The organism is Pseudonocardia sp. Cha107L01 (assembly GCF_052566575.1).
Map to the genome: position 1 here is coordinate 6,825,875 of NZ_CP199579.1, position 115,343 is coordinate 6,941,217.

97 protein-coding genes and 5 pseudogenes (2 of these 102 running past the window's edge) are annotated in these 115,343 nt (G+C 67.6%); 42 read left to right on the forward strand and 60 right to left on the reverse strand.

The window, feature by feature from the left end:
• The 9 genes from ACTXG6_RS32115 to ACTXG6_RS32155 all read right to left on the reverse strand — a co-directional run.
• A protein-coding gene (locus ACTXG6_RS32115; RefSeq protein WP_445183160.1) for a YihY/virulence factor BrkB family protein crosses the window boundary here: on the reverse strand, window positions 1-608 show its 5' portion. It extends 355 nt beyond the left edge of the window; 608 of the gene's 963 nt are visible here — the first part of the coding sequence; it begins with the start codon at window positions 606-608; the stop codon falls past the left edge of the window.
• A gap of 378 nt (window positions 609-986) precedes the next feature.
• On the reverse strand, window positions 987-1,865 hold the full coding sequence (locus ACTXG6_RS32120) for a hypothetical protein (RefSeq protein WP_445183161.1): 879 nt from the start codon (window positions 1,863-1,865) through the stop codon (window positions 987-989).
• Window positions 1,866-2,156: 291 nt separating this feature from the next.
• A complete protein-coding gene (locus ACTXG6_RS32125; protein ID WP_445183162.1) occupies window positions 2,157-2,453 on the reverse strand; it encodes a hypothetical protein in 297 nt (98 codons plus the stop codon).
• A gap of 311 nt (window positions 2,454-2,764) precedes the next feature.
• A complete protein-coding gene (locus ACTXG6_RS32130; RefSeq protein ID WP_445183163.1) occupies window positions 2,765-3,169 on the reverse strand; it encodes a hypothetical protein in 405 nt (134 codons plus the stop codon).
• A 618-nt stretch (window positions 3,170-3,787) separates the two neighbouring features.
• Entirely contained in the window at window positions 3,788-4,591 is an 804-nt protein-coding gene (locus tag ACTXG6_RS32135; protein ID WP_445183164.1) for a manganese catalase family protein, read from the reverse strand.
• On the reverse strand, window positions 4,545-6,239 hold the full coding sequence (locus ACTXG6_RS32140) for a SigB/SigF/SigG family RNA polymerase sigma factor (protein ID WP_445183165.1): 1,695 nt from the start codon (window positions 6,237-6,239) through the stop codon (window positions 4,545-4,547). The genes ACTXG6_RS32135 and ACTXG6_RS32140 overlap by 47 nt, the downstream gene beginning before the upstream one ends.
• Before the next feature lie 728 nt (window positions 6,240-6,967).
• The gene (locus ACTXG6_RS32145) at window positions 6,968-7,621 is read right to left on the reverse strand and encodes a hypothetical protein (RefSeq protein ID WP_445183166.1); all 654 of its coding nucleotides are present in this window, start codon (window positions 7,619-7,621) and stop codon (window positions 6,968-6,970) included.
• A gap of 113 nt (window positions 7,622-7,734) precedes the next feature.
• Window positions 7,735-8,175, reverse strand: coding sequence for an SRPBCC family protein (locus tag ACTXG6_RS32150; protein WP_445183167.1), 441 nt, complete (start codon window positions 8,173-8,175; stop codon window positions 7,735-7,737).
• A 523-nt stretch (window positions 8,176-8,698) separates the two neighbouring features.
• The gene (locus ACTXG6_RS32155; protein ID WP_445183168.1) at window positions 8,699-9,844 is read right to left on the reverse strand and encodes an IS701 family transposase; all 1,146 of its coding nucleotides are present in this window, start codon (window positions 9,842-9,844) and stop codon (window positions 8,699-8,701) included.
• A 337-nt stretch (window positions 9,845-10,181) separates the two neighbouring features.
• On the opposite strand from ACTXG6_RS32155, the gene ACTXG6_RS32160 reads away from it, so the two are divergent.
• On the forward strand, window positions 10,182-10,883 hold the full coding sequence (locus ACTXG6_RS32160; RefSeq protein ID WP_445183169.1) for a GAF and ANTAR domain-containing protein: 702 nt from the start codon (window positions 10,182-10,184) through the stop codon (window positions 10,881-10,883).
• A 202-nt stretch (window positions 10,884-11,085) separates the two neighbouring features.
• Here the strand turns inward: ACTXG6_RS32160 and mihF are convergent, their stop codons facing one another.
• Both mihF and ACTXG6_RS32170 read right to left on the reverse strand, forming a co-directional pair.
• Window positions 11,086-11,397: an integration host factor, actinobacterial type gene (mihF, locus tag ACTXG6_RS32165; RefSeq protein WP_445183170.1), complete on the reverse strand. Its 312-nt coding sequence runs from the start codon at window positions 11,395-11,397 to the stop codon at window positions 11,086-11,088.
• A gap of 32 nt (window positions 11,398-11,429) precedes the next feature.
• The gene (locus tag ACTXG6_RS32170) at window positions 11,430-11,594 is read right to left on the reverse strand and encodes a hypothetical protein (RefSeq protein ID WP_445183171.1); all 165 of its coding nucleotides are present in this window, start codon (window positions 11,592-11,594) and stop codon (window positions 11,430-11,432) included.
• Between the two features lie 234 nt (window positions 11,595-11,828).
• Between ACTXG6_RS32170 and ACTXG6_RS32175 the strand changes: the two genes are divergently transcribed.
• The 6 genes from ACTXG6_RS32175 (at window position 11,829) to ACTXG6_RS32200 (ending at window position 15,184) form a co-directional block, all read left to right on the forward strand.
• The gene (locus ACTXG6_RS32175; RefSeq protein WP_445183172.1) at window positions 11,829-12,035 is read left to right on the forward strand and encodes a CsbD family protein; all 207 of its coding nucleotides are present in this window, start codon (window positions 11,829-11,831) and stop codon (window positions 12,033-12,035) included.
• 115 nt (window positions 12,036-12,150) lie between these two features.
• Window positions 12,151-12,885: a glycosyltransferase gene (locus ACTXG6_RS32180; protein ID WP_445190148.1), complete on the forward strand. Its 735-nt coding sequence runs from the start codon at window positions 12,151-12,153 to the stop codon at window positions 12,883-12,885.
• 137 nt (window positions 12,886-13,022) lie between these two features.
• A complete protein-coding gene (locus ACTXG6_RS32185; protein ID WP_445183173.1) occupies window positions 13,023-13,187 on the forward strand; it encodes a hypothetical protein in 165 nt (54 codons plus the stop codon).
• A gap of 90 nt (window positions 13,188-13,277) precedes the next feature.
• On the forward strand, window positions 13,278-13,991 hold the full coding sequence (locus tag ACTXG6_RS32190; protein WP_445183174.1) for a LuxR C-terminal-related transcriptional regulator: 714 nt from the start codon (window positions 13,278-13,280) through the stop codon (window positions 13,989-13,991).
• Between the two features lie 69 nt (window positions 13,992-14,060).
• Complete coding sequence (locus tag ACTXG6_RS32195; RefSeq protein WP_445183175.1) at window positions 14,061-14,345, forward strand: hypothetical protein; 285 nt, start codon at window positions 14,061-14,063, stop codon at window positions 14,343-14,345.
• Window positions 14,346-14,392: 47 nt separating this feature from the next.
• Window positions 14,393-15,184, forward strand: a complete 792-nt coding sequence (locus tag ACTXG6_RS32200; protein WP_445183176.1) for a FadR/GntR family transcriptional regulator — start codon at window positions 14,393-14,395, stop codon at window positions 15,182-15,184.
• Window positions 15,185-15,213: 29 nt separating this feature from the next.
• On the opposite strand, the gene mhpA is transcribed toward ACTXG6_RS32200, so the two are convergent.
• From mhpA to ACTXG6_RS32255, 11 genes are all read right to left on the reverse strand, one after another.
• A complete protein-coding gene (gene mhpA, locus ACTXG6_RS32205) occupies window positions 15,214-16,737 on the reverse strand; it encodes a bifunctional 3-(3-hydroxy-phenyl)propionate/3-hydroxycinnamic acid hydroxylase MhpA (protein WP_445183177.1) in 1,524 nt (507 codons plus the stop codon).
• 2 nt (window positions 16,738-16,739) lie between these two features.
• On the reverse strand, window positions 16,740-17,321 hold the full coding sequence (locus tag ACTXG6_RS32210) for a nuclear transport factor 2 family protein (protein ID WP_445183178.1): 582 nt from the start codon (window positions 17,319-17,321) through the stop codon (window positions 16,740-16,742).
• Window positions 17,314-17,802 carry a nuclear transport factor 2 family protein gene (locus ACTXG6_RS32215; protein ID WP_445183179.1) on the reverse strand — a complete coding sequence of 163 codons (489 nt, stop codon included), beginning with the start codon at window positions 17,800-17,802 and terminating at the stop codon, window positions 17,314-17,316. Before ACTXG6_RS32215 ends, ACTXG6_RS32210 begins: the two co-directional genes overlap by 8 nt.
• 2 nt (window positions 17,803-17,804) lie before the next feature.
• Window positions 17,805-19,067 (reverse strand): VOC family protein, encoded by a 1,263-nt coding sequence (locus ACTXG6_RS32220; RefSeq protein ID WP_445183180.1) that lies wholly within the window; start codon window positions 19,065-19,067, stop codon window positions 17,805-17,807.
• A 1-nt stretch (window position 19,068) separates the two neighbouring features.
• Window positions 19,069-19,938, reverse strand: coding sequence for a fumarylacetoacetate hydrolase family protein (locus tag ACTXG6_RS32225; RefSeq protein ID WP_445183181.1), 870 nt, complete (start codon window positions 19,936-19,938; stop codon window positions 19,069-19,071).
• Window positions 19,935-21,005, reverse strand: a complete 1,071-nt coding sequence (locus ACTXG6_RS32230; protein WP_445183182.1) for an ABC transporter ATP-binding protein — start codon at window positions 21,003-21,005, stop codon at window positions 19,935-19,937. The genes ACTXG6_RS32225 and ACTXG6_RS32230 overlap by 4 nt, the downstream gene beginning before the upstream one ends.
• Window positions 21,002-22,048, reverse strand: a complete 1,047-nt coding sequence (locus ACTXG6_RS32235; protein WP_445183183.1) for an ABC transporter ATP-binding protein — start codon at window positions 22,046-22,048, stop codon at window positions 21,002-21,004. The genes ACTXG6_RS32230 and ACTXG6_RS32235 overlap by 4 nt, the downstream gene beginning before the upstream one ends.
• Window position 22,049: 1 nt before the next feature.
• Entirely contained in the window at window positions 22,050-22,943 is an 894-nt protein-coding gene (locus ACTXG6_RS32240) for an ABC transporter permease (protein ID WP_445183184.1), read from the reverse strand.
• Window positions 22,940-23,884 (reverse strand): ABC transporter permease, encoded by a 945-nt coding sequence (locus tag ACTXG6_RS32245; RefSeq protein ID WP_445183185.1) that lies wholly within the window; start codon window positions 23,882-23,884, stop codon window positions 22,940-22,942. Before ACTXG6_RS32245 ends, ACTXG6_RS32240 begins: the two co-directional genes overlap by 4 nt.
• Before the next feature lie 58 nt (window positions 23,885-23,942).
• Window positions 23,943-25,475 carry an ABC transporter substrate-binding protein gene (locus tag ACTXG6_RS32250; RefSeq protein ID WP_445183186.1) on the reverse strand — a complete coding sequence of 511 codons (1,533 nt, stop codon included), beginning with the start codon at window positions 25,473-25,475 and terminating at the stop codon, window positions 23,943-23,945.
• 132 nt (window positions 25,476-25,607) lie between these two features.
• On the reverse strand, window positions 25,608-26,162 hold the full coding sequence (locus tag ACTXG6_RS32255) for an MFS transporter (protein ID WP_445183187.1): 555 nt from the start codon (window positions 26,160-26,162) through the stop codon (window positions 25,608-25,610).
• Between ACTXG6_RS32255 and ACTXG6_RS32260 the strand changes: the two genes are divergently transcribed.
• The 3 genes from ACTXG6_RS32260 to ACTXG6_RS32270 all read left to right on the forward strand — a co-directional run bounded on the left by ACTXG6_RS32260 (window position 26,119) and on the right by ACTXG6_RS32270 (window position 28,706).
• Entirely contained in the window at window positions 26,119-26,820 is a 702-nt protein-coding gene (locus ACTXG6_RS32260) for a GntR family transcriptional regulator (RefSeq protein WP_445183188.1), read from the forward strand. The two genes, ACTXG6_RS32255 and ACTXG6_RS32260, sit on opposite strands and share 44 nt — an antisense overlap.
• Window positions 26,817-27,398, forward strand: coding sequence for a carboxymuconolactone decarboxylase family protein (locus tag ACTXG6_RS32265; protein WP_445183189.1), 582 nt, complete (start codon window positions 26,817-26,819; stop codon window positions 27,396-27,398). The genes ACTXG6_RS32260 and ACTXG6_RS32265 overlap by 4 nt, the downstream gene beginning before the upstream one ends.
• Window positions 27,399-27,788: 390 nt before the next feature.
• Complete coding sequence (locus ACTXG6_RS32270; protein ID WP_445183190.1) at window positions 27,789-28,706, forward strand: CPBP family intramembrane glutamic endopeptidase; 918 nt, start codon at window positions 27,789-27,791, stop codon at window positions 28,704-28,706.
• Between the two features lie 500 nt (window positions 28,707-29,206).
• Here the strand turns inward: ACTXG6_RS32270 and ACTXG6_RS32275 are convergent, their stop codons facing one another.
• Window positions 29,207-30,607 (reverse strand): hypothetical protein, encoded by a 1,401-nt coding sequence (locus ACTXG6_RS32275; RefSeq protein WP_445183191.1) that lies wholly within the window; start codon window positions 30,605-30,607, stop codon window positions 29,207-29,209.
• 893 nt (window positions 30,608-31,500) lie between these two features.
• Here ACTXG6_RS32275 and ACTXG6_RS32280 point away from each other — a divergent pair.
• Window positions 31,501-33,741, forward strand: a complete 2,241-nt coding sequence (locus tag ACTXG6_RS32280) for an arylsulfatase (protein WP_445183192.1) — start codon at window positions 31,501-31,503, stop codon at window positions 33,739-33,741.
• Between the two features lie 36 nt (window positions 33,742-33,777).
• Here ACTXG6_RS32280 and ACTXG6_RS32285 read toward each other — a convergent pair whose 3' ends face one another.
• On the reverse strand, window positions 33,778-34,716 hold the full coding sequence (locus ACTXG6_RS32285) for a formylglycine-generating enzyme family protein (RefSeq protein ID WP_445183193.1): 939 nt from the start codon (window positions 34,714-34,716) through the stop codon (window positions 33,778-33,780).
• A gap of 651 nt (window positions 34,717-35,367) precedes the next feature.
• Here ACTXG6_RS32285 and ACTXG6_RS32290 point away from each other — a divergent pair.
• Entirely contained in the window at window positions 35,368-37,131 is a 1,764-nt protein-coding gene (locus ACTXG6_RS32290; RefSeq protein ID WP_445183194.1) for a SulP family inorganic anion transporter, read from the forward strand.
• A 282-nt stretch (window positions 37,132-37,413) separates the two neighbouring features.
• On the opposite strand, the gene ACTXG6_RS32295 is transcribed toward ACTXG6_RS32290, so the two are convergent.
• Both ACTXG6_RS32295 and ACTXG6_RS32300 read right to left on the reverse strand, forming a co-directional pair.
• Window positions 37,414-37,689 carry a hypothetical protein gene (locus ACTXG6_RS32295; protein WP_445183195.1) on the reverse strand — a complete coding sequence of 92 codons (276 nt, stop codon included), beginning with the start codon at window positions 37,687-37,689 and terminating at the stop codon, window positions 37,414-37,416.
• Between the two features lie 313 nt (window positions 37,690-38,002).
• Complete coding sequence (locus tag ACTXG6_RS32300; protein ID WP_445183196.1) at window positions 38,003-39,202, reverse strand: DUF1254 domain-containing protein; 1,200 nt, start codon at window positions 39,200-39,202, stop codon at window positions 38,003-38,005.
• Between the two features lie 1,192 nt (window positions 39,203-40,394).
• On the opposite strand from ACTXG6_RS32300, the gene ACTXG6_RS32305 reads away from it, so the two are divergent.
• Window positions 40,395-40,601: a hypothetical protein gene (locus tag ACTXG6_RS32305; protein WP_445183197.1), complete on the forward strand. Its 207-nt coding sequence runs from the start codon at window positions 40,395-40,397 to the stop codon at window positions 40,599-40,601.
• A gap of 881 nt (window positions 40,602-41,482) precedes the next feature.
• Window positions 41,483-44,098, forward strand: a complete 2,616-nt coding sequence (locus ACTXG6_RS32310; protein WP_445183198.1) for a LuxR C-terminal-related transcriptional regulator — start codon at window positions 41,483-41,485, stop codon at window positions 44,096-44,098.
• Window positions 44,099-44,251: 153 nt separating this feature from the next.
• On the opposite strand, the gene ACTXG6_RS32315 is transcribed toward ACTXG6_RS32310, so the two are convergent.
• The 3 genes from ACTXG6_RS32315 to ACTXG6_RS32325 all read right to left on the reverse strand — a co-directional run bounded on the left by ACTXG6_RS32315 (window position 44,252) and on the right by ACTXG6_RS32325 (window position 46,827).
• Window positions 44,252-45,397 (reverse strand): IS701 family transposase, encoded by a 1,146-nt coding sequence (locus tag ACTXG6_RS32315; protein WP_445183199.1) that lies wholly within the window; start codon window positions 45,395-45,397, stop codon window positions 44,252-44,254.
• A gap of 60 nt (window positions 45,398-45,457) precedes the next feature.
• The gene (locus ACTXG6_RS32320) at window positions 45,458-45,907 is read right to left on the reverse strand and encodes a DUF1622 domain-containing protein (protein ID WP_445183200.1); all 450 of its coding nucleotides are present in this window, start codon (window positions 45,905-45,907) and stop codon (window positions 45,458-45,460) included.
• A 266-nt stretch (window positions 45,908-46,173) separates the two neighbouring features.
• The gene (locus tag ACTXG6_RS32325) at window positions 46,174-46,827 is read right to left on the reverse strand and encodes an alkylmercury lyase family protein (protein ID WP_445183201.1); all 654 of its coding nucleotides are present in this window, start codon (window positions 46,825-46,827) and stop codon (window positions 46,174-46,176) included.
• A gap of 1,173 nt (window positions 46,828-48,000) precedes the next feature.
• Here ACTXG6_RS32325 and ACTXG6_RS32330 point away from each other — a divergent pair.
• The 5 genes from ACTXG6_RS32330 (at window position 48,001) to ACTXG6_RS32350 (ending at window position 51,857) form a co-directional block, all read left to right on the forward strand.
• Complete coding sequence (locus ACTXG6_RS32330) at window positions 48,001-48,837, forward strand: IniB N-terminal domain-containing protein (RefSeq protein WP_445183202.1); 837 nt, start codon at window positions 48,001-48,003, stop codon at window positions 48,835-48,837.
• A 567-nt stretch (window positions 48,838-49,404) separates the two neighbouring features.
• Window positions 49,405-50,292: a mechanosensitive ion channel family protein gene (locus tag ACTXG6_RS32335; protein WP_445183203.1), complete on the forward strand. Its 888-nt coding sequence runs from the start codon at window positions 49,405-49,407 to the stop codon at window positions 50,290-50,292.
• Between the two features lie 86 nt (window positions 50,293-50,378).
• The gene (locus ACTXG6_RS32340; protein WP_445183204.1) at window positions 50,379-50,741 is read left to right on the forward strand and encodes a DUF6401 family natural product biosynthesis protein; all 363 of its coding nucleotides are present in this window, start codon (window positions 50,379-50,381) and stop codon (window positions 50,739-50,741) included.
• Window positions 50,742-50,901: 160 nt separating this feature from the next.
• A complete protein-coding gene (locus tag ACTXG6_RS32345; protein WP_445183205.1) occupies window positions 50,902-51,456 on the forward strand; it encodes a DUF6328 family protein in 555 nt (184 codons plus the stop codon).
• Window positions 51,457-51,485: 29 nt separating this feature from the next.
• On the forward strand, window positions 51,486-51,857 hold the full coding sequence (locus tag ACTXG6_RS32350) for a DUF7218 family protein (RefSeq protein WP_445183206.1): 372 nt from the start codon (window positions 51,486-51,488) through the stop codon (window positions 51,855-51,857).
• 509 nt (window positions 51,858-52,366) lie between these two features.
• On the opposite strand, the gene ACTXG6_RS32355 is transcribed toward ACTXG6_RS32350, so the two are convergent.
• Window positions 52,367-52,591 (reverse strand): hypothetical protein, encoded by a 225-nt coding sequence (locus ACTXG6_RS32355; protein ID WP_445183207.1) that lies wholly within the window; start codon window positions 52,589-52,591, stop codon window positions 52,367-52,369.
• Window positions 52,592-52,935: 344 nt separating this feature from the next.
• Between ACTXG6_RS32355 and ACTXG6_RS32360 the strand changes: the two are divergent.
• From ACTXG6_RS32360 to ACTXG6_RS32370, 3 genes and pseudogenes are all read left to right on the forward strand, one after another.
• Window positions 52,936-53,124: pseudogene (locus ACTXG6_RS32360) on the forward strand (SDR family NAD(P)-dependent oxidoreductase); the annotation flags it as partial.
• A 25-nt stretch (window positions 53,125-53,149) separates the two neighbouring features.
• Window positions 53,150-53,971, forward strand: coding sequence for an SDR family NAD(P)-dependent oxidoreductase (locus ACTXG6_RS32365; RefSeq protein WP_445183208.1), 822 nt, complete (start codon window positions 53,150-53,152; stop codon window positions 53,969-53,971).
• A 189-nt stretch (window positions 53,972-54,160) separates the two neighbouring features.
• Window positions 54,161-55,093 (forward strand): glycosyltransferase family 1 protein, encoded by a 933-nt coding sequence (locus ACTXG6_RS32370; protein ID WP_445190149.1) that lies wholly within the window; start codon window positions 54,161-54,163, stop codon window positions 55,091-55,093.
• A gap of 37 nt (window positions 55,094-55,130) precedes the next feature.
• Here ACTXG6_RS32370 and ACTXG6_RS32375 read toward each other — a convergent pair whose 3' ends face one another.
• The 4 genes from ACTXG6_RS32375 to ligD all read right to left on the reverse strand — a co-directional run bounded on the left by ACTXG6_RS32375 (window position 55,131) and on the right by ligD (window position 60,125).
• Window positions 55,131-55,961, reverse strand: coding sequence for a glycosyltransferase family 2 protein (locus tag ACTXG6_RS32375; protein ID WP_445183209.1), 831 nt, complete (start codon window positions 55,959-55,961; stop codon window positions 55,131-55,133).
• The gene (locus ACTXG6_RS32380) at window positions 55,958-56,842 is read right to left on the reverse strand and encodes a glycosyltransferase (RefSeq protein ID WP_445183210.1); all 885 of its coding nucleotides are present in this window, start codon (window positions 56,840-56,842) and stop codon (window positions 55,958-55,960) included. Before ACTXG6_RS32380 ends, ACTXG6_RS32375 begins: the two co-directional genes overlap by 4 nt.
• A 134-nt stretch (window positions 56,843-56,976) precedes the next feature.
• On the reverse strand, window positions 56,977-58,038 hold the full coding sequence (locus tag ACTXG6_RS32385) for a glycosyltransferase (protein WP_445183211.1): 1,062 nt from the start codon (window positions 58,036-58,038) through the stop codon (window positions 56,977-56,979).
• Window positions 58,039-58,487: 449 nt separating this feature from the next.
• The gene (ligD, locus tag ACTXG6_RS32390) at window positions 58,488-60,125 is read right to left on the reverse strand and encodes a non-homologous end-joining DNA ligase LigD (protein WP_445183212.1); all 1,638 of its coding nucleotides are present in this window, start codon (window positions 60,123-60,125) and stop codon (window positions 58,488-58,490) included.
• A gap of 272 nt (window positions 60,126-60,397) precedes the next feature.
• Here ligD and ACTXG6_RS32395 point away from each other — a divergent pair.
• The 4 genes and pseudogenes from ACTXG6_RS32395 to ACTXG6_RS32410 all read left to right on the forward strand — a co-directional run.
• Window positions 60,398-60,649 (forward strand): annotated as a pseudogene (locus ACTXG6_RS32395) (glutathione-dependent formaldehyde dehydrogenase); the annotation flags it as partial.
• A gap of 50 nt (window positions 60,650-60,699) precedes the next feature.
• Window positions 60,700-61,596, forward strand: a complete 897-nt coding sequence (locus ACTXG6_RS32400; protein ID WP_445183213.1) for an SDR family oxidoreductase — start codon at window positions 60,700-60,702, stop codon at window positions 61,594-61,596.
• 767 nt (window positions 61,597-62,363) lie between these two features.
• On the forward strand, window positions 62,364-62,678 hold the full coding sequence (locus ACTXG6_RS32405) for a hypothetical protein (protein WP_445183214.1): 315 nt from the start codon (window positions 62,364-62,366) through the stop codon (window positions 62,676-62,678).
• Between the two features lie 204 nt (window positions 62,679-62,882).
• Window positions 62,883-63,095 (forward strand): annotated as a pseudogene (locus tag ACTXG6_RS32410) (carboxymuconolactone decarboxylase family protein); the annotation flags it as partial.
• 276 nt (window positions 63,096-63,371) lie between these two features.
• Here ACTXG6_RS32410 and ACTXG6_RS32415 read toward each other — a convergent pair.
• Window positions 63,372-63,971: a TetR/AcrR family transcriptional regulator gene (locus tag ACTXG6_RS32415; RefSeq protein WP_445183215.1), complete on the reverse strand. Its 600-nt coding sequence runs from the start codon at window positions 63,969-63,971 to the stop codon at window positions 63,372-63,374.
• 66 nt (window positions 63,972-64,037) lie between these two features.
• On the opposite strand from ACTXG6_RS32415, the gene ACTXG6_RS32420 reads away from it, so the two are divergent.
• From ACTXG6_RS32420 to ACTXG6_RS32435, 4 genes are all read left to right on the forward strand, one after another.
• A complete protein-coding gene (locus ACTXG6_RS32420; protein WP_445183216.1) occupies window positions 64,038-64,565 on the forward strand; it encodes a cupin domain-containing protein in 528 nt (175 codons plus the stop codon).
• Window positions 64,541-64,912 (forward strand): DoxX family protein, encoded by a 372-nt coding sequence (locus ACTXG6_RS32425; RefSeq protein WP_445183217.1) that lies wholly within the window; start codon window positions 64,541-64,543, stop codon window positions 64,910-64,912. The genes ACTXG6_RS32420 and ACTXG6_RS32425 overlap by 25 nt, the downstream gene beginning before the upstream one ends.
• Before the next feature lie 860 nt (window positions 64,913-65,772).
• Complete coding sequence (locus tag ACTXG6_RS32430; protein ID WP_445183218.1) at window positions 65,773-66,351, forward strand: sigma-70 family RNA polymerase sigma factor; 579 nt, start codon at window positions 65,773-65,775, stop codon at window positions 66,349-66,351.
• Window positions 66,338-67,042, forward strand: coding sequence for a zf-HC2 domain-containing protein (locus ACTXG6_RS32435; RefSeq protein ID WP_445183219.1), 705 nt, complete (start codon window positions 66,338-66,340; stop codon window positions 67,040-67,042). The genes ACTXG6_RS32430 and ACTXG6_RS32435 overlap by 14 nt, the downstream gene beginning before the upstream one ends.
• 140 nt (window positions 67,043-67,182) lie before the next feature.
• Here the strand turns inward: ACTXG6_RS32435 and ACTXG6_RS32440 are convergent, their stop codons facing one another.
• The 5 genes from ACTXG6_RS32440 to fdh all read right to left on the reverse strand — a co-directional run bounded on the left by ACTXG6_RS32440 (window position 67,183) and on the right by fdh (window position 75,295).
• Window positions 67,183-69,426 (reverse strand): xanthine dehydrogenase family protein molybdopterin-binding subunit, encoded by a 2,244-nt coding sequence (locus ACTXG6_RS32440; protein WP_445183220.1) that lies wholly within the window; start codon window positions 69,424-69,426, stop codon window positions 67,183-67,185.
• Between the two features lie 10 nt (window positions 69,427-69,436).
• Window positions 69,437-70,420, reverse strand: coding sequence for an FAD binding domain-containing protein (locus tag ACTXG6_RS32445; RefSeq protein WP_445190150.1), 984 nt, complete (start codon window positions 70,418-70,420; stop codon window positions 69,437-69,439).
• Complete coding sequence (locus ACTXG6_RS32450; protein ID WP_445183221.1) at window positions 70,417-71,031, reverse strand: 2Fe-2S iron-sulfur cluster-binding protein; 615 nt, start codon at window positions 71,029-71,031, stop codon at window positions 70,417-70,419. Before ACTXG6_RS32450 ends, ACTXG6_RS32445 begins: the two co-directional genes overlap by 4 nt.
• Window positions 71,032-71,747: 716 nt before the next feature.
• A complete protein-coding gene (locus tag ACTXG6_RS32455; protein ID WP_445183222.1) occupies window positions 71,748-72,005 on the reverse strand; it encodes a hypothetical protein in 258 nt (85 codons plus the stop codon).
• Window positions 72,002-75,295, reverse strand: coding sequence for a formate dehydrogenase (gene fdh, locus ACTXG6_RS32460; RefSeq protein ID WP_445183223.1), 3,294 nt, complete (start codon window positions 75,293-75,295; stop codon window positions 72,002-72,004). Before fdh ends, ACTXG6_RS32455 begins: the two co-directional genes overlap by 4 nt.
• A 498-nt stretch (window positions 75,296-75,793) precedes the next feature.
• Here fdh and ACTXG6_RS32465 point away from each other — a divergent pair, with 498 nt between their 5' ends.
• Window positions 75,794-76,099: a hypothetical protein gene (locus ACTXG6_RS32465; RefSeq protein WP_445183224.1), complete on the forward strand. Its 306-nt coding sequence runs from the start codon at window positions 75,794-75,796 to the stop codon at window positions 76,097-76,099.
• A gap of 636 nt (window positions 76,100-76,735) precedes the next feature.
• Here ACTXG6_RS32465 and ACTXG6_RS32470 read toward each other — a convergent pair.
• The 14 genes from ACTXG6_RS32470 to ACTXG6_RS32535 all read right to left on the reverse strand — a co-directional run bounded on the left by ACTXG6_RS32470 (window position 76,736) and on the right by ACTXG6_RS32535 (window position 97,995).
• Complete coding sequence (locus ACTXG6_RS32470; RefSeq protein ID WP_445183225.1) at window positions 76,736-77,533, reverse strand: efflux RND transporter periplasmic adaptor subunit; 798 nt, start codon at window positions 77,531-77,533, stop codon at window positions 76,736-76,738.
• On the reverse strand, window positions 77,530-79,077 hold the full coding sequence (locus tag ACTXG6_RS32475; protein WP_445183226.1) for an MDR family MFS transporter: 1,548 nt from the start codon (window positions 79,075-79,077) through the stop codon (window positions 77,530-77,532). Before ACTXG6_RS32475 ends, ACTXG6_RS32470 begins: the two co-directional genes overlap by 4 nt.
• 1,271 nt (window positions 79,078-80,348) lie before the next feature.
• Entirely contained in the window at window positions 80,349-83,054 is a 2,706-nt protein-coding gene (locus ACTXG6_RS32480; protein WP_445183227.1) for an ATP-binding cassette domain-containing protein, read from the reverse strand.
• 485 nt (window positions 83,055-83,539) lie between these two features.
• A complete protein-coding gene (locus tag ACTXG6_RS32485) occupies window positions 83,540-86,113 on the reverse strand; it encodes an ATP-binding cassette domain-containing protein (RefSeq protein ID WP_445183228.1) in 2,574 nt (857 codons plus the stop codon).
• A 137-nt stretch (window positions 86,114-86,250) separates the two neighbouring features.
• Window positions 86,251-86,388, reverse strand: a complete 138-nt coding sequence (locus tag ACTXG6_RS32490) for a hypothetical protein (protein ID WP_445183229.1) — start codon at window positions 86,386-86,388, stop codon at window positions 86,251-86,253.
• Window positions 86,389-86,733: 345 nt separating this feature from the next.
• Window positions 86,734-87,159, reverse strand: a complete 426-nt coding sequence (locus ACTXG6_RS32495; protein ID WP_445183230.1) for a VOC family protein — start codon at window positions 87,157-87,159, stop codon at window positions 86,734-86,736.
• A 2,049-nt stretch (window positions 87,160-89,208) separates the two neighbouring features.
• On the reverse strand, window positions 89,209-90,219 hold the full coding sequence (locus ACTXG6_RS32500; RefSeq protein ID WP_445183231.1) for a Gfo/Idh/MocA family oxidoreductase: 1,011 nt from the start codon (window positions 90,217-90,219) through the stop codon (window positions 89,209-89,211).
• A gap of 18 nt (window positions 90,220-90,237) precedes the next feature.
• A complete protein-coding gene (locus ACTXG6_RS32505; protein ID WP_445183232.1) occupies window positions 90,238-91,053 on the reverse strand; it encodes an ATP-binding cassette domain-containing protein in 816 nt (271 codons plus the stop codon).
• Window positions 91,054-91,061: 8 nt separating this feature from the next.
• Window positions 91,062-92,117, reverse strand: a complete 1,056-nt coding sequence (locus ACTXG6_RS32510) for an ABC transporter permease (protein WP_445183233.1) — start codon at window positions 92,115-92,117, stop codon at window positions 91,062-91,064.
• Between the two features lie 61 nt (window positions 92,118-92,178).
• A complete protein-coding gene (locus ACTXG6_RS32515; protein ID WP_445183234.1) occupies window positions 92,179-93,168 on the reverse strand; it encodes a substrate-binding domain-containing protein in 990 nt (329 codons plus the stop codon).
• 60 nt (window positions 93,169-93,228) lie between these two features.
• The gene (locus tag ACTXG6_RS32520; RefSeq protein WP_445183235.1) at window positions 93,229-94,248 is read right to left on the reverse strand and encodes an NAD(P)-dependent oxidoreductase; all 1,020 of its coding nucleotides are present in this window, start codon (window positions 94,246-94,248) and stop codon (window positions 93,229-93,231) included.
• Window positions 94,249-94,300: 52 nt separating this feature from the next.
• A complete protein-coding gene (gene iolD / locus ACTXG6_RS32525; RefSeq protein ID WP_445183236.1) occupies window positions 94,301-96,280 on the reverse strand; it encodes a 3D-(3,5/4)-trihydroxycyclohexane-1,2-dione acylhydrolase (decyclizing) in 1,980 nt (659 codons plus the stop codon).
• A 63-nt stretch (window positions 96,281-96,343) separates the two neighbouring features.
• The gene (locus ACTXG6_RS32530; RefSeq protein ID WP_445183237.1) at window positions 96,344-97,780 is read right to left on the reverse strand and encodes an aldehyde dehydrogenase family protein; all 1,437 of its coding nucleotides are present in this window, start codon (window positions 97,778-97,780) and stop codon (window positions 96,344-96,346) included.
• Entirely contained in the window at window positions 97,780-97,995 is a 216-nt protein-coding gene (locus tag ACTXG6_RS32535; protein WP_445183238.1) for a hypothetical protein, read from the reverse strand. The genes ACTXG6_RS32530 and ACTXG6_RS32535 overlap by 1 nt, the downstream gene beginning before the upstream one ends.
• A gap of 195 nt (window positions 97,996-98,190) precedes the next feature.
• On the opposite strand from ACTXG6_RS32535, the gene ACTXG6_RS32540 reads away from it, so the two are divergent.
• Window positions 98,191-98,967 carry an HpcH/HpaI aldolase family protein gene (locus tag ACTXG6_RS32540; protein WP_445183239.1) on the forward strand — a complete coding sequence of 259 codons (777 nt, stop codon included), beginning with the start codon at window positions 98,191-98,193 and terminating at the stop codon, window positions 98,965-98,967.
• Between the two features lie 30 nt (window positions 98,968-98,997).
• Window positions 98,998-99,858 (forward strand): IclR family transcriptional regulator, encoded by an 861-nt coding sequence (locus tag ACTXG6_RS32545; RefSeq protein WP_445183240.1) that lies wholly within the window; start codon window positions 98,998-99,000, stop codon window positions 99,856-99,858.
• On the opposite strand, the pseudogene ACTXG6_RS32550 reads toward ACTXG6_RS32545, so the two are convergent.
• Window positions 99,849-100,497, reverse strand: a pseudogene (locus ACTXG6_RS32550) (thiamine pyrophosphate-dependent enzyme); the annotation flags it as partial. The gene ACTXG6_RS32545 and the pseudogene ACTXG6_RS32550 overlap by 10 nt on opposite strands.
• On the opposite strand from ACTXG6_RS32550, the gene ACTXG6_RS32555 reads away from it, so the two are divergent.
• On the forward strand, window positions 100,451-101,140 hold the full coding sequence (locus tag ACTXG6_RS32555; RefSeq protein ID WP_445183241.1) for an integrase core domain-containing protein: 690 nt from the start codon (window positions 100,451-100,453) through the stop codon (window positions 101,138-101,140). The pseudogene ACTXG6_RS32550 and the gene ACTXG6_RS32555 sit on opposite strands and share 47 nt — an antisense overlap.
• A 64-nt stretch (window positions 101,141-101,204) precedes the next feature.
• On the opposite strand, the gene ACTXG6_RS32560 is transcribed toward ACTXG6_RS32555, so the two are convergent.
• The 5 genes and pseudogenes from ACTXG6_RS32560 to ACTXG6_RS32580 form a co-directional block, all read right to left on the reverse strand.
• Window positions 101,205-101,477 (reverse strand): hypothetical protein, encoded by a 273-nt coding sequence (locus ACTXG6_RS32560; RefSeq protein WP_445190338.1) that lies wholly within the window; start codon window positions 101,475-101,477, stop codon window positions 101,205-101,207.
• Between the two features lie 23 nt (window positions 101,478-101,500).
• A pseudogene (locus ACTXG6_RS32565) lies at window positions 101,501-101,629 on the reverse strand (transposase); the annotation flags it as partial.
• Between the two features lie 84 nt (window positions 101,630-101,713).
• Window positions 101,714-101,926: a hypothetical protein gene (locus tag ACTXG6_RS32570; RefSeq protein ID WP_445183242.1), complete on the reverse strand. Its 213-nt coding sequence runs from the start codon at window positions 101,924-101,926 to the stop codon at window positions 101,714-101,716.
• A gap of 291 nt (window positions 101,927-102,217) precedes the next feature.
• A complete protein-coding gene (locus ACTXG6_RS32575) occupies window positions 102,218-103,552 on the reverse strand; it encodes an MFS transporter (protein ID WP_445183243.1) in 1,335 nt (444 codons plus the stop codon).
• Window positions 103,553-103,678: 126 nt separating this feature from the next.
• Complete coding sequence (locus tag ACTXG6_RS32580; protein WP_445183244.1) at window positions 103,679-104,452, reverse strand: GntR family transcriptional regulator; 774 nt, start codon at window positions 104,450-104,452, stop codon at window positions 103,679-103,681.
• 150 nt (window positions 104,453-104,602) lie between these two features.
• Between ACTXG6_RS32580 and ACTXG6_RS32585 the strand changes: the two genes are divergently transcribed.
• The 8 genes from ACTXG6_RS32585 to gcl all read left to right on the forward strand — a co-directional run.
• Window positions 104,603-105,859: a CaiB/BaiF CoA transferase family protein gene (locus ACTXG6_RS32585; protein WP_445183245.1), complete on the forward strand. Its 1,257-nt coding sequence runs from the start codon at window positions 104,603-104,605 to the stop codon at window positions 105,857-105,859.
• A 17-nt stretch (window positions 105,860-105,876) separates the two neighbouring features.
• A complete protein-coding gene (locus ACTXG6_RS32590) occupies window positions 105,877-106,650 on the forward strand; it encodes an enoyl-CoA hydratase/isomerase family protein (RefSeq protein ID WP_445183246.1) in 774 nt (257 codons plus the stop codon).
• A 271-nt stretch (window positions 106,651-106,921) separates the two neighbouring features.
• A complete protein-coding gene (locus ACTXG6_RS32595; protein ID WP_445183247.1) occupies window positions 106,922-108,088 on the forward strand; it encodes a pyridoxal-phosphate-dependent aminotransferase family protein in 1,167 nt (388 codons plus the stop codon).
• A gap of 31 nt (window positions 108,089-108,119) precedes the next feature.
• On the forward strand, window positions 108,120-111,083 hold the full coding sequence (locus ACTXG6_RS32600; protein WP_445183248.1) for an FAD-binding and (Fe-S)-binding domain-containing protein: 2,964 nt from the start codon (window positions 108,120-108,122) through the stop codon (window positions 111,081-111,083).
• Window positions 111,084-111,093: 10 nt separating this feature from the next.
• On the forward strand, window positions 111,094-111,858 hold the full coding sequence (locus tag ACTXG6_RS32605; protein ID WP_445183249.1) for a fumarylacetoacetate hydrolase family protein: 765 nt from the start codon (window positions 111,094-111,096) through the stop codon (window positions 111,856-111,858).
• Between the two features lie 62 nt (window positions 111,859-111,920).
• The gene (locus tag ACTXG6_RS32610) at window positions 111,921-112,736 is read left to right on the forward strand and encodes a hydroxypyruvate isomerase family protein (RefSeq protein ID WP_445183250.1); all 816 of its coding nucleotides are present in this window, start codon (window positions 111,921-111,923) and stop codon (window positions 112,734-112,736) included.
• Window positions 112,733-113,665 carry an NAD(P)-dependent oxidoreductase gene (locus tag ACTXG6_RS32615; protein ID WP_445183251.1) on the forward strand — a complete coding sequence of 311 codons (933 nt, stop codon included), beginning with the start codon at window positions 112,733-112,735 and terminating at the stop codon, window positions 113,663-113,665. The genes ACTXG6_RS32610 and ACTXG6_RS32615 overlap by 4 nt, the downstream gene beginning before the upstream one ends.
• 34 nt (window positions 113,666-113,699) lie before the next feature.
• Window positions 113,700-115,343, forward strand: partial view of a glyoxylate carboligase gene (gene gcl, locus ACTXG6_RS32620; protein ID WP_445183252.1) — the 5' portion only. 132 nt of this gene lie beyond the right edge of the window; 1,644 of the gene's 1,776 nt are visible here — the first part of the coding sequence; it begins with the start codon at window positions 113,700-113,702; its stop codon lies off the right edge, out of view.

Genomic DNA, 115,343 nt, shown 5'->3' on the forward strand with positions numbered 1-115,343 from the left:
ACAACGAGAAGGAGCCACCGCATCGCCTGGGCCAGGATCCGACCCGCTACACCCAATGGTAGGTGATCTAACGCGATCGGTAGCACAGCGACGAGCACCAGCGCGATCAGTACGAACACCATCGCGCCCAGGGTCAGCACCAGCGCGATCGCTTTCTGTTTGACAAAACCTCGGGTCTGCTCCTCGTCATATGCGACGTTGATGGCGGTCATGAGCTGCCCTGTACCGCTGGATGCACTCCACAGGGCGGCGAGCAGGGAGATGACGAGCCCGACGGTGAGAGCACGGCCACTACTCCCGCTGACTGTCACGAGCTGGTCGTTGACGAGCTCCCGAGCACCCGCGGGTAGAGCACCGGACAGGCTCTGCATCTGCTGAGCCACGTGATCGGGGTCGGCGACCATTCCGTACAGCGTCAACGCCGCGATCAAGCTGGGGAACAGCGCGAGAAAAGCGAAGAATGCGACCCCGCCGGCAAGAATTGGCACGTTGTCCGCAGTGCTTTCCCGCAGCGCCCGCCTCACTACCTGCCACCAACCGCGGGGCGGAATCTGTACGGGGCTCCCAGCCTTTTCACCCGGCAGCCGGCGGCCACTCAAATGAACCATTGCCGCTCCTCCAACATGGACTCGATTCTGCGCTCGAGTGGCATACCCCCGGGCAGCAGGCCTACTCCCGCGACGGCATATCGGGTTTCCCTTGCAAGTTCTTGGTCCGAGCGGCGGGTCCCATTGACCCGATCGGCCGCACATTTCCGCACAGAGACCATCAACGGCAGCGAAATCTTGACGAGGCATGGGCGGGGCCATCGACACCTAGTGGGGCGCTACCTAAGCGGTAATATCCATCGTTCAGCGCAAGGGACACGGATTCCGTCGCTCGGCTCCAGAAATGGGACCGGCTCTCCGGTGGCCGCCTGGTGAGCGGTCGCCGGAGAGCCGGACCAACACGGGCACCGTGTTGGGAGCCCCGTCTTGATCGCGTGATTAGGCGATGGAGTGCATCTTGGACTTGCCGGCAGGGCTGTGCTCGGTTTCGGGCGTGGTGATCATCGTGCGTAGCACCAACCCGCCCTGCAGTTTCAGTAGCCGTGAGGTCAGTGTCGCCAGGTAGCGGTACCCGACCCGGGGGTCGATCACGGTCATGGGCGACAGATTTGTGGCCGCCTCTAGCACGTTGCGGACCAGGATGGCCGGGCTCGGCTGGTCAAGCCAGGCTGGGCCTGCCGCACCACGGGGCCCTTGGGTACCCGGGAGCCCAGGCGGACCGGGCCGCCCTGCTGGACCCTGCGGACCCTGCGCGCCTTGGAGACCGGGGATGCCCGGGGCTCCAACTTCACCGCGAGGGCCCTGCAAACCCTGTAGTCCCTTGTCTCCTGGCGCACCGGTTTCGCCGATAACACCGCGCTGCCCCTGGGCGCCGGGCAGACCGGGCTCTCCCCGTACACCCTGGACGCCCCGCACGCCTCGCTCGCCGGGCAGACCGATCTCACCCCGGAGCCCCACCGGGCCGGTGGGGCCCTGTTCGCCCTGCTCACCCGGACGACCTGTGGAACCCTGCACGCCCTTGGCGCCCTGTTCACCGGTCGGGCCGGCCGCGCCCTTGTCCCCCTTGATGCCCTGCTCACCGGGCGGGCCCTTGATGCCCTTGTCGCCAGGTTCACCGGCGGGCCCGACCGGGCCCTTGACGCCCTTGTCGCCCTGCTCGCCGGGCGGCCCAGCCGGGCCCTTGACACCCTTGTCGCCCTGCTCGCCCGGCGGCCCAGCCGGGCCCTTGATGCCCTTGTCGCCAGGTTCACCGGCGGGCCCGACCGGGCCCTTGACGCCCTTGTCGCCCCGCTCGCCGGGCGGCCCAGCCGGGCCCATTGGGCCCTTGACGCCTGGCTCGCCCACAAGGCCGGCAGGGCCTTTCACGCCCTGGTCACCCCGCTCACTGAGTTCGCCCGCGTGACCGACCGGGCCCTTCACACCCCCGTCGTCCCTGACGCCCCGCTCTTCGACTGCCCCATTTGCTACATCTTCTGTCTGAGCCATTCCATTATTCCTTTGATCTAACTGTTGTAGATGTGATGTGCTGCGTGCGTAGGTTTCGGTGCCGCTGTCAGTCGCAACACATAAGTCGTTGTTGCGCAGTTTGGTTTGTTGGAGCGACCGATCTCAGCGGTCGCGACAGCCGCTTTTAGCGAGCCCCCGGCTGATCAGGTAGGCAACCGTGAGCAGTGTGATGTAGAGCCAAGCCTGGTCGGCCAGGAAAGGGTCACCCCGCCCGTTGGTGTCTCCGACCAAGTTGGATGCGATCAACACGCCGGCAACGGCGACGAGGTAGATGACGAGCTCAGTGGTCTTGAACGCGCTCTTCGTCTCAGCTCCACGCTCTGACGTGTGCTCTAGCGTGGGGTTCGCGTGAGTGAGCCTGGCGGTGGTGCCAGTGTTGGGCGGTGTGTTCGCAGACACGTAGACTCCAAAATTGGGTCGTTAAGAAAATTGGGTTCGTTGAGAAGATTCTGCGAGACCCTCAGATTAGACCCCCACATTTATAGACTACCCGCCCCATCACCATGTACACGTCAGATAAAGATGACGAATCGCACCGGCCGGGCATGGTTGGGAAACATGATCGCGGATAGCGCGGAACCGACCAGCAATGATCAGCATTCAATCGCTGCGGACACCGACACAACGCCGGGCACCGGATCCGAAACGACTCGTCTCTGCCTAGTCAATGTGAGGTGGCGTTTCCTCGCCAGGCCGGGCGCGGCCCCGTGTCAGCTCTGACCGACGCCGAGTAGCTGCGCAGGCTTAGCCAGCATGCCGGACAGCACCTGGTTGGGTCGCTGTTGCTCGCCTTCCACCGCGTTCAGCACGGCGATGCCAGCAGTCAGCGCGGGGATGGCCCACTGGCACACCTTGAGTTGACGCTGCGCATCGGCCACTTCAGCAGGGGTGTCGGAGGAAGGCTCGGTTGCGCCCTTCACCGCAACATCACCGGCTTGCTCAAGCTTCTTGCCTAGTCTTCGGCTGTAGGCGGTCACTCCCAGCGCCGCGCCCGTCAATGCCAACTTGGCAGCAGTGGAGGCGCCGACACCTCGCTGGGACGCGACGCGCCCCTTATTAGCGAACAGCACCCCGGCGCCCCCAACCAGATGGGCGGCGATCCCCGCGAGGTTCACCGGAGTCCAACGAGCCCATCCCGCGCTTGCGACATGAAGGCGCTGCTTGGTCTCTTGGACGTCGGCGGCAGCCCCGTTGATTCCTACTGCGCCAGCTAGGCTGCCGCCCAGCCATACTGCCAACCCGAGGTCATGCAAGCTGCGGAGGCTGGTATTGCGCTGTGACAATGGTGGATCCCTTCTTGATGGCACCGGTCGTCGCCGCGGCAACGGGAGTCCATGCGGCCACTCGTCGTTACTCGCGGCCAGTGCCAGAACTGATCGGAACTGTGGGTCGTGTTTTTTAGGCGACCCCACTACGAAGCTATGCCGCCAGCGCGATGTTCTTCACGTCGGAGATCGGGTGCGCTCCTGAGCGGAAGAACCGGCAGTCTGGAGCAACATCTGGGGCTTACCCGCACCGCCATGAGCGAAACACCCACATCGAGAGACACAGTGTCAGCGATCAAAAATTCCCCAAATATGAGGGGACGACAATCATCTAATTCCTCCACCGGACGGCCATAATTCCCCCGGGCAGCGGGTGCCGCCCCGGCATGCGCACCGCTCGAGCACCAGCCCCACGCGCCCGGGGACCGCCGCGACCTGGAAGATGCCGCCGCGGCGCCGGACCCAGGGTTATTGCGCCTCCTGTTTCGCGGCGTGCTCGACGGGTTCGGTGTCGAGTTCGAAGCCCCAGTCACTGTTGTCCTGGGCCAGGTCGAACCCGGTGGTGTCGGGTCCGGAATTCTTGCCGGCGGCACCGAAGTTGCCCGAGTCGGCGACGTAGGCATGTCCGAGCTTCTCGTCGCCGGCGAGTGTGCCGGGCGGGAAGTTCTCCTCGATCGAGTCGAGCGCCGCTTCGAACATCTTCTGGTGGGCGACCTCGCGGGTCATGAGGAAGGTGAGGGTGTCCTTGACGCCGGCGTCGTCGGTGAACTTGATGAGTCGCTCATAGGTGATCTTGGCGCGAGCCTCGGCGGCGATGTCTGAGCGCAGGTCGGCCGCAGGCTGGCCGATCGTGTCGATGTAGGCGGCGGTCCACGGCGAGCCCATCGAGTCGGTGAGGCGGGGGCCGCCGCCGCCGAGAATGTTGGGGCCGCTGTTCAGTGACATGTTCACGTAGTCCGGCATCTTCCCGTTCAGCATGTCACCGAGGTAGTTGCCTTCCACCTGGTCGACCAGTTCCGACGGCGAATCCTTGAGCAGCATGTGCAGCGTCTGGGCGACCATCTCCAGGTGCGACAGCTCCTCGGTGGCAATGTCGAGCATCATGCTTCGCCGTTGCTCGTCGGGCTCGTTCCAGCCCTGCGTGAAATAACGCATCGCGGCGGCGAGCTCTCCGTTCGGGCCACCGAACTGCTCGAGCAGCATCTTGGCGAACGCGGGGTTCGGCTCATCGACGCTGACCTTGTACATCATTCGCTTGTTGTGCAGGAACATGAGCTGTGATCCTTCTGTTCGGCGAGGCGACTGGTACATCCAGCCCGTGTGGATACCCACCCTCCGGCAGGCAAACGTCAGGAACGGGGCTGGCTGCGATTTCTGCTGACATCACATGGACGATGGCTGCGGGCGGTCGGTCGGGCCAGCGGAATCGGCGGGCCCGCTGGACGCCGAAGTCGCTTCGGTGATCCAGGTCCATCTGTTGGCCTCGCGGCCTGAATCCGATAGCGGCCGGTTGTTCCTGGTGGCCAAGGGGCCCGAATCGAGGCGGCCGCTTCGAGCCGGCCGTGAGCATCCGCCGCCAGGCATTGGCTCGGCATTCGACCTGCGTTCCACGAGGGCCGAAGGCCGCGCCTGGGGTCTCACCCGGTGGGGGGCCGCGCTGCATGGCGGCTCCTCTTCGAGTGCGGTGTTTGACGCTGCAACGGGGTACCGGAATGGCATGAGCAGCACAGTCCGAGCAGCGTCGACCGCCTGACGCGAGGCGGCGATCAGAAATCTGTTCGCCGAGCTGGGACGGTTGATCAGGTCCTACTCCGATCCGGAGATGTTGAGTCGGCGCGGTGCGGATGCCGAGCACATCGCGGACGAGATCGCCCGGCGCCGCGGCGCCGCGCCAGTGCTCGCCGCCATGTACCGTCCTAAGGCAAAGGGCGTGACGCCGGTCTTCGAACCCCCGCTCCGGTGACGGTGTCCGGGGGTCCCGCCTGACCGGCGGCAGGGGTCGGACGTGGACGCGGCTGTTATCTGGACACTCGGGCGGCGGATGCACCGCGGCCGGCCGACGATTGTTCGCAGGCCGACGTGCCGGTCCGGGGGCTCGTGGCTCGGGTGGGTTGTCATCGAGTAAAGCTGAACGCAGTGCTGCGAGGGTCGCGCTGAGCAGACGCGAGACGTGCATTTGCGAGATACCGATTTGCTGCGCGATCTGAGTCTGCGTCATCTGCCTGAAGAAACGCAGTATGAGAATGGTGCGTTCGCGCTCAGGCAGCTTCTCCAACAGCGGACGGAGCGCGTGGCGGTATTCGACGAGATCAAGGTCGGCGTCGATTTCGCCGATCCGCTCCGCCGCGGAGGTGTTGCTGTCACGGTTCAGGGCATCAAGTGTGCCCACCTGATAACTGGCCTGGGCCTCGAGAGCGTCCAGAACCTCATCCAGGTCAACACCGAGGTGCTCGGCCAGTTCCGCAGGTCGTGGGGCGCGGGTTAACTTCTGCGACAATGGGCCAGTGCACCGGTTGATCGCCACGCTGAGATCCTTGAGTCGTCGCGGCACACGCAAAGACCAGGTCCGGTCGCGGAAGTGGCGCAGAATTTCTCCGCGCACGTACGGGACCAGATAGCCGAGAAAGTCGCCTCGGGCACGCTCAGGATCCCAGCGATCGATCGCGTTGATCAGGCCGATTGTCCCTACCTGGACGAGGTCAGCGCGGGTGGCGGGCTGGCATGCGCCGTGGCGTCGAGCTAGGTGCTCGACCACAGGCATAAATGCCAAGATCAGGTCTTCCCTTACGCGGCCACGAACAGGGTCGTCCGCCGGCAGGGAAGCGTAGTACCTCAGCCGAGGCATCTGTTCGGCATATTCGCTGCTCGGCGCAGGTGCTTTGACGTCCTGAGCAGGCTCGACGGAGATCGCTGCGAGCACGGTTCCCTCGTTCACTTGGGCTGGGTTGATTGGTCCTGGCGATGAGCAACTGGCCGATCCATGTGCGACGCCCAGAGGGCACCGCGCGGCGTGCTCGTTACGAGGCCGGTAACGCCACGAGGGCAGTCACGGGGGTGACCACATCCAGGTGCGGTCCGAGCCAGTTGCGACGATCAACCTGCTGCTCAAGCTGTCATCGTTGGAAGGGCCGCTCGTAATGGCCGGCCGTGTCAGAGTTGAACGCCGACTTTGGCGTTCAGGTGAAATCGCGTGCGCGACGGGCGGCCTGATCCGGCGACCGCTGATCGCCAACTGTCGCGGGCCCGCTGGCAGATCGTGAAGCCGCGGGCCCTAGAAGCTGCTCAGAACCGCAAATATGCAGACATAGGACTCCCTCATGAGGGCCTTCTAGGGAGGGCGACTGTCTGCACCCTGTGGCGCCACGCGAGCGACGCGCCACTTGCGAACGCTACACCGCACGTCGTGGTGCCGCAGTATGAAGGCGCACGGCGGCGGTCCTGGTTAGCGTTCCAGATCGGGAGAATCGGCAGGCGATCAGCCGTCCATCAACTCCTGGGCAATCGCCGCGACCCGGGTTTGCGCGGCTGAGACCACACTTGAGCGGTTTCGGTGTGACTCTTCGTAGGCCACGATGGTGCGCACATCCGCGCCCTCCCGGCGAGCCACCGCCTCTGCCCGTTCCAGGGTGGCATCCCGCCCGCTGACAGTTACCTCCCGGGCCGCAGGGCCCAACCGGACGTGCGGTCAGCGAGGACAGCGACAGTTCCACGTGCCTTGGAGCCGATGTCCTGCGCGCCGTCCACAGCACGATTGATGCCCTCGCGGGCGGCGCGCATCGGCATGCTGACGACCTTGGTGAGACCGCCCGTCGCACGCTGCAGCGGCGTAGCCCGCAAGGCCGCCGGCCCACCGAGAGCTTCCTCGGCAAGCACGGTGCTGATCCAGTCCACTGTCGCCGAGTGAGCACTCTCCAACTGCTCGGCCAGCACCCGCACCGAGGGCTTGCCCGCAGCCTCGGCCAGCACTTTGAGGTACCGCGCCCGGCCGAGTAATTGCTGCTCCAGCATCAGGTCCTGAAACAAGGCCTCGTCGAACGGTTCGGCCTGCTCGACCGTGCTCTTGAGCAGCGCGGTGAGTCGGCCGATGACCGGAGTGACCGCATCAGGGACTCCCCCCAGCTCACGCAACTGATCGGTGATGAGCCGGGTGCGCCGCACCGCGTTGTCACCGTTCTCGGACAGTTCGCGCCGCACCGCCTCGGTGCGCGCCTGCGCACTCCGCAGGCGGGCGATTTGGGCCTCGGTCTGCGTCAGTTGCAGAATCATCCGCAGCAGACGGGTGAGCGTCGTGGTCGAGGTCATCAGTGGTGGTATCCATCCTTGTCACGGTTCATGCGGCCACCGGGGCGTCCCCGGCCGACCAATGCCGAAGAGCTCGCGCCACAGCAATGCAGTGACCGCGCTATTCCGATCATCTAGCGAGTCTCAATGATTGTTTTGAACTCGGCGACGGCTTGTTCCACCTTGCTCTGCGGATTGGCGAAGATCGCGGCGACCGCGTCGCCGAGCTTGCCGCCCGGCGGGTCGTACTCGAGGCTTACCTCGACGCCGGTTGTTCCGTCGCCCCTGTCGTCGAAGCGCACGACACCGGCGTTCTTGAGGTCGGGATCGGACGAGTCGACGCTTGACCAGGCAATCTTGTGGGGTGGGGAGTCCTCGACGATCTCCGCTTCCCAGGTCACCGACGTGCCGGCCGGACCCGACACGGTCCACTCGGTACGGTCAGCGGAGCCCTCTTTGGACTCCACCTTGCGTACGTCCGACATGATCTCAGGCAGCCTGGTCAGAGGGCGCCACCAGTCGTAGCACGCCTGGGCGGGTGCGTTGACCTCCACATAATGCGCAACAGTTCCCATGGGTTCATTTCTCCAATCGTGGTACGAGTTCGGACAATGTCTGACGCAGTAATGCTGCGGATCATGGCCGCTGCTTCCACCCGGCACCGCGGCCTGACAGGTGCTGGTGGACACCGGTCGCCGAGCCGAACACCGGCACGCAACATCTCTCATCCAACGCCTGCATGCCCCGCATTGCGTCGGTTATGCATCGAATCGGCGAGGCGGCTGAATCCTGTACCTCGAGCCGCCGGGATCATCTCGCTCACGAAGCCTCGACGGATCGCCTGGTCTGGACCCCACGGCATCCGGCCACGCTGGGCGTTGGTGGGTTCTCGTCCCGCCTTGTCACCTGGCTCCTCGGGCTAGTACTGCAACGGCAGTTAGGTGAGTGCGTAGCCTCGTTTTCGGTAGTGGCTGACGCGGGCTTGGTATTGGCGTTGTCGCCGCCAGTGGGACCAGTGCCAGATGTGGTCGACGGCGTGTGCGTGTTGGAGCGCGAGGGGGACGAGCAGGCGTCGGATTTCCGGTAGCGTGAAGCTGATCATGTGTTGTTCGCTGGTGTTGGTTCCCCCTTTGTGAGCTGGCTTTTCACCGCGACCAGCCAAGCCAGGGCGAGCATGGACAAGGTGATGTGGGCATACCAGGCCCGCCAGCTGCGCACTTGGTAGTGATCAAGTCCGGCCTCGTTCTTGGCCTGTTGGAAGCATTCTTCGATCCGCCAGCGTGACCCGGCGGTCCAGGCCAGATCGAGCAAGGTTGATCGGCGGGGCCCGAAACAGACGTAGTAGGCGATCTCACCGGGCACCTGGCCGGGCTCAGTGATCTTGCGGCGGGCCAGCAGCCAGTGCCCGCGCCCGGGCGCCCAACTGATGCGGATCGGGACCCGTGCCCAATCATACTCGCGGGGCCCGTGCGCGCCGGCGCCGACCGACAGTCGCCGCCACGCCCGCGCCGGCAGGGCGGCGATCAACTCGTCCGCGCGGCGCTGCCCAGCGTCGCTGGTGATCAGGGTGTCGTTGCACTTGGTGGCCAGCACATAGGGCGCATCATGCTGTTCTAGCCACACCCGCAGGTACTTGACCTGGCCATAGGCTTCGTCGGCGGTGACCCATGAGAACGCCACGCCGGCGTCGATGGCACGCCCCAGCATCGCCATCGCGTGGCGGGGTTTGGTGGCGAACTCCACCTCGTCGGGTATGCCCGCGCCCTGGCAGCGTGCCCGATCGGCGGTCCACGACTCAGGCACATACAACTCGCGGTCAATCAACGCATGCCCTCGAGGCGAGGCATAGGCCAAGAAGGTGCCGATCTGACAGTTCTCCACCCGCCCCGCGGTCCCGGAATACTGCCGCTGGACCCCGGCCGACCGCGTGCCCTTCTTGAGGAACCCGGTGTCATCCAGGATCAACACCCCACCCGGATCCCCGAGGCACTCGACCACGTACTCACGCACATCATCACGGACCCCATCGATGTCCCAGTCGGCCCACCGCAGCAGCCGCTGCATCCCATCCGGAGACGCCTCACCAGCGCGTTCGGCCAGCGTCCACCCGTTCTTTCGCTCCAAACCGGCAACGAGCCCGGCCACATACTCCCGCATCCGAGCCCTCGGCTCGGCCCGCGCGAACCGGCCCGCTACCCGCGCATGCAACCGATCCAACTCCACCGCCGCAACATCAACCACCACACCAGCAATGATCTACCACATGTCAAGCAACTGCCGTTGCAGTACTAGCAGCCTTCGGCACACCGTGCGGCGATCGGTACTCCTGCTCTCCCCGGATCTCCGAAGCGGCGCCCGGTTCGAGCGAGCCCGGGTGTGGTTGTGCGGCGGATCCGGTTGTGGAATGTTGCTCGCTGGGCGGCCCTATCGGCTCTCCTTTTAACCGATAGGGCCTAAGCCACCGTCGCTGACGCCCGCGACGCTGGCCTTCGACCGTGTGCCCGGGTGTTGGGCTGGGGAAACGCCTGGTCGGGAATGGGCGCCTGCGTGTGCAGGCGATTCAGTAGGAACGGGTCGCGTGGTGGATGCAGACAAGTGGGTCGAGCTGGCGGATGCGCTCGCGGAGATGGCGCGGGACCTTGCGGCTCAGGAGTCGACCCGTGCAACGCTCGATCGTGTTGTGGCCCATGCTGTGGCACTCGTGGAGGGGTGCGAGGCGGCCGGTGTGATGGTCGTTCGGCGCGGCGAGGTGATCACTCTGGCTGCCAGTGACAACGTCGTGGTGGCCTCGGATCGGTTGCAGGGCGAGTGCGGTGAGGGGCCGTGTTTTGACGCTGCCCGTAACAAGTACGAGGTTTATCGGATCACGGACTTGTCGACCAGGTCGGATCAGTGGCCCAAGTACGCGCCGGTGGCCCGCGAGCTTGGGATCGGGTCGATGATGGGTTTCCTGCTGTACACGAGGGACAAGGACCTCGGTGCTCTAGATCTGTACTCGTCTCGGTCCGGCGCCTTCGGACAGCAGGAGGAACACGTCGGGTGGTTACTCGCCTCCCACGCGGCGGTGGCGATGGCCGGTGCCGAGCACGTTGAGAATTTGGAGACCGCACTGGAGACCCGCAAGGTCATCGGTGAGGCGGTCGGCATCCTTATGGCGCGGTACACGCTCGCCGAGAATGACGCGTTTGGTCGTCTTGCCAAGGCTTCGCAGGACAGCAACGTCAAAGTCCGCGTTCTAGCCGAGACGATCACCCTGACCGGCGATCTCCCAGAGCACCCCTAGAGTGGCTGGCCGGGCGGCCGCTCCCGGCCGGAGGCAGAGGGCGACCGAGTGGGCCGGCAATGCCGGACCACTCGAAGAGCCGAGCGCCGTATGGCGTGCGGACGAGCGGGCCAAGTTGCGGACGTGGCTGACCGCATCAACACCACCGGTCAGTTTCCCGTCAGCGAGTAGTCGGCTAGAACCCCGTCGCGCTGCGCTCCCGTCAGCTCATCTCGCTGATCAAGGCCGAGACTTGTTTAGCGCCGAGTCCAGCAACTCGGCGGTTCTCGGCGATACCTACCCTGTTGAGCATCTCGGTGGCCCTGGCCGGGCCATAACCCGGCACCGCTCGAATCAATGCCTCAACCTTCGTCTTGGCCACGATGGGGTCGACAGCGGAGCGGGCGAGGACAGAGGCAATGCTGGCTCTGCCACCTCGGACTTCGTCCAGCAGCGCACGCCGGGCGGTACGGGCGGCCGCTGCCTTCTCCAACGCTTCGGCGCGTTGTTCGGGAGTCAACGTCGGAAGTGCCATGTCGAGATCCTTTCTCCACGGTTCTGACCGACTCAGAGCCAGGTACCCGATAGCCGGCTGGCTGCGGAATCGACGGTGACACCTAGATCGTTGGCCGCGGCCACAACCGCGTCGCGGTATCCCCACACGGCGGGGCCGGCATAGAGGCCCAACTCGTCGATGAGCAATCTCGGTGTCAACGCGCCGTCGGCGTCCATGTCTCGCTCCTACCGCCCGATGCAACTCTGTGGCGTGAATAGCCTCTTCTCACCAGGCCAAACGCGGTGGTGTGCAGCGTTTCCCTCTTCGATGCCCGACACACCTGTCGCGGGAGGACTCCATCCGATAGAGCCGCTGACTCCACGGACCGGCGGGCTTAACGCGTCCGAGGTTGGGTATGCACTTCCCGTTGGATCATCGGAGATCGTGACCAGATCGAAGGAGGGCTAACTGTGGGTGCACTGGAGGAAGCGAAGGGCAAGGCGAAGGAAGCGGCCGGGAGCGTCACCGGTAGCGACGACCTGCGCACCGAGGGGCAGGCCCAGCAGCGTAAGTCTGATGAACAGGACAAAGCTGAGAGTCTCCGCCTCGAGGCGGAGAAACACGAGAAGAAGGCCGAAGGCCATGAAGGCATCGAGGCCAAGCATCAGGGCAGCTGACCGACTCGTCTGATCGGCGCGCCGGTGGCGAACAGGACGCGCAGCATGTCAATACCGGGCGCCTTCAGGGCGTGGACTGGATCGAGAGGTACGAGTGATCAACGCGGTCGGCGTGGTGATCCCCGCTCATAACGAGCAAGCCCGCATTGGTGCGTGTCTGCGCAGCGTTCACACAGCCTTGGCACATGTGCCGTCGAGGATCCAGGTCGAGGTCAGTGTGGTGTTGGACCGTTGCCGCGATCGGAGCCCGCAGCTGGTGGATACGCACCTGAGGTCCTGGCCGGGCGCTCGAGCTCTCACGGTCTCGAGTCGCCCGGCTGGGACGGGTGTGGGATACGTTCGGGATCTTGGCGTGCGGGATGTGTTGCACAGACTGCACCTCGTACCCACGGACGCGATTTGGCTGCTCAGCACGGATGCCGACACCGTGGTGCCTCCGCACTGGGCAACCGAGCAGCTGCGCTACGCTGCGGCCGGGCTGCACGGGGTTGCGGGTTTGGCTGAGCTGGCTGACCCGTCGGAACTGAGCGATCACACCCGGCAGCGCTACCGAACGATCATCGCCAGCGGCATGCGCGGGACAACACACGAGCACCTTTACGCGGCGAACCTCGGCGTCCGCGCGGATGCCTACCTACGCTGCGGGGGCTTCCCCTCTCACGACCACGGCGAAGAACGACGTCTCTGGGCGGCGATGGCCGCGGCCGGGTGTCGGTTGCGTCAACCCAGCAATCTGCGGGTGCAGACCAGCGCAAGAACCCATGGGCGGGCGCAAGGCGGTGTTGCCGACCTACTCCAATCGTTGCAGACCGAGAACGCATCGTCCCTCACCTCGGAGAACGTGGCCTAGGGTCGTCGGCAGCCTGGCACAGTATCTGGCAACCACGCGGCCCGCGGTGGACCGTTCGCGCGTGTGAAACCGTGTCGCGGCGGGAATCCGGCGCTGTGGCCCCACCGGGGCCACTCTTCCGGAAGAGGCGGTGCATCATGGGTTTGATCATCGGGTTGTTGGTGCTGTGGGTTGTCCTGGCCGTGGTCGGCTTCGCGGTCAAGTCGCTGTTGTGGCTCGCAATCGTCGGCATCGTGCTGTTCGTCGCCACCGGCATCTTCGGTGGCCTCCGTGGACGCGGTCGCCGGGGCGTGCCCCGCTGAGCACGGCCCGCTAGCGATACGGCCCGACCCCGTCACATACTTGCCTGCTCGCCTCGGTCTGGCCGAGCCAAGCAGACTTGGCCAGGTCCCGTGCGCCTCGCCGTGCCGCACTACCTCATCGACCGGACCCGGGCGTTGCTGGTACAGACCCTGCTGCGCCTCGGTGAGCCGGAACGCGCCGAGCAGGTTCTTGCCGAACTCGGCGAACCGGACCGCGAACGCGGGGAGATCCGTATCGCCGTGGCGGCACCGCGGCTGGCTAACGGCGACCCGCGAGCAGCCATCTCGGCGCTCGGGCCGGTCCTGGACGGCTCCGCGCCCATGGCCTACCGGGCCTGGCAGGGCCACGCCTTCCTGCTCGAAGCGGTCGCCCGCGACGCGCTCGGCGACTCCGACGCCGCCGCGAGCTCCCTGGAACATGCCCTGGACCTCGTGGAGCCCAACGGCGCACTGTCGCCCTTCCTGCTCACTCCCGCACCGGCCCTGCTGGCGCGCCATGCCCGGCACCGCACCACCCACGCCCCCCTCATCGCCGAGATCCTCAGCCTGCTTGCCGGACGCGGACTCACCTCGCCGCCCACTGGGCCGCGACCGATATACGAGCCGCTGAGCGAGAGCGCGCTGCGCGTGCTGCGCTACCTGCCGACCAACCTGACCGGGCCGGAGATCGCCGGCGAACTGTATGTCTCGCGCAACACCATCAAGACCCACATGCGCAACCTCTACGCCAAGCTCGGCACCCACCGCCGGGCCGAGGCCGTTACCCGCGCCCGCGCCCTCGGCCTGCTCGCACCCAGGCGCTGACCGCCGTCCCCCAGACCGCTATCACCGCGCAGCCGTGCTCCAACACGCACGGCCAGCCCGCCTCGGCGGGTGAACGGCACGATGATCTGCAGCGGGCCAATGCCCCGCCGGGGCACCAAGAACACCCCGGCCAGGTGGATCACGGTCAACACCACACCGAATACCGCGATGATCATGTGCGCCCTGGTCAGTCGTGACCGGGCGATCGCGGAGGACACACCGGCACGCATCGCGATGCCACCGAACGTGGCGATCCCCTCCGAAGTGGTCGACCGTGTCTCGGACGTCGCCGTCGACCGACGTCGAGGCCGGCGCCTTGGTCGCTCGCCGCAGGCGGACGTAGAGTACTATTGATAATGTTCAATATGTCTATCGGCGGGTGCGGCAGCGAGGGGAGTGCGATGGCTGGGGACGTCGGAGCCCAGCTGGGGGCGCACGGGACGGACGTCACGAATGACCACGGCGAAAACGGCGCCGGGCCGGCGTTCGCGTTGCCGCGCCGGTCGTCGCGGGCCGAGGACGTGGCCGTCGCGGTGGAGACCCAGATCGCCACCCGCTCCCTGGCTCCGGGCACCCGCCTGGGCACCAAGCGTGACCTCGGGGAGCAGCTCGGCGTGGCGCCCTCGACCGTCAGCGAAGCCATCAAGCTGCTCGAGGACCGGGGCCGGGTGAGCACGCGCACCGGGCCCAAGGGCGGGGTCTTCGTGGCCGAGCCCGGTCTGACGCTGCGCCTGGCTCGCAGCATGATGCAGGTCTCCGGGGCTCGCGGCGAGGTCGCCGACGCGCTGGCGGTGCGCGACACCCTGGAACCCTCGGTGATCGAAGCCGCCGCCGAGGCGGGGCACGACCGGGCCGAGCTCGCTGAGCTGCGGCGCGCAATGCGGGCGCTGCGGGCGGCGCGGGACACGGCGGACTTCTACCGCCGCAATCTGGAGTTCCACGCGGAGATCGCCGCGCTGTGCCGCAACGACGTGCTGCGCACCATCTACGAAGCCCTGCTGAACGCCGTCCGGGCCCGGGAGCCGAGGCTGGAGCTGCTGCCGGGGCAGGACTGGCAGACGCTGCATGCGGCCAGGGTCCAGGTACACCAGGCGATCACCGACGCGATCGTCGCCGGCGATGTCGTCGCTGCTCGCGCCGCCGCCGCCGCGCACAAACCGTCCCGAGCCGGCGAGGACTCCCCCGCCCGGTGAGCCGGATGGTCGCGTAGCCCGCGGGACTGTCACGACTCGATGGGTTGGCCGGCCGGGGCGATCTCGCGCACCAGCTCGGCGGCAGCGGCGGCCGTACCGGCCGTGCCGTGCACGTAGCGGTCCGGGCGGACGACGGCGTAGGTGGCGTTGCGCGCGGTGAACCAGTCGGGCAGCACCGCCCCGGACCGGACCCGAGGGTCGGACGCGGCTGCCAGCGGCGGGGCGACCTCGATCACCGGCGCGCCCAGGTCGGCGGCGTCGGTCGCGGTGGTGAGCACGACGGTGGCCGACGGGAGGACGTCGTCGAGGCGGACCTGGGGCCCGGCGCCGACGGTAACCGTCGGTTGGGGGAACAGCTCACCGGCCCCGGGGGTGTCGCTGAACAGCCCGCCGTGCAGCGGTGGCATGCCCTGGAACGTCGTCCTGGGCAGGGCGCCGGTCGCCGCGGCCTGGCGCACCCGCCGATCGCGGGCGGCGGCGGCCACCGGGTCGAGCAGGCAGATGTCGCGGCCGGCGGCGACGGCCATGTCGATGATCTGGCGCACGTGCGGGGCGCGCTCGGCCTGGTAGCTGTCGAGCAGGGGTTCCGGCGGGGCGCCGCGCAGTACGGCGCCGAGTTTCCACACCAGGTTCTGCACGTCGCGGATGCCGTGGCACATGCCTTGGCCGAGGAACGGCGGTGTCTGGTGCGCGGCGTCGCCGGCCAGGAAGACCCGACGGTCGCGCCAGCGCCGGGCGACCAGCGCGTGGAACCGGTAGACGGCCGCGCGCACGATGTCCACCTCGCCGAGGGAGACCCAGGGGCACAGCAGGGCCTCGATGGTCTCCGGGCGCTGCATCTGCTCGGCGTCCTCGCCGGGCAGCAGCATGAACTCCCACCGGTGGTGGCGGCCCGGCCCGGGCACCCTGGTCGCGGGGCGGCGCGGGTCGCAGAACATCTCCGATTGGTCGGGCGGGCCGATCTCGCGGTCGGCGAGCAGGTCCACCACCAGCCACGGCTCGTCGAAGCCGTCGTCGACCAGGTCCACGCCGATGGCGGCCCTGGTCCGGCTGGATGCCCCGTCCGCGCCGATGACGTAGGCCGCGCTCACCTGGCGCGGCCGGCCGGTCCGGACGTCGCGCAGGTCCAGCTCGACGTGCTCGTCGTGCTGGCGCATCCCCACCATCTCCACGCCGAGCGCCACCTCGACGCGCGGGTGGCGGGCCAGCGCGGCGCGCAGCGTCGCCTCGAATGTCGGCTGGTAGAACAGGTAGTGCTCGGCCCAGCCCAGCGGGCGTTCCCGGGGCCACTCGTGCACCCGGTTGAGCAGGCCGTCCGCGCCGTAGAACGAGCTGCGGGCCCACACCCTGGTGTCGCGGGCGACCTCGTCGGCGACCCCGGCCTGTTGCAGGATCCGCATCACCTGGGCGTCGAAGTGGATGGCGCGCGGGAGCTCGAAGACCACCGGTGACCGGTCCAGGACCAGCGTGGACAGGCCGGTCCGGCCGGCGAGGTTGGCCGCTACCGCGCCCACCGGGCCGCAGCCGACGACGACGAGATCGTAGTGGGACACGGTCAGCCGACCGTCCAGCCCCGCGCCCCGCTCTGGAAATCGTCGAGCGGGTCGCCGGGCCCGAAGGACCCTCGCAGCAGCTTCGACTCGTCCAGCCCGACCAGCTCCCAGTAGGCGGCGCTCTCCGGGTCCACCCGGGACCAGTCGAAGACCACCGCCCGTTCGGCAATCGCCCACCGGCCTCCCCGCAGGGCGAACCGGTCGAGGTAGCGGCCGCCGATGGTCGACTGGGTCGGCCCCTCCTCGTCGGTCTGCCGGCCCACCACGGCGATGTGGTAGCTCTCCACGTCGGCCTCGTCGCCGTGCAGGTCGATCAGGACGTTGGAGATGAAGTGCCAGAGGAAGGCCACCGGGGCGGTCGAGTTCGGCGAGATCATCGACCGGTCCCGGACGAACTCGGCGGCCGGGCCGGCGAATCCCTCGTGCACCTCCGTCGCGCCGTCGTGATAGCAGCTCAGCGCCAGGTCCACATCGCGGCGGTCGCCGGCCCTCGCCCGGAGGTAGAGGACCTCGGTGATCTGCTGCTTGGCGTAGAGCTCCGCGATCCGGGCGTCGGTCACCAGCGGGTTGGCAAGGTCAGTCATGGGATCTCCTTCGGTCCTGCGCGGTGGGGGTGTGCGACCGCGACCAGTCGTAGACGACGCTGCGGCTGGACAGGCGCCACCGCCCGCCGTACACAGTGGCGTGGTCCAGGTAGCGGCCGCCGATGAGGACGTCCCGGGCGCCGTCGGTGAGTTCCAGACGGTGGTAGGCGATGTGGTAGGACTCGATCCGGGCGCTCGTCGGCGAGTCGAACGCGACGAGCACGTTGGACACCGTGTGCCGCTGCAGCCCGTAGAGCCCCTTTGAGTAGTGGTGCACCCGCAGGTACTCCACGAAGTCCTCGATGGTCCCGTCGAAGATCCCGTGGGTGTCGCCGCTGCCCGGCACGTGCTCGGCCAGGATCGCGTCGGGGTTCTTGGCGTCGGCGGCCCGACCGCGACGGGTCACCAGCTCGGCGATCCGCTGGCGCGCCTCGAGCTCAGCCCACTGCTCCACGGTGTACATGCCCATGTTCACTCCCACGCTCACTCCCACGGTCCGAGGAACGTCTCGCCGCCGAAGACGTCCGGCGGTGCGTCGATGAGCTCGGGCCACCGGGCGGCGCCGCCGGACACCAGCTCGGGCTCCGCGCCGGCGGGCACGATCTGACGCTGGTGGTAGTAGAGCTGCACCAGGTTGCCGTCGGGGTCGCGCAGGTGGGTCACGTAGTCGAAGCCGGCCAGCAGCTCGGCGGGGACCTCGACCTCGGTGGCCCCGCGCTCGACGAGGAACGCCACCGCGGCCCGCAGCTGCCGGTAGTTGGCCACCCGGAAGCCCAGCGCCATGGAGTCCGCGCGCTCCGGAGCGCCGAGCGCGGCGCGCAGGCCGGTCTCGTAGAGGGCGAGGCCGTGGTGCTCCGAGCCGGTGTGCAGCAGGGCGCCGCGGTGCCCGTCCCACCCGACGCGGCCGCGTACGGAGAACCCGAGCATCTGACGGTAGAACTCCACGGTGGCGTCGAGGTCGTCGACGTACAGGCTGACCGGCCCGATCCCGACGACCTTGAACGGCCGGGACATCAGGATCCCGTCGACCGCGTACTCCCGAGCCTGCGCCGCGACCGCGCGGTGGCCGCCCGCGATGTCCACGCCGCTCCCCTGGGCGGCCCGGATCTCCGCCGCCTCGGACGGCATCGGCAGCGCCGGCGCCTCACCGAGGACCCCGGACCACATCTCCCGGGGCTTGCTCAGCCCGTCCCAGCCGATCTGCTCCATGCCGTAGAACAGCTCGTTGATGTGGCCCTCGGGGTCGAACAGGTAGGTGTGCCAGTTCGAGCCCGGCATGTCCCGCCCGGAGCGCAGCAGCCGGCCGCCCTGACCCCAGATCCAGTCGGCGCCCTCGACGACCTCGGCGAGGCTGCCGACCTGCCAGGTGATCTGGTTGATGGAGGCGCCGGCCGTGCCGTTGTCGCGGCCCACCCAGTCCCACACCGGCGCCGCGATCAGCACGAACTGGTGGTGGTCGCTGCCGAACCGGGTGAAGTGCAGCAGCCGCTCGTTGGCACTCAGCCGGTCCCGCTGCTCGGCGGGCAGCCGGGCGGGCATCGTCGGCGACTGGTCGGAGACGATCAGCCCGAGCCCGTCGACGTAGAAGTCCAACATCGCGTCGGTGTCCAGGCAGTTGTAGCCGAAGTGACCGAGTCGGCGGATCTTGAACGGGCGGTCCAGCCGTACCCCGCCGACGTCGAAGGGACCGGCCGCCGGGGCCCGGACCGCTGTACTCGCGTCGATCTCGGTCTGGTCGGTGGTCATCTCAGTCCGCCTCTCGCTCGACCGGGTTGCGCAGCAGGCCGACGCCCTCGACCTCCACCTCGACGACGTCACCGCCGGTCAGGAACACCTGCGGGTTCAGCCGGGTGCCGACGCCGCCGGGCGTGCCGGTCACCACCACGTCGCCGGGCCGCAGCTCGCACACCGTGGACAGGTAGGCGATCTGCTCCGGGATACTGAAGATCATCTCGTCGATCTTGGCCTGTTGCATGACCTTGCCGTTCAGCCGCGTGGTGAGCTGTCGGGTCCCGATGTCGGGCACCTCGTCGGCTGTCGTGAGCCAGGGTCCGAACGCGCCGGTCGCGGTGAAGTTCTTGCCCGGGGTGATCTGCGGCCGTGACCAGTCGCGGACCGAGCCGTCGTTGAAACAGGAGTAGCCGGCGACGTGCCGGAACGCCTCCTCCGCCGGGACGCGGTGCGCCCGGGTCCCGATGACCAGCGCGAGCTCACCCTCGTAGTCGAGCCGGTCGGACACCCTCGGCGCGATGATGGGCTCCCGGTGACCGCACAGGCTGGCCGCCACCCGCAGGAAGAACGCCGGGCGGGTGGGTGGCTCCCAGTTCCCCTCGCTCACGTGCGTGGGGTAGTTCAGCGCAGCACACCACACCGCGTGCGGCGTGCCGATCGGCGGCAGGAACCGGACCTCGTCGGGAGGGCGCCGGGTGCGCGCGCCGCCGAGGCCGGAACGGACGGCCGCCGTGAGCACTTCCAGCGCGCGCGGGCCGAGTTCCAGCAGCTCCCGCAGGACGCGCGGCGCGGCGGGCGCGAGCTCGGCGAGGTCGACGATCATGCCGTCCTCAGCTTCGACGGCCAGGGTCGGTCCCGCTCCGGCGTCGATGGAGGCGATCCTCATGTCGGGGTCCCTTCGGGCGTCAGGAGGTTCATGGTCGGTTCGCCTCTCAGGAGATCGAGCAGGTCCGCTCCCCTGAGCCGCCGGTCCTCGGCGGTGCGGTGGCAGGCCACCGCATGCCCGTCGGGGTCGGCGCGCAGCGGGGGTTTCCGGACGGCGCAGACGGGTTGGGCCAGCGGGCAGCGCGGATGGAACGCGCAGCCGGACGGCGGGGTGATCGGCGACGGTGGGTCGCCACGCAGCACGATGCGCCTCTTGGCGCCTCGGTCGAGCGGGTCCGGCGCCGGCGAGGCCGACACGAGTGCGGCGGTGTACGGGTGGCCGTAGCGTTGCGCCACGGTCTCGGCACCGCCGACCTCCACGATCGACCCCAGGTACATGACCGCTATCCGGTCGCTGACCGCCTCCACGACGCCCAGGTCGTGCGAGACGAACAGGTACGCCAGACCGGTCTCCACCTGCAGCTCGCGCAGCAGGCCAAGCACCCTGGCCCGGGTCGACACGTCCAGCGCGGACACCGGCTCGTCGCAGAACACCAGCTTCGGGCGGGTCACCAGGGCCCGGGCGATGACGATGCGCTGGCGCTGCCCGCCGGAGAATCCGCGCGGGCGGCGGGTGAGCACGTCGGGTTCGAGCCCGACCCGGCGCAGCGCCTCGACCACCCGGTCGCGCTGGTCGGCCGGGCTGGTGCCGCCGGCGATCCGCAGTGGCTCGCCGACCAGCCGCTCGACGGTCCACCGGGGATCGAGCGAGGTGTAGGGGTCCTGGAAGATGACCGTCATCCGCTGGCGCTCCCGGCGCAGGTCACGGCCGTCGGCGCCGAGCAGGTCCCGGCCGTCGAACTCGATCGTCCCCCGGTCCGGCTCGATCAGCCGAAGGGCAACCCGGCCCAGGGTGGACTTGCCGGAACCCGACTCGCCGACGATGCCGAGGGTCTCCCCCGCGGCGATATCCAGGCTCACGTCGTTGACGGCGTGCACGACGTCGAGGCGCCGGCCGAGCAGCGCGCGGCGGGTGGTGAATGTCCGGCTCACTCCGCGCAGCGACAGCAGCGCAGTGGTGGCGTTCACGACCCCACCCCCGGCAGGGCCAGCTCGGCGACCCGGGCGCAGCGCGCCGACCGGCCGCCGCCGAGCTCGCGCAGCGGCGGCGGGGCGGCCGTGCACAGTAGGTCCCGGACGTGGGTGCAGCGCGGGGCGAACCGGCAGCCGGCGGCGAAGTGGCCTGGTCGGGGCGGGGCGCCGGGGATACCGAGCAGCTCCAGCGGTCGGCCCACCCGGGGCAGCCCGGCGAGCAGCCGCTCGGTGTAGGGGTGGCGCGGACGGTGGAACAGATCCGCGGTCTCGGCGTGCTCGACGATCTGCCCCGCGTACATGACCGACACCCGGTCGCACAGCTCGGCGACCACGCCGAGGTCGTGGGTGGTGATGATCGTCGCCATGCCGAGGGTCTCGGTGAGCTCGCGGATCAGCTCGATGATCTGGGCCTGGGTGGTCGCGTCCAGCGCCGTGGTGGGCTCGTCGGCGATCAGCAGCCTCGGTTCGCCCGCGATCGCCATCGCGATCATGATGCGTTGCCGCATGCCGCCGCTGAACTGGTGCGGGTACTGGTCGGCGCGGCGGCCCGGGTCACCGATGCCCACCAGCGACAGCAGCTCGAGTGCCCTGGTCCGCGCGCCTCGGCGACCGGCACCGGTGTGCCGGCGGACCACCGAGGCGATCTGCTGCCCGGCGGTGAATGCCGGGTCCAGCGACGTCATCGGGTCCTGGAAGATCATGCCGATCTCGTTGCCCCGGACCGCACGCATCTCGTCCTCGGACAGCTCGAGCAGCTCGCGCCCGCCCAGCCGGATCGAGCCGCTCTCGACCGTCAGCCGCCGCCGGTCGAGCAGGCGCATGACCGCGAGGCAGGTCAGCGACTTGCCCGAGGCCGACTCGCCAACCAGCCCTAACGTGCTCCGGGCCGGCACCCGCAGGTCGACCCCGGTGACCACCGGGACCCGCCGCCCGTCCCCGACCAGCGTCACGACGAGGTTCTCGATGGTGAGCGCGGGCTCCTGCCCGGTATCCGGTTCGGATGCGGGCGGGGCCGGCTCCAGGACTCGTCCGGTCACGTCACCATCTCCCTTCGCCGGCGGTCGCGTCCCGGAATGCGTCGCTGACCAGCGTGATCGCCAGGACCAGGACGACGATCACGAGGCCCGGCTCGACGGCGAGCTGTGGCGCGGTGTTGAGCAGGTTGGCGGCCTGGGTGAGCATGCTGCCAAGGCTGGCGTGGGGCGGTTGCACGCCGAGGCCGAGAAAGCTCAGCGCGGCCTCGGCGAGGATTCCGAACGCGAGCGTGGTGGAGATCTGCACGATCACCGCCGACCCGACGTTGCCCAGCACGTGGCTGCCCAGGATGCGCGCGGTCCGGCCGCCCATCGAGCGGCTGGCCTCGATGTAGGTCTCGCGGGCCACGCTCATGGTCGCCGCCCGGGCGACCCGGAAGAAGGTCGGGGAGAACACCACACCGATCGACACCATCGCCGGGATCAGGTCCCGCCCGAGCACGGCGACCACCGCGATGGCGAAGATCAGCGGTGGGATGCTCTGCAGCGCGTCGAAGGCCCGGCTCAGCACACCGTCCAGGCGGCCGCCGGTGAACCCGGCGAGCAAGCCGAGCGGGAGCCCGCAGACCAGGCCGACCACGGTGGCCACCAGCGCGGCACCCAGCGAGACACCGGCCGCCCCGGCCAGCCGGACCAGCTGGTCGCGGCCGAGCTCGTCGGAGCCGAGGGGATGGCGCAGGCTCGGCCCCTGCAGCCGCTCGCGCAGCGCCTGGGCCAACGGGTCCCGCCAGGGCGCCAGCGCAGCGACCACCGAGACCAGTACGAGCACGACCAGCACCGCGAGCGCGGCGACGGCGACCCGGTTGCGCAGCACCGTGCGGAGCACGCCCTCATCGGCGGCCGTGGTCCGGGCGCCGGTGTCGGGTGCGGCGGTGTCGCACTGCGTGTCGATGCTCATGAGTCCCTCGTCCGGGGCGCGAGGGCGTAACAACCGAGGTCGGCCAGCAGGTTGGCCGCCATCACCACCGTCGCGGTGATCAGCACAACCCCGAGCACCACCGGAAGGTCCGAGCTCAGCGCCGCCTGCACGGCCGTCGAGCCGAGCCCGTGCATACCGAACACTGACTCCACGACGGCGGCGACGCCGATCATCCGGCCCAGCTGCAGGCCGAGCAGGGCCACCGAGGGGACCAGGGCGTTCTTGGCCAGGTGGGTCCACAGCAGACGCCGCTCGGACTCGCCGGCGGCCCGGGCGGTGCGGATGAAGTCGTGCTCGGCGACCTCGGCCGCCGAGGCGCGGGTCATCCGGAGCAGGGCGCAGATCTGCGGCAGGCTCAGCGCGATCACCGGGAGCACCAGGCCACGCACGTCGGCGACGATGTCCGGCCCGAACGTCGTGGTGCCGGTACCGGGCAGCAGGTGCAGCTTCTCGCTCAGCAGCAGCACCAACATCAGGCCGACCCAGAACTCCGGCACGGCCAGCCCGATCCCGGCCACCGCGCGGACGGCGCGGTCCGCGCGGCCGCCGGCGCGCAGGCCGGTGTAGAGGCCGAGCGGTAGGGCGACCGCGGCGCTGAGCAGCAGGGACGGGAGCACCAGGGCGAGGGTCACCGGCAGGCCCTGGACGATCTTGATGGTGACCGGCTGGTTGCCGAACCACGACGTGCCCAGGCTGCCGTGCCCCAGGCCGACCAGCCAGTCCCAGAAGCGGACCAGCAGCGGCGCGTTCAGGCCCAGCTGCTGGCGGAGCCCGGCGACCGCGGCCGGAGTGGCCCCGTCGCCGAGGATGGCCCTGGCCGGGTCGGTCGGCGACACCGCGGTCAGGGCGAACACCGCGAAGCTGACCAGCAGCAGCAGGGGCACGGCGATCGCGATCCGTCGTATCACGATCCGGGTCATCCGCTCACCTCCTCGGGTGCGGTGGGTTGCTTTCGGTCGGCGGGTCGCTCGGTGGCCGTCACGGGACCGCCGCGCCCGGGACCGTCGCCCCGCGCACGTCGAGGGTCAGCGGATCGCGCGCGCCGATCCCGGTGACACCCCGCGCGGTGGCGAACTGCAGGTCCTGGTTGAGCACGACGACGTTGAAGTCGGTGGCCTGGTAGGCGGCCGACGCGCGGCGGTAGGCCGCCCGGCGGTCCGCCGGCGTGAGCGCGGAGCCGGCCGCGCGCAGTGCCGCGTCGAAGGCCGGGTCGCGGTAGCCACCGGGGTTGTAGGCCGGTGCGGTCATCTGGGCCAGCGGGATCGCCGGGTCGGCCCCGCCCGAGTTGACCGTGTAGTAGGCCTGGCCGGTGCCGTCGTCGAGGGCGGGCAGCAGCTGGGCCACCGGCCGGGCGTTGATCGAGATCCGGATCCCGGCGTCGGCCACCATCTGTTGCAGCGCGGTCAGCTCGGTCAACAGCTGGGTGCCGGCCGAGGACACCACCACCGGGACGTCGATACCGCCGGGGTGGCCGGCCTCGGCGAGCAGCTCCCTGGCCGCCGTCGCATCCGGTGCCGGCGGTGCCGAGGCGGTGTCATACGCCCAGGACCTCGGTGGGACCGGTTGGGCGGTGGGCACGCACCGGCCGTAGAGCAGCGCATCGCACAGGAGCTGCCGGTCCACCGCGAGCGACAGCGCACGGCGGACCCGGGGATCGGCGAAGACTCCGGTCTTGTTCAGGTAGAACAGGTGCAGGTAGGTCGTCGAGGCGGTCCGCACGGGGAGCCCGTTGGTGGACAGCGTGGTGCCGTCGGTGGGCGATCCGGTGAGCAGCACCGCGTGCGCGACGCCGCCGCTGAGCCCGGGCACGAAGGTGGACTCCGCGCCGACCCGGATGTGGATCGTGTCGACCCGCGCCACCGACGGGTCCCAGTACCCGGCGAACCGGGTGTAGACCATGTCGTTGCCCGGGACCGAGTCGGGTGAGACCTGCCACGGCCCGGTGCCGACCGGCGCGGTCGCGGCATTGCTCCGGGCCCAGGAGGCGGGGCTGGCCATCATGCCGGCGGGGCCGGCCAGGAATCCCAGCAGCGCTCCCCCGCCCCCGTTCAGGTGCAGCACGACCGTCGACGGGTTCGGAGCGTCGATCGTGGTGATCGACGCGAGCTGGCCGGCAACCACCGACTTCTGGGTGGTCTTGCCGCGCTCGAGGTTCCGCTTCACGGCGTCGGCGTCGAACGGGCTGTCGTCGTGGAAGTGCACCCCGCCGCGCAGGGTCAACGTCAACGACGTGCCGTCCGGGGAGAGCACCCAGGCCGTGGCGAGCCCCGGCGTGGTGGCGCCGTCGGGCGTGCTGCCCAGCAGCGTGTCGAACACCGGCATGAGGAACTGGGTGCTCGACGGCGAGGCGTTGGTCTGCGGGTCGTAGTTCTGCCCGCCGTCGGCCGGCACCAGGATCGTCAGCGAGCTATCCCCGGCCTCGGTACCGGGACCCGGGGCGCCGCACCCGGCCGCCACAGCGAGCGCGGCCAGCAGCGCGAGCACCGCGCGGCCCGGCGGGAGAATCCGCACCTTCGTCACCTCCGGTCACGGCCCGCCGGAAGGGTTGACGACCGGTCCGGCGATGGCACCTATCGAACAGATTAATCATGTTTAATAGGGGCCCGCAAGACCTCGGTGCCACGAGGTCGCAAAAAGGGTCGGTCAGGCCCCGCGCTGCTCGGCGATGGTGGCGAGCACGCGCCGCCGGGAGATCTCTGCCAGCGCCTGGGTCAGAGCCGTCGGCAGGCTGCGGTCCTTCGGAGGGAACCAGCTGTGCGCGGTGTGCACGGTCAGCGGGTTGGCGGGTCCCTCGGCGGCGCCCATCAGGATCCGGCTGACGAACAGGGCGCCCAGGGTTGCACTGAGCAGCACCGGGACCTGGGCGAGCGCGCAGAGCGCGGCGAGCACCACGAACACCCACCTGCTCCGCACCCGGTTCGCCAGCAGACCAACCAGGACGGCCGAGTCGTTGAACAGCACGTAGAAGCTGCTGCTGGCGAGCCCGTACTCGGAGTTGCTCGGCGCCAGCTCGGTCATGATCGGCACGGCCGCGAGTCCGAGCACGAGGTCGGGGACGGATCGGCAGTATCGTGAACGTCCGTCGTTCGACAAGTCAATATACTTTCGAAAATGCTCACGATGGTCATACACTCTGCTACGGGAAGGAGGCCCAGTGACGCGCACGGACGAGGTGTACGGACGGCTGCGGGCCGACATCCTCGGCGGCCGGCTGGTGCCGGGCCAGCGGCTCAAGTTCGGCGAGCTGCGCGAGGGCTACTCCACCAACATGGGCGCGACCCGGGAGGCCCTCACCCGGCTCGTGGGCGAGGGACTGGTGGACGTCACCCCGCACCAGGGCTACCGGGTGGTGTCGCTGTCCCACCGGGATCTGGCCGATCTCACCGTCGCCAGGATCGAGATCGAGACCCGGCTGCTGACGCTCTCGCTCCGGGACGGCGACATGGCCTGGGAAGCCCGTTTGGTGGCCGCCTACCACGTCCTCGAACACACCCCGCTGATCGGGCCGGACGACCCCGACCGCCCGTCCGACGCCTGGAACGCGGCGCACAAGGCGTTCCACGAAGCGCTCATCGGCGGCTGCCCCAACCGCCGACTCACCGCGATCGCCCGCTCGCTCCGCGAGGAGGGTGAGCTGTACCGGCAGTGGTCGATCTCCCTCGGCGGCCGATCCCGCGACCGCGCCCCCGACGACCACCGCGAGCTCCTGGAGCCGGCCCTCGCCAGAGACGCCCAGGTCGCCGCCGACCGGCTCGGCGCGCACATCGCCCACACCGCCGACCTGCTGATCCGCTGCGCGACCGACGAGCCAACACCAGGCGCGTTGCAACACCTATCCGCCGAAAGGCCGTCGTGACCCAACGACTCCCCCGGCTCACCGAGCCCGAACTGGACGACGAGCAGCTCGACCTTTACCAAGTCATCACGTCAGGTCCGCGCGCCACCGGGCCACAACTGGTCGAGCTACAGGATGCGCACGGCGCTCTGAACGGTCCCTTCGGCGTGATGCTGCACGCTCCCTCGATCGGTGGGCCTCTGCAGGAGCTGGGGGCTGCCGTGCGCTTCCGGACGCGGATGACCGACCGCACCCGGGAGATCGCGATCCTCACCGTCGCCACCGCCACCGGCAGCGAGTTCGAACGTTATGCGCACGAACTGATCGGCCAGGCCGCCGGACTCACCGAGCCGGAACTTGCCGCGCTCCGCGCCGGGAACTTCACCTCGACCGACCCGACGGAGACCACGGCATATGCCGTGTGCCGCAGACTGCTGGACGTCGACCCCCGCGAGCCGTGGCGCGACGAGGAGTACGAGGCGGCGGCGGACGCACTCGGCCACGACGGCCTGATCGAGCTGACCGTGCTGGTCGGCTACTACCGCACCCTCGCCCAGCTGATGCAGGTCTTCGCGATCGGAGCACCGGGCACCTCCTAGCGCGGGCCCGGCCGCACGAAGCGCATTGGCCAGGCCCAACACAGCCCGGCGAACCCCTGCCGGCGCCGGGCGCACCGCGTCAAGCTGGATCGCCGTCGCACGCATCACCTCCGCCAACTGGCCCGCGCTCCGCCCGTCCAACCCGGCTCGCCGCGGCGAGCCCGGACCTGCTGCGTTCACTGGTCCAGCAGTCCTCGGTGGGTTCGAGTCCCTTCGGGCGCACAGTCCTCACGGCCCCGGCCGCACGCGCGGTCGTGGGCGGCGTCGTCTCGGGACACGATCGGATGATCTAGGGCGCGCGGCGTGTGCCCGGTGCCTACGCTGCTGCCCCGGACGTTGCTCGTCACGTCGACGACCTGCTGTTCCGGACCCAGGGAAGAGAGTCTCGACATGACGACCTCCGGAGTCGGAGCGCGGCCGGACGACGCGCGTCCCGGCGTGCTGTCCCGGCATCCGCTGGTGTTCTTCTTCCTCATCGCGTTCGCCGGCGCGTGGCTGCTGGAGCTGCCAGTCGTGCTCTCCCGAACCGGCATCGGCCTCCTGCCGTACACGCTCCCCCGGGTCGTTGTGGTCCTGGCGATCGCGGCCGCGACGTTCACCGGCCCGATGTTGTCGGCGTTCGTCATGGCTCGGGCGACCGAGGGCCGGGAGGGCCCGAAGCGCCTGCTGCGCCGGTACGTGCAGTGGCGCGTCAAGCTTCGGTGGTACCTGTTCGTCCTGCTGGTCATCCCGGCCAGCGAGGTGCTCGGCGCGATCGTGCTGCCCGGAGTCCTGGGTTCGTACCAGCCGGTGACGCTCGGGCTGGTGCTCGGTTACCCGTTGGCGTTCGTCTCGACGTTCGTCCTCGGCGGGCCGTTGGGCGAGGAGCCCGGCTGGCGCGGCTTCGCGCTGCCCCGCCTGCAGGCGGCGTGCGGGCCGCTGGGCGGCGGCGCCCTCCTGGGCGTGCTGTGGGCCTTCTGGCACTTCCCCCTGTTCTGGAGCGGGGTGTGGACGCCGCCCACCGTGCCGAACATCGTCATGTTCACCGTGATGATCACCCTGCTGACCATCGTCATGACATGGGTGTTCAACAACGCCGAGGGCAGCCTGCTGATCACCATGCTCATGCACGCGTCGTTCAACACATTCGCGAACAAGGTCGTGGCGCCGCTCTTCCCCGCCCCGTTGCTCAATGACTATGGCCTGCTGCCGGAACTGGTCGGGTTCGGTGCGGTGGCGGTCATCGTCGTAGCGGCGACACGGGGCCGGCTAAGCCTCCACGACGAGCGGCGGTCGCAGGAGTCGGATCCGGCCGCCCTGCCGCGCTAAACGTCTGGCCTCTACCAATGCTCGGGGCTTTCCCCGGGGACCTCCTGCCTCGGGCGTCGAGCGGCCGGGGTACTCGTCGTTGGTGTGCGCTGTCAGCGATGGGACGCAGGTCAGTGCCGCGACCGGTTCGGCGGCGGGTTGGTGGGGTCGGTGACCAGGCCGGGTGACGCCCAGACCGTCAGCCCATCCACACCGGGGAGGGGCGGTCGTCGCTGGACATGGCCGGGCACCTCCGTTCGGTTCCGCGTCCCGTCCTGTTGTGGCGTGGTGCGGGACACGGTACGGCCTCGGAAGTGGATCTACCAGCGCCTGAAAGGAGTGCTCAGGGATGGTATTTGGTCTTGAGCATCATCTTGGAGTCCGCTTCGAATCGGGCGGCCTCGGTGGCCAGCTGCCGCTGCCCGTCGACTTCCGACTCGGGGCTTTTCGCCGCCGCGGTATCGGGCGTGCGACCCGGTCGACGAGCAACGAGTGGGAGTCGTGGCCGGTGCCTCGGTCGGTCAGCCCAGTGGGGCCGGCCTGTCGTCGAGCCGCTCAGACGTACCCGCCGAACGGGGTGTCGTGGCTGCGGCCTGGGCTGCTTCTTTCGCGAACGCCCGTGCTTCGGCGTTGGAATTGTAGTCGGCGATCTCCCGCAGCAGTGCGCGACGGATCTTCGATTGCTGGGACAGGGCAACCGCGAAGACCGTCAGCAGGAGCCACATCGTGACGCTGCTGAGCACTACGAAGATCACCGGGATGACCACCCCGCCCAGCCTCGACGCCACTTCCTGGGCCGCGAACACCCGCCAGATCAGCATCAGGTTCACCAGGTAGCCGATCACGTAGGACACCACGAAGGCGATGCTGAACTGTTTGAGCGTGCCGGACTGTCTGCGGTTCTTGATCGGCTCGTCGCGTATCGGTAGGAGGACCGACAGGACGTTGCCGACACCTAGCCACAGCACGATGAAGCAGATCATCAGCGCGCACGCCTTGAAGAACGCGCCCAGGTCACCGGCCCGCCAGGCGAGCAAGCCGCTGAGCAGGAAGCCGAGCGGTGCGACCAGGCTGGCCAGCGCCAGGTTTTTGATCACTAGCAGGTGCCACAGCCGGACGCCGCTGTCGAGAGCGGCACGGACCCGCATGGCGTCAAAGCTCATCGCGTTCAGGCACACCGCGCCGCCCATCACTACCGAGATCACCCACAGACCGAGGTAGGGCAGCCACCTCTGCTTCGCGTCCCAATCGAACACTCGGAGGAAGCCCAGGTACAGGAGACCAAGGGCCAGACTGATGGCCAGGCTCTTCACCACCGTGCGGGGCTTGCGAGTCAGGATGTACTCGATCTCGCCGCGCAACCCATGGGCCAGCGCCGGTCCGTGCCGACTCACCGCGTTGCGACCCCGCAACGGGATGTGCCCATCAACCACCGCAGCCTCAGGCTCGGCCTCGCCTGCGTCGATGCGTGCGAGGCGGGCGTTGAGGACCGCGAGATGAGCTTCCTGTAGCGCCAGCCGTGCCACGGTCACAGCGGCAACGGCGTCGGCCTCGACGCGGGCGGCGTCGGCGTGGCTGACCCGCTCGGGTTCGGAACCCGTCCTGGAGCCAGTTGATGTGCCTCGGGCGTTGCCTCCAGACCCGTCGTCCGGCACGGACGCCATACCCGCAGCGGCGGCGGGTTCCCTCAGGGCGTCGGGGTCGCCGTCGAGGAAGGCATCCCGCAGGCGGGCCCGTCTGCCGGTCAACGCGGCCGCCTTGGGCGATCGCCGCTCCAGGTCGCGATGCTCGTCGATCGACCGCCGAACCCGCTGGCTCAGCGTTTCGACGTCGGAGCGTTCCTTCCACTTCGACGCGAGCGCGGCCCGCTCCGCCGCGGCTGCACATTCGACGAGCTCGGTAAGATCATCAACGGCGGACATGGCAACTCCTGCTGCTGGGTACCACCTGCCCGCGTTCGACTCCAGGTGCCTCCGCGAGCCAGGGCCGGGCAAGGACGTTCCGTTCGTTCAGCGGCGTCAAGGGCCCACAGACTCCGGAACGATGCCCGGTCCGCCCCCACTGTCCTCCCGGCCCCGGTGGCTGCATATCACCCGAGACGGACTACTGGAACGGACTACTGGGCCATCGACCGCGGACGTCGCAGGATGGAAGCACCACCGGTCGAGCACGTCTCCTGGGACGACACCATGGCCTACCGCCCATGGAGAGCGGCAACCCGTCGATGTCAGCGGAGTCGGACACGCCGACCGCGGTCGGCCGGTCGGCCAGCCCTTCTCGGGTCCACCTCGCTCACCCCCGACGCGCCCGCTCCGCGGTGTGCGGTGGGTTCGACGCGACACCTCGCCCCATGCTCGATTGGTGATCATGCGGCGGTTGCCGTCGCGAAGCTGCGTCCAGGTGCTCACCCGTTGCGGGTGAGGTGGAGTGCCGTTGCTCCGGTCGATACTCGTGCCGATCGCGGGCGTGTGGCGCTTCGGTGCGAGTTCGACGCCCTTGGTGCGAACAGCGGGGGTCGGATGACGGACGCACGAGGTACCCGGGCGAGCGCGCTGCGACGGGGCCATCCGGCGGCGCCGCCAGCGGTGCGGACACCGAGCTCGGGTACGCCACGTATTGAGCGGTGAGTCCGGTTAGGCGCTCGTTGACTGCGTGATCGCCTGCTCTCGGCAACAACATGGCGCGTTGTCGTTCTGGGGCGTCAATTCGGGCCCGACAAGGTCGCGGTCCACGTGAGGAGATTGAGATGTCGTTGAACCCCCAAGAGAGCTTGCCGTTCCCGCCGACTCCGTCCGCGAGCGTCGCGGGCAGAACCATGCAGGAATCGGTTTATGAGCAGCGCGTCCAGCCGCGACGCCTGCCCGACGATGCCCCGAATATCCTGATTGTGCTGATCGATGACGCGGGCCCAGGCCTTCCGACTACCTACGGCGGCGAAGTCCGAACCGACACGTTGACCCGGATCCACAACGAGGGCATCGGCTACAACCGCTTCCACACGACCGCGATGTGCTCCCCCACCCGGGGCTCGCTGCTGACCGGGCGCAACCATCACCGCATCGGCAACGGCCAGATCGCGGAGTTGGCCAATGACTGGGACGGCTACGCGGGGGAGATCCCGAAGAGCAGCGCGCTGGGCGCCGAGGTCCTCAAGGACTACGGCTACGCCACGGCCGCGTTCGGCAAGTGGCACAACACCCCCGCGGCCGAGACGACCGCCGCCGGTCCGTTCCACAACTGGCCGTCCGAGATCGGCTTCGAGTACTTCTACGGCTTCCTCGCCGGCGAGGCGTCGCAGTACGAGCCCAACCTGGTGCGGAACACCACGGTCGTGCTGCCGCCCAAGACCCCGGAGGAGGGCTACCACCTCAGTGAGGATCTCGCCGATGACGCAATCGGCTGGCTGCGCAAGCACAAGGCCCTCAGACCTGACAAGCCCTTCTACATGTACTGGGCCAGCGGATGCCTGCACGGTCCGCACCATGTGTTGAAGGAGTGGGCCGACAAGTACGCCGGGAAGTTCGACGACGGCTGGGACACCTACCGGGAGCGGGTGTTCCACCGCGCCAAGGAGATGGGGTGGATCCCGCCGGAGACCCAGCTGACACCGCGGGACCCGAGAATGGCGGCGTGGGAGGACATCCCCGAGCAGGAGCGCCCGTTCCAGCGGCGGCTGATGGAGGTCGCCGCGGGCTACGGCGAGCACGTGGACGTCCAGGTCGGTCGGCTCATCGACGAGGTGGAGCGTCTCGGCTACGCGGACAACACCCTGGTGTTCTACATCTGGGGCGACAACGGCTCCTCAGGCGAGGGCCAGAACGGCACCATCAGCGAGATGCTCGCCCAGAACGGCATCCCGACGACCGTCGACCAGCACCTCCGGGCGCTGGAGGAGCTCGGCGGTCTCGATGTCCTGGGCTCAGCCAAGGTCGACAACATGTACCACGCCGGCTGGGCCTGGGCCGGCAGCACCCCGTACAAGGGCATCAAACTGCTGGCCTCACACCTGGGTGGGACACGCAACCCGATGGCCGTGCGCTGGCCGGCGAGGATCACACCGGATAAGACCCCGCGCCCGCAGTTCCACCACTGCAACGACATCGTCCCGACGATCTACGAGCTGCTGGGCATCACCCCGCCGCGGGTGGTAAACGGCGTCCCACAGGACCGGATCGACGGCGTGAGCATGGCCTACACCTTCGACGACCCCAACGCGGCCGGACGCCTGCTCACCCAGTACTTCGAGATCATGGGCAGTCGCTCTATTTATCACGACGGCTGGATGGCCTCGGCCTTCGGCCCGCGCGCCCCGTGGGTTCCCGGCGCACCGGCGGGAATCAGGGACTGGACGCCGGATCAGGACGTCTGGGAGTTGTACAACCTCGACGAGGACTGGGCGCAGGCCCACGACCTCGCCGGCGAGCAGCCGGACAAGCTCGCGCAGATGAAGGAGACGTTCTCCATCGAGGCGGCCCGCAACAGCGTCTACCCCGTCGGCGGCGGCCTGTGGGTCCCCCTGTTGCATCCTGAACTGCGGGTCTCGACCCCGTACCGGGAGTGGAACTTCACTGGCGACATCACCCGCATGCCCGAGGTCTGTGCCCCCTCGCTCGGCACTCGCGCCAACCGGGTGACCATCGACCTGGACATTCCCCACGATGCCCACGGCGTGCTCTACGCCCTGGGAGGCGCCGCCGGCGGTCTGACCTGCTACATCGACGACGGCTTCCTCTGCTACGAGTACAACTTCTTCATCCTGCAACGGACGAAGATCCGCTCCGAGCAACGGCTGCCGGTCGGGCAGACGATCATCCAGGTCGAGACGACGCCCGCCGAGCTGAAGCCGGCTGGTCCGCTCGACATTTCCATGACCGTCAAGGGCGAGGCCTACGGGTCGGGCCAAGTACCAATGAGCGCCCCGCTGTTCTTCACCGCCAACGACTGCCTCGACATCGGCACCTGCCTGGGCGCACCGGTGTCCCTGGACTACTACGACAGGGCACCCTTCCCGTTCAACGGTTACATCAACAACGTCAACGTCCGCTACACACGGTAGCCATCGATCGGTTGAGGGTGTCTTTCTCGGGCGCCCTCAACCGGTTGTGGCCACCACCTGCGCCGCGAGCCGGAAGCCGATGTTGCCGGCGCTGCTGTCCGGGGTGTTCGCGCTCCGCGCGGCGCACCGGTAGCGCCAGCAGTAGGACTCGTGGCACAGGTAAGACCCGCCGCGCATGTTGCGTTGGCCGGGCCGGGAGGGGCCGAACCGGTCGGCGCACCACTCCCATACGTTGCCCGTCGCGTTGTGCAGGCCGTGGGCGTTCGGGGCGAAGGCGGTGACGGGAGCGGTGCCGATGAAGCCGTCCTCGCCAGTGTCGTGCTCGGGGAAGCGGCCCTGGAAAGCGTTCATGCGGTGCTCGCCGCCCGGGGTCAGCTCGTCGCCCCAGGGGTAGCGAGCTCCCTCCAGGCCGCCCCGGGCCGCGTACTCCCACTCGGCCTCGTCGGGCAGCCGCCCGCCGGCCCACCGGCAGTAGGCGCGGGCGTCCAGCCACGACACGTGCACCACCGGGTGGTCGCCGCGGCCGTCGAGATCGGAGACCCCGCCCTCGGGCCGATACCACGTCGCGCCAAGGACCTGCCGCCACCACGGCGCCGCGGCCACCGCCCTGGTCGGCGGAAAGCTGGCGGGCAGCAGCCCACCGAACACGAATGACCAGCCTTCACGCTCGGCCGTGGTGAGGTACCCGGTCGCGGCGACGAAGGCCGCGAAGTCGTCGTTGCTCACCGCGTGAGCGGCAATTCGGAACGCCTCGACGCGCACCGTGCGCGGAGGGTCCTCGCCGTCGTCACGGTAGCGCCGCTCGGTCGAACCCATCGTGAATACGCCACCGGGCAGCGCCAGCAGCGAGGGACGAGTCGGCTCGGACACGTTGCCGACGGCCCGGCGGTCATCCCGCGCCACAGCGACCTCGCCTCCCCGAGACGCCGCGCCGCAGCACGCGGCCGCGGTGCCCTGCCCGTCGGTCCACACCATCCCCGGATCATTTGTGATGCCGGCCGACGCCGGCATCACCCCCTGAGGGTGAACCTGCCCGCTGAGCCTCCGACGGCGAGCCCGTTTCTGTCTTCGGGTCTGTGCGTGGCGAGCTGGTGTCGCGCAGCGTGCTCCGCCCGGCCGCGGCGCACGAGGTCGGCCGCGGCTGCTCGGACACGTTGCGACATCCCCCGCGTCGGGTGATTTCGGCGAGTGGTCGGTCAGGCGTCCCAACGGCAATTGCTCGCACCGTTGGTAGTCGACAACCAGCTGCCGGGCAGGTGGGTCCCATCTGAATGCGCGTGGCGACGCGCCGACGTCATGGCGGCACGCGCAGGGCTCAGCGCGCGGTCGCGTGGTGACCTCGTCAATCGCCACGATCGGCTCGCGATAGGTCGGCCCGATGATGTTGAGCCTGACGGAGCATCCAGGCCAGGGACCTCGACCATATCGCCCGCCGGAGGTGAGGACGCCGACCCACGCCCCCGGGACAGTGGACCTCGAAGCGGCGCGAGAACCGGGGGCGGGCGGCATGAGCAGCAACGTGGTTGCGCAGCAGACCGAATCGACGGCGGACTCCGACCCCGCCCAGCCCGACCGCCTGGCCCGGCGGCCCCGGTTCCGCGCCGCTCCGCTGACCAGGGGAAGACCATGACCGGAGCACGCGGCACGGGCACGGACCGGTTCTTGATCCGGGATGTGGTGCCGCTGGTCGGTCAGTTGCGCGGCTACTCGAAACGCGCGCTGGGCGGCGACGGCGTGGCGGCGCTCGCCGTCGCGGCCACGCTCGTGCCGCAGGGGCTGGCGTACGGGCAGGTCGCGGGGCTGGCACCGGCCGCTGGCCTCTACACCGTTGTCGGGGCCGCGCTGGTGTTCAGCCTGGTGACCTCGACCCGGTTCGTCGTGGTGGGTCCCTCGTCCACCCTCGCTGTGATGACCTTCGAGGCGGTGCGCGGACCCGCAGCCGGCGACCCCGCTAAGGCCGCCGCGCTCGCGGGGTGCCTGTCCATCTTCGTGGGGTTGCTGTGTGTCGCGTCGCCGCTGCTGCGGATGCAAAGGATCGCCGATCTGCTTTCCGGGCCGGTGATGCTGGGGTACCTGGCCGGCTCGGCCGTGGTGATCTTCGCCGGACAGCTCGGCGTGCTGATCGGTGTGCCGGCCAAAGGCGAGGGAGCCCTAGCCAAGCTGTGGTATGTGATCACCCACCTTGGCCAGGCACATGCGATGACCGCCGTGGTGGGCCTGGGTGCCGTGGCCGCGCTCCTGCTGCTCAAGCGCCACCTGACCCGCCTACCGGGATCGCTCGTGGTCCTCGCCGCGGCGGTGGTTGCCTCGGCAGTGTTCCACCTCGCCGGGCGTGGCGTGGTCGTGGTGGGCGCGGTCACCGGTGGCCTGCCCGTGCCGGGAATCCCTGCCGTGAGCGGCGCTGAGGCTTTGGCACTGTTCCCGGCCGCGGGCGGGCTCGCCCTGATCGCGATCGTCGAGACCGTGACCGCCATCCGCAAGACCGCGGATCCCGGCGCGGGGCCCCTCTCGCTCACCCGGGAGTCCGCTGCCCTCGGCGCGGCCAGCGTTGCGTCCGGGGTCCTGGGCGGCTTCGCGCCGATGGGGAACGCCTCCAAAGGACTCTCCGCCCGCGGCGCCGGCGCCCATTCGCAGCTGTTCCAGCTAGGAACCGTGGCCATCGTCCTGTTCGTCCTGGTCACCGGCGGACCGATCATTGCGATGTTGCCGCTCGCGGCGCTCGCCGCCACAATCGTCGCCGGCGTGCCCCGGCTCATCGACGTGCAGGGATTCCTGCGGTTGTGGCGGGGCTGGCGCGCGGAGGCTGGCATCGCGTTGGTCACCGCCGCCTGCGTGGTTGTGCTGGGCGTCCTGCACGGCGTGCTGGTCGCGGTGTTGCTCGCCGCCGGTCAGATGCTCTACCGGACCGCACACCCTCACGACGCCGTACTCGCCGTCACCAGTCCCGACGAACCGGCGCACGAGGTCGACGAACACGAGCTTCCCCGCACCGACGTGCTGATCTACCGAGTCGACGCGCCGTTGTTTTTCGCGAACATCGGACGCGTCACCGACCGGATCCGCATCCTGGCGGCGGCCTGTGGACCCAATCTCCGATACCTGATCCTGGACATGGAGTCGGTGTTCTATCTGGATGCGAGCGCCGCCGACAAAATAGCCGAACTCACCCTGGAGCTGCGTGAGCGCGGCTGCGGAGTGCTACTCGCCCGCGTCCGGAAGCCGGTGTTGGCGCCGCTACAGGCCAATCCGTACCACGGGGGCGCAACGCGTGACCTGCCCACCTTCCCCAGCGTCCGCCAGGCCTACACCCACGCCCACGAGAAACTGCAAGCCCGGCGTGAAGATGGTGGAAAGAATGCGCAATCAGCCGCCCCGGGGCCGATGGAGTAGCTGCGACCGAAAACCGCGTCGTTCGGCCCAGGTCAGCGCGCGATGCGCCCGCAACGAGCAGAGTTGACGGATACCTCGCCGCCATCACCCGAATGAGGGTGAACTATGAATCGTTGGTTCCCCGGGATCTCGCCGTCGTACCAAAGCACGGCCGAGCTCAGCGTCCGTGGGGCCCCGGATCCCACGTGCCCGAAACCCGAGTAGCAGTCTCGAGTGCCGACTCAACGCGTGACCGGAGCTTTGCCGCTCTGTCGCCGAGCGCGGTGTCATCAGTGCTGTACCTCAACTGTCAGCGCTGTCTGCTCGCAACGAGCCTGCACCAGGCGCGCTCAGCGAGCCGCCGCCCGTCGCGACGGCGCCGCTCGGTATCTCGTGCAGCGATATGACCCGCAGTCCCATCGTCTGGCACTGCGCCAGGAGGTCGTGCAGGTGAGCGTCGTCCGCGACCTGCCCGTAGATGATCGACTGTGGTGGCACCGGGATGACTTGCATGTCCGGGAAGGCGAAGCAGGCCCGTTCGGACATCCGCCCGGCCACCCGCAGCTCATATCGCATCATGTTGATGATCACCCTTCCCCCGCGCTGCTGGACCTCAACACCCGGCGGGTCCGGGCCGGACTACCGTGGCCCCCGTGCCGGGGCGCCGGCATCACCTCGTTCGGATGACCGTGGGAGCAGTCACCGTCGCGGAGGCCCCACGGAGCAGAACGATGACTTGCCCCTGCCCCCGGCCCGGGTGTCACCTGGCGAGAGTGAGCCGGCCCCGCCACCTGGGTTGTGTGTGGGGCGGGACCTCACGGCCGTCGTTGCGCTGGCCGCGCGCCAGCGGCAGCGTTGTTCAGGCAGTACTGGCACGGCGCTGTCCGTGGGCCTATCCGGACCGGCTGACCTGCCTGATCCCCGGAGGTGCCCAGCTGCCGTCGAGGACCTGGGGCTTCGGCCAGTACAGGCGAGCTGTCAGGTTGAACGGCCCGGCCGGCGCCGGCAGCCAGTTCGACTCCTTGTCCGGGCCCGGGCTGGCGTGCTGGACGTACAGATCGAGCGAGCCGTCACGGTTGTAGGTGAGCGGATCACGGTCACCGATGGCGAAACGATCGAGGCGGTTGGACACCTGGAAGCCCTCGTTGTCATAGAGGGTGACCGACCAGAAGGCGTTGATGGGCGGCAACTCGGAGTGCTCGAAACGCAGGACGTAGTCGTTCGTCCCATCCAGCGGCCGACCCTCACCGTCGACTGGCACCATCGGGTACACGGCGTCCTCGGTCTGGTTCGCGCCGAGCCCGACCTGCGCGATGATGGCCCGCTTGAGGTAGTAGTTGCCGTAGACGCCCATCGTGTCGGTGTTCAACTGCCAACCGTTCACCACCCGTGCCAACGTCGGCAGCTTCGCGTTCATCGCCGCCAAGGCCGCCGCCGGAGCATCCAGGAGCGCCTTGTGGACCACCGAGTCCGCCTTGTCCAGCTCGAAGCTCCGGCCGACCTCGAGACCGAGGCGCCGCATGCGGGCTATGACGGCGTGGTCGGTGACGTGCGGCGGGTGCACCTTCAACAGCTCAGCCGCGTAGGTGAGGTAATCCGGGCCCTGCATCTGGTTGACCTGCAGCAGCGGCGGGGTGTGCATGTCGACTCTCGGGTCGATTTCGAACGGTTTCGGCTGCGCCGGTTCACCGGACGCCGACAGCGGTGTCAGCTCCAGCCCGTCCTGGAATGCGTGCACCGCCCCGTAGTCGGCCGGCCCATTCGTCTGGGTGCGCCCGATCATCCAGACGTAGGGCGTCGGCGCGTCGATCCGGGCCACCCCCTCCGCAAGCACCCCGGTCCAACCCGGAGCCACCAGGGCGAACTGGCCCGCCCCGGTTCCGGTGGTGCGTGCGCCGGGGCAGGCGAACACGTCGGTCCACATGTCCATGAGGGGCAGTAGGTAGTACCGGCCGGCGGAATCCGGCACCGAGAGCAGGGCAGGGCCTTCGGTGAGGTCGAACCACGCTATCGAGTACAGCGTGTCAAAGTTCGGACGCACCACGTCTCGGAACTCCGCCGGCGGGAAGGTTCGCAGATTGGTGATCGTCATCATGGGGTCGCGGCCAGTGACCTGCCCGGGTTCGACATTCGTTGCCTGCCGGCGTGTGACGTCCATCATCACCAGCGGGTAAAGGTAGATGTACGCCTCGATTGCAAGTTCTCGGGACTCTTGCTCATCCAACGGCGTCGACGCGCCCATTATCTTCCCTTCGTCATGTCCCATCGCCCCTCAGCTCGCGGACGCGCTTGACGTGACTCGGCAGAACTTTTGGGTAGCTCAGGATCCTTATGGTCGATTTCCCTTATTCGACGCTGGGCACCTCATACCAAGAAGAATGAAGGAGGCCGGTTATTTGAGTTGCGGTAGGTCGTGATGTAGCGCAGGTGTGGATCGCGGCTAGACGCTTGGCCGAGCGCTGGCAGTTTCCGCGGGCCCCGCGGCGCGGAGATGACCTTGCTTCTGAGGTCGTCTTGGCTGGTAGTAACACCCGCCGGGGAGTCTTTCGAACCTGGCAGGCATCCCCGTCTGCGATCATTGACCGCAGGGGCCCGCCTGGCGCTGGACGCTAGAAGTGGACGTCCTGCCCGCCCTTGCTTCCGCCCACGCAGTGCCACTCCCTGGGGTTGTCTCGGTCGCGGACCACGTATCCGCCGCCGTCATGGCATTGGGCCGGGTAGACCCACGCCGGCTCAGGCTGTACCGGGCGCAACGAGGTGGAGGCCCACGCCGGGCCGCCGGCCATTCCGAGGGCGCACATCGCAGCGACCAGCGGCAACGCTGCCCGGCTTGCTGCCCGAATTCCGTCCATGTCAACAATCTCCTCTCGGGCTCCCGTCTCCAATCGGGTTCGGCGTACGGGAGGCGATTCTTAGTCGGCCCTGGCTGGGCTCGCGAAACGAGCAGCCAGGCCATGCAATGCTCAACCGCGGTCACGGGCTCCACACCACCCGAGACGGGTGATTCCGTCTGGGCGGCCCGCACCCCGCTGAGACCGACGATGCCCGCGACCCCGCGCCGGCTTCCACCGGCTGGTGTCGGACAAGCGGTTGGACTATGACCTGGTCAAATCGCGGCCGTGGCGGGTTGATCGACCGAATATGACGATCAACCTTCCATGCCGGTGACCGGTCCGGCGGGCAATCATCCGCAGCGGGTGGTGCCAAGGGCGTCCCGCTCGACCAGGGTCCGACTCGGCTCGACATCGCGGGGCCCAGAGCGCCGTGAGGTTCGGAGGAGGCGGATGACCCACAAGCGCTTCGAGATCCGGGTGCGTGGCCCGCTCTCCGAGGACGCCCGAAACGCCTTGTACGGCCTCACCGTCGTCGATGCGCCTCCGGAGACGATCATCATTGGCGAAGTGGTGGACGAATCCCACCTGCACGGGGTGCTCGCGCTGGTCCGGTTGCTGGACCTGCACCTGATCTCCATGCAGGAGATACCGGATTGAGGACTGGTGGTGGGTACGGACGTAGCGACCGCCCGGGGCCAGGACATGGCCCGACCTGGTGTGGCACACCGTTCCGAGATCGGTGAGGACAGCTCGCCGGTATGGGAGGGAATTCGGTATCGGCTCGGAGGAGCACGGCAGCCTGACTACCTCCCCTCGAGGGCCCGACCCCGAGCGCACACCCGTGGAATCGGAGCGCACCCGTGGAATCCTGAGCGGACGTTGGATGCAGGGGTGCGCGGAGGTGCACTTCACCCGGTCAGGGTGATGCCCGTTCCGATCACGCCGTGGTCGTTTCGTCTCAACCGGCTGCTCAGCCTGGAGATCCGCCAGGCCCCTTGCCGCGACCTGCTGACCGCGGCCCGGGTCCGGCCCGGTGATCAACCAAGTGCTCACCTCCGTGCGGAGGTGAGGACGCGGGGGTCGCTACCTTCCCGGCATCCGAACCCGGCTCACCCCGATCAGTAGTCTTGTTATCCTCCCCGCACATTGGACTCTGCTTTCTGGAAAGAGCACATCTCGACCTTGCAAAATGCTTCTGCTGTCTGGTCGCTACCAGTAATGCTGCCGACCCGGCGCATTATTCAATCGACCTTGCTCATCTCGGCGACGTCACTCGAAGCATCATCGAAGTGATGGACACGGTCACTGAGAACCTCTAAGGTAAGCCGGCAGGCACGGCTACCCCGGACCCTGGTGGGTGGGCTGGCGAGAACGTCCTCGTCATCCGCATTCGTTTCCTGAACGCGGATGGCAAATGCTTCATGCCGACGCGCATTGGCGCGATTTATTTGGCCCGAACGGGCTAACCGAGGTTGAGCGCCATGCCGTTCATTTCGCAGGCGAAGATCGCTGTGCCACGGCTTCCACCGGAATTCGTTGTGCGTCCGGCGCTTCGGGCGGACCTCTACGCCGCTGCCGCAGCGGACGTCGCGTTGGTCTGTGCCCCCGCTGGATACGGCAAGACGCTGCTTCTTGCGGATTGGGCGCTCAGCAGCACCGCGGCAGACGTTGCCTGGGTGGGGCTGGACCGCGACGACAACGACCCGAAGCGGCTGTGGGCGTCCGTGGTTGCCGCCGTCGCTGCCTGCCCGTCCGTGCCCGCGGATAGCCGCCTGCACGCCCAGTGGATCTGGCGGCCCGACGCCCAACCGGAGTTCCTCGCCGAGCTCGCACTCGCCCTGCAGCGGCTGCCCCAGCCGATCAGGTTGATTCTCGACGACGTGCACGAACTCATCGATGCGGAGGCTCTGCACGGCGTCCAGATCCTCATGCGCAACCACCCCGCCGCTGTGCAGCTCGTCCTGTCCAGCCGCGTCGATCCGCCGCTGTCCCTCCCCCGGCTGCGTCTTGCCGGCCGGCTGTGGGAGCTACGCGCCGAACGGATGCGGTTTTCCCCGGCGGATGCGGCGAGCCTGCTCCAGCGGTCCGGCCTTCATCTCACGCCCGCGCAGGTCGAGACGCTGCACCAGCGCACCGGCGGTTGGGCGGCGGGCCTGCGGCTGGCCGCGCTCGCTGTGGCCAAGACCGCCGACCGTGATGGCTTCCTCGCCCACTTCTCCGGTGATGAGCGGTCGGTGGCCGACTACCTCGTCGAAGAGATCATCTCGCGACTGCCACAGGACATCCAGCGGTTCCTGCGGGTGATTAGCATTAGCGACCCCGTGCCGTCCGGGCTCGCCGCGGAGCTATCGAGTCGGGAGGACGCCGGGAGCGTGCTCGACGGGCTCGAATCCCAGACCTCACTCGTCTCGACCACCGGACCGCCACGCGACACCTACCACATCCAGGAGCTCCTGCGAACCTACCTGCTCGCCGACCTGCAGCGCCACGGCCCGAAGCAGGCGGCCGACTTGCACACCAGGGCGGCGCGGTGGTGGGTAGGCCAGGATTTGCCGATCCGCGCCCTGGACCACGCTGTCCGCAGCGGCAGCACTGAGCTGCTGGCAGACCTGCTGCGCCGATTCGCCGTGCCGCTGATCCTCAACGGGGACCACGGTCCGCTTCGCCGCGCGCTCTGCAGCATCGGCGCCCAGGCCACGGCGTCCGACCCGTGGTTGGCGCTGACCTCGGCCCTTACCCACCTCCAGGCCGGTGATGTGCTGGCGGCCCAGGCTGACCTGCGCCAAGCACAGAGGTATCGGCCGAGCCAGGACCCCGCCGATCTCGCCGTGCTGCGGGCGGTGGCCGAGCAATTCGCCGCCGCACCGTTCGGTGAGAGCGCGTCCGCGGCGACGGGTATCGGTGAGTTGCCGACCGAACCCCAGTTGGAGGCGCTCGCCCGGTTGAGCCGGGGCAGCGCGCTTCTGGTTGAGCATGATGACCGGGCCGGGGCGCGTGCGGATCTCGAGGCCGCCCTGGTGTTGGCCCGCCGGCACGGCTTCGACTACCTGAGGATGCAGTGCCTCGTGCTGCTGGGCGTCATCGCGGGTGTCTCCGGCGACCTACGCACCATGCGGGCGATGAGCACCGAGGCCGTCGCGGCGGTAGCGAATCACGGCTGGGAAGCCACGATGGAGTCCGTGGCCGCGGCCGCGATGCTCGCCTACACCGCACTGCTGCGCGGCGAGGCCCGTGACGCCGAACACCTCTCGGCGGAAGGCCTCGCGCTCGGGCCGGGGGTGTCGTCGCCACCTCTGCGGTTCGCCCTGCGGATGGTGCACGGCGCGGCCGCCTTCGACCGCGGCGACCGAGTGGGCGGGCTGGCCGAGCTGCAGCAGGCGCGGGCGGAGATCGGCGATTCCCGCACGCCGGTGGAGCAGGCCGCGGTGGCCGCTGTGCTCGAGTTCCGCGCGGCCCTGCTGCTCAGGCACACCACGGCGGCCCGCACGGTGCACCGTTGGCTGGCCGAGCGCACCGACCACAACGCCGAGTTGCTGCTCATGCGGGCCTTCACCGAGGCGGCCTGCGGCACGCACGGCCAAGCCCGGGCCATCGTGCGCCCCGTCCTTGACGGATCCATACCGGCGCTGCTCCCGCACACCCTGGTCGAGGCCCTTCTGCTGGAGACCGCGCTCGCGCTTGCCGCCGGCGATCAGCCTGCCGCCCGCCGCGCCCTGCAGGCCGCGCTGGCCACCGCCGAGCCGATTGACGCGCTGCGACCGTTCTCCCAGGCCGGACCGAGCGTCCATGCGCTGCTCGCACTGCAGCACGGCAGTTTCGGCGGCACGGACCACTTCGCGCAGCGCGCGCTGGCCGCGGAGGCAGGTAGCGAGGAGCGATTGACGATGTTGAGCCAGCGGGAGCTCACCGTGCTCCGCCTGCTGCCGTCGCTGCTGTCGCTGCACGAGATCGCCGCCGACCTGACCGTCTCGGTGAACACGGTAAAGAGTCACGTGCGGTCGATCTACACGAAACTCGGCGTCAGTAACCGCCGGATGGCCGTTGTCTCCGCCCACGAGCGCGGCCTCCTCGCAAGCAGCACGCGGCCCGGCCAACCGCTGGCTACACGTCCGGAACGACCCGCGTCGGCTAATACTGCAACGGCAGTTATGTGAGTGCGTAGCCTCGTCGGCGGTAGTGGCTGTGGCGGGCTTGGTGTTGTCGTCTTCGTCGCCAGGAGGACCAGTGCCAGATGTGCTCGACTGCGTGGGTGTGTCGTAGCAGGAGGTGAACGAGCAGGCGTCGGATTTCCGGTAGCGTGAAGCTGATCATGTGTTGTTCGCTGGTGTTGGTTCCCTCTTTGTGAGCTGGCTTTTCACCGCGACCAGCCAGGCGTGGGCGAGCATGGACAAGGTGATGTGGGCATACCACGCTCGCCAGCTGCGCACTTGGTAGTGATCAAGTCCGGCCTCGTTCTTGGCCTGTTGGAAGCATTCTTCGATCCGCCAGCGGGACCCGGCGATCCAGGCCAGATCGAGCAAGGTTGATCTTCGGGGTCCGAAGCAGACGTAGTAGGCGATCTCACCGGGCGCCTGGCCGGGCTCAGTGATCTTGCGTCGGGCCAGCAGCCAGTGCCCGCGCCCGGGCGCCCAACTGATGCGGATCGGGACCCGTGCCCAGTCATAGTCGCGGGGCCCGTGCGCGCCGGCGCCGACCGACAGTCGCCGCCACGCCCGCGCCGGCAGGGCGGCGATCAACTCGTCCGCGCGGCGCTGCCCAGCGTCGCTGGTGATCAGGGTGTCGTTGCACTTGGTGGCCAGCACATAGGGCGCATCATGCTGTTCCAGCCATACCCGCAGGTACTTGACCTGGCCATAGGCTTCGTCGGCGGTGACCCATGAGAACGCCACGCCCGCGTCGATGGCACGCCCCAGCATCGCCATCGCGTGGCGGGGTTTGGTGGCGAACTCCACCTCCTCGGGTATGCCCGCGCCCTGGCAGCGTGCCCGATCGGCGGTCCACGACTCAGGCACATACAACTCGCGGTCAATCAACGCATGCCCTCGAGGCGAGGCATAGGCCAAGAAGGTGCCGATCTGACAGTTCTCCACCCGCCCCGCGGTACCGGAGTACTGCCGCTGGACCCCGGCCGAGCGGGTGCCCTTCTTGAGGAACCCGGTGTCATCCAGGATCAACACCCCACCCGGATCCCCGAGGCACTCGACCACGTACTCACGCACATCATCACGGACCCCATCGATGTCCCAGTCGGCCCACCGCAGCAGCCGCTGCATCCCATCCGGAGACGCCTCACCAGCGCGTTCGGCCAGCGTCCACCCGTTTTTACGCTCCAAACCGGCAACGAGCCCGGCCACATACTCCCGCATCCGAGCCCTCGGCTCGGCCCGCGCGAACCGGCCCGCTACCCGCGCATGCAACCGATCCAACTCCACCGCCGCAACATCAACCACCACACCAGCAATGATCTACCACATGTCAAGCAACTGCCGTTGCAGTACTAAGCCACTCCAATGTCAGCTCAAATCGGGGACGTTGGCCTGATCAACCGATTCCTCTCGCTTTGCTGGGACCTGGGCCTTGGCCCTAGACACCGACCTGGATAGATGACCGCTCCCACCAACCAGGGCCCTACGCCACGGCGGGACACCCTCGATCTCGATCTCCAGGGAGAAGCTGAGGAATGTCCGAATCAGCACGATCAGCCCGAGGATAGCCACGTTCTGCACGGACGAGTCGACGGCAACGGTCAGGATGAGGTCGGCGGCCACCAGCACTTCTATTCCGAGTAGCAAGACACCCCCGAACGCGTCCCGCAGGGTCTTGTAAGCGACTTGACCACGGCCCGTTCGCCGCCACGTCCACACCGCAAGCACAACTGCCCAGGTCAGGCCCAGCACGAGAACCGCGGCGGCGACGAACTCGAAGGCCTGCGCCACCCGGTGCATGATCTCGACGTATGTCACCCTGAGCCCCCCGTGGAGAGGGAGCCGGCGAGCGGGCCGCACCGCCGCTCGCGTGGTCGGTCGACCTCGCAGGCCATCGGAACCTTGTCGCCCATCGTCACTCCTGCCCTGTTCGCCATCACCGCCGGACCCAACGATCGCCGGGTTGATCCGGCCGCGTCGCCACCCGCGCCGGGTGGTTCGGGCTCAACCCGCTCGCATGTGGGTGCCGAGAAGGACGCCATGCACGCAGCTCACCGGTATCGCGGGTCAGGTTGGGCGCTCGTTCAAGTCAGAGAAAACCGGAGGAAACTCACCAAGCCTTGCCGTTTCCACGCTCGCAGCATGCTCAATGTGGGCAGGAAAAACGGATCGGGGACGCGGATCCGTGTCGGCGTCGACCGAGTAAGCCCGTACCGATTCAAATTCAATAACACGGTCAGGATGGGCACGGTCGGCTGGTAGCTGTATTCGAGTCTGCCTTTTCCGATAGTCTCTGCCACAAGTCGGGCCACTGCTTCCGGCGCTCGTGTGACGCCGTTGATCCGCGGATGCGCGCTCTGCCACTGCCGGGCAGCAGCTTCGTCATCAGCGAAGACGCTGTTGTAGTCACACCAGCCCGCAAGGTTGTCCGAGATCATCCGTACTGGGTAGCCCAGATGAACCCGCAAGGTTGTCGGGGAGTAGTCCAACAGGACCCCATCACGCCCCACCATCTCGACAGGCTCCCTAGTTTGACGGCACACGGAGCGAACAATCACCTCCGCTGCTGGAAACTGCGCGGAGATCGAGCAGGCCTCCGCCGCGCACTCTGCATACCACTTCCGCTCGCCGGCAACAGAGACCTTGTAATGATTTTGGAACGCCGCGAAGGGTGGCACGTAAACTATCTCACCGAGTGCTGGTCGCTTCCGATTCAGCGGTTCGTCCTGGAACTCCATCCTATCGGCGTGGGCCCGATCTTGAATCACGACGCAAATGGCCGCCTCAAGGTCTCGCAAGTTGCGACGAAGGTACTCACCGGGGCGCGCCCCCGTCGTCGCCGACGTGGTGCGTCCCAGGCCGTCATCGCTAGCGCGGGAGCGCACCGCCCGCCGCGTGGCGGCGCTTCACCGTCGGTGATGCTCTGTCCGCATTGCCGAACACCGCCGGCGATCGCCGCGCGTGTGAACATCGGGCCGCGGCCCAACTCGCGCATCACCCACAGCGGGTGAGCGCCGTCTGTGATGTCACCGACAGGGAGCATCCGCGCATAGTCGGCACCGTCACCGGGTCTGCTCGCCGCCACGAACCGGGTCGAAGTTGCATCGCACCCCCGTGTGGTCGCCAGCGTGGCAGTGATCAGCTCGTCGGCCCGGCCGTCGCTCCCAACAGTCGTCGGGACAATGGATCCACAAGCGCCGCGCGTGGGATGTCCCGTTTCGCGGTAGGACCGGATTCAGCCGCCGCAGAGACTCAGTCGGTCAGCCCCCTTACAACACAGGTGGGGCTGGCCTGGTGACATTTGCGGATCCCGGTGGCGTCCGTTTCAGGCTGAAGGGTGCAACTTCACCCACCGCTGCCGCCGACCGTCCATCCACTTCGCCACTGAACTCGATCGACACCCTGCCCACCTCCGTAACCCGACGCGACCGGAATGACCGCGCCGCTGGCAGGCCCCGACTGTCCCGCCGGGCCGAGCGGCCCAGGCCGGACCCCGCGAGCGGTGGCCAGCAACGGCGCTATCGCCACTCCTGTCTTTCAATGCCTCTCCTGACCAAGGACTCATCCTTCCGAACTTGCTAAGCGATGAGGTCCCAACTGTCCGGCTCGTCAAGCACCTCGCCAGTGACGGTGCGATTGACGCATCACAGTTGTCGTATTCGTGCGGCGGAGCGGGCGCGCGTTGGGCAATCCCCCGACAATCGCTAGGCAATCGCTCGGCAATCCCCTGACAGTCTTCACAGCAGGATTGGGGGCAATCCCCTGACAGTCTTCACAGCAAGGTTCGGGACTCCCTAACCGGGCCGGTCCCAACCCTGCGCGTTCCCCGATGCTAGTGGTCTCAGATGGTCATAGCGTTGCCCTCGAAACCGGCGGGCCCCGCCGGAGCATCGACATACAGGAGACGACCCATGACTGCCTCGACCTCGCTACTGGCCTGGATTGAAAGCCTGTTCCGCAACCCCGCCGCACAGGCGGCGTTGCAGGCCGACCCACAGGGCTACGCGGCAGATCACGGCTTTCAGAACCTGTCCAGCGCTGATGTGCATGATGCGCTGTGTCTGGCCGCGGACAACCGCTCAGCCAGCTACGACCACGACTCCAGCAACCACGTGCAACTGCCGCCGCCCCCGGCGCATTACGACCATGAGGACGGCGCGCACTATCTGCGCAGCTACGTGAGCAACAACTACACCACCATCGACGAGCACAACACCAACATCGACAACTCGGTGCACGAGCGCGTCAACACTCACGGCGGAGACTTCAGTCAGGAGATCCACAACGACCCGGTGGTGGCCTCCGGTGACCACTCGGTCGCCACCGGCGGCGACATCCGTGACAGCACCCTGACCACCGGCGACCGCAACGTGGTCGGCGACAACAACCAAGCGACGACCGGGGACCACAACACCACCGCGTTCGGCTCCGGCGACGCCACCAACGCCCACCTCGACCACAGCAACTTCGGCGACGGTAGCGCCCTGTCCATCGGCGGCAACGCCGATGGCAACAACACCCACAGCGACACCACCACCGCTGTCCACAACTCAGGCTCCGGCGCTACCTCAGTGAACGCGGCAGGCGAGCACGCCGACGCCCACCAGAACGTCGACCAACACCAGGCCGACGACAGCACGCACACCAACTACGACGACACCTCACACACCGACAGCCACAACGAACTCAACTCCCACGACAACACCCACCTCGACGACCACCACAACACCGACATCCACCACGCCTAGCCAGCTGCAAAGAACACCAACAAGGGGCCGGCCGCGCATGAACCACCTACCCCAACCGTCACGCATACATCATCTAGTAGCTGACGTCGCATTCCTGATCTTGCAATAACGAGGTGCGAACGTCGTAACACTATTCGCGATGCGGGCCAGACGGCTTGCCGATCAAACCTTCGGAGCCACAACCCGGTGCCCACTACCGGCCCCATTCGGCTTCCACGGCCCGCCCAGCGTCATGACACTCTGTCCCACTATCAGAGCAGTGATGTATACGTGACCCAGCGCGGTGAATCTCTACGGTGCAGTCGGAACTAGCGGGTGCAGGGTGTCGATCACGAGTCCAGTCCCAAAGACGCCGAGACTGCGCGTCGCCGACGTCGCGCGCGATGATGTGGTGGCGGGACTCGACCCGATCTGAGCACCTACCACCGCTGATCATCGGCGGCTCACCCATCAACCGACCCACGCCATCAATCCTGGACATGAGCAGGGTTGGGATGTGTCAGCGCCGCAGCCGCGGGTACTCCCGAGTCCCAGCATTCTCACATCTGGTGTGAAGGGACGCTCGCGATGGTGCAGCTACTCGCCCAGGCTCCCGCCGATTCCGGCGGCGGTTTCAACATCCTGCAAAGCTTGCAGAGCGCGTTCACGACGTTTGTCAACTACTTGCCCCAGATTCTCGGTGCGATCGTCGTACTGATCGTCGGCTACATCATCGCCAAGGTCTTGGACAAGGTCATCACCAAACTGTTGCGGCGTGCGAAGTTCGACGCCCGGTTGACGTCGAACACCGGGGGCCGGTTTGTCGAGAAGGTCAGCCCGGATGGCAGCCCAGCTCGACTCGTCGGCGGTGTGGTCTTCTGGGTGATCATGCTTTTCGTAATCGCGTCGGCGATCGGCACGCTGAACATCCCGGCGTTGACCGGGTTCATGAACCTCGTGCTGAGCTACCTGCCCAACGTCCTAGCCGCGCTGCTGATCTTCGTGGTGGCGGCCGCGGTCGCAGGCGTGATCGGCGGGTTGGCCCACCGCACGATGGGCGACACTCCCACCGGTCGGGTGGTGCGCGCGGGAGCGCCTGCGCTCGTCATGGCGATCGCCATCTTCATGATCCTTACCCAGCTGGGCATCGCCCCGGTGATCGTGACCGCCACCTACATCGCTCTGATCGGCGCCATCGCGCTGGGCTCAGCGCTGGCCTTCGGTCTGGGCGGTCGGGACGCCGCTGCCGACATGATCAACGCCGGGTACCGCAGGGCACAGGAGCAGTCCGACACCGTACGGCAGGATCTGCGGCTCGCCCGGGAACGAGGTGAGCGGGACGCACAACGTGCCCGTGAATATGTGGACCCGCAGTCCACGCCGCGGGAGAGCGAACACGGCGTGCCGGCCCCCACCCAGCCTGTGCCGCCCAGTGAGCAACACACCCCTCAAGCAGGCCCTGGCCTCGTCCCATAGTCGTCCGTCCGTGCGCCGCCGCTGGTCAGGACCGAGCGAAGTCCAGCGGCGGCTGCTCGGCGCGAACGCGGAGTTAGCATCGGGTCGTGTTCGATGCACCCGATGTATTCACGCATTTCTCGGCACGGCGATGGCTCGACAGGCTGCATGACGAGCTGGGAGCAGCCGGCCTCACCGCCGCGGCCGCTCTACCCGGGCTTTCGGCGCTGCTGGACCAGCACGCCGCAGCGGTTCGCGACGCCACCACCCTTGGTCTCGAGGGATCGGCCGCGGTCGCCGGGTTGGCCATGCTGGCCAGCTACGGTCACGGAGTTCGCGGCTACGCCCGCGAACACGGCTGGCAGCCGCCGGCCGACCCTGCCGCCTGGTGCGCGGCGGACTGGATCAGCCTCCGCCTCGCCGCGGTGTGCTCGCTAGCCCAAACCAGGCGAATGGCCCCCGGTCTCTGACCGCACGTCACCCAAGCCACCGCAGGATCGACTCCCTCCTCGGCCGCCGGGTTCGACTATGCGATGGATACCGCTCTGAGGTGCGGGTTTCCGCTTCACCCGATCGGGTAGCCGTGAGTGTGCTCCGCAAGGTCGTGGAGCCCTGGTCGGGAGGTGTGCGATGGCCGGCAAGTCGATGCATGTCGAGTCCTCCGGGACCGTGCCGGCTCCGGGTCGCGGATACCGGCATCGGGGCGACGGCTGGAACGCCGAGCACCGAGGCGAAGGCCCGATGCAACGTGCGGATCGCAACTTCCACGAGCTACTGCAGGAGCTACGGGTCACCCAGACCGGGGTGCAGATCCTCTTCGCCTTCCTACTCGGGCTCTCTTTTACGCCGCGGTTCGCCACGATCAGCGAGTTCCAGCGCGATGTCTACGTGGTAACCCTCGTCGCCTCGGCGATCACTACGGCTTTGCTCATCACGCCGGTCGCCGCACACCGACTTCAGTTCCAACGCGGCCGGAAGGTGGCGTTGGTTCTGTTGGTGCACCGCTGTGTGCTGGCCGGTCTGGCGTCGCTGCTGGTAACAATGACGGGAGCCATGCTCCTGGTGCTGGACGTGGTCGTGGGGGCGCCAACCGCCGTGTCGGTATCCGCCGTGGTCGCAGGCTGTTTCGTGGTGCTCTGGTTCGTGCTGCCCGGTTACCGACGTTTCTTGCCTCGCCGCCGCTGATCCATTCGGGTCCTAGGCCTGCGACAAAGGTGCAAGGTCGCCATGCTAACCACGGTTTCAATGCTGACGAGGAGAAGGCGGCGCGCATTGCCAACTCGGCGGCCAAGGAAGGCCGCAACAAAGTCTCCAAACGCGGCGGCAAGTCGTCGAAGTATGACGATATGAACAAGGAGGAGCTCTACAAGCGGGCCAAGAAAGTCGGAATCAAAGGACGCTCCGACATGAGCAAGAGCGAGCTGCGCAAGGCGCTGGTCCGGTCGCGTCCCCATGGTGGCAGCGGCGTGCTGTCGGCACCGGGTCAGCAGCCTGTGGGTCCGACCAGCGAGATTTGTCCAGCCGAAGGAGCGCCAACCCGGTGCTGTGGTCGACGCTCTTATGCAGATGGACCGGTGTCTCCGTGACCCTGACCTTCGGGGGTGGGCAGACGATTGCTTGTCCATGACCACGGCGAAGTTCGCGGCCCGTCAGCGGCAAGCAGTAATCGACTCTTCATCGTGGGCCCCGCTGGCCGGGCGAACCTTGAGCGATAGACCTGGATCTTCGACTGGAATCGCTGAATGGCGTAACCGATCTGCAGCCGGTCGGGGGCGGTCAATGCGGTGAAGGTAGCGGTCACCACGCGGGTCAGGGGGGCGCGGACAGCAACCCGATGGCGAGCCCCGTAGGCACATAAATCGACCTCGAGACGGCGCCGGCGCAGAGTTGTCGGTCTTCTACAACCGGTCCCGAAGTGTTCGACGCAGCCGATGGTCTCGGCGCCACCTCACGTGGTCTTAGCGGCTTAGCCGCGTGGCCAAGCCATGAACGCCGCTTGGCCGGCCGTTCTGATGTCCCATTGCCTCTGACCCGATGCCCGTAGCGTTGCTGGTAGCTATGTTGCGGAGCGGGCGCGGCCTTGCGGGCGCGCAACTCAGTCCACCTGCCTGTCCGGGCTGTCGCGCACGACCGGGTCGATCCGTTCATGCCAGGCCGTGGCGTCGTCCCTGCTCTCCCGGGGAATCTCCGGATCCTCGCGCCTGAGCAAGTCGGTATCGAGGATCTCCGAGTTCTCCTGCCGCTCGGCCCATGCTTGCCGCGACCAATCCGTGTCAGAGCGGTCGCTGGGCTCGCCGTTGTGTTGCTCGTACTCAGCCATGTGTTCTCCTCCAACATCCACGCTCGACGTCGCGGCGAGCCAGGACTCGTGCTCGTCCGATGGCCTGGGGCCAGGCGCCATGTGCATGCTTCGGCTAACGCCGGTCAGCGGTCGGTGTCGTCCGCATCCGTGGCAAGGGCGCCGCATCGAGCACTCCTCTCCAGATCACGCGCGATGCCCGACTATTGGTGAGCCAGCACCGTACGCACCAATTTTCCCGTGGCGTACCCGCGTTCAACCGGTTGAACCGGGGAGCAGCACGGGTCCCCCAAGTCCAACCGGGCGGCCCAGGCCAGGCGCGCCGGACGGAGCATGACTCGCCCCCGTAATGGGCATGCTCCAACATGGCTTCGACGACCGGACCAATCTCGGCCCACCTGACCTCCGACCGCCCTGTCGCGCTGGTCACCGGCGCAAGCCGCGGCCTCGGGTTCCTCATCGCCCGGGAGTTCGCCGGCCGTGGCTATGCACTCGTGATCTGTGCCCGGTCCGGTGACGGATTGACTGCCGCCGCCGAAGACCTCGAAGCCGACGTCGGCGTCGGCGAGCAGGCCCGCGGTGCACACCACGCTGGCCGCGCTGCCGATGTTGCGACACACCAAAGGCCGGATTCTCGCGGTGACCTCCGTCGGCGGAAAGCTGCCCGCGCCGCACCTGCTGCCCTACACCACGGCCAAGCATGCCACCGTCGGCTTCGCCGAGGGCCTACGGATCGAGGCATCCGCGCAGGGCGTGTCCGTCACCGTCGGAGTACCCGGTCTAATGCGCACCGGTTCCACCCGCAACGCACTGTTCGCCGGCAACCTTGAACAGGAACGCCGCTGGTTCACCGCTGGCGCGAGCCTGCCGATCCTGTCCATGGACGCCGAACGAGCGGCAGCCAAGCTCGTCCGCGCAACACTGGGCGGGCGCCCCGAGGTCATCCTGACCCCGCTGGCCAAGTTAGGCGTACGTGCGCACGGCCTCGCACCAGCCACGACGCTGCGCGCACTGACCCTCGTCAACCGGCTACTGCCTAACTCGGCATCGCTCAACGGGCCGCAGCCGGGACATACCACCATCGGGCACCAGCCCGGCTGGTTCGCCCGCTCACCCGCCGTGACCGCGACGCCGCGCGCCGATGGCACGAACTCGACGACCCAACCCCGGCCCGGCCGCGCTGACAAGTGGCCGCCATCAGTGCGGTCCGCCGGCGCTGCCCTGCCGACCCGGTGTCCATGGCCATTCACCCTCGACCCCGCGGTCATTCCCACACGAACCAATAGCCCTGTGAAATTCGCCCGCCAAACCGCCGGCAAGAATTCGGTGCCCGTGGGCAACGCGGCGAGCTCGGCCGAATGGTGTGGTCCGGGGACGAGTAGCGCGGACCACAACGGGTAAGTGATCCTTGTGTCTCAACCCACCTCATCGTGGCCCTGCGACGGACTGATCACCGTGGCGTCGGTTCCCGCGAATCATGTATATGTTCGGCATCTGAATCCTCCAGAGGGCGGGGAAAAAGTGCGTCGACTAATCGACCCGCGCCCGTGCGATGCACCGAGCGATCAATCGGTGTGGTGGCCACCGGTGATGCTGGATCCGGAGTGGGTACGCCAAAATCACACCACCTTCGACGTGTTCCATCTGCATTTCGGATTCGATGCCGAGAGCACCGACAGCCTCGACGATCTGGTGCGCACTCTGCGGGCGGTCCACAAGCCGATCGTTTATACGGTGCATGACCTGCGTAACCCCCACCACCCGGACCCGACGGCGCACGATGCGCATCTGGATGTACTCATTCCCGCGGCGGACCAGCTGATCACGCTGACCCCTGGGGCAGCCGGGGTGATCGCCGATCGCTGGGGCAGGACGGCCCACGTTTTGCCCCACCCGCATGTCGTTGCACTCGAAGACCTTGAGCTGCCCCGAAGGCAGCGGGACGAATTCGTGGTCGGTGTCCATCTGAAGAGCGTCCGGTCGAACATGGACTGCCTGCCAGTGGTCGACGTGCTGAGCGACGTGATCGCCGAGCTTCCCGGTGCGGTACTGCGGGTCGACGTGCATACCGAGGTCGCGGATCCGGAAAGCCTCCACTACCGCCCAGAGTTGATCAGTTGGCTGGACGCGGCACGGCAGCGCGGTGTGCTCCGGTTGAATGTGCATGAGTTCTTCTCTGACGAGCAGCTGTGGACCTATCTGCGGGACGAGATTGACCTGTCGGTCCTGCCGTACCGTTTCGGCACTCATTCGGGCTGGTTAGAGGCGTGCCACGATCTCGGCACGCTCGTTGCAGCGCCGGACTGCGGCTTCTACGCTCAGCAACGTCCTTGCTTCGAGTACGGTCACGGCGACGCGGGACTGGACGCCACGTCGTTGGCCACTGCTGTTCGGCGGGCCTACCAGCAGCGCCCGCGGTGGCGGGCGACCGTCGAGCATCGCCTTGCCGAACGGCGTCGTGTTGCGACGGCGCACTACGACCTGTACTCGCAGGTGTTGCGTGCCGCGTCCAGGAGTCGTTGAGCCGCGCCGAGTCTGCCTCAGGCCGCTCGACGGCGCGTCACTCTCGAAGTCGCAGCACGCCGCGGTCGGGATCGAATTCGACCTGGCCCCGTTCGGCGAATTCGTGGAGCCAGCCGAGCATGGGCCAGCGTCCCCACCGGCGACGGAACAGGTTCGCGTTTCGCACGATCTCCGCGACGCGTCCAGTTGTGTTCCTGCTTGGTGGGTGGTGCTGGTGATATGCCGCTGCACCTCCAACCCAGTGCAGGCCGGCTCCAGCCGCTTTAGCGGTGAGTCCGAAATCGGTGTCCTCACCCCCGTAGCCGGTGTATTCCTCGCAGAAGCCCCCGAGCGTCACCCAGTCCGGCGCGGTGACCGCGAACGACAGCGACCAGAACAGCTCGAACCGGTTCTCGGGCCACAGTTGGCCGTCCGGGGGCGCTGGTCGTGCGGGGTGCGGTGGCGCTAGCTCAGCCAGACCAACGGTCGGGTAATCACCGTTCGTTGGGGGCGGTAAGTAGGAGACCGGTCCGCACAACAGTGCCGGGTGAGCGACCGCGCTGGCGGCTTCGGTGTAGCGATCGAGCATCCGCGGGTCCGGGATGCAGTCGACGTCCAGCATCATCAACAACTCGGCGCCGGCCCGCAATGCCGCGGCGGCGCCGAAGTTGCGTGCCGCTGCCAAGGGCAGGCCCGTGGCTGGAACGGGCAACCGGAGCAACCTGGTAGGGGGTGCATCCGGGATGCTTCCTAGCGAAGGCCGCTCGCCCATTCCGACGATGACGTGCAGGTGGGGTGGCTGTTGGGCGATCGCGATGCGCTGTCGGTGTAGATGGGTGTCCCGGTTGTGGGTAATGGTGATGATCGCGGTGCGCGGCGTGGGACTCACCGGGTATCAGCAGCGATCTGATTGAGGATCGCGGCTGCTCGCTCAGCGCCGTCACCGAATGACCAGTGCCCCCACGCACCGCCTCCGCGTAGCGACGCCTGTTCAAGCAGCAGCGGCCACTGTTGGCTCCGCGGCCAGGCGAGCTCGACCACCTCGATTCCACAGCGCACGAGCATGTCACCGGTGGCACGCTGTTCACGGTGGGGCCGGTCCTGGGGAACGATCACCGCGGGCCGGCGCGCGGCCGCCACTTCGGCGACTGCGTTTTGCCCGGCATGAGTTACGACGACGTCGGCGATGCTCAGAGCCGACCAGACATCATCCAGCCAGCCGCGCCAACGTAGGTTCGGCGGCCCCCCAGCTCCCGGCACTGGTGGCCCCACCACGTCCCAGGCCCACTCTGGTGTGGCCGCTGCCGCCTCCTGAATCTGAGCGGGACGGACGTCGAGGCCCCCGGTGCCCCACAGCACCACTACCCGCCGCCCCGGCGAGTGACGAGGTGGCCGCAGGCCGTCGAATCGGCAGAATGCTCCGACATGGTCGGTCTTCTGCCGCCACGTTCGCGGCCAACCCGATGGCGTTCGTGCCGGCCATGGGGCGAGCACACGTTCAGCGAGATCGTAGGCCGCCCGATGCGGCGGATCCGTCCGGTCGCCGGGCTGAGCCATGACGACGACCGGCACGCCATGCAAGCGAGCCAGTAGCGACACTTCCACCGACACGTCGGCGACCAGGAGGCGTACGCGGTAGCGGGCGAGCGCGTCGCTGATCAGTCGCATCCGGTTGAGCAGGCCGTCGTGGCGTCGCGGTGCCCAGTGCAGCACGCCGCCGGCGGTGACGTCGTCGGTCGTTGGGTTCACGTCGCCGACGTCGTTGGGCAACTGGATCCATGGACCGGCCCATCCCCCCGGGGCGGGGCGGCTCGACAACCCGATCACTGGGCATGTGAGGTGCGCGGCGATGGCCACTGCCTGGTGGGAGTGCCCGCTTCCGTGATGGTGGGCGTAGTAGGCGATCATGCGACCAACTCGCGGTAGAGCCGCTCATAGCCTTCAACCATTGCCTCGATCGAGCAGGCTTGTTCGGCACGGCGCCGTGCCGCGCGCCGTTCGAGTCGCGCGGCCTGACCGATCGCGGCAGCCAACCCGACCACGTCACCCGGTGCGGCCAGCACACCGCACGACTCGTCCAACAACTCCGGCAGCGCACCACGACGGAAGCCCGCAATCGGAGTTCCGCAAGCCAACGCCTCTGCCACGACGAGCCCGTACGGCTCGTCCCAGCACGGGGAGACAATGCCGACCCGGGCGGATCCGATGAGCTGGGCCAGGTCGATGTGATCGAGGTGCCCCACGTACTCGATGCCGTTTCCCAGGAGCGGCTCGACCTCGTCACGGAAGTAGCGCTGGTCGGGACAGGGGCCGGCGAGCCGTAGTCCGCTTCCCGCAAGTCGCGCGGCCGTAATGGCCTCGACCGGCCCCTTCTCCGGCACGATCCGCCCCGACCAGACCGGTACCCCACCGCCTGGTCCCATCGACCAGAAGCTGGTATCGACCCCATTTCGGACCACCGAAACCGCTGGAACGCGGGGCCGCCACTGTGCGGCGGTGTAGTTACTCACCGCGGCGAAATGCGAACCACGCTCGGGCCGTATACCCGCCGCGGACTCCAGCCAGGGAGTCGGCGGTGTGTGCAAGGTGGTGAGCATCGGCATCGCCAGGGTCTGAGCCATCGCGACGGGCAGATAGTGCAACGAGTTGTTATGGACCACGTCGTAGGGCACACCACTGCCCCCCAACTCGAGCATCAAGGTGAGGTAGGCGTGATGTTCGGCGAGGAACCATTCTGGGGGCATGCTGACATCGCGCCTCGCATGTTCGGATATCTCCGGTAACGCGGACAGCTCGCGGACATCCAGACTTGCCTCCGAACCTGCGCCACCGAACACACCCACGCTGTGCCCGTGTGAGCGCAGCCAGGTGGCCAGCTGCCAGGTATGTGCCTCAAGCCCCCCGGGGAACGGCTGTCGAATCGGATACCGGGCGGAAGCGATCAGCGCAATACGCAGCCGGGTCACCGCGACATCGCGATGGCCGTGGTGGAAAGGCTCGTGATCGTATCTCCGTCATTTCGCGGCGACACCGGTTTGTCGATCTTAACAGTCATTGTGTTTGCTCCCGAAGACGGAGCGCCCCGAGCGCGAGGAAGTGACCAGGCCGGGCCGCCGCATGGAAAGGGCTCGTCAGGGCTGATGCTTAACCCGCTCATTCGCATGCGCTACGAAGGGCCTGCCGCGCCGCCGGTACGGCGTGGCAGACGGTTGCATGCTGCCATTGGATAACCGGTCCTGGGACCGCTAAACAAGATTCTCTGGAGCAAGGCGGCTTTCGCACCGGCTCACCGACAGGGTGCCGTCGCGCGGCCGCTGTGCCCGCACTATTCATGTCCGTTTCGCGGCGGAGGACCGGGGTAATCGCGGGGATGTCCGACGAACCTCACTAAACGAGAGGTGTGAGTCAGCCCGCGTCATAGCGGTGGCAGGTGTTGTTGGTGGCCGATCAGGGGCGCCAACGGATCGCCGTCGACTCGCACGCGTTCGAGTGCGGTGCGCACCGTCCAACGATCCGGGCACAGGGCGGGCTCGTGCAGCTCGGCCCACTCGATGGGCATGGAGACGGGTGCGCCCGGTGCGGGTCTGGGACTGAACGGCGCAACGAGGGTCTTGTTGATGGCGTTCTGGGTGTAGTCCAGGCGCGCCAGGCCGCCCCGGCGATCAGTGTGCCATTCCCAGCTGACCAGCTCCGGTAACGTCCGCCCGACCGCGCGGGAGATCTTCTCCACCCAAGCCCGGCTGTCGTCGAAGGTGTACCCGTCGGCAATCGGCACCCAGATCTGGATGCCGCGCTTGCCGGTCACCTTCGGCATCGCGTTGACCGCGAGATGCCGCAGCGCGACCTCGTAGAGCTTGGCCAGCTCGACGACCTGGTCGAAGGTGGTGTCCGTGCCGGGGTCGATGTCGATCAAAGCCCAGGTCGGCTGTCGTACGTCGGTCAACCGGGAGGTCCAGGGGTGCAACTCGATCGCGGCGTAGTTCGCCATCCAGACGAGCGCTGCCACACTGTCCAGGACGGCGAAGCACTCGGTCTTGCCCTGCTTCGCCTCCGTGTAGTGCCACCGGGTCAGCCAGTCCGGTGCGTGCGAGGGCACCTCCTTCTGCCAGAAGCCGTCCTCGCCGGCACCGTCGGGAAAGCGGTGCAAGTTGACCGGCCGATCAGCAAGGTAGGGCAACAGGTACGGGGCGATCTGCGCGTAGTAGCGCAGCAGGTCCCGCTTCGTGACCGGCCGTTCGCCCTTGCGTGCGGGAAAGAGCACCTTGTCCAGGTTGGTCAACGAGACCGCATGGCCTTGGACTTCCCACCTGCCCTTCGCGCGGAGTGCATCGAGCGCCTCGAGTTCCGCGGGTTCGGGCGGCTCCCAGGAGGCGGGCGGGCGCCGGGTGCCCTCGCCGCCGTCGATCGACGTGGCCGCACGGTCCGCCGGAAGCTCACTCCGCCAGCGCGCGCTGGGCGCGACGGCAACCTCGTCGTTGGTGCGCCCCGTCTTGACCGATCGGGGCTCGTCCTCGGGGCTCCACCCAGGGCGTGCGTGCTCGTCGTGCTTGTGTATCAGCAGCCACTGCTCCTTCCCGCTGCGCACGCGGGAGCGGCGGATCAGCGCGAAACGCCCGGCGAGCTTTTCCCCGTGTAGGTCGAAGTGCAGCTCACCGGCTTGCACGGCCTTGGCCGGGTCATCGGTGCGGGCGGGAGTCCAGCTGCCCCAATCCCAGACGATCACGTCCCCGCCGCCGTACTCCCCCTTCGCGATGACCCCTTCGAAGTCGAAATAGTCAAGCGGGTGGTCCTCGACATGCACGGCCAGCTGGCGCGCATCCGGATCAAGGGTGGGACCTTTCGGTACCGCCCAGCTGACCAGCACACCGTCCAGCTCCAGACGCAGGTCGTAGTGCAGGCGGCGCGCCCGATGCCGCTGTACGACAAAGCGACCGCCGGAGCTGCCCTCGATATCCTCATCGGTGGAGGCCTCGGCGCCAGCGGGTTCCGCGGTGACCGAGAAGTCGCGCTTGGCCCGGTAGGTGTGCAGCCTCGTACCCGCATCGTCGCTCACAGCCGGGGCATACCCGATCCGCCCACTCCGACACAGCCGGGGCCGCTCCGAGGGCGCCTCCTCTCACGCCGTGATTCGGGGGCAGTCCGTCATGGGAGTCCGCTGACGGCATCGGGTTTGCATCCCGGCGACTAACGCACGTCGACATGGGTAGGCCTAGGCATGGAGCGCGCTCGCCGAGCCGCGGTCAGCGACCGCTGAGGCCCTGCCATCCCCGTCGAAACAGGAGGTTGCCCAGGTGAGAGCAGTGACGTGGCACGGCAAGCGAGATGGGCGGCGTCTACGGCGGCATGGCGGACCCCATGCCGCTGTTGACCATGTTCGACAAGCAGATCCAACTGCGGATGGGCCAGGCGAACGTGCACCGCTGGATCCCCGAGATCCTGCCACTGCTCAACGACGCCGACCCGCTCGGCACCCATGACTTCGCCACCGACCGCCTACCCCTCGACGCCGCACCCGAGGCCTACGCCACCTTCCAGGAAAAACGCGACGGAACGGTCAAGGTCCTACTCCAACCCTGAACCGATCAGTGTCGAACGGACAGTTCCGCCCATGAGACGAGGAGCAAAAGGTGCCACAGGACCAGTTCACCCAACAGGACCCCACCAAACAGCACGACGCGCCCGGCAGCGGGAACGTGACGGTCGAGTATCCCGGCCGCACAGAGCAGATGGACCTCAAACCGGATCACGGCGAGCACAGCTACCGAGGCCTCGGGCGCCTCCAGGGCAAGAAAGCGGTGGTCACCGGCGGCGACTCCGGCATCGGCCGGGCGGTCGCGATCGCATTCGCCCGCGAGGGTGCGGACGTACTGATCACGCACCTGGACGCCGAGGAGTCGGATGCCCGCGAGACCGCTCGCTGGGTGTCCGATGCGGGACGCAAGGCCGTGACGATGCCGGTCGATGTACGGGAACCGCAACAATGCCGGGACATCGTCGACCGTGCTGTGCGCGAGTTCGGTCGGATCGATGTGCTGGTCAGCAATGCGGCATATCAGATGTCCCAGGACGGCGGACTGGCCGACATCACCGACGAACAGTTCGACCGGATCATGAAAACGAATGTGTACGCCCTGTTCTGGCTGTGCAAAGCCGCCGTGCCGCACATGCCGCCGGGTTCGACCGTTGTCACCTCCTCGTCAGTTCAGGCTTTCCAGCCTTCCGTCCACCTGATGGATTACGCGGCGTCCAAGGCAGCGATCGTGAACTTCACCAAAGCGCTGGGCCACAACCTCCTCGACCGCGGCATCCGGGCCAACTCGGTCGCGCCTGGGCCCGTGTGGACGCCGCTCATTCCCGCCACGATGTCAGAGGACAAGTTGAAGTCGTTCGGTGCCCAGGCGCCGATGGGCCGGGCCGCCCACCCGGCGGAACTCGCCCCGTTCTACGTATTCCTCGCTTCGCAGGAATCCAGCTATATGACCTCGGAGGTGCTCGGGGTCACCGGCGGCTCACCCATTACCTGACCCAGGCGCGCACCGAACAGCTCGATAGGGCGCACATTGACACGAACGGGCGTTCGACCGAAGTGCGAAAAGTCGAGAGTGGCTGTTGCGTCGCAGCCGTCACGTGACACGCAGTGTAGACCCGTCGACGGTGGCGCAGCTGATCGTCCGCCGAGGGCTGCGCGTCGGTGATCGTGACCGTCGGTTCTCAGCTACACCACACCGCTCGCGACGGTAACGCGTGAGAGCCCCCGAACTCGGCGACGACCAGCTGCGAGCGGAGCCAGCCTCACTTCTCGATCGCCTCTGTCGCTTGATCATCCGTCTCATCAACGATCTCACCAACAGCACCCCGTTGGAGAACATGGGATAGCTAGCTGCTGCGCCAGTGAGCATCCTGGCGCCATGGTCGGACTTTCTCGTCGCGGACAGCCAGCAAAAGATCAGATGGCTGCTCGGGCTTGTAGCCCAGCATTCGATCAGCCGCTTGCGCGCGTGAAGCGACGCTCGATTCATGGCCCGAGGCAACGACGTGGGGTTGGCGTTATCGAAGCGTTGACAGCGTGCAGCATGCCTGGCCTGGGTCTCCCCCAGTTTGAGCACCGACCCGGGGTGGTGGGGACGGAGTGAAAGTGCATGGGAATTCTCCCAGGTTCAAACGAATTTCCGATGGGATTCGATGACCGTAGGTACAAGGCCCTCATAGAGAGTTCATAGATTGACCTTGCGCACGTGGGCATACCATTTCATCTGCACGTGGGCATTGCCATCTCATCGAGGAGAACCACATGCCAGTTCAACACCGCACGATCGACCGCCATCCGATCCGCAACCGGCTTGCCGCGGGCGTCGCGGTCACGGCACTGGCGATGACCGGAGCCGCGTTCGGTGCACCGATGGCGTCCGCCTCTCCCATCGCTCCGATTCAGACGGTGGCCCTGGCCAGCGTCTCTACCCCACTGCTGACCGATGGTGATCATGGCCGGCGTGATCGTGACGGCCATAACCACGAGCGGCACGGATCAAGGTGTCACTCCGAGCGCGCTGACTGGGACAACTGGCACAAGCGCTGGAACTGGCACGAGCGCTGCGACCGCTGGTGAACTAGACGAGAATCGAAAGATTCGCTAGAGAACCTCACAAGTTCGGCGACTTGTCTGTTTCCATAGCTGGTGGAGGCCGTCGATGACGAAGGCCGAGGCGTGAACGCTCGCGACACTCGATTCGCCTGGAACGGCACGGCCGGCCCGGACGGGAAGGTGGGAGGCGGGCGTTGATTCTCCAGCGCGGGTTGGCGCCGCTATCTCCGCGCTGCCCTGGAGGTGACAGAACAGGGCAGCCGCATCGCCGACGCCGCCGGCGGTGTCACGGACGAGGCTTGGGCGAATGCCGCCAAGCACCACAACGAGGACCAGCTCGCCGCCCTGGTGTCGAACATCGCCCTCATCAACGCCTTCAACCGCCTGAACGTCATCGTCCAGCAGCCCGCCGGCGACTACCAGCCCGGCCAGTTCGGATAACGAGCAGTACCCGGCCGGGACCGGGTAGCGACCGACCTCCTCGGGCTGTCCCGATCGCCGGCGCCCGGAATGACGGGTGCCTGCGTCGCCATGAAGGTGCGGTTCGTCGGAGAACCGGTGGCCGTCGTGGTGGCCCATCGTCGACTCCGTCCGCTGGGCCGCCGGGCGCGGCGAGACAGGCGCGGTCCCGGTGCGGTGCCACGGGGCATGGGCACGGTCAGGAGCCCCGACTCGCCGCCGTTCGCCCACCTGCTCCTCACGGGTGTCAGGGCTCGGCTACGGCCGTGACCGGAGGCCGTCGAGCAGGAGCGTGAGCAGCCGGCGCCAGTCGCCGTGTCCGGCCCGGATGGTGGCCGAGAGGGCACCGACGCTCATGAAGACGTCAGCGACCGTGCAGTCAGCGCGCACCGTCCTCGCCTGGACCGCGTGGTCGATCAGCTCCGCGACAGCCGCTTCGAGGCGGCCGCGCATCTGCCCCTCCGGTGGGCTGCCGTAGGTTCGCCGGGCGGACTCGATGGCGGAAGAGAGTCCACGGTCGGTGGCCAGAACCTCGCCGACGTGCCACAGGTACAGCGCCACGCCCTCCTCGCGGTCGGGCAGGCAGGACGTGTGCGCGAACTCCAGGATCTCGGCGAACCGCAGCTCGGCCAGCGCCTCCACCAGCAGCTCACGGCTGGCGAAATGCCGGTAGACCGTGCCGGTGCCCACCCCCGCGGCCCGGGCGACCTCGGGTAGCTGCACCTCGGCTCCCCGCTCGGTGATCAACCCACGCGCGGCCTCCAGGATCCGCCGCCGGTTGCGCTCGGCGTCCGCGCGCGGCCTCCGGGCCGGGGACTCCGGCAGCACCGACGGCGGCACCCAGGGCGGTATTGACATGGAGCGGCCTCTCTGCGAACAATAAAAACGGAATAGGAGTCCGTTTCATATTAAGGGGCCGCGATCGTGGACCACAACCGCTTCGTCCTGCTCGCACCCGGAGGATTCCGCCCCGGCCGGGTGACCATGCCACCCGCGTTCGCGGTCAAGGCATCCAGTGCCGACACCGCCGGGCGGCTCTCCGTGCTCGAGGTGACGCTGGCCCGGGACATCCCCCGCCACACCCACCATGGGGCGGACGAGTGCGTGTACGTGCTGGACGGGCGCCTCGAGGTCGAGTTCGACGACCGGACCCTGATCGCCGAACCTGGCGCGTTCGTGCTGCTCCCGGCGGGGGTCCCGCACGCGCTGCGCGGCGCCTCCCAGCCGCCGCCACGGGTCCTGCAGATCTCCACCCCCGGCGGGTGGGAGTGCTACTTGGAGGACCTGTTCGAGGCCGGCCTGTCCGTGCTGACCGACGGTGAGCTGGACCCGACCAAGATCAATCCCATCGCCGCACGCCACGGCATCCACTACGACCTACCCGCCGCCAGTGAAGCGGGCACCGCGCACATTCCCCAGGAGCCGGCATGCACACCGCCCACCTCGTCGTGACCGTCGTCGCCGTGCTCGCCACGGGCTTCTCGGGCGTCGCGGCCCTCGCACGCCTGCCGGCGATCGTGCCGGCCATGACCCGGGCCGGGGTGCCGCTGTCCTGGTTGATCTTCCCCATCGGCACTCTCAAGACCGCCGGGTCCGCCGGGATGCTCCTGGGCCTGCTCGGCGTGCCCGGGGTCGGGACCGCCGCGGCCGGCGGGCTCGTCCTCTTCTTCGCCTGCGCGGTCCACACCCACCTGCTGGCCGGTGACCGCTCGCCGCAGTCCGGCCTCGCACTCGGTTTCCTCCTGCTGTCCGCCGCCACGCTGGCGCTGGACATCGGGTGGGTCGCAGTGCCGCTGTGAAGGCCCGCAAGAACAGCCCTCTGTTTCGACATTCGGGCTCGGCCGAGGTGGTGCGTTTCCAGACCGCGAACTCCTGCTGTGATCTCAAGTCGAGCCGAGCAGCGCCAGGGCCTCGATCACCCCGCCGACGGTGACCCCCCGAAGTTCGCCGCCCCGTGGTCGCGAAGGCCCGTTCTGACGTAGAGAAGCCGAGCTCGCGGAGGCGACAGGCGGCCGCGAGGACATCGCGGGCCGGCCAGCCCTCGCTGGGGGTTTGAGTGGTCGTCCGCTTCGGCGGGAGCCAGTTCGGACTTCCCGGATACCAGCCAGCCGGTAGCGGAAATGGCCGTTGGCCGTGACGACACAGCGCGGCGCGGGCGAGAGCCTAAATAGCGGATCGTCGCGTGCCCCGAGGCGGCGATGCAACGTCGCAAACGCATATCAGATCGGATCGGAATTTTGACATGGGCACGATCGGGCACGCGTTGGGCGTGGCCGGGTCGATGACCTGGGAAATCCTGTGGGCGCTGATCCGCGGATTCGCCCTGTCCGCGCGGGGTGGCAGGACTGAGCGGCAGCTCCTGGTCACTGGCGGCTACTGGGCGTGGCCGCGACCCGCACCGGGCGGCCCGGTGGGCTTCGCCCCGGTGAGGAGTGTGAGCGAGGCCTCCCTCGGCGATGGAAGGTTCGTTGCCCGGTGAACGACTATCTCACCGCGCTCGGGCTCGCGGGGACCTCCGGGACATCAGCTGGGAGAAATATGGACGTTGCTACCTGGGCACCGAGCCGCCCGTAACCGGTTCACGATGGAACGGGCCAAATGCGATGCCCCGGTGCCGGCTGCGCACCGGGCGACGAGGTGGGGACGACGCGGTGACGAGATGGACGAGCTGACCACGCTGGCTGTGCAGGCCTCCCGTGGTGAGCCCTCGGTGATGGCTTCGTTCATCAGGGCCACCCAGCCGCAGGTGTACTCGCTGTGCGCCTACCTCGTGGACAAGGACAGCGCCGAGGACCTCGCCCAGGAGACCTACCTGCGGATATTCCGGGCGCTGCCCGACTTCCGGCGGGAGTCCTCGGCGCGGACCTGGCTGCTGTCCATCACCCGGCGGGTATGCATGGACGAACTCCGCCGCCGGATCCGTCGACGCCGCCGGGAGACGTTGGTCCCGGAGTTCAGTGCCGAGTTCGACACTGAGCTTCCGGGGCCTCCGGAGGCGGACGACGACCAGGCCGAGATACGAGAACTGTTGACACAACTACCGGAGGATCGGCGCAGCGCTTTCGTGCTCACCCAGATACTCGGACTGTCCTATGCCGAGGCGGGGGACATCTGTGGGTGCCCGCCCGGGACCATAGGCTCCCGAGTGGCCCGAGCGCGCGCCGATCTGATCCAGGCACTGGAGCGCGGCACCTCGCGGCGCACCGAGATGGAGGCGCGTCCAGATGCGATGGACTAACCGATGGAACAGGCGGGCACCGAACCCGCCGACCGGGCGACTAGCCCAGGACGATGACTGCGCCGCCGCGCGCGCGGCATTGTCCGCCCAGGTGGACGGTGAGACCGAGCCGGCGATGACCGAGACGATCGCCGAGCACCTGGCCGACTGCCCGTACTGCGCGGTGTGGCAGGAATCGGTGCACCGGCTCACCAGAAGAGTCCGGCTGACCTCGGCGCAGGCACTGCCGGATCGCACCCAGCAACTGTTGGCCGCCGTGCTCGCCGATCAGTCGGCCCGCCGACCCGCCCGCCGTGCCTACCGGTTCACCAGGTGGGGATTGGCGGTCGCCGCCGCAGCGCAACTAGTGATCATCATTCCGGCGTTGATCCTCGGTGACGCCGGAGCAGGGGTTCCAGTGCAGGCCTCCCACGAGCTCGGCGCGTTCAACCTGGCGCTGGCGGTGGGCTACCTCGCCGCCGCGCTGCGCCCGGCCCGCGCCCGCGGCACCTTACCCCTGGTCGGGGCCGCCACCGGGCTGCTGGTGGCACTGGCGATCATCGGTAGCGTGCTGGGCCAGACGACCCTGTTCGCCGAGACCCCGCACCTGATCGCGGTGGCAGGTTGGGCGCTCCTCGCCGTGCTGGCCAAGGGCACCCGAGAGGACTCACCTGGCAGGGTCAACAGGTCGAGGCGAGCGACGGTGAGCTGAGAGTCCAGCCGCTCCCGAGCTGCCCCCGGCGAGTCGACGTCGCACGTCAGGCCGAAATTCGACGATCAAGGGCGTCGCGCCACGACCACGCCGGCTCCCGAGTTCTTCTCCCAGTACGAGCACGACACGCGGTCGCAGATTTAGACATCGATGGGCGGCAGACCGGGCAACACTTTGTCGAGGGTGATGGGAAAGTCGCGCACACGCATCCCGGTGGCGTTGAACACGGCGTTCGCGACCGCCGCGCCGGCCCCGCAGATGCCCACCTCAGCGAGGCCCTTCACGCCGAGGACGTTGGCTTTGTCGTCGAATCCGTCGAGCGCGACCGCGTCGACCTTGGGGATGTCGGCATGGACGGGGACCAAGTACTGCGCGAGGTCCCGGTTGATGAACTCCCCCGTCCGCGTGTCGACCACCGCCTCCTCGTGCAAAGCCGCACTCACACCCCAGATCATGCCGCCGATCAGCTGCGAACGTGCCGTCTTGGCGTTCAGGACCCGGCCCACGGAAAACACGCCGAGCATCCGACGAAGCCGTATCTCAGCTGTGTCGGTGTCGACGCCTACCTCGGCAAAATGAGCCCCGTAGGTGTGGATCGAGTACGCGCTGTAGTTCGGATCATCGGCCATGGAGACGATCTCGCCCTCCGTTACGAGACTGTCGGGGAAGTGGCCCTCGATGATCTCGCTGAGCGGTTGCGACGCGTCACCGATGCTTACGCTGCCGCCGGAGAACACCGCGCCCGCGGGATCCGGATTGAGGCCGTGCAGCGGAGAGTTCGTATCATTGCACGCCGCAACCAGCAGCTCCGCGCGCATCTCAACGCATGCGCGGTGCAATGCGGTGGCCGAATTGGCCGCACCCCACGAGCCGCCGGAACCACTGCTGACCGGGAATTCGGAGCGCCCCAGCTCGACCCGCACCCGCTCGGGCGGCAGCCCGAGCCCATCAGCCGCGACCTGGGTGAGGATCGTGTAGGTCCCCGTGCCGATGTCGGTCATATCCGATTCGACGACCGCGGCCCCGCCCGGTTCAATCCGGACGCTCAGCTTCGTCGGTGCCTGGAAGTGCTGGCGGATGCCACCCGCCATGCCGTAGCCGACCAGCCATTGCCCCTTCCGCAGGGTTGCCGGCTCGGCGGGGCGGCGTTCCCAGCCGAACCGGCGCGCCCCCTCCCGCAGGCACTCGACCAAATGCCGATCGCTGTAGGGCACGCCTCGCTCGGGATCGAGCGCGGGCTCGTTCCGGATCCGCAGTTCGACCGGATCCATCTCGAGCGCATGCGCGAGCTCGTCCATCGCCGACTCGACCGCTAGTAGCCCTGGCGCCTCACCCGGCGCGCGGACATCTTCCCCGCGCGGCAGATCGAGCGGCGTCAGCCGGTGGCGCGTCAGCCGGTGGGGCGCGGCGTAGAGGCTGCGCGTGGTGGCGGCGGTCTGCTCGGTGTACTCCGACTCTCGGCTTGTGTGCAGGTTCACCTCGTGGGCGATCGCGACCAGGCGACCGTCCCGCTCGGCGCCGAGACGAATCCGCTGGCTCGACGTGGGGCGCATGCCGACGAGGTGGAAGACCTGCTGCCGGGTCTGTGCGACCTTGACTGGCCGGTTCACCGCGTGCGCGGCAAACGCCGCCAGGATCGTTTCCGAATGGATGCCCAGCTTAGAGCCGAATCCCCCGCCGACGTATGGGGTGGCGATGTGGATCCGCTGTGCACCGATCCGCAGCGTGTTGGCGATCGCGGCGCGGGCCGAAGCGACGGTCTGGCAGCTGAGGTAAACCGTCAGGTCCTCGCCATGCCAGACCGCCACGGCAGCCTGCGGCTCCATCGGCTGGGAGAACTCATACGGCGTCGTGTAGCGCTCGTCGACCCTGACCGCGGAGGTCTCGAACGCGGAGTCAAAATTGCCCACCTCGGTATCGGTGGGCCATCGGCCTTTCACCGTCTCAGGGGCGTACGCGTATTCCTGGCTCGCGGTGAAGTCATAGCGCCCCGGCTCGGCCGCGTAGTCGACGTCGACCAGATGCGCCGCCGCCTGTGCCTGCTCGAAAGTCTCGGCCACCACAAGCGCTACCGGCTCACCGTAATGGTGAACGTCTGGGCCGCTCAGTACCGGGTAGGCGCGCGCGTACGGGATGGGAATCGACGCGTCGGGGGTGCCTTGCGCGGGCGTGTTGTGGTGGGTCATCACCAGGCGCACCCCGGGCGATCGCTCGGCGCGGGTGGTGTCGATCCGGGTGATGCGCCCTGTGCCGATCGTCGCACTGACGATGGCCCCGTACAGCGGCTGATCGGCGACCCACTGCTCATAGGCATACCTCGCGCGACCAGACACCTTCGACGGTCCATCGACGCGGTTCAGACCCTGCCCGATCACCGTGACCATCACGGCCTCCTCAGCTGACCTGGACCGCTCGCGCCAACGTGCGGCAGAGCGTGCGCTTGGCCAACTCGATTTTGAAGTCGTTGTGACCTTGCCCCACGGCGTCCCGCATCGCCGCCTCGGCGGCGGTGCGATACGTGGCCATCGTGGCGGGACGACCGGTCAACGCGGCCTCCGCGTCAGCCGATCGCCACGGCTTGTGCGCCACGCCGCCGAACGCCACCCGAGCGCTGCTGATCGTTTCTCCGTCCGTCGCGACGATCGCCGCCACGGACACCAGCGCGAACTCAAACGATGCCCGGTCGCGCACCTTGCGGTAGACCTGCCCGCCCGGCGGCGCCGGCGGCAGCATCACGCTCGTGATCATCTCGCCTGGCCGTAGATCGGTCTCGATGTGCGGCGTATCGCCCGGCAGGCGATGGAAGTCGGCGATGGCGACGCGGCGCGTGGAGTGGTCGGAGTCGAGCAGCTCGATCTGGGCCTCCAGCGCCGTCATCGCGACGGCCATGTCCGAGGGATGGGTGGCGATGCAGGCCTCGCTGGCGCCGAGGATCGCGTGTATCCGGTTGTAGCCGCCGATCGCCGCGCAGCCAGAGCCGGGATCTCGCTTGTTGCAGCCAGCGGCCGAGTAGTAGAAGTACGGGCAGCGGGTGCGTTGCAGCAGGTTGCCGCCGACGGAGGCCATGTTGCGCAACTGGCCAGACGCGCCGGACACAAGCGCCTGCGTCAACACCGGGTAGCGGGTGCGCACCCGAGGATCGGCGGCGGCGGCGGAGTTCGTCGCCTGGGCGCCGAGCCGCAACCCGCCGTCGGGCAGCTCCTCGATGTCCGCCAAGGGCAGCCGGCTGATGTCGACCAGATGGCTCGGCTGCTCGATCTCGAGCTTCATCAGATCGAGCAGGTTGGTGCCGCCGCTGATGAACTTCGCGCCGGGCCGGGACATCGCGGCGAGCGCCCCTTGCGCGTCCGTGGCTCGCTCGTAGGTGAATGTCCTCATCCCGGGCCTCCCGCAGCGACGTCCCGGATGGCCGCAATGATGTTCGGGTAGGCGGCACACCGACAGATGTTCCCGCTCATCCGTTCCCGAATCTCCGCTTCGGACAACGCGGGATGCGGGGACGCCACATCAGCGGTGGCGTGGCTGGGCCAACCTGCCTTCGCTTCGGCGAGCATGCCGACCGCCGAACAGATCTGGCCAGGGGTGCAATAGCCGCACTGGAAGCCGTCGCGCTCGACGAAGGCGGCTTGCAAGGGGTGAAGGGCGCCCGGCGCTCCCAGACCTTCGATCGTCACGATCTCGTCGTCCTCGTGCATGACCGCTAGCGTCAGGCAGGAGTTGATTCTCCGGCCGTTGATCAGCACCGTGCAGGCGCCGCACTGCCCGTGATCGCACCCCTTCTTGGTCCCGCTCAGGCGCAGATGCTCGCGCAGCGCGTCGAGCAGCGAGGTACGCGGATCCATCTCGAAGCGCCGCGCACGACCATTGACGCTCAGCGTGATCGCCGAGAGTTGGAGTACCTCCTGCTGGCTCCGCTCGACCTCGGTCGAGGTACCGCCGGCCAGGCCGGATGACGCCGCCCACATAGCGCCCGTATCCAACTCGCTCATCACAGTCCTCCTTCTCACAACAGCCGCCGCCTCCCCGACCTGAGCGCGCGACCCGCTCGCGGTAGCTCTCCTCGCTGCGACCGGCGAGGCTCGCCGAACAGCCACAGCCAGCACAAGATCGCATTGAGCCGCAAGAACATGACATCGAGAGCGCCGATCCCGCGGTGGCAGGACGTAGGTGGCCAACACGAAGGTGCGGGCGAGGACGCTCCAGACCCGGCCCCCATGGCCTGTCGCCAGGGTCGTCGCTGGGCGCGGGCCAGGCCAGGTCTCGCCGGGTCGAACCCGGGCGCGCGACCCTGCCCTGCCGGATGCAGGCGCGCCCGGCCGCGTCTGCGAGCCTCCGCACCTGCACCTGCACCTGCACTTGCACCTGACGCTCCGGCGTCCGGGATTCCCGGTCGATGCCATCTACTCGGGGAAGTCGCAGAGCGTTACCGCTACCGCGATGGCGCAGGGCGAAGCCGATGAGTTGGCAGCGGCGCTCCGTACGCACGCACGCTGCGAGCCTCTTGTGCGCGACGAGGCCACCCTCGTGGAGGCCCAGGCCGGTCTGGACCTGCTCGCGGTCCGGTTGGTGCGCTCAAGGTCGCGGACCCGGCGCCGCCCATCCAGTCGGTCTTTTCAAGATCGGCGAGTTGGATGCTGAGGTCGACCTTCTGGACATTTCCGCGTTCAGCCGCCCCGAGAGCCGACAAGGTACGCGACCTAAACGATCACCAGCGTCGCGTCGCGCTGCGGCAGGCCGTCGAGGCAGGCGGTGAACCGAGCGTCGTCCGATTTACGGCCCGGAGGAAACCCCCGGAGCGGGCCCCGTCCGATCGCTCGACCTCGAGATCGGTGCCTCGCCTCCGGATCGCCGGGTCCTCGGCCTTGCCGTATGCCTCACGCAGCGCCGGGAGGAGCTCGTGCCCGGCGAACTCCAGGAACTCCGGCTGGGTGTCCCCGCCCACGTTCGCGTTCCTCACGGTCATGACCCCTGTTCGGTGTGCGTGATGCCGGACGCGGTGCCGACGTGGGTGCCCGTCCGACGGGTGATGCCGGCCCGTTCGCGGTAGCCGTCGACGTAGGACAGCAGCGCCGGGCCGCGCGGGCGTCGTCCCGGCTGGATGTCGCAGGTAGCGACCTTGCTCTCCTGGATGAGCACGTTCGGGTCGAGCGTGATCCCGAGCAGGTCGTTGAACACGTCGCCGCGGACCAGCCCGGAGGACCCCCAGTGCCAGGGCATCCAGATCTGGTGCACGATCCGGTCGGCCACCCGCAGCGGGGCCAGCCGGTCGGTGACCATCACGCGGGCCTCGACGGCGGTCCGGCTCGTGACGATGTGCGCCCAGCCCAGGTGCGTCAGCCCGCGCTCGGTGGCGAGCTCGGGGGAGACCTCGACGGTGAGCTCCGGCTGTAGCTCCGACAGGTAGGGCAGCGTCCGGCTCATGCCGCCGGCGGTGTGGTGCTCGGTGAGCCGGGATGCGGTGAGCACGTAGGGGAAGACGTCGGTGTGCGGCTCCGGCGGGGACGGGTTGGACGGGTTGTCGGGCCGGCCGTAGACGATCCGCGTCGGGTTGCCCTGCTGTGGGTAGAGCAGGTTGGGCACCGGCGACTCGTGCGGCTCGTAGTGCGTGGGCAGCGGGCCGTCGACCAGCCCGCGCGGAGCGAACAGCCAGCCCTTGCCGTCGGCCTGCATGATGAACGCGTCGTCGCCGCGCAGGGCCGGTACCCCGAACGCGCCGGGGGGCGGCCGGTACGACGGGGGCTTGCGCCGCTCGAAGTCGGGCACGTCGAACCCGGTCCACTCGCTGCGCTCGGCGTCCCACCAGACGAGCTTCTTGCGGTCGCTCCACGGCCGGCCCCACGGGTCGGCCGAGGCCCGGTTGTAGAGGATGCGCCGGTTCATCGGCCAGGCCCAGCCCCACTCGGGTGCGTGGAACTGCTGTTCTTGACCTGATGTGCGCCGTGCTGCCTGGTTGACGCCGTCGGCGTAGACCCCACTGTAGATCCAGCAGCCGCACGAGGTGCTGCCGTCCGCCTTCAGCTGCAGGTAGTCCTCGACCTGCCGGCCGGTTGTGAGGTCCTGGCCGCTGATCCGGCGCAGCACATCCGCCGCCGACGGTTCGGGCCATTCGCCGTCGCCGTCCACCTCGTAGTCCCAGGCGAGGTCGAGCAGCCCCCGGTCGCGCGGGTCGGACGACCCGACCAATCGCCCCTTGAGCAGCCGGCCCAGGTGGTAGTAGAACCACAGGTCTGAGCGCTGGTCACCCTTCGGCTCCACTGCCTTGTCGCGCCACTGCAGCAGCCGCTGAGTGTTGGTGAACGTGCCGTCTTTCTCGGTGTGCGCGGCGGCCGGGAAGAAGAACACCTCAGTGCGACACCGCTGGGTGACGATCTCACCGGTCTCGACCTCCGGCGCGTCCTTCCAGAACGTCGCGCTCTCGATCATGGTTAGGTCGCGGACGACCAGCCAGTCCAGCTCGGCCATCGCCAGCCGCTGCAGCCGGCCGTGCGCCGACCCGACCGCCGGGTTCTGTCCGACCAGGAAGTAGCCGAACACCTTCCCGTCGATCATGTCCAGTGCGGTGCGGTACGTCCCGTGGTCGCCGTTGATGCGCGGCAGATGGTCGAAGCAGAACCCGTTCTCCGGCGTCGCGGCGGCGCCGAAGTACTCCTTGAGCAGCGACACCATGTAGGTGTCGGCGTTGCACCAGAACCCCTTCTGGCGGTCCCCGCACATTTCCTTGAGGTAGCTTGCGAGGTCCGGATGCGCTTGGGCGGACGGCATCGGCAGGTAGCCCGGCAGCAGGTTGAATAGCGTCGGGATGTCGGTGGAGCCCTGGATGCTGGCGTGCCCGCGCAGGGCCAGGATCCCGCCGCCGGGGCGGCCGATGTTCCCCAGCAGCAGCTGGATTATCGAGCCGGCGCGGATGTACTGGACTCCGACGCTGTGCTGCGTCCAGCCCAGGCTGTAGACCAGCGCGGCCGTGCGCTCGCGCCCGGAGTTCGCCGTCCACACCCGGCAGACCTCCAGGAACTGCTCGCGCGGGGTCCCGCAGATCTGCTCGACCATCTCCGGGGTGTAGCGGCCGTAGTGCCGTTTGAGGATCTGGTAGACACAGCGCGGGTGCCGCAGCGTCGGGTCCGACGCGAGGTCCCCGGCTACGCCTTCGAGCTTCGGGCCGCCGGAGCCGAGCCGGTCGCCGGTCGCCTGCTCCTTAGGTCGCACCCGCTCGGTGCACGTGATGGGCGCGGTCGGGTCCGCGCCCTCGTAGTGCCAGGTGGTCGGGTCGTAGGTCGCGGTCTGCGAGTCGTATCCGCTGAACAGCCCGCCAAGGTCCTCGGTGTCCTCAAAGTCCTCGCGGATCAGCACGGGCGCATTGGTGTAGGCGAGCACGTACTCCCGGAAGTCCAGCTCGTTGGTCAGAATGTAGTTGATCACCCCGCCGAGGAAGGCGATGTCGGTGCCGGCGCGTAGCGGCACATGGGCGGTGGCGACCGCGCTAGTGCGCGTGAACCGAGGGTCGATGTGGAAGACCGGTGTACCCCGCGTCTTGGCCTCCATCGCCCACTGGAAGCCGACGGGGTGGGCCTCGGCCATGTTCGAGCCCATGATCACGATGCAGTCGGAGTGGATCAGGTCCTGCTGGTAGACAGTGGCGCCGCCGCGACCGAAGGAGGCTCCCAGACCGGGAACCGTGGCGGAGTGTCAAATACGGGCCTGGTTCTCGATCTGCAGCGCCCCGATCGCCGTGAACAACTTCTTGATCAGGTAGTTCTCCTCATTGTCCAAGGTGGCGCCGCCCAGGCTGGCGATGCCCATGGTCCGGTGCAGCCGGTTGCCCTGATCATCGCGCTCCTGCCAGCCCCTGTTCCGGGCGTCGAGGACCCGGTCGGCGACCATCTCCATGGCCGTGCCCAGATCGAGCTCGCTCCATTCGGTGGCGTACGGCGCCCGGTAGCGGACCTTCTGCTCCCGGTGGGACCCGGTGACCAGCTGCTTGCTCGCCGATCCTTTCGGGCACAGCCGGCCGCGCGAGATGGGGGAATCCGGATTGCCCTCAATCTGAATGACATTCTCGTCCTTGACCCACACCTGCTGGGCGCAGCCAACGGCGCAGTACGGGCAGACCGAGCCGACCTCCCGGTCGGCCTCGACGATCCGAGGCTGCTGGGTCGCCGACCGGGGCGACTCGGCCGCTGCGCCCCGGCCCAGCGAATCAGGGCCGCTGAGCTGGCGGTAGACGGGCCAGGACTCGAGCCACCTGCGTACGCCCATCGGCTGCCCCTGTACAGAAATCGACTCGCGGGCACCCCTGGCACCCGGCCCCGCTGGTCACCCTCCCGAGATCGTCTCCAAGTCAAGGTCAGCGAGGCCACCAGCGTCCTCGCGTGGCGGGGACCCGGGCCTGGCCCTGTCGGTGCGAACTTGGCCGGCCGAACCAGGCTTGCCGGACGCAGGCACGTTCCGACGATCCCTGCCAGCGTTCTGACGCAAGCCGCGCCCTTGCAGTCCTCGGTGACCGAACGAGACGATGGCTGGCAGCAGGGGTGGGTCTACCAGGGCTCGGGTGAGGTCGCGGTCGAGTCCATTGACAGTGGACTCGACCGCCGCACTCATCCCGGCGCCGCATGCAGCACCTCAGCGACCTGGCCAGCCACCGAACTGCGCGGGGCACGACCAGTCACCCTAGAGATCTGGCCATAGACCTGCGCAGGTAACACCCGCGTCAGGCCGGCCGGCTCAATGCTGGTCGTAGTGGCTCTGGTGCACGGCGTGCCGCTGCTGGTCATGCAAGTAATCGACATGGTCGCCGTGTGGCACCGAGGTGTGTCCGCAGCCGTGCCCGTGCTGGTGCTGGTGTTCGTGACTGTCGACCGGCGTGTGCTCGGAGACCTCGCACTCGGCCCACACACCCTCCTGCTCACGGTGCACATGGCCGTCGTGGGCGTAGTCGACGTGGTCACCGTGCTGGAACGAAACGTGTCCGCAGCCGTCTCCGTGCTCGTGGCCGTGGTCGGTGTGGGTCTGCTGAGCGGTAGTCATCGGCTGCTCCGAAACGCGGGCGCGTCGCTCGCGTGAATCGGTGGCTCTGGGAGGACGTCAGGACGGGACGCGCCGGGGCCGGGGAAACTCTTGAACGTCGTGGCACCGGGCGACACCGACGTTGTGTTGCTGGACGACACTGATGTTGTGGTCGCGCGGCTGCGCGGCCGGGGCGGATCCACCATAGTTTGGCCCTCCCGTCGTGGCTGTCGCAGCGACGTCGTTCTTCCGGTAGCTCCCCCTGCTCGAGAAGGGTGACCAGGTAGTCGGCGTGTTCCGCGCGAGGGCGAGGAAGTCCTCGAACATCCGCCGGTGGTGTCGTCGCTGTCGTGCTGGCGAGGAGCCGGATCGGGGGCCACCCGCCACGTCGACCCTGGCGGACGCGGGGTGTCGTGGCGCCGTCCCGTGAAGCCGAACGTTCTCGGTACGTCTGGCCCCGCCAGACCGACGTGGCGGACTGGCCGTGGCGGCCGCCGGGACCTTCGTTCGCTACGTCGGGCATTCAGGTCCATGCCCGGGCGTCACCCACCGCGTGAGGTGGGGGTATCGGACGCGCGGGAGGGACGAAGTTTCGCGACTACGCCGTTGCCGCGCAGTCCAGCCGGATAACCTGGAATTGCTCGGGGTGGAACTCCTCGATGCGCAGGTAGTAGCGCTCCCGTGCCGCCGGGCCTAATACTTGTGGATGTGCACGGTAACGTTCATTCCGGGCGCCAAGGCCACTCCGCCGGTGTTGGTGAATTCGCACTTCACTGGGATGTATTGCGTGACCTTCTGCGGGTTGGTCGGGTCGGTGTCGGGCCCGGGGAAGAACGAGAACACCCCCGCTGAGGAGGATTGGACGTTCTCCACGAGCCCGGTGAACGGGACATCTGGGAAGGCATCGACCGAGATGTCGACCTGCTGGCCGACATGGACGTCCCGGATGTCGGTTTCGTCGACTCGCGCGGTGACATAGATGCTGTTTAGGTCGTAGGCGGTAGCCAACTCGGTGCCGGCGGTGACGTACTGGCCGTCGACCGCGTGGTTGACCGCGATGGTTCCGTGGCCCGGCGACCTGATGGCCCGCTGCGGTTGTGCTCCGCTGCCCTGGAGCTGGATACGGCCCACGATCTGGTGCTGGGTCACCAGCGAGCCCTGGCTGACCGTCCATCGAGTCAGGGTCCCGGTGATGGGTGCGTTGATGTCGACCTTGTCCCCATCCACCTGCGCGTTGTCCGTCGACACGTAGTGACTGGTGTTGACAAAGTAGTTGCCAGCGAACGCGCCGGCCTCAAGTAGGGTCACAATGGCAATCACTGTCAAGCCGATCCGGGTGGTGCGGGTGAACCGCTTCCTCCCCGACGGTCGCCGAGGAATTGGTGTTGACGGCTGGGCGCCGCTGAGCTCCGCCCCATCGCCGTCCCACCTTTCGGACGCGCCGGGGTAGGACTTGGGTCCGCTGCCGGATGCGGCGTCTGGGTCTTTCAACTACCGGCCTCCTCTTCTGCGTACGTTGGCGAAGCCCTCGCGGTCTGGCCAGGGGCATCTGCCTCTGTGCGGTTGGTCGGGTCAGCCGAGCTCTCCGCTGGTTCCGTGTCACCGCGCGGCACCTTGCCGGAGCGCAGGAACAATGCCAGCACCACTCCGGCAAGGGTGGACACCCCGGCGACAAGGAACACATTGCTGTAGGCCTCTGCCTGGACCTCGACCCGAAGTTGCTGCCAGAGCGGTATCAGTCCGGCCGGCCCGCTTTTCTCCATCGCGAGGATCCGCGGGTTGGCGTCGGCCCCGCTGGATTGCAGCAACGCGGAGCGATCGGCCATGAACTGGGCCTGTTGGGCAGTGGCAAGCGCGGTGAGCACGGCCAGGCCCAACGCGGAGCTGACTCGCTGGGTCACGGTGTTGAACGCGCTGCCGTAGTTGACCATATTGGCTGGCAGGGCGGAGATCCCGCCGGTCATGATCGGCATCATGCCGAGGCCCAGACCGGCGGCGCGGATCATCATCCACTCGATCAGTTCCGAGCGAGTCATGTCGATGTTGATGCGGGTGAGTAGTAAAGTGCCGATTCCGGCCAGCAGCAATCCGATGATCGCGGGCCATCGCGGGCCGATCCTGTCGTAGATTCTTCCCGCGGTGGGCATCATCACCGCCATTACCAGTGCCTGTGGCAACAGGGTCAGGCCGGTATTCATTGGCGTCAACTGCTGACCCTCCTGCAGAAACAGCGGCACATAGAACAGCACCGCGAAGAGCCCGATGGACATGATGCTGATGAGCAGCAGTGAGTTGACGAACGGCCAGTAGGTGAACACCCGCACATCGAGCAGTGGCTCGTCGACCTGCAGTTCGAGCACGACGAACAGCGCGAGCAGGTTGATACCGCCGGCCAGCAGGATCAGTACACGATATCCGGTCCAACCCCAATTCTGGCCTTCAGAAAGAGCCAGCAGCAACGCGAAGAGGCCTGTTGCGACACACACGAAACCGGGGAGATCGAAGTGCCGACCGCGAAGACCGGGAAAGTTCGGCAAAACAACCATGGCGGCCAGAGCTCCGATCACCCCGATCGGCACGTTGATATAGAAGATTAGCCGCCAGTTCACGTACTCGACGAGATAACCACCCAACGTCGGGCCGACGGCTGGCGCGACCACGATACCCAGGCCATATAGGCCCATGGCGGCGCCGAGATTCTCTCTGGGCACCATACGGTAGAGGATCGTCAGACAGGTCACCGGAATCACGCCGCCCGGCACTGCCTGCAGGATTCGGAAGACGATCATACTGTTGAGATCCCAAGCCATACCGCACAGCGCGGAGAACCCGGAGAACCCGACGAGCGAGATGAGGTACAGCCGCTTGAGCCCAAGCCGCTCCCCCAGCCAGGCACTGGTGGGCACGACCGCGCCCAGACACAGCGTGTAGGCGGTGCTGATCCACTGGATTTGGTCAGTACTGGAACCGAATTCCTTCTGAATCGTCGGTATCGCCACATTGACAATGCTGGTGTCCAGAATCGACATGAACATCCCAATGACCACGACCGCAAGCGGCAGTCCCCAGTTCCTGGTCTGTGCCGTGGCGGCCTCGGGTCGTGGGGGGTCGGGCTCGGGCGGAGAGGGCGGTCTCCCGCCGGTCGTCACCGGAGGCTGGGGAACAGTCGACGCCGCCGAACCGTGCGTCGGTGAGCCCGACGGCACGTTCCGTGCCGGCACGGTCGGCGCCGCACCCTCGCCCCGACCACCTGAGCTCACGGCCACGCTCCTTCCTCGAGCCCCCCACATCGCTACGTTGCCCGGCGGCGTGGAACCGCGCCTCCGCCCACCCGGTCCAACAGCGCCCCTGGGCTTTCGCCGACGGGGTCAACTGTGGTCCCGACCCGGTCGACATGGTCATTCCCCAACAGCGGGGGCAGCCCTGGACGATCTCGACGCGCTGCGGGCCTCGACCCCACGGGGCCCATCGGGCCGCCGGCTTTCACCTCCCAGAGTCCAGCCGGCCCGGTGCGCCCAGGGGCATAGTCGGTGATCCTTGAGAGGCGGCGCCGGGCTCCATGGGTCAGCGGCCTCGCGCATACACCACCTGGGACAAGATCCTCGCCAAGGAGTTCGCTCAATGGACGAGCTGCCGGCCCGTGGACCAGCACATTGGTGCAAGCTTTGATCAAGGTGGCGGTGAGTGCATACGCGATGCCGGTCGCTGCACCGAGCATCGTCGCGGCAGCGCCCCGACCGCTACGCCGGGCGGTGAGCGCAAGCGACCCGACCACGACCACCGCCAGCAGACCAGCGGCCACCGCCGGTCCTGTATCGGCGGCCTCGTGACTGGCCGAGACACCGCCAGTGCCGGTAATCAGAAATCCGGCCAACCCTGTGACCAGCGCCGCCGACCAACCCAACTCGACGACCCTGATCGACTCCCTGAGCAACCAATGTTCAGTGGCAGTGCGAACAACACACCGCAGACCAGCAGAGGTTGCACAACCGATTGCGCGCTGGTGTGTAGCGCCAACGCGTGCAGGGCGAACCCGACCGTGCTGCACGCCATACCGGCCGGCCACCACGGGTGACGCAGGGTTGCCCGCACAAACCGGCGAGTTGTCGGGGCGCCAGCCCCTGAGCATCCGGCACCTGCCCGGCGCGGCGATGCTCCAGAAGGGCCGCTACCGCGAACATCCCCGCGGCGCACAACGCCAACGGGTAGGTCAGGGAGTTAGCCGACGCGGACAACTTGACCCGATGCAGGGAGGCCGGGGAGGACTACAGAACCAGCGTGCACGAATCTACCCAACGACGTTCACTCATATCAGGATCCCGGCGACCAGGACCGCGAAAGTAAAGAGCAACGCGACAGCGTCGCTGCGCCCCGGCCGACGGTCGGCCTGAGCAATGTTACCGAGGCCGCCGCGGGCGGTGATCGCCTCGCCCATCTCGGCGGACCGCCTGGCCGCTGTGGCACAGCACAACACGATTCCACGGATTATCTGATCTCGCCGTGTGCGCCACCGTCCACCTCGGAGACCCGGCTCCACATCGGCACGTTGCGCGGTCATTTTCAGGACAGTGCGACATTCCTCTTGCAGGATCGGCAGCAATCTCAGCCCGAGACTTATTGTCGCGGTCCATTCGAGGACCGGCAACCGGGTCTTGCGTCCGACATCGGCGACGCGCTGTAACAGCGGCGGAATATCGGTCAGTGCGGTTGTCCAGATGAAGAGCAGCGCGCCGATCAAGGACAATGCGGTGATCCCGGAGAATAGCCCCCAGTGGATGAGCCCACCCATCCCCACCGTGAGGCCGAGAATCGAGATGTAGGGTCCCCCGCCACCGATCGTCACCAACGCGACACTCACGAGGATCGCCAGGACGAACCACCGTGGGATGCGTGGCACAACCGACCGGGGCACACGCGCAACCATGGCCCATGACCCCAGTGAAACAGTGGCGGCAAGCAAGGTCGACCAGGTGGGGTCCGCGCCCAGAACGACGGTCACCGAGCCGAGCACAGCAATCTTCGTGCCGACCCATAGGCGGTGCGCGGGAGAGGACCAGGGAAGCGTTCGTGGTCGTACGACGGCTGCGGCTGACGGCCGAGTTCGACGGGGTAGCGCGGCTGACGACGTCTCCGGCTTGGGCCCGGCGGGAGGAGGCGCGGCCGCCCCGACTGCTAGGCGAGCCCGGCTTGCGTGGCGAAGCTTGCCGCCCTCGACCATTACGGCGTCGTCGACCAGTCCGTCGAGGCCAGCGGTGTCATGGGAGGTCATCACCAGCGTGGTGCCGGTTTCGCGCGCTGTCTTGAGCGCTCGCAGCAAAGCGATCCGTCCGAGCTGGTCGAGCCCGGCAAGCGGCTCGTCGAGGACCAGCAGACGAGGCCGACAAGCGAGGAGCCCCGCGAGCGCGACGCGCCGTTGTTCTCCCACACTGAGCTCTTCAACGCCTCGGTCGCGATACAGCCTCGGGGAGAGGCCCAGCGAGGCCAACGCCTCGTCCGCGGCGTCACGGCCCACCGCGGCGGCGTCCCGCACGTCCTCTCCCACGGTTGCGCGCAGGAGTTGGAGCCGAGGATGCTGCAACGCGAGCAGCGCCCCGGCGCGGCCGTTGCGCACCGGCCATCCATCGAGCAGAACTTGTCCCTCGGTCGGTGCGCTGAGCCCGGCCAGGACCGAGGCGAGTGTCGACTTACCTGACCCGTTCGCGCCGGTGACCAGCAGGCCGCCTCCCGCTGGAATCTCGACGTTCACGTCCCGGAGGACGCGATGTTCCCACGGAGTCCCCATGGCGTGCGCGAATCCGAGTCCCCGCACGTCAACCGCACCGTGCGGCACTTCCGCGCTTTGTCCCACCAGCCCGATCGCCAGCGGTATTGGCTCCGCTGGACCACTTCGTTCCGCTGCTGCTTCACCGAGAAGAACCGTTCGGTCGCCGAGCTCGATCTCCGCGACCTGATGAGTGATGTGGACGACGGCTTTGCCTTCGCGATGGGCGAGCGAGCGCAGCAACCTCAGCAGCACCGCGCGCCCGTCCGGATCGAGCATCGCCGTGGTCTCGTCGCTGATGACGATCGCCGGGTCGCGGGCCAACAGCGAGGCGACCGCCAGGCGCTGCAACTCCCCACCGGACAGGGTGGCGGTCTCCCGACAGGCCATGCCAGTGAGCCCGACCCGCCCCAACAGACTCTCGACATCGAGCGGTCCACCTGGCGGCATGCCCCAGAACAGATCGTCGACTACCCGCACCCCCAGAACCTGACTTTCCGGGCGCTGGAAGACCATGGCCGTTCCACCGGGAGCGCCGAGCCCGGCCCCACCAGGGCGAACAATGCACCCCGAGTCAAGCCGACCGCCGGCGATCAGACGGCCGAGAGTCGACTTACCCGCCCCATTACGGCCGGTGACAGTCACAAACTCGCCGCGATCAAGGCAGAAGTCCAGCTGAGACAATGCAGGACGAGTCGAACCCGGGTAGCGCACGCTGACCTGGGTGAGCCGTAATGGCAGCGGAGCGATTCGGGTACCCGGCGGATCGACGCACAACAAGGTCTGGGTGCCCGGAGGTACCAGCCGCGCCACCAAGCGCAACGGAGCGCCGAACAACAGACGAGCACAACCGGTCAGGAACGCGACACCGACAACCACGACGACCGGTAACCAGACCCACCAACAGGCCACGATCCAGGCCACCGAGATGTCGCCGGCATGCAGCAGCACTGGTAGCAATGGCAACCGCACGCCCTCGACGATGCGGGCTACGCCCCGCCAGGAATTGACCAGCTGAGTGAAGGCAAGCTGCCTGTAGCTGGCGAACAACCACATACCGGCAACGGCGACCGAAGCCGCGGGCACGCCGAGCGCGACTGACCCCGTGATCACCGTTCGACTCAACGACCAGGCTCGCCGGTGCGCGATACCCACCACCGACCCGAGAGCGGCCGCGACGAACACGGTGTTCGCGACCACCGGACCGGCAAGCAAGAACCCGACGACGCATCCGCTGATACCCGCGGCCACGCACGTACGAAAGCGCAGTCGATTCCCAAGTACGGCAAAAGGAAAGGCCGCCAAGACGGTTGACAGACCCCCCAGCGGCACGAACCTCAGCACCACACACACTACGGCCGCAAGATCAGCCATCGCGGCCGCGAGACAAACCTCGACGGCCCCGAGCGCGGATCTGTGATCCTGACCCGCGGAGTGGCCAGAATCAGACACCCCCGAGCCGGTATCCGTGATCAACCGCAGCTCCCGACCTGTACGTACATGAAGCCGACCGGTCCGCCGCTGTCACCGAACCACTCGATATTGGCACCACGGGCCTCGGCCAGGACGCCAGCGGCCAAGCCCGGACCGCCAATCACCGGGCGACGCGGAAACGAGGGCAGCCACAGCACCCCGCCGAGGCTACCGTCGAGCGAGCTCCGGCCTCGGGCATTCTGTCGCGCACTGAGACAAGCCACAGATCGACGCGTGTCAACCAAGATCAGATCCACCGTTGTTCAGACAGTCCCGAGATCTGGATCTGGGTTCGCATCTTCGTAGGTCCGACCATGCGACAGGGCTTGGGCCAGCCACTGGTCGGGTTCGCATTGGTCAAGGTGCGTGATGTGGTCTGTGAGCGCGGCGACCACCGGGTCACGGGTGGTCACGATTGTCGTGCGTTGGGTGGTAAGCAGACACAGAGTTCCGAGGAGGTCATTACGCTCATGTTGGTCAAGTCCGGCGGTCGGCTCGTCGAGGAGCAAGATCCCCGGGTCACCCAGTAACGCCCTGGCAAGGGCAATGCGTCGCACCTGCTCGGTGGGCAGTGAGGGCCGGTTGGCGCCGATGCGGGTCGAGTATGCCTCGGGGAGCGCGGCGATGAATCCATGAGCACCAGCGGCTTGGGCCGCGGCCTCTATCTGGGCCGGCGTGGCGTCTCGTTGCCCGGCCTGGATGTTCTGGGCTATGGATCCGTGGAGCAACCGGGGGTCTTGGGGCACGAGGGCCACCCGGGCTCGTAGTTCGGCGGGCCCAAACTCCCGTAGCGCACGGCCGCCAAGTCGGATGGTCCCGCTGCTCGGCTCAGTTACTCGCGTGAGCAGGCTGAGCAGGGTGGATTTGCCGGACCCGGGTGGTCCGATCACCGCAAGACTGCCCCTGACCGGTACCCGCAGGTTCACCTCGGGAATGGTGTCGAGCGACTGGCCCGGGTAGCGGTAGCGGACCTCGTCGAGCTCGAGGTCGGTGCCTGCGCCCAGCCCCGGCAGCTCCGGATTCGGGCTGTGACCTGGCGCGGCGCGTGGTGGTGACGCGATGGGGAGGTGTGGTGGGTTGGTCGTGGGGTGTTGGTGCAGTCGGAACAGATGGGCGTAGGCGGGGATGGACTCCAGCAGTTCGGGATGACTGCCCGTGCCGATGAGGTGACCGTGGTCGAGGAACAGGATTGTGTCGGCGTCGGTCACGGTGACCAGGTTGTGCGAGATGATGATGGTGGTCCGCCCGGCCATGAGGCGTCGCAGCGGCGCCAGCACGCGTCGAGCCGAATCGGCGTCGAGGCCGGTAGTAGGTTCGTCGAGCAGCAGGATCGGCGCGTCACGGATCATCGCGCGGGCGATCGCTACGCGCTGGCGTTGTCCCCCCGACAGCATCCGTCCGCGTTGCCCGATTCGGGTGTCGTAACCCTCGGGCAGGGCGAGGATGAACCCGTGGGCATCGGCTTCCTGCGCGGCGGCGACGATCGCAGCGCCGCTGGCCTCAGGTCTGCCCCAGAGGATGTTGTCGCGGATGGTGCCGTCGAACACCAGCGTTTCCTGCAGGACGGTGGCGACGTTGCGGTAGAGATCGCCCAGGGCCAGCTCGCGCACATCGACTCCGTCGAGGGTGACAGCGCCGGTGTCCGGATCGTAGAAGCGCAGCAACAGCTTGGCTAGCGTAGATTTCCCGGCACCACTCGCACCGACAACGGCGATCTTGGTCCCAGGAGCGGCGGTGAAGTCGATGCCGGCCAGCGCTGGAGTCGCGGTACCGGGATAAGTGAAACTGACGTTGTCAAAGTGCACAGTTCCCTGCGCGTTGCGCAGCGGGCGCGGCGTGACGGGGTCGGTGACCGCGGGCTTCTCATCAAGCAGTTCGATGACCCGCTCCGCACTAGCGCTCGCGGCGTACAGGGAGTTCGTCAGCCGCCCGAGGCCCTGGATGGGACTGTAGAGCCGGGTAAGGTACGCGACGAAGGCCAACAACCCGCCGATGGTAATGCGCTGATTGGTCAGCTCCCATACCGCCAGCCCGATCACGAGCAGTACACCGAAGACCTCGAGAAGATCGGTCAACGGGCGAAACAGGGCTTGCAGCCGAGTAGCGAGCATCTGGGCGCGGAACGCGGCCAGGTTCTGCTCATGAAAGCGTTCGCCTTCCTGCTTCGCGCGGTCATAGGCGCGGACGAGCGCGCTGTTGGCGAAGCTTTCCTCCGCCACTGAGGTCAGGGCCCCCGCTCGGCGGCGTTTCTCCCGGGAGGCGTCTTTGATCCGACGCGAGAAGAATCGGGCTGCCAGCAGGAATCCTGGCGCCGCGAGCAAGGCGACCCCGGCCAGGCGCCAGTCGAGGTAGAACAGCGCCCCGGTGAACAGGACCATCTGCAGCAAGTAGGTCACTGTCTGGGCGACGCCGGAGAGAACCAGGTCCTCGATGGCGCCGATGTCACCGGTCAGCCGCGACAGCACGTCCCCCAGCGCGCGGTGCTCGAAGAAACCCGACGACAACTGATGCAGGTGGGCGAACAGTCTGGACCGAAGATCGAGTACGAACCGCTCCCCAACCCAGGTGGACAGGTACTGGTCACTGAACGACACCAAACCCTGGATCACCGCCAGACCCACATACGAACCGGCGATCACCGGGAAGAGATGCAGCTCGCGCGGGACTACGACCTGGTCGATCAGGATCTTGAACAGCCACAGCTCGGCCGTACTGAGTACCGGAGCAACACCGACGAGCAGCAGACCAATAAGAAATCGGCCTCGAAATGTTCTGGTATCTGGCCAGAATCGCGTGAAAATCGCACGGACACCTACCCGGGCAGAAGCCTTGACCAACTCCCCCGCTCCGGGTCGCGCCAAAGATCGCGGTTGGTCAACTATCCCTGCCACCTCACTCACAGATTTGGTGGTGGCCCCATCTCATCGACAGGACCACCACCTATATCGAACCGACCTACCGGTGGGAGTCGGAATTAGTGGTCACAGCGATGGCCGTGGTCGTCGCCATGGTCGCGATCGCGCTCGTCGTCGTGCCGGTGGCGACGCCAGTCGTTGTCGTGATCGTCGCGCCAGTCGCCGCGCCGGCTTAATCCCCAGCGGTTCTCGCTCATCAATCCTCATCCTTCGCTTCTCGGATCAAGAGACGCCGTCTGGCATCCCTCACCGGGAATATCGACTGAAGACAGTGCGAAGTAACTGCTAATTCGAGCAACCACACAGATGGAGCAACAGAAAAGTTCGACGTGTAACTTTGATGTGAATAGGATTTCAAAGTCAGGGAGTTCGACGCACATTCTCAGAGTTATGCCATGCGGCTCTTAGGTAATTCATAGAGTCCGGTAGGAAGCTGGGTGCGGCGTGTGCGCGTGACGCGCTCAGTCCCGGACTACTCGGTCGCTCGAAGCCGATCAATTGATCAAAGGAACGCGAGGCCGCGCGCGGAAGCGGCGGTTCGGTCAGGTTGTGGGATCGGATTGGGCATGCAGCGACGGGGCGAAGGACAGCCCGACGATGAGGCCTTCCGGAGAGAGGATGCGGGCGACCGTTTGGCCCCAGGGTTCGGTGCGGGGCGGGTGCAGCAGGGCGTAGCCCTGGGTCTGGAGTTCCTGAGCCGCGTCGGTGACCGGGTCGGCGTTGGCCACTTCGAACTCGATGCTGGCCTGCGGAATTGGGACGTCGTGTGGCCAGTCGGGGGATCCGTAGCAGGCTTGCGCGGCCTGGGACAGCGGCCAGACACCGAAGTGTTCGCAGCCGGGGACGTGCTCGCTGGCAAAGTAGTCCTCGTCGAGCTGCTCGAGCGGCAACCCCAGCGTGTCGAGGTAAAGCTTCCTACTCGCCGGTGGGTCCGCCGCGATGACGGCGACACTGGTGATGAACTGCACCTGCAGGTCCTTACCCTCCCGGGCGATCGCGGACTGTGATGCCCACTAGCGATTGCATGGCGCCCAGGATCGCCGGCGGCATAGAACTCACCGAGATCCGCCTCTCCCTCGGCACCGGGCTCGTGGTCCTGGACGACCATCACCTCGACCGGATCGGTCAACCCCAGCCGCAGCGTGCTCGGCACCCAGGCGCTGCCAGATCCGCCGGGCGGTATGGCGCTCATCGAGACCGGCACGCAGTCCTGCCGACTCGCTCACGCCCGGGCCCGGTTGGATGCCATCGGGATTGCCATGGGCGCCGAAGGCAGTGGGGTCACCCAACACCTCGACGCGCCTGTCATGGACACGAAGCAGGAGACCAGGTCGGCCTCCGACGGCCGGGCCGGGCGGCCAGCAGCGTGTCCAGGCCGCTGAGGTTCGCCGCGACGGCGGTGACCACGCGGGAGAGCAGCGGGCAGAACGGATCGGCCGGCGGTGACCGCGGTGACTGGCCAGCGCCGGGCCGCGGCTGAGTGGCTGCACTAGTACGCTGTCATACCGAGCGTTGAACAGCGAGCGCTCGGCCGTTAAGCAGCCAGCGGTGGCTCGAAGCTGTTAGGCCAGGACCCCGCCCGACAGTGTCCGTCACTTGCTGATCATCAACATAGTGAGCCTCCACCGGTAGGTCCGCGCATCGCTCCCCGCAGTAGTGGGCATACCAGTGTGCGACGGTCTCGTAACCGCTACCGAGCGAGATGGCTGCCGGACTCGTCGTGGTCTGTAAGACGGGCGACGTACTCTCCCACTGTCGCCCCCTGCCTCGTTTCGCCGCCGGATGTTGGGCTCGGGGAACAGATACAGCCCAGCAGTGCGGAGACTCCGGTGATCACCAATGCGATGGACCCCAATGCCAGCACAAACATTTCATCCCCCACCATCCCAACCCAAGATCCACCAAGCCCATCACCAACATCACAACCAGATCCCTGCCAGCCCCGCCAACGGCCACGAACACCATCACCAGCAACTCTCAAAACCGCCGACAGCGTCAGCTATGGCAGCCGGCCACGACTCATCCGCTGACTTGCCATCACGCCGACAGGTAATCAGTCAGGCCGACAGTCCCCATATGTGCTCCGCAGGAGTCCCGCCCCGCGAGTCCCCATTGCGGGCGCCCCCAACGCCAATCCGACCCACCACTCCCGCCCGGATACTCGCCGAGGGCCGCACGTTCAGCGCCGTTCCAGCCTCTTACGCACCGTTCGGGCCCATTACGAAGGCACGGTTGAGCCCCGTGGCGGACGGTCAGCCCCGTTCTGCCCTCTTCCGCCCCGTTCAGCCCTGCCCGACCCGATCGACACCAGGACCGCCCCGGAAGCCACCGCCGAACCCGAGAAGGCGACCCCTTGACCAGATTTGACCGCACCTTTTGAGGCCCCGCTCCATCTTCGCTCCATCTCGAGCACTTCAATCATGCTTTTCGAGACGAATGAACATCAACGCCGACAGAGTCCACGCAAAGAAAAAGGCCCGCTGACCTGGATTAACTCCAAGTCAGCGGGCCTTTGGCAACCCTGTCGGGACGACATTGAACATGCGACCCCTTGACCCTCAGGCGAAACACCAACAACACTGGCCAGAGCCATCCGTATGAACGCAGTTGCGCTTCGTTCAGGGCCGTTGGACGACGTTGCTCAACTTCTGCCCGCTCCATCTCTGCTCCATGGAGATGGAGCGGTGCAATGGGCGAGATCGAACCGCCGACCTGCCGCTTTTCAGTTACCAGCCCGACCGTTCAGGACATGTCTCCTGTCGCTCCAGTGGTCGTCAACGCGATGCGGGCGACTGCGGAGACGATCTGAGCGGACTGGAACTGAGACCCTGACCGAGACCTCCCGAACACGCCCCGAAGTGCCCGGCACGATTACGGAATCCACTCGGCCCCCTCCGTCTGGTAGGCCCGGAGATCGAGGCCCTCATAGTCAATCATCGTGGCCTTCTCGATGCGCTCGTCGTACGCGGTGCGGCCGCCCAGGCAAATCAGGCGAGCCCATGGCCACTGTGGCCCCCTCAGGCGTAGAGGTCGGGGCGATCGCGCATGACGATCGGCACCCGCCGTTCCGTGCGGAGCGCCTCCAGACCGGCGTCGCACGCGACGGTGGCCGCGTACCCGTCCCAGGAGCTCGGACCGGTGGTGGTGCCCGCTCCGACGGCGTCCGCCCACGCCTGGAACTCGATATCGAAGGCGTCGGCGAAGCGCTCACCCCAGTCCGAGGGCACCCGTCCGGTGTACTGCCCAGCCCGCTTCACGATCGGTCCAGGGCTCTCGGACAACTCGACGGTCCCGCTCTCACAGACGATCTCGCCGCGGACGTCGTAGCCGTATGCGATGGTGACCGCCGCCTCGACGTCGACCACCACGCCGCCGGACATCTCCAGCAGTACGAGGAGCGGGTCGTTGAACCCTTCGCGGGCCTTCGAGCTGCGCCGCGGGGTGAGCACGGTGATCGCGGCGATCTCATCGTCGAACATCCAGCGGGCGATGTCGATCTCATGAACCACAGTGTCGTTGATGATCATATCGCTGGTGTAGTGGTCAGGCACCGACGGGTTGCGATGCGCGGCGTGCATCATCAGAGGAGCGCCGATGTCTCCGCGACCCATCACGTCCTTCATTTCCCGGTACTGGGTGTCGTAGCGGCGCATGAACCCAACACTCACCAGCCGACGCCCGGCGGCGATCTCGGCGTCGAGGATGCGCTCGCAGGCCTGCCGGGTGGTGGCCAGCGGTTTCTCGCAGAACACCTGCTTGCCGGCCGCGATGCCGGCCAGTACGTACTCCTCGTGGGTCGGCCCCCACGAGGTCACCACGACGGCGTCGACCCGCGGGTCGTTGATCAGTTCCTGGCCGGTTGCGTGAACTGTCGGAATATCGGACAGCTTGTCTGCGACGGCTTGGGCACGTCCTGTATCGACATCGCTCACGGCCGTAACCCGAGTTCCCGACACGACATGGCCAAGGCGGCGGATATGGTTCTGGCCGATTACCCCGGTGCCGATAACTCCGATGTTGAGGGTCACGTCAGTTCCTTCCGGGTGTCAGCGCTTGAGTTCGTGGGTCAGCTCGGCGAGCTCCTGGCCCCCGGCCATCTCGGTGGTCAGTTCCTCGAGGGTGACCTCGGAGCGCTTCTTGTCCAGTACCCGGCGGCCCAGCTTCAGGATGATGAAGTGGTCGCCGACCATGAACGCGTGGTGCGGGTTGTGGGTGATGAACACGACGCCCAGCCCGGCGTCGCGCGCGGCGGCGGTGTACTTGAGCACTACGCCGGACTGCTTGACCCCGAGCGCGGCGGTCGGCTCGTCCAGGATCAGTACCCGCGCGCCGAAGTAGACCGCCCGGGCGATGGCCACGCACTGGCGCTGCCCGCCGGACAGCGTGCCGATCGGCTGGTTGATGTCCTTGACGGTGATGCCCATCTTCTTCAGCTCGGCGTCGGCGACCTCCCTCATCGCCTTGATGTCCAGCGGGGCAAGGGGGTATTTGCCCTTGCGGATCTCCGAGCCGAGGAAGAAGTTGCGCCACACCTCCATCAGCGCGACCACGGCGAGGTCCTGGTAGACCGTGGCGATGCCGTGGTCGAGTGACGCGCGGGGCGAGCCGAAGTGCGCTTCCTGGCCGTCCACCTTGAGCATGCCTTCGGTGTGCGGGTGCAGCCCCGAGATGATCTTGATCAGGGTGGACTTCCCGGCCCCGTTGTCGCCCAGCACGCAGGCCACCTCGCCGGCGTTGACGGTGAGGTTGATGCCCTCCAGGGCGCGGATGGCGCCGTAGGCCTTGCCCACGTTCTCCATCTCGACCAGTGGCGTGCCAGCTTTCAGATCCCGTGCCGCGTGATCGGCGATCGTGTCGGTCATGGCGTGGCCTACTTCCGGGTGAGGGCGTAGTTCTTGACGTAGAGGTTGACGAGTACGGCCAGCAGCAGCATTGCGCCGAGGAAGGTGTAGAACCAGTTCGGGTCGAAGCCGGCGAAGACGATGCCCTGGGTGGTCATGCCGAAGATGAAGGCGCCCACCGCCGCGCCGATGGCCGATCCGTAGCCGCCGGTGAGCAGTGCGCCGCCCACCACCACGGCGATGATGTAGATGAACTCGTTGCCGATGCCCAGGCCGGACTGCACCGAGCTGAAGTTGAACATCAGGTGCATGCCGTAGAACCAGCACACGAACGCGACGCCCATGAACAACCCGATCTTGACCTTGTTCACCGGGACGCCGACCGCGCGGGCGCTGGCCGGGTTGCCGCCGGAGGCGAAGATCCAGTTGCCCACCCGGGTGCGCAGCAGGATCCAGGTGGCGATGGCGGTGAACAGGATCCACCACAGCACAGTGACCTTCACGGTGATGAAACCGAGCGGGATGTCCCCGGCGAAGATGACCTTGCCCAGGGCGAAGCCGTCGAGCTGGGAGACGTTCGGGGTGGCCACCGTGCCGGTGATCGCCTTGGTGACGCCCAGGTTGATGCCGCGCAGCATGAAGAACGTGGACAGAGTGATCAGGAAGCTCGGGATCCCGGTCCGGACGACCATGTAGCCGTTGAAGAACCCGATGGCCAGCGCGATGAGCAGGCTGACCACCACGCCCACCCAGATGTTCAGGCTGAGCTGGAAGGAGACCATCGCGCAGGCCAACGCCGAGGTGACCACCGAGACGCCGGAGGAGAGGTCGAACTCCCCGCCGATCATCAGCAGGCACACGCCGACCGCGACGATGCCGATCGTCGAGCTCGCGTAGAGGACGGTCGAGAACGCCGGCAGCGTGCGGAACGGCGCAGCGACGGCGAAGAAGAAGATGAAGATCGCGATTGCGGCCGCGACGGCGCCGATCTCCGGACGGGTGAGCACGCGCGCGGTGAGCGACCGCGTCGCGCGCGGCGGCTCCTGCGGAGCTCGGGGTGGCTGGGTGGCAACGGGTGCGCTCATGGAGTGCTCCAGGGTTGGGCGGGTGGGGGGAGCCGGCACATCGACTCCCCCCGGGTGCGCGTCAGCGCTTGTTGTTCGCGGTGTAGGGCAGGATCTGGTCGATGTTGGTGGAGTCGACGAAGGACGGACCGGTCAGCACCGGCTTGCCGCCACCCAGGTCGTTGCCGTTGGTCAGGTTCAGCCACAGCGCCGTGACGGCCATGTAACCCTGCACGTACGGCTGTTGGTCGACCGAGAAAACGATCGTGCCGTCCTTGATCGCCTTGGCAGCGTCCGGGTTCAGGTCGAATGTGACGATCTTGGCGGTGCTGCCCGCGTCGTTCTTGGCGTTCAGCGCGGCCAGCGCGTCACCGGCGCCGAGCGTGACGACGTGGGTGATCGACTTGTCCTCTTGCAGCTTCGCGCCGATGGAGGCCTGTTCGGCCGGCTTGTCGGCGCCGTTGACATACAGGTTCTCGGTGTTCGGGAAGGTCTTCTTCACCCCGGCGCAGCGCGTCTCCAGTGCCACCGAGCCCTGCGCCTGGATGACGCAGAGCGCTTTGCCGCCGTTGTCGGTCTTGATGCGCTGGCCGATGCTCTGCCCGGCGAGGTCCTCGTCCGACCCGAAGTACATCTTCGCGCCGGCCTGCTTGTACTGGTCGAATCCCTGGTTGAACACCACGACCGGGATACCTGCATCGGCGGCCTTCTTGGCGACCGGGATGACGGCGTCGGCGTTCGACAGGGTGACCGCGAGACCGTCCACCTTGCTGTCGATGGCGTTCTGCACGAGCGTCGCCTGCTCAGGGCCGTTCTCGTTGTTCGAGTACTTCAGATCAACGTTCAGGCTCTTGGCCGCGTCCTGCGCACCGGCCCGGATCTTGTCCCAGAACGTGTCACCGGCCTGCTCGTGGGTGACCATCGCAATCGTGTAATGCTGCGCGGTGGCGCCGCCGCCGGCTGAACCGCCGGCCTGCGGTTGGGCGCCACCTTTGCTGCTGCACCCTGTCACGGCAACCGCGAGCGTGGCCGCCACGGCCAGCACGCGTACCAGCGTTCGGTTACTCCTCATCGAGCAGTTCCCTTCTCATGTCCCCTGCTCTCAGCTGGGGATTGCCGTTTCGGTGATGCGTCAGGGGAAATGGGGGGTGGTCGGAGGGTTCGCCACCGCGGCCGGGCTGCGGCCGGCGAGCACGTCGAGCACGCCTTGCGCGGCGTCGGCGAAGGTCGCCGCGGTCGCGCGTCGGGTCAGTCCCATCACGTGCGGTGTGAGCGAGACGTGCGGGTGGTCGAACAGCGGATGGTGCTGTGGCGGCTCCGACTCGAAAACGTCGATCCCGGCCCCGGCCAGCTGGCCGGACTCCAGCGCGGCCAGGACGGCATCGAGGTCCACCAGTGCACCGCGGCCGCAGTTGATCAGGATCGCGCCGGGTCGCATCCGGCCGATGAACTCGGCGGCAACCAGGTGGTAGTTGTCCTCGGTCAGGGGTGCGTGCAGGGTCAGTACGTGGCTTGCGGCGGCGAGCTCGGCCAGGTCCGGGCAGTCGACGTCGGGCGGCGGCGCGACGAACGGATCGTGGGCAAGCACTCGCATCCCGAAGGCGCGGGCCAGTTCACCGACCCGCCGCCCGATCCGGCCGTAGCCGACGATGCCCATCGTCGCCCCGTCCAGGTCCCCGATCGAGCCAACCGCGGTGCGTGCCCGATCGGCCCAACGGGCTTCGCGGACCAGCGCGGTCATCGGCGTGAGCCGTTTCACCAGGTGAAGCGCATGTGCGAGCACACCTTCGGCGACGGCGCGGGTCCCGCTGCCCGGGGTGATCACGACAGCGATGCCACGCGCGCTGGCCGCGGCCAGATCGACGAGGTCGGTGCCGACGCCGGTCCGGGCCAACACCCGCAGCCGGGGGGCCCGGTCGAGGAGCTCGGCGTCCACGGTGACGTCTGCTCGGACGATCGCTCCTACCGCTACCGCGAGGTCAGCGTCCGACGGGACGGGCACGAAGTCGATCCCGCCGCCGAGAACTCCGGCAACCAGCGACGGGTCGACAAGGCCGAGACCGACCACCACCGCCCGGCCGGCCTCGGTGCCCGGCGGGAGGGTCTCCGCGCTCATCAGGCCGCGGGACGATCCGTTCTCGGTCACAGCCATCTTCGGCCTTCCTCGGATTGTGAATGAGCAGTTGCGTGGACGGCGGTACGGATCAGCCGAGCCAGAGCTGTTTGCCCAGCCCGGCCTCGTACTCGCCGCGGAGCCGCTGGACGGTCCCGTCCTCTGACACCTCGGATGGGGCGACGTCCCACCAGGCGCCCGCGCCCGGTAGGTCGACGTGCGGGATGACCGGGACGACGATCACAACCGGGCCCTGGTGCTGGCGGGTCTGCTCGAGCGCGGTCCGGACCTCGTCGGCTGTCTTCGCGCGGATTGCGCGTGCACCCAGGCCGCTGGCGACCTCGACGAGATCGACGTCGAGGTAGTCGCCGTCCAGTCGAGGCTGGTGCTCGGCGGCCTTCTCCCCCGCCAGATCCAGGCGCCCGGACCGGTAGCGGAACTCGTTGCCGAATTCGCGGCCATGTCGGCCCATCTGCAGGCGGTGGATGACCTGGTAGCCGTGGTTCTCCGGGATCACCACCGTGACGGCCAGGCTTTCGAGTGCGGCGGTGACTAGCTCGGTGGGTGACATCAGGAAGGTCCCGTCGCCGATGAACACGACCACGCGTTTGTCGGGGTCCGGGTCGGCGAGGCGGACCCCGATGCCGGCCGGGATCTCATAGCCCATGCAGGAGAAACCGAACTCGAGGTGGCAGTGCCGGCCTTCGGTGGCGTCCCAGACCTTCTGCAGGTCGCCGGGCGGCCCGCCGGCAGCCGCGACGATGGTGTCGCCGGGGCGCGCGTGCTCCTGGAGCAGCCCGATGACCTGGCCCTGGGTGAGGATCGCGTCGGTGGCCGGCACCACGTCGTTGTCGGCCGGTACCGAGGAGATGTCGAACAGCGTCTCCGGGTCGAGGGCGGCGGCGCGCATCGGCGCCCATTCGGCCGTCGCGGCGCGCACTGTCTCCTGCCATTCGGGCGGGCTGCTGACACCGGCGCTCCGCACAACGGCCGCCAGAGCACCCAGCGCGCGTTTGGCGTCCCCGACGACGGCGGTGGCGCCGAGTCGGTTGGCGTCGTGGGCGTTGACGTTGATCGCGGCGAACCGAACATCGGGGTTCTCGAACAACGACTGCGAGGCGGTCGCGAAGTCCGTCAGCCGGGACCCGACGGTCAGCACGAAGTCGGCCGCACGCACCAGATCATTGTTGGCCGGTGTGCCTTCGAGCCCGATGCCGCCGATCTGCCACCACCCGCGCTGTTGCACCGCGCCCTTGCCGGCCATCGTTTCGAGGACCGGAATACCGGCCGTGGCCGCAAGGTCCTCCAGCTCCTCCGTGGCGTCGGAGTAGACGACACCACCGCCGGCGATGATGATCGGCCTGCGCGCCTCGGTGAGCATCCGGGCCACCGCGTTGATCTCCTCCGCGTCCGGCGGCGGGCGGCGGATGAGCCAGTCCCGCTCGTCGAACAGCTCGGCCGGGAAATCGAAGGCGTGGGACTGGATGTCCTGCGGCAATGACAGCACCACCGCGCCGGTGTCCACCGGGTCCGTCAGCACACGCATCGCCGAGGGAAGCGCGGTGAGCAGCTGCTCGGGGCGGTTGATGCGGTCGAAGAAACGCGACACCGGCCGGAACGCGTCGTTGACCGTGGTGTCGGCCTCGATGGGGTGCTGCAGTTGCTGCAGTACAGGGCCCTGCCTGCGGCTGGCGTAGGTGTCGCCGGGCAGCAGCAGCACTGGCAGCCGGTTCACCGTCGCCAGAGCCGCGCCAGTCACCATGTTCAGTGCGCCTGGACCGATGGATGCCGTGATCGCCAGCGTCGCGCGCCGTCGCATGGCCTTCGCGTAGCCGGATCCGAGGTGTACCAGCGATTGCTCGTTGCGGCCCTGGACGAACGGCATGAGGTCGCTGAGCTGGTCCAGGGCCTGGCCCAGACCGGCGACGTTGCCGTGGCCGAAGATTCCGAGCGTGGCGGGGATGAGCCGACGGCGCTGTCCATCGGCGACGGTGTACTGCTTGGCGAGGTAGGTGATGACGGCCTGGGCGACCGTCAGGCGGACCGTGGTGCCGGTGCGGCTGTTGCTCATCGTTGTGCTCTTCTCCAGCGGTCGGGGCGTCAGGGCGCGAACCGCTCGTCTGATGGGATGGCGCTACCAGGGCCGGCCGTGCAGGACGACGGTCTTCTCCTCGGTCATCTCGGCGACCGCCGAACGCGGTCCCTCCTTGCCGATGCCGCTTGCCTTCAGGCCGCCGTAGGGCATGAGGTCCGCGCGCCACAGCGGGGTCCAGTTGATGTGGATGTTGCCCGCGTCGATCTCTCGCATCGCGCGGATCGCCCCGGCGACGTCGGCGGTGAACAGCCCCGCGGCCAGCCCGAATGCGGTCCCGTTGGCCTGTGTGATGGCAGATTCCCAATCGGCGGCCGTGCTCACGGCGACAGCCGGGCCGAACAGCTCGTCCTGGCTGAACGGTGATGCCGGGTCGACATCTGCCACGACCGTCGGCTCGACGACGCTGCCGTTGCGCTCTCCGCCGGTGAGGATCCGGGCCCCGTTCCGAGCGGCCGCGGCGATCGCCCTCTCGACCCGCTCGGCCTCGGAGGTCGAGATGATCGTGCCCATCGACGTCTCGGCCGAGGCCGGGTCGCCGGTGCGGATGGTCTTGACCTTCGGGACCAGCGCGTCGAGGAAGTCGCCATTGATCGCGGGATGGGTGATCACTCGCTGCACCGAGATGCAGACCTGGCCTGCGTTGGCGAAACCGCCGGCCGCGACTGCGCTGGACGCGAGTTCGATGTCGGCGTCCGGCATGACGATCACCGGGCAGGAGGCGCCGAGCTCCAGTGACAGCTTCTTCACTCCGGCCCGGGCCGCGATGCGCGCCCCGACCCCCGTGGAGCCGGTGAAAGACACCTTGCGGACCCGCGAGTCGGAAACCAAGAGGTCACCGAGCTCCCCACCAGGACCCGTCAGCACCGACAACACGCCGTCAGGCAGGCCAGCGTCGACAAAACAAGCGGCCAACGCCAACGCGGTAAGGGGCGTAGCGCGAGCCGGCTTGACGATCACGGCGTTGCCGGCGGCCAGCGCGGGAGCGATCTTGTGCAGCACGAGCAGTGCGGGGTAGTTGAAGGGAGTGATAGCGACAACGATCCCGACCGGCTGGCGAACGGTGAATCCGATCTTGTCGAAGCCGGTTCCCCGGTTGGCGTCCAGCGGAAGCGTCTGACCGTAGAGTTGGGTGCCCTCGAACGCCGACAGCCGGATGAGATCGCCAGATCGGCTTGCCTCGACGGTCGCCTCGGTGATCGTTTTGCCGTTCTCCGCACTGATGGTGCGAGCGATAACCGCCGAGCGCTCGTCAGCGAGTTCGGCTGCCCGGTGCAAGATCTGCATCCGTTCGTGTGCCGGGGTCCGGCGCCAGGTCGCGGCTCCGCGCTCGGCGGCCTCCATCGCCGCCTCGATGTCCTCGACAGCCGCGATGGGCACGGTCCCCACGACACAACCGTCGAAAGGCGACCGCACCTCCTCGACCCGGCCCGACCGACTGGCCCTCCACTGCCCGCCAATCAACAGCTCCGCGATCATCAGGACGCCTCCTCAACCGATATAGCGATACGCAAAGCCTGCGCACCTGCGCGGGCCGGGTGCACCATCCACGACCGCATCTCGCGCTCTCGCCAGGTGCTGTGGCCGGCCAGCAGCAGGACACGGTCGGTCGAATTCGTGATCACCGCATCGAAGCCGGTGAGCGTCAGCAGCTCGGCGGCCCAGTCGGCGTCGGTCAGCAGCTTCGGTGCCACATCGTCTCCTGCTCAAATATGAACTGTATGTTCATCTGTCAAAACCGTAGAAGCACCGAAAGGTCATGTCAACAGTCCAGGTTGAATCGACGGTCGAGTCTTGCCAGAGTTCAGAGATCTCAGATACCGTTTGTGTGTTCATATTTGATTAGACAGGCTGGATGTCGACTCAGTGAGGAAGCCGGGTACTACGCGATGAAGAACATGCGGGCGGTCATCGAGGCCGATCACGCCAGTCTGGGGACCTTCCTGTCCCTCGGCTCCGCCATGACCGCCGAGGCCTGCGCCGTGGGCGGGTTCGACTGGCTCCTCGTGGACCTCGAGCACGGCGCGGGCGATGAGAAGGACATGGCCGGGCAGGTCCGTGCCGCCGCCGCGCACGGAGCCCCGAGCGTGGTCCGGGTGGAGAGCGCGGAGCGGATCCGGTGCGGCCGCGTCCTCGACCTCGGCGCGGCGGGAGTCATGTTCCCCCGACTCAACACCGCGACCGAGGTCCGCGAGGCGGTCCGCCACCTGCGCTACCCACCTGAGGGTGACCGCGGTGTGGCCACCTACCACTCCGCGGCCGGGTTCGGACTGCGTCCGGGAACCCTGCTGACCGCGAACGATGCGACCGTCTGCATCGTGCAGATCGAGACCACTGAAGCGCTGCACAACGTCGACGAGATCGCCGCTGTCCCCGGGGTCGACGTCCTCTTCGTGGGCCCGCGAGACCTCAGCTCCGCCCTCGGCCTGCCGGGTCAGTTCACCTCACCGGAGTACCTGTCCGCCCTTGAGGCGGTCGTCACCGCCGCCAAGGCCAACAGCATCCGGGCGGGGATCCTGGCCGCGACCGTGGACAATGCGAACCAGTGCCTGGCGAACGGGTTCAGCTTCGTGGCGATCGCGTCGGACTCGACGTTCCTCGCGAAGGGGGCCCAGGACAGCGTCGACCAGGTCAGGGAAGCGAACGGACTACAGGCGCACCGATGACCGCGATCGTCGAACGAGGAGGGCCACCGAATGGCTGGACAGGGCGAGTCACGCTACAAGGCCCCCGCGGCGGGCTGCGCCGCCGACGTCCTGGTCGCGCTCGCCCGTAGCCGCACGCCGCTCACCGCCTCGCAGCTGGCCGAACACACCGGCGCCACCCGGTCGCTGGTCTACCGGGTGCTCGTCGAGCTGGGCCAGCGCGGCCTGGTTCAGGAGCAGCAGGTGCGCGGATCCAGCAGCGCCGCCTACTCCCTGGGCGTTGGCGTGATCGAGCTTGGCGGGTCCTACGCCCAGTCGGTGCCGTTCCTGCAGTCGGTCCAGCGGACCCTGCGCCGCCTCGCCGACCAGACCGCGGAGACCGCCAGCCTCGCGACACTTCAGGGCGACAAGGTCCTCTACCTGGCCCGCGAGGAAGGCGAGCGGTCGGTCTTCTCGGTCTCGCAGGTCGGCAAGCAGCTCCCCGCTAGCGCCACCGCGGTCGGCAAGGCTCTGCTCGCCCAGCTCTCCGACGGCCAGGTGCGCGAGCTCTACGCCCGCCCGAGTAGCGAGCTCCGTGCGCTCACCCCGGCCTCGCTCACCACGATGGACACCCTGCTGGCTGACCTGCGCCAGGCTCGGCTTCGCGGATACACCATCGAGGACGGAGAGACCGTTGCCGGACGCTGCTGCGTCGCTGTCGCCTTCCCCGTCAACGGACCCGACGCGGACTCCGTCGCGATCAGCGTCTCGACCGACCACGCCCGTTTCCAGCAGATACACGAAGAGTTCGCGTCACTTCTGCTCGAGGCGAAGCGACTGCACTCCGCCGAGGTGACAAGCCGCCACCAGCTCGGCGACAGCTCCCGCGCCGACATCGCGGTCGGCCGCGCGGTCGGCAGTCTCTACGCCTGACCTCTACCTTCCCTGCCCGGCGAGACCCGGGGCCAAGATCGATCCGGCGCCGCGCGCGCGGTGGATGGCCTTGGGATGTTGCGAATGTTGGCCCGGGCCATCTTGAGCATCTGCCCGACGCCGCCGGCCAGCACGGTCTTCGAGGCGGCCAGCGCGAATCCCCGGACCTGTTCGCCGGTGATGTGCGGCGGCACGGACAGGGCGTTGGGGTCGGTGACCAGCTCGATCAGCGCGGGGCCGGGGTGGGCCAGGCCGTCCTTGAGACCGGCGCGGATGTCGGCGGGTTGCTCCACCCGCACCGCGTAGATGCCGGCGGCGTCGGCGATCGCGGCGTAGTTGACTGGGGGATGGTCGGTCTCGTAGCTGGGCAGCCCGTCGACCATCATCTCCAGCTTGATCATGCCCAACGCGGAGTTGTTGAACAGCACGATCTTGACCGGCAACTGGTGCAGCGCCACGGGCCAGCTGGGCCCCGATCGCGTGGGGCAGCGCGTTGGCCATCGAGCCGTGCAGGAAGGAGCCGATCACCCGGCGCCGCCCGTTGGGGGTGAGGTAACGGGCCGCCCAGACGTTGCACATGCCGGTGTCCACGGTGAACACCGCGTCGTCGGCGGCGACCTCGTCGAGGATCCGCGCGACCGTCTGGAAGATCCTGCACTCGGCGGGCATCGACCCATCAGCGCGGCGGCCCGCACCGACCTGGACCCAGTTCCTCCACGCGCAGGCCCAGGCCATCATGGCCTGCGACCTGTTCCACCTCGACACGATCACACTGCACCGGCTCTACGCGTTCTTCGTCATCGAGCACGCCACCCGCCGAGTCCACATCCTCGGCGTCACCGCCCATCCGACCGGAGCCTGGCTCACGCAGTTGGCCCGCAACTTGTTCATGGACCTCGACAACGCCCACCGACACTTCCGGTTCCTCATCCGTGACCGTGACAGCAAGTTCGCCTCCGCCTTCGACGCCGTATTCAAAGCCACCGACGTCACGATCATCAAGACGCAGGCGCGGGCGCCACGAGCGAACGCGAACGCCGAGCGCTTCGTCGGCACCATCCGCCGCGAACTCCTCAATCGGATTCTGATCACGAACCAACGACACACCGCAACCCTGCTGCGCAAGTTCGAATGCCACTACAACGATCACCGTCCACACCGCACCCTGGGGCAGGCTGCTCCGTTACGGCCGCTCCCCCACCATGCACCGACCGACATCCGCAAGATCCAACGACACGACCGCATCGGCGGCCTCCTCCACGAATACCAGCAGGCGGCATGACGTGGACAGGGTTTCGGGCACCCACACTGTCGGGAAGCCTCGTGCACTGCTCCGATCTGGTCGGTCAGCCACGCGTGTCGGATCGCGCGTGCGGATGGCGGCCGAACTCGGGCGTCGTAGTACCCGGACCGCGAGACCCGAGCGCGAGGCACGCCTGCTTGACGAGAATGCCCTCAGCCGCGAGTTCGGCGACGAGGCGGTAGCGCACTTTTGGGGGCACCACCTCCTCGACCGCGGCGGCCGCTTTACGCAGGATCTTGACTTCGTCTTCGAGTTCAGCGATCCGTCGTTGCGCCGCGGCGAGTGCGCGGACTCGACGGCTCCAGGACTCGGGCACTTCAGGCCACGATCGGTCAGGTCCTGGGACTTCCAACGATGCAGGCACGATTCCGCGATCCCCAGCGAGGCGGCAACGTCGCGGACCGTGCGTCCCGAGCTGAGCAGATCAAGAGCACGGCGACGGAACTCCGGCGGGTAAGGCTTGGGCACGACGAGCGTCTCGTTCGGCAACCGTCGAATCGCAGTCTCTCAACAGCCGTGTCCGTGAAACCGGGGGGAATGTCACGGAGTCCGTCAAACCGAGGGAAGGTCAAGCGCGCTGGTGTGCAGCGCCAACGCGTGCAGGGCGAACCCGATCGCGCTGCACGCCATCCCAGCCAGCCACCATGGGTGACGCAGGGTTGCCCGCACGAACCCGGCGAGCTGTCGGGGTGCCAGCCCCCGAGCATTCGGCACCTGGCCAGCACTGCGCTGCTCCAGAAGGGCCGCGACCGCGAAGGCCCCCACGGCGCACAACGCCAACGGGTAGGCGAGAGGTTAGCCAACGCGGACAACTTGACCCCATCTAGGGATGCGCGTGAGACCTACCAAGTCAGCGGTCACGAATCGGTCAGCTACCCCGGCGCAGGACCCGTCGGCGCCGGGAGCGCAGCCGTCCCCAGAATCACAACCATCCCCGCAATCACCACAGCTATCACCGTTTTCTCGTTTGGAATCAGGCTGGCCCGTTCACGACCTATAGACAATGATCAACAGCGCATCAGAGGTCATGCTGCCCATATCGGTCGGTGTTCGGTCTCAGCGTTCGGTTGTACCTACTGCGGCCGAATCGGTTGAAACTGCTGACAAGGGATCGCGGCCTTCGCTCTCGGCTTCACGCATTCTCCGCCTGAGGGAAATGACGAGCAGGGCAGCCACGGCGAATATCAATCCGAAGAATAGTTGGGTGAGTACATACCCTCCACTGAGATCGCTCAGCACACCGCCAATGTAGGGTCCAATGAAACCTCCGAGATTGCCGACGCCATTGACGATGCCGATTCCGGCGCTGGCAGCGGCTACCGGCATGAGCTTGGTGACCATGGCCCAGAAAGGTCCGTACCAGGCAATGGAGGCGGCGGTGGCCACGACCATGGCGGCTAGTACCAGCCATCTGTGATTGGCTGAGAGGAAGCCGGCGGCGCCTAGTACGACGGCTCCGACGGCCAACGTGACGGCGATGTGGGTGATATGCCTTCCGTGCCTGTCCGCGGATCGGCCGACCAGGAAGATCGCTACGGCGGAGCCGATTGCTGGCAGCATGGCGGCGAGACCCACGTCCAAATCGGTGTGGAACGATTGTTTGAGCAGGGTGGGCAGCCATATTGTGAGTCCCAGCAGGCCTAGTTGAGTGAGGGTGTATATGAGGGCGAACATCCAGACGATGGGGCTGGTGAAAGCGGCCCGAAAAGTCCCTCGGTGCTGAAGAGGCTCGCCTTCTCGTAACCTGGCGCTCTCTATATGAGTGCGTTCGGCGGCCGACAGCCATTTCGCTTTCGCTGGCGTATCCCGCATGACGGCGAGCCAGGCGACGATCCCGAGGATTAGCGGTACGGCGCCCTGAATGATGAACAGGTCGCGCCACGTGCCGTGCGTCAAGATCACACCAGATAACGGCGCTGCGACAAGTGATGATATCGGGGTATATAGCTTGAAGATCGCGTACGCTCGGCCACGTTCGGAAAAGGGGAACCAGGACCTGATCGTAGTCATCAGCGCCGGCTGCACGCCGCCCTCCGCGACGCCAAGCAGGAAGCGGGCCAGCACAAGTTCGGAGTAGGTGTGCGTAAGGCCCGAAAAGATGGCGCAGGCAGACCAGAGCACCATCAGGATTGCGATCCAGTTTTTGGCGCTCCACCGCTCGGCCATGTAACCGCCGGGAACCTGGAGCAGCAGATAACCGAAGAAGAAAACACCGCTCACGAAGCCTTGCTGGGAACCCGTGAGGCCCATGTCCTGCTTGAGGTGCGGAAGCGCAAAGCTGATGTTCGTGCGGTCGATGTAAGCGATGACGTAGATGAAGACGATGATCGGCAGGATCAACGTCCATCGCTTCATTCCGGACAGGCGTCTCCAGGCATCTGCGCGCGTCACGTGCCTACCTCCTCGTAGGTGCTAGCCGAGCATCGTCGGCCCACGACATGCCATGTAAGTACCACTTGTCTACAGAAGTCAATAGTCCGTATGCAAGCCTTGACGCGTGGGAGCGCCCGCTCCGGCTTACCTGCCCTCGTCGTCCTGGCGCACCTGTGCGAGCCAGGAGAGAGCGACATCTGTGTGTCCGTCCAACGTGGACTCGATGTCGTCGAGGAACGTTCGGTCGCCGTGGTGCGTCAGCTCGTGCAGGATCAGGTCACGATCACCGACCTCGATCAACGCGAGCAGTCTGCGATGTCGTCCGACGTTCTGGACGAGGTCTTCCCTGTCTGCTCTGGCGCGGTGGTTGAGGGTCATGCACAGCAGCATCTGCAGTTGCAACGTTCGGTAGGCCGCCTCGAGGCGCTGGTGGCCGGAGAGTCCGATCACGGCGACGTGGAACTCGAAGCTGCACTCGGTGAACGTGGCCTGGTCGCCGGACCGGGCGGCCTCGGCCATGAGCTCGAGCCTGGCTCGGCAGCGGTCGAGTCGTTCGGGATTGCGCACCGGGATACCAAGGCGTACCGCGAGCAACTCGAGCTCCTTACGCAGGGTGAATATCTCGTAGACGTCGTGCAGCGTCAGCGGGGTGACGATGGCACCCTTGCGGGGCACGGACTGAATGAGCCCTTCCCGCTCAAGTACCCGCAGGGCCTCCCGCAGCGGCGGCCTGCTGATACCGAGCTGCTGGGTCAACTGGTTCTCCACCACGCGATCGCCGGGCAACAGCTCGCCGGCGATGATCATGCGGCGAAGTTGGCCCGCGGCGACGTCAACGAGACTGGGCGGCAGGACGAGCCGCGATTCCTGGACTGTGCGCTGGCGGCGATCGGCCACCGGCGTCGGCGGGTGGGTCACGGGCGACCTCGATTCTTGGCGCTGTCGTACCTGTCTGTGGCCGTGCTCAGGTGCTGACTCAACGGGACCATCTGTGGTTGTCAAGCTCACCACGCTCCTGTAGACAATAGTCTAGACGCGGTGAGATGTGCTTCTCATGGAGGTAGGTTGATGATCGAGGACACCGACGAGGCGCGGGAGATAGACGCACCGCTGGCTGGAGTTCGTGTCCTTGAGATCGGCGCGTTCATGGCAGCTCCCTTCGGCACGATGCAGCTCGCCGATCTCGGCGCTGATGTGATCAAAGTGGAGAATCCGGACGGTGGCGATCCTGTCCGAATGATTGGGCCCTACGTGGCCGGGCAGAGCTCGACCTTCGCCCGTCTCAACCGCAACAAGCGCTCGATCGCGCTGGACATCAAGACGGCGCCGGGCAAGCGGGTCCTGACCCAGCTATTGAAGACGGTGGACGTCCTGGTGGAGAACCTGCGCCCGGGCGCGCTTGCGAAGTTGGGTTACGACTACGAGACCGTTCGCGAAATCAACCCGAGGATCATTTATGTGTCGGCATCCGGGTGGGGTCAGGATGGACCACTGGCGGCTCTGCCGGGATTGGACATCATGGCGCAGGCTCGTTCGGGGCTGATGAGCGTCACCGGCGACCCGCAGGGCGACCCGGTCAAGATCGGTGTGCCGATCTGCGATCTGGTGTGCGGGCTGTATCTGGCGATGGGGGTGCTCGCTGCGCTGCGCGCCCGCGAATCGGTCGGCACCGGCCAGCACGTCGACGTTTCATTGTTCGAGTCGGGTGTGTCTTTCACAATCTGGGAGGCGGGCCGTTACTTCGCTACCGGGGAGGCCGGAAAGCGGCTGGGCTCGGCGCATCAGGCGACCGCGCCGTACCAGGCCATCCGCGCTGCCGATGGCTGGGTGACGCTGGGGGCGGTCACGCCGACAACCTGGACCGGTCTGTGCTCCGCGCTTGGTCTCGCGGAACTGGTCGATGATCCGCGCTACCAGGATGCTCACGAGCGGCACCGACACCGCGAGACGCTGATTCCCGCGATTGAGGCGGTGACCGCACTGTGGACGACCGACGCCGTGATCGCCGCGCTCGAATCCGGTGGCGTGCCGTGCGCACCCATCGCCGACACCGCACAGGTCTTCAACGATCAACACCTGACCCAGCGCGGGTTCTTCTGGGATGCCCGGCATCCGGTGATGGGTGCGGTGCGCCAGATCGGGTCGCCGATGCGATTCTCCGCAACGCCAGCGGTCCGCGCCGCCGCGGGGCCACTGCTCGGCGCGGACACCGAAGCTGTGCTCGCCGAGTTCGGCTTCGAGCCTGATGCGATCGATGAGCTGATCGCATCCGGGGTCGTTGCCAGCATGAACGTGCCCCGATTGGCCGCCGACCCGTCCGCTTGACCCTGGAGAAGCCACAGATGTCAGACCAGCTACTGGTCGAACGTGACGGAACCGCGTTGCGGGTGACCTTCAATCGACCCGAGCACCGCAACGCCTTGACCTGGCAGATGTACGCAGACCTCGTCACCGCTTGCGAGGTCGCCGACACCGACTCCGACATCAGGGTGATGGTATTGCGCGGTGCCGGTGACGCGGCCTTCGTTGCCGGCACGGACATCGGCCAGTTCGCCGAGTTCCGCACCGGTGCGGACGGAACCGCCTACGAGCAGAAGATCACCCGCGTCGTGGACCGGTTGGCCAGGGTGCGAGTGCCGACCGTGGCCTCGGTTTCCGGATTCTGTGTCGGTGGAGGGTTGGGGTTGGCAGGCGTGTGCGACATACGCGTCGCGACACGGTCCGCACGGTTCGGCATCCCGATCGCCCGCACGCTCGGCAACTGTTTGGCCATGAGTACTTACTCGCTGATCGTCGGCCACTTGGGCCCGGGACGCGCCCTGGACATGTTGCTGCTGGGACGGTTGTTCACCGCCGAGGAAATGCATGCCATCGGTTTCGTGACGACGCTTTGTGATCAAGCTGAACTTGACGCAAGTACCACCGACATCGTCGACCGTCTAGCCGCGAACGCACCGTTGACGATGTGGGCGGCGAAGGAAGCCATTCGGCGGTTGCGGCAAGCCAACATTCCCGACGGGGACGACATCGTGGCCACGGTGTATGGCAGCGAAGACTTTCACCACGGAGTTGACAGCTTCGTCGCCAAACGGAAACCGCAATGGCAGGGCCGCTGAGTATCGGCCGGACCACTGCTCGTGCGTTGACTTGTCCCACCTGTCGCGACCTGCGCATGTAGGCATGGACCGTGACGCCCGGATTCCGCCGAATCATTTCGATTTCACTATCCGAAAGAAACTATCCGAAAAATCATGAAACTGATCACATCGACTGTCGAGAGGTACACAGTCCTTGAGAGAGACCATGGGCACACTGCTGCACACATGATGAGAGTTCTCCACAATATGAGAAATCCCCGCTGCGGGCCGAATGTTAAAGGACTCACAGATGAGCTATGCGGCAGGCCGTCATTTCCTGCAAATCCCCGGACCGACCAACGTGCCGGACTCAATCTTGCGTGCCATGTCCGCGCCCGTGATCGACCACCGCGGACCGGAGTTCGCCGAACTCGGCCGTGAGTTACTGCAAGGTGTGAAGCCGGTGTTCGGCACAACGAATCCGGTCGTGATCTACCCGGCCACCGGTACCGGGGCCTGGGAAGCGGCGCTGGTCAACACGCTCAGCCCGGGTGATCGGATACTGGGCTTCGAAACCGGGCACTTCGCGACGCTGTGGCGGGAGATGGCTCGCGGTTTTGGCCTCGAGGTGGATTTCGTGCCCGGTGACTGGCGGCACGGGGCGAGCCCCGAGGTCGTCGCGGACACCCTGGCCGCTGATACCGCGCACGCGATCAAGGCCGTGTGCGTGGTGCACAACGAGACCTCTACCGGCGTCACCAGCCGGGTGCCCGACGTGCGCGCCGCGATCGACGCCGCAGGGCACCCCGCCCTGCTTTTGGTGGACACCATCTCCTCGCTCGGGTCGATCGACTACCGGCACGACGAGTGGGGTGTCGACGTCACGGTGGCCGGCTCACAAAAGGGCCTCATGCTCCCGCCGGGCATGAGCTTCAACGCGGTCAGCGAGAAGGCCATGGAGGCGGCCAAGACGGCGGCCCTGCCCAAGACGTTCTGGGACTGGGGTCCGATGCTCGCCGCGAACCAGCGCGGCTTCTTTCCCTACACACCCAATACGAACCTGATGTACGGGCTGAAGGAGGCTCTGCGGCTGCTGAACGAGGAGGGCCTGCCGAATGTGTTCGCCCGCCATGCCCGCCATGCCGAGGCTACCCGGGCCGCGGTGCGGGGCTGGGGTCTCGAGGTGGTTTGTCTGGACGAGCGGGAGCACTCCGGCTCACTGACCGCGGTGCTTGTCCCCGACGGGGTGGACGCGGACAAGGTGCGGGAAGTCATCCTGGACCGGTTCGACATGTCGCTGGGTGCTGGCCTCGGCAAACTAGCGGGGAAGATCTTCCGGATCGGCCACCTCGGTGCGTTCAACGACCTCACCCTGGCCGGCACGCTGGCCGGCGTCCAGATGGGCCTGACGCTGGCCGGGGTCCCGCTGGACCGCACCGGGATCGATGCCGCGCTGGAACGGCTTCAGTCAGAGTGACCCCGGTTCACACCGAGAGGACAGGACCGCGATGACCGCACAGACCACCGAAGCCGGCTCCCGCACCGACCCGGACACCGACCTGGAGCGTGCCTTGGGCGTTGCGGTGCGCGGCGAGGTCGCGTTCGACGACTACAGCCGCCACCTTTTCTCCCGGGATGCCAGCATGTACTCGATCATGCCGCGGGGGGTGGTGTTCCCCCTCGACGCCGACGACGTGGCCGCGGCGGTCGGAGTGGCCGGACGGTTCGGCGTGCCGATCGTGCCGCGCGGCGCTGGCACCAGCTTGGCCGGGCAGACCGTCGGCCCGGGCCTGGTCCTGGACTTCTCCCGACATATGAACCGCATCGTGGACCTCGACCCGGTAGGGCGTACCGCCCTGGTCGAGGTCGGGGTGGTGCAGGACCAGCTGAACCAGGCCGCCGCCGCGCACGGGTTGATATTCGGCCCGGACACCTCCACCAGTAACCGGGCCACGATCGGCGGGATGATCGGTAACAACTCCGCCGGGAGCGGTTCGCTGACGTACGGCATGACGATCGACCACGTTCGCGCACTCGAGGTGGTGTTGGCCGACGGCTCCCAGGCCCGGCTCGAGCCGGTCGACGATGTCGAGCGGAGTCGGCGAGCTCAGGCCGACACGCTCGAGGGCCGGATCTATCGGGAGCTACCCGAGTTGGTCACGGCGAACGAGAAGGCGATCGCGGCCGGGATGCCGGTGTTCTGGCGGCGCGCCTGCGGATACCGGCTGGACCGCCTCGCCGGCTACGGCGAGGCGAACCCGTTCGACCTGGCCAAGTTCGTGGTCGGCGCGGAGGGCACGCTTGTCGTGGTCACCCGCGCGGTGGTTGACCTGGTGCCCAAGCCGGGCCGCACCGTCTACGCCGTCGGGCACTTCGCGACCACGCACGGGGCGATCTCGGCCACCGCGGACGCGCTGTCGTGTGAGCCGCACCAGGTCGAGTTAATGGACCGAACGATCCTCGAGCTGTCCAGGCGGAAGATCGAGTACGCGGACCTGGGCAATCATCTGGTCGGGGACCCGGAGGCGTTGCTGTTCGTGTCGTTCACCGGTGACGATGAGGATGAGCTGGTCGCCAAGCTGGACCGGGTTGCCGCGCTGTGGCAGCGCAACGGGCACGGATACCACACGCTGCGCGCGGTCACCACGGCCGAGCAGACGGCGCTGTTGAAGGTGCGCAAGTCCAGCCTGGGCCTGCTGATGGCCGCCGGCGAGGGCACCCGCCGCCCGCTGGCGTTCGTGGAGGACACCGCGGTGGACCCGGTGCACCTACCGGAGTACACCCGACGGTTCAAGGAAATCCTCGACGAGCACCAGTTGCAGGCCGGGTTCTACGGTCACTGCTCGGTGGGTTGCCTGCACATTCGTCCGTTCATCGACCTCACTGACCCGGCCCAGGTCGCGACGATGCGCACGGTCGCGGAGAAGATCAAGGATCTGGTGGCGGAGTACGGCGGAGTGAACTCCAGCGAGCACGGCGACGGGCTGGCCCGCAGCGAGTTCAACCGCGAGATCTTCGGCGAGGAACTGTACGAGGCGATGCGCAAGGTCAAGGTGCTGTTCGACCCGCACGGCGTGATGAACCCCGGCAAGATCGTGGACGCGCCGTCGATGACGGAGAACCTGCGCGACCGCGACGCTCTTCCCCCGGCGCGCCCGATCACCACGATGCTGCGGTTCGAGGTCGTCGGCGGGATGCGGGGCGCGGCCGACCGGTGCATGAACATCGGGCTGTGCCGAAAGTCGACCGTAGGTGTGATGTGCCCGTCCTACATCGCCACCAAACAGGAAGAGCACTCCACCCGCGGCCGGGCCAACGCGCTGGTCAAGGCGCTCTCCGAGCCCGATCCGGCCGCGGCGTTGGGCGGCGAGCGGCTGCACGAAATCCTCGACCTGTGCCTGATGTGCAAGGCGTGCAAAAGCGAATGCCCGATGAGCGTGGACATGGCCTCGCTCAAGGCCGAGACACTGCACCACCACCACCAGGCGCACGGCGTGCCGCTGCGCTCGCGGGTCTTCGGTGCGATCCGCACGCTCAACCGACTGGGTTCGGCGACGGCCCCACTGTCCAACCTGCCCGGCCGGGTCGGCGTATTGCGCACACTGCTGGACCGAGCGGTGGGGATCGCCCCGGCGCGCCCACTGCCCGAGTTCACCCGGGACAACGTGGTGCGCTGGTCGCGCCGCCGGGGTACCCACGGGGCGTCGATGGGCACTTCGATGGGCACGGTGAACTGGCTCGCCGACTCGTTCACCACCTTCACGGAGCCGCACATCGGCAAAGCCGCGATCGAGCTGCTGGAGTCCGCCGGCTGGCGGGTGCAGTTGGCCAGCGGCGGGTGCTGCGGGCGGTCCAGCCTGTCCAAGGGTCTGCTCGACGACGCGAAGAAGAAGGCGCGCGGGCTGGTCACGTCGCTGGCCCGCGACACCGAACCCGGCTCGCCCATCGTCGGCTGCGAGCCGTCGTGCGTGTTCACACTGCGCGACGAGACGACGGCGCTGCTCGCCGACATCCCCGCCGTGCACGAGGTGAAGGACCGGGTCCGCCAAGTCGAGGAGCTGCTCGCGGAGGCGATCGACGCCGGGCGGCTGCGCCTGGACGAGAACTCCTGGTTGGCCGGGCGGCGGGTGGTGTTTCACGGCCACTGCCATCAGAAGGCCGAAGTGGGCACGGCCGCGACCATGGCACTACTGGGCCGTATTCCGGGTGTGCAGGTCGTCGAGATCGACGCCGGGTGCTGCGGCATGGCGGGGTCGTTCGGGTTCGAGTCCGAGCATTACGAGACGTCGATGACGGTCGGGCGGGACCGGCTGTTCCCCCTACTGGCGGCCGAGCCCGCGGACACGATTATCGCGGCGACCGGGGTGTCCTGCCGCCAGCAGATCTTCCACGGCGTCGGGCGGACCGCCTGGCACCCGGTCGAGCTGGTACGCGAGGCGCTGGCCGGCGCTCCCTCGCCCGGCCGCGGCTGAAAGACGCGACATGCGGATCGTGCGCTACGAGCTGAACGGTGTGGTGGGCCAGGGCGTCCTGGAGGCGTCGCCGTCCGGCGATGTCGTCCGGGAGCCGCGGCCCGGTGGGGGTGCGCCGGGCCCAGTCGCCGCGCGCCTGGACGAGGTGAGGCTGCTCGCCCCGTGTGAGCCGAGGACGATTGTCTGCGCGGGTAGCAACTACGCCGGCCAGCTTGCGGAGAAGGGACTGCCGTGGCCGGAGCACCCAGCGCTGTTCCTGATCGCGCCCAACGCGGTCGCCGGTCCGGGACAGCCGGTGCTGCGACCACATGAGGTGGCGCGCCTGGAGTACGAGGGCGAACTCGCGGTCGTCATCGGGCGCACGGCCCGCGACGTGCCGGTGGAGCGTTTCCACGACTTCGTGCTCGGATACACCTGCGCGAACGATGTCACCGCCGCCGACTGGCGCTCGGACGGACAGTGGGCCCGGGCGAAGAGCGCCGACACGTTCTGCCCGCTGGGCCCGTGGATCGAGACCGACATACCCGATCCGGGCGACCTCGTGCTCACCACCCGCCTGGGCGGGCGGGTGGTACAGAAGGCCCCAACCCGAGAGATGGTCTTCGGCGTCGGACAGCTGCTGGCCTACGTGACTCGCTGGATCACCCTGCAACCCGGGGACGTGCTGCTCACCGGGAGCCCGAGCGGCGTCGGGCCAATGGTCCCTGGCGACGTCGTGGACGTCGAAATCTCGCGCATCGGCACCCTGCGTAATCCGGTCGCTGCCCGCCCCTAACTCGTCCCATCGCACTCTCGAAACAGTGGGAAAGGTTATTCCACAATACGGAAGGAACGGATATGGATCACACGCTGTCCTACGCCGTGAACTGCTCGATCCTGCTCACCGAGCTCCCGGTGCTGCAGCGGCCCGACGCGGCCCGCGCGGCCGGGTTCGATGCCGTTGAGTTCTGGTGGCCGTTCGCCGACACGGTGCCCGGTGATGCCGAGGTGGAGGCGTTCGCCCGGGCGATCGAGGACGCCGGCGTCGCGCTCAGCGGGCTCAACCTCGCGGCCGGGAACATGCCGGCCGGCGACCGCGGGCTGGTGTCCTGGCCGGGCCGCGAACAGGAACTGCGGGACAACCTGGACGTGGTGGCCGGAATCGGCAAGCGGCTGGACTGTCGGGTGTTCAACGCCCTGTACGGCAATCGGATCGACGGGGCCGATCCGGTCCACCAGGACGAGCTGGCCCGGGAGAACCTGGCACTGGCCGCGGCGGCGCTCGCCCCGCTGGGCGGGCGGATCGTGCTGGAACCGGTCAGCGGCGTGCACCGCTATCCCCTGCGCACCGCCGCGGACGCGGTCGCGGTGCTCGACACGCTGGCCCCGCACACCGCGTGGCTGCTTGCCGATCTCTACCACCTGGCCGTCAACGGTGACAATGTGCCGGACGCGATCGCCGCGCACGCCCCGCGGATCGCACACGTGCAGATCGCCGACGCTCCCGGCCGGGGCGCGCCGGGGACTGGGACGCTCCCGCTGCAGGACTGGCTCACCGCGTTGCAGGTCGCGGGCTACTCCGGGCGGGTCGGATTGGAATACAAGGACAACGGTCCAGACCCGTTCGGCTGGTTGCCCCGCGAGCGGCGCGGCTCCGGCGGGACGAACCGATGACCATCGAGGAGCAGGACAGGAGCACCCAGGTCGCCGCCAGCACCGTGACGGTCGCCGTGATCGGGCTCGGCATCATGGGCGGGCCGATGGCGGCCAACCTGGTCAAAGCCGGCTACGACGTCATTGGCTACAACCGCGGCCGGGTCAGGGTCGACGCGCTGGTCGCGCGGGGCGGGCGCGCCGCCCGCGACGTGGCCAGCGCCGTGGCCGGCGCCGATGTGGTGCTGACCATGTTGCCGGACTCGCCGGATGTCGAGGACGTTGTCCTCGGCCGGGACGGGGTGTTCGCGCACATCCGTCCGCGCGGCCTCTGGATCGACACCAGCACGATCCGCCCTGACGTAGCCGTGCGGCTGGCCGCGGCCGCCGGCGAGCGGGCGGTCCGGGCCGTCGACGCCCCGGTCTCCGGCGGCGAGGCGGGCGCGATCGACGCCAGCTTGTCGATCATGGTCGGTGGTGCTGAGGCGGATGTCGAAGCCGCCCGCCCGGTACTCGACACCGTCGGCTCCACCGTCGTGCACGTGGGCCCCGCCGGATCCGGGCAGACCGTGAAGGCGGCCAACCAGCTGATCGTCGCCGGGACGATCGAGCTGGTCGCCGAGGCCCTGGTTTTCCTGGACGCCCACGGTGTGGACGCCGAGGCCGCGGTCCGGGTGCTGGCCGGAGGCTTGGCCGGTAACCGGATCCTGGACCGCAAGGCCGCCGGCATGATCGCCGGCGAGTACACCCCCGGATTCCGGGTGGACCTGCACCACAAGGATCTGGGCATCGTCACCGCCGCGGCTCGTGAGGCGGGGGTCGCGATCCCACTCGGCGCGGCCGTAGCCCAACTGATGGGCGCGCTGCGCGCCCGCGGTCACGGCTCGTTGGACCACTCCGCGTTGCGACTGCTGGTCGAGGAGCTCTCCGGCCGCACCCGCCGCACCTGACCGTCCCGACCGTTCACATTTCTGGAGGTCCGTCATGGCACGTATGCGCGCGGTCGACGCCGCGGTGCTGATCCTTGAGCGCGAGGGCGCCACGCAGACCTTCGGGTTGCCCGGCGCCGCGATCAACCCCTTCTACTCCGCGATGCGGGCCCACGGTGGGATCCGGCACATCCTGGCCCGCCACGTCGAGGGGGCCTCCCACATGGCCGAGGGCTACACCCGCGCCCGGGCCGGGAACATCGGTGTATGTGTCGGGACCTCCGGCCCGGCCGGAACCGACATGATCACCGGCCTGTACTCGGCCTGGGCCGACTCGATCCCGATCCTGTGCATCACCGGGCAGGCCCCGGTCGCGAAGCTGCACAAGGAAGATTTCCAGGCCGTCGACATCACCTCCATCGCCCGCACCGTGACCAAAGCGGCGACCACCGTGATGGAACCGGCCCAGGTCCCGGGCACCTTCCAGCAGGCGTTCCACCTCATGCGCTCCGGGCGACCCGGGCCGGTGCTGATCGACCTGCCACTGGACGTGCAGCAGACCGAGATCGAGTTCGACATCGACACCTACCAGCCGCTGCCGGTGTACAAGCCCGCCGCGACCCGGGCCCAGGCCGAGAAGGCGCTGGACATGCTGGCCTCGGCCGAGCGACCGCTGATCGTCGCCGGCGGCGGGATCGTCAACGCCGACGGGTGCGCGGAACTCGTCGAGCTCGCTGAGATGCTCGACATACCGGTCGTTCCGACCCTCATGGGCTGGGGCTCGATCCCGGACGACCACCGACTCATGGCCGGCATGGTGGGCCTGCAGACCGCGCACCGCTACGGCAACGCCACGCTACTGGAATCCGACTTCGTGCTCGGTATCGGCAACCGATGGGCCAACCGGCACACCGGCGGTCTGGACACCTACACCCGCGGCCGCACGTTCGTCCACGTCGACATCGAGCCGACCCAGATCGGTCGGGTGTTCGCCCCGGACTACTCGATCGTCTCGGACGCGCGCGCGGCCCTGCGGCAGCTGCTGGAGGTCGCCCGGGACCGCCGCGCCGCGGGCACATTGCCTGACCGGCGCGACTGGGTCAGCGAGTGCGGCGAACGCAAGCGAACGCTGCACCGGCGCACCGACTACGACGACGTCCCAGTCAAGCCGCAGCGGGTCTACCAGGAGATGAACGCGGCGTTCGGACCGGACGTGCGCTACGTGTCCACGATCGGGCTCTCGCAGATCGCGGGCGGACAATTCCTGCACGTCTACCGACCGCGGCACTGGATCAACTGCGGCCAGGCCGGTCCCCTGGGCTGGACGGTACCGGCCGCGTTGGGCGTGTGCGCCGCCGAACCGAACGCCACCGTGGTCGCGCTCTCCGGCGACTACGACTTCCAGTTCATGATCGAGGAGCTGGCCGTTGGCGCGCAGTTCAACCTGCCCTACATCCAGGTACTGGTGAACAACGCCTACCTCGGCCTGATCCGCCAGGCACAGCGCGCGTTCGACATGGACTACCAGGTCGAGCTCGCGTTCCGCAACGTCAACTCGCCCGAGCTCGGGGAGTACGGCGTGGACCACGTCAAGGTAGCGGAGGGGTTGGGTTGCAAAGCGATCCGGGTGCGCGAGCCGGCCGCACTCGCGGACGCGTTCGAGCAGGCACGCAAACTGATGGCCGAGTACCGGGTGCCG

Excerpts from the sequence above, each read along its gene's own strand:
- ACTXG6_RS32120 (WP_445183161.1), bottom strand. The coding sequence starts at position 1,865 with ATGGGCCCGGCTGGGCCGCCCGGCGAGCGGGGCGACAAGGGCGTCAAG.
- ACTXG6_RS32135 (WP_445183164.1), bottom strand. The coding sequence starts at position 4,591 with ATGTTCCTGCACAACAAGCGAATGATGTACAAGGTCAGCGTCGATGAG.
- ACTXG6_RS32145 (WP_445183166.1), bottom strand. The coding sequence starts at position 7,621 with ATGACCTCGACCACGACGCTCACCCGTCTGCTGCGGATGATTCTGCAA.
- ACTXG6_RS32150 (WP_445183167.1), bottom strand. The coding sequence starts at position 8,175 with ATGGGAACTGTTGCGCATTATGTGGAGGTCAACGCACCCGCCCAGGCG.
- mihF (WP_445183170.1), bottom strand. The coding sequence starts at position 11,397 with ATGGCACTTCCGACGTTGACTCCCGAACAACGCGCCGAAGCGTTGGAG.
- ACTXG6_RS32170 (WP_445183171.1), bottom strand. The coding sequence starts at position 11,594 with ATGGACGCCGACGGCGCGTTGACACCGAGATTGCTCATCGACGAGTTG.
- ACTXG6_RS32185 (WP_445183173.1), top strand. The coding sequence starts at position 13,023 with ATGGGTTTGATCATCGGGTTGTTGGTGCTGTGGGTTGTCCTGGCCGTG.
- ACTXG6_RS32200 (WP_445183176.1), top strand. The coding sequence starts at position 14,393 with ATGGCTGGGGACGTCGGAGCCCAGCTGGGGGCGCACGGGACGGACGTC.
- ACTXG6_RS32210 (WP_445183178.1), bottom strand. The coding sequence starts at position 17,321 with ATGACTGACCTTGCCAACCCGCTGGTGACCGACGCCCGGATCGCGGAG.
- ACTXG6_RS32220 (WP_445183180.1), bottom strand. The coding sequence starts at position 19,067 with ATGACCACCGACCAGACCGAGATCGACGCGAGTACAGCGGTCCGGGCC.
- ACTXG6_RS32225 (WP_445183181.1), bottom strand. The coding sequence starts at position 19,938 with ATGAGGATCGCCTCCATCGACGCCGGAGCGGGACCGACCCTGGCCGTC.
- ACTXG6_RS32240 (WP_445183184.1), bottom strand. The coding sequence starts at position 22,943 with ATGAGCATCGACACGCAGTGCGACACCGCCGCACCCGACACCGGCGCC.
- ACTXG6_RS32245 (WP_445183185.1), bottom strand. The coding sequence starts at position 23,884 with ATGACCCGGATCGTGATACGACGGATCGCGATCGCCGTGCCCCTGCTG.
- ACTXG6_RS32255 (WP_445183187.1), bottom strand. The coding sequence starts at position 26,162 with ATGTCGGCCCGCAGCCGTCCGTACACCTCGTCCGTGCGCGTCACTGGG.
- ACTXG6_RS32270 (WP_445183190.1), top strand. The coding sequence starts at position 27,789 with ATGACGACCTCCGGAGTCGGAGCGCGGCCGGACGACGCGCGTCCCGGC.
- ACTXG6_RS32275 (WP_445183191.1), bottom strand. The coding sequence starts at position 30,607 with ATGTCCGCCGTTGATGATCTTACCGAGCTCGTCGAATGTGCAGCCGCG.
- ACTXG6_RS32280 (WP_445183192.1), top strand. The coding sequence starts at position 31,501 with ATGCAGGAATCGGTTTATGAGCAGCGCGTCCAGCCGCGACGCCTGCCC.
- ACTXG6_RS32285 (WP_445183193.1), bottom strand. The coding sequence starts at position 34,716 with ATGGTGTGGACCGACGGGCAGGGCACCGCGGCCGCGTGCTGCGGCGCG.
- ACTXG6_RS32290 (WP_445183194.1), top strand. The coding sequence starts at position 35,368 with ATGACCGGAGCACGCGGCACGGGCACGGACCGGTTCTTGATCCGGGAT.
- ACTXG6_RS32295 (WP_445183195.1), bottom strand. The coding sequence starts at position 37,689 with ATGATGCGATATGAGCTGCGGGTGGCCGGGCGGATGTCCGAACGGGCC.
- ACTXG6_RS32300 (WP_445183196.1), bottom strand. The coding sequence starts at position 39,202 with ATGACGATCACCAATCTGCGAACCTTCCCGCCGGCGGAGTTCCGAGAC.
- ACTXG6_RS32305 (WP_445183197.1), top strand. The coding sequence starts at position 40,395 with ATGACCCACAAGCGCTTCGAGATCCGGGTGCGTGGCCCGCTCTCCGAG.
- ACTXG6_RS32325 (WP_445183201.1), bottom strand. The coding sequence starts at position 46,827 with ATGGAGTTCCAGGACGAACCGCTGAATCGGAAGCGACCAGCACTCGGT.
- ACTXG6_RS32330 (WP_445183202.1), top strand. The coding sequence starts at position 48,001 with ATGACTGCCTCGACCTCGCTACTGGCCTGGATTGAAAGCCTGTTCCGC.
- ACTXG6_RS32335 (WP_445183203.1), top strand. The coding sequence starts at position 49,405 with ATGGTGCAGCTACTCGCCCAGGCTCCCGCCGATTCCGGCGGCGGTTTC.
- ACTXG6_RS32345 (WP_445183205.1), top strand. The coding sequence starts at position 50,902 with ATGGCCGGCAAGTCGATGCATGTCGAGTCCTCCGGGACCGTGCCGGCT.
- ACTXG6_RS32355 (WP_445183207.1), bottom strand. The coding sequence starts at position 52,591 with ATGGCTGAGTACGAGCAACACAACGGCGAGCCCAGCGACCGCTCTGAC.
- ACTXG6_RS32370 (WP_445190149.1), top strand. The coding sequence starts at position 54,161 with ATGCTGGATCCGGAGTGGGTACGCCAAAATCACACCACCTTCGACGTG.
- ACTXG6_RS32405 (WP_445183214.1), top strand. The coding sequence starts at position 62,364 with ATGCCAGTTCAACACCGCACGATCGACCGCCATCCGATCCGCAACCGG.
- ACTXG6_RS32415 (WP_445183215.1), bottom strand. The coding sequence starts at position 63,971 with ATGTCAATACCGCCCTGGGTGCCGCCGTCGGTGCTGCCGGAGTCCCCG.
- ACTXG6_RS32425 (WP_445183217.1), top strand. The coding sequence starts at position 64,541 with ATGCACACCGCCCACCTCGTCGTGACCGTCGTCGCCGTGCTCGCCACG.
- ACTXG6_RS32430 (WP_445183218.1), top strand. The coding sequence starts at position 65,773 with ATGGACGAGCTGACCACGCTGGCTGTGCAGGCCTCCCGTGGTGAGCCC.
- ACTXG6_RS32435 (WP_445183219.1), top strand. The coding sequence starts at position 66,338 with ATGCGATGGACTAACCGATGGAACAGGCGGGCACCGAACCCGCCGACC.
- ACTXG6_RS32440 (WP_445183220.1), bottom strand. The coding sequence starts at position 69,426 with ATGGTCACGGTGATCGGGCAGGGTCTGAACCGCGTCGATGGACCGTCG.
- ACTXG6_RS32445 (WP_445190150.1), bottom strand. The coding sequence starts at position 70,420 with ATGAGGACATTCACCTACGAGCGAGCCACGGACGCGCAAGGGGCGCTC.
- ACTXG6_RS32450 (WP_445183221.1), bottom strand. The coding sequence starts at position 71,031 with ATGAGCGAGTTGGATACGGGCGCTATGTGGGCGGCGTCATCCGGCCTG.
- ACTXG6_RS32455 (WP_445183222.1), bottom strand. The coding sequence starts at position 72,005 with ATGACCGTGAGGAACGCGAACGTGGGCGGGGACACCCAGCCGGAGTTC.
- ACTXG6_RS32475 (WP_445183226.1), bottom strand. The coding sequence starts at position 79,077 with ATGTTCATGTCGATTCTGGACACCAGCATTGTCAATGTGGCGATACCG.
- ACTXG6_RS32490 (WP_445183229.1), bottom strand. The coding sequence starts at position 86,388 with ATGAGCGAGAACCGCTGGGGATTAAGCCGGCGCGGCGACTGGCGCGAC.
- ACTXG6_RS32505 (WP_445183232.1), bottom strand. The coding sequence starts at position 91,053 with ATGACCGACACGATCGCCGATCACGCGGCACGGGATCTGAAAGCTGGC.
- ACTXG6_RS32510 (WP_445183233.1), bottom strand. The coding sequence starts at position 92,117 with ATGAGCGCACCCGTTGCCACCCAGCCACCCCGAGCTCCGCAGGAGCCG.
- ACTXG6_RS32515 (WP_445183234.1), bottom strand. The coding sequence starts at position 93,168 with ATGAGGAGTAACCGAACGCTGGTACGCGTGCTGGCCGTGGCGGCCACG.
- ACTXG6_RS32520 (WP_445183235.1), bottom strand. The coding sequence starts at position 94,248 with ATGGCTGTGACCGAGAACGGATCGTCCCGCGGCCTGATGAGCGCGGAG.
- iolD (WP_445183236.1), bottom strand. The coding sequence starts at position 96,280 with ATGAGCAACAGCCGCACCGGCACCACGGTCCGCCTGACGGTCGCCCAG.
- ACTXG6_RS32530 (WP_445183237.1), bottom strand. The coding sequence starts at position 97,780 with ATGATCGCGGAGCTGTTGATTGGCGGGCAGTGGAGGGCCAGTCGGTCG.
- ACTXG6_RS32540 (WP_445183239.1), top strand. The coding sequence starts at position 98,191 with ATGAAGAACATGCGGGCGGTCATCGAGGCCGATCACGCCAGTCTGGGG.
- ACTXG6_RS32545 (WP_445183240.1), top strand. The coding sequence starts at position 98,998 with ATGGCTGGACAGGGCGAGTCACGCTACAAGGCCCCCGCGGCGGGCTGC.
- ACTXG6_RS32585 (WP_445183245.1), top strand. The coding sequence starts at position 104,603 with ATGATCGAGGACACCGACGAGGCGCGGGAGATAGACGCACCGCTGGCT.
- ACTXG6_RS32590 (WP_445183246.1), top strand. The coding sequence starts at position 105,877 with ATGTCAGACCAGCTACTGGTCGAACGTGACGGAACCGCGTTGCGGGTG.
- ACTXG6_RS32595 (WP_445183247.1), top strand. The coding sequence starts at position 106,922 with ATGAGCTATGCGGCAGGCCGTCATTTCCTGCAAATCCCCGGACCGACC.
- ACTXG6_RS32600 (WP_445183248.1), top strand. The coding sequence starts at position 108,120 with ATGACCGCACAGACCACCGAAGCCGGCTCCCGCACCGACCCGGACACC.
- ACTXG6_RS32605 (WP_445183249.1), top strand. The coding sequence starts at position 111,094 with ATGCGGATCGTGCGCTACGAGCTGAACGGTGTGGTGGGCCAGGGCGTC.
- ACTXG6_RS32610 (WP_445183250.1), top strand. The coding sequence starts at position 111,921 with ATGGATCACACGCTGTCCTACGCCGTGAACTGCTCGATCCTGCTCACC.
- ACTXG6_RS32615 (WP_445183251.1), top strand. The coding sequence starts at position 112,733 with ATGACCATCGAGGAGCAGGACAGGAGCACCCAGGTCGCCGCCAGCACC.